The organism is Bradyrhizobium centrolobii (genome assembly GCF_001641635.1).
Taxonomy (GTDB): domain Bacteria; phylum Pseudomonadota; class Alphaproteobacteria; order Rhizobiales; family Xanthobacteraceae; genus Bradyrhizobium; species Bradyrhizobium centrolobii.
In genome coordinates, this window is the sequence record NZ_LUUB01000022.1 from 104,606 (window position 1) to 215,937 (window position 111,332).

A 111,332-nucleotide genomic window follows, 5' to 3' on the forward strand; every position below is an offset into this window, starting at 1 on the left:
CGCCATTCTTCGCCGACATGGCGCGGCATCAGGTACACAGCGGGGCGCCCGGCGATCCGGACATAGTGAGAGGTGCGCGCCGGGTTGAGCGCGCCCACATTCACCGACGTCGTCAAGCCATCCGCCGTCTCGATCACGGCAACGGTTGCCGGCGGATCGAGACCGAAAGCGGCGAAGCTCGCGGCGGTGAGCTCGCTTGCGGGAATTTCACGCGCGGGCTCGCTGACGGTGACGAGCCGCAGCGCCGTCTCGATATGCGATCTGAGCTCGGTCGGCACGGCGCCATCCAGCCCTTCGATCGTCCACGCGCCGGCGCTGCGAACCAGGACGACGCTATCACCGTCAGAACGGATCTCTACCCTGCGCACGTCGGCCGGCGCGATGGTCACGAGCCCTTTCGGCGCAAAGGCAACCTTGCTGCGCAGCTCCGGCCATTGGCCGCTAACGAGCAGGACGCCCAGCAGTGCCAGCAGACACACAGCGAGGAGCGGCATTAGCCATCGAGCCGTCCCGCGCGCGGCCGCCTGCTCCGTCACCGCCGCCTCCACCACATCGCAACACCGAACAGCGCCGTGCTCAGCGGCAGCAGCACCTCCAGCACGATGAAGGTGTCGCGCATCTGGCTGCTGGTCAACACGATCTCCGGCAGCTTGAATGTCTGCGGTGCGACGCTCGGGGTGGCGTCGTCCTCGGCGAGCCATCGCAGCATGGCGAGTGACAACTCGCCATTGGAGACATAGGGAAAATACTCGTTGCTCGCGACCTTGCTGGTGCCGGCTACGACGAGGCGGAAACGCTTACCCGGTGTCGCTCCTGGCCAGCTTCCTTCGAGCGCGACCGCGAGCGGCTGCGCGCTCCGCCGCGTGCCTGGCGCTTCGTCACCAGCGGCCGCAGTCATGGGCGACCGCAGATAACTGTCCTGGCTGCTCGCGGCCAGCACGATGAGGCTGACCCCGGACGGCGGCTGTGCCACCGTGATCGGCCGCGCCTGCGGAAACACGGTCAGCGCCAAGCGTTTCGTGATCGGATGCGGTGGATAATAGGGCACCGCGACCTTGTCGGCATCGGTGCGGAAATGATTGAGGGGATCGATCACGATCGCGGCTTCGCTCGACAATCCCACTGGCTTGAGCAGCAGACGCTCGAAATCACCATCGATCTTGGAGAGCGGATCGATCAGAAGCAGAAATCTGCCGCCGCCTCTCACATAATCGCCGAGCAGCGCCGCCTCATCGGCGGCAAATGACGTGCGCGGGCCGATGTCGGCGACGACCGAGCAGTCGGACGGAATGCTGGACGCTGTCGCCGTGACGAGCTCGCGCATCTCGAAGCCGATCTGGTTCAGGGCCAGCAGCAGCCGGTCCAGCGCTTCGGGCGCCGTTTCCAGCACGTCACCGGCGCCGGGTGTCTCGTGGCCCTTCAGCGTCTCGACATGGCTGAAATGGAAGTGCGACGGCAACGGGCGGAATGTCTCGCCATGACCGGTGACGAAGCAGACGGTCTCTGCGCGCTTGCGCAGTACGCGGAGCGCCGCATAGCCGATGCGGGCGGGATCGATGAGGTTTTCGACCAAAACCTTGCGGTCCTCAGCCTGCAACACCGCGGTGTTGTAGGCGCGCACGCCGAGGTCGCGGGCGAGACCCGGCTCCTTGTCGAGATCGATGGCGCGGAACGCGAGCAACGGATGATTGCGCGCGGCGGTCTGAACGAGGTCACGGACCGCGATCGCGTTGGCGTCGCTCGCGTTGTAGAAATAAGTCAGCGCGAGCGGCGTTCGCAATTGTGCGATCACGTCGGTGAGCTGTTGCGGCGGCGTGTTGCGCCCTTCCCGGCTGACGTCGAAATGCACGTCGTGGCGATAGAGCGCGACGTTGGCGCCGACCACCGTCGCGACCGCGGCAACGACGATCGACGCATTCGCGAGCCAGGCCGACCAGCGCGAGCCACCGCCGCGCAACGGCAGGCGGATCGCGAGCACCAATAGCGCGAGCAAGGCCAGGACGCAGGCGGCGAACAGGAGACTGTTCGATACGGTCTCGCCAAGCCCTGCGAAGCCGAGCGCTCCGCAGACAACGGCTCCGGCTGCCAGGACGAGGAGAACGATGTTGGATCTCGCTGGCCCGGACATCGCCCACGCCCCTCATCGCCGCGCCAGGGCGCGGACCGTCAACAGCAGCGTCAGCAGGGTGACGCTGAGGAAGAAGCCCACGTCGGACAAATAGATCGAGCCTACGGCAAACGGGCGGAAATGGACCGACAGCGACAGGTTCACCACCAGCGTGTCTGCGGGGCTTGGCAAGAGCCAGCCGAAATTGTCGATGATCCAGAGCAGGAGGAAAACACTGAGCGAGATCAGCGCTGCGATCACCTGGTTAGCTGTCAGCGCCGAAGCCAAAAGTCCGGTGCCGACCAGCGCCGCACCGAACAATAAGAGTCCGAAATAGCCGCTGTAGATCGGCCCGAAATCAGGATCGCCGAACCAGGCGAGCGCGGCCGCATAGGCGCCCGACAGCACGAGCATGACCACGATCAGGCTCATCGCGGCCAAAAACTTCGCCAGCACGATCGCGACCTCAGACACGGGCGCAGTCAGGAGAACCTCCAGCGTCTTGAGCTTCCGCTCCTCCGCGAACAGGCGCATCGTGATCAGCGGCGCGGTCAGCATGAAAAGCACGAACATCTGGAAGAAGATGTGCACCATGCTGGGCTGGTGGCTGAGGAACAGCGTGAGCGTGAAGCTGTAGCCCATGATCAGCAGGAACACGGTCATGAGCACGTAGGCGATCGGCGAGGAGAACAGCGCCGTCGCTTCTTTTCTCAGTAGCACCGCGAAGCTTCTCATGCGGCCGCCTTGGGTTGCCGGGTGAGATCGAGAAATACCCGTTCGAGATCGGGCCGCAGTTCGGTCAACTCGCGCACCGGGATTTGCGCGGCGACCAGCGCGGAGACCAGGTCCGCCGCGAGCGGCGGTCGCCGCTCCGCCTTGACCAGGAACCGTCCCGCATTGTCCGGATCTGCGGTAACCTCGCGCACGCCGGCGACTGCCTTGGTCGCGCCGCGCACGGCATCTTCCGTCGCCTCCGCCGACAGGCGCAACGTGAGATCCTGCGCGGCATCCTTCAGCGCATCGGATGTCAACAGCACGCCGTCGAGCAGGATCATCACACGCGAGGCGATTTTCTCGATCTCGGGCAGAATGTGCGAGGCGAGCAACACGGTGTGGCGGCCGGCCAGCGACTGGATGAGGTCGCGCACGGCGATCACCTGGTGCGGATCGAGCCCGCTGGTCGGCTCGTCCAGCACGAGAACTTTTGGATCGCCCAAAAGCGCCTGCGCGATCGAGACGCGCTGGCGGAAGCCGCGCGACAGTTTTCCGGTCGTGAGCTTCATGACGCGCGCAAGGTCGAGCCGCTCCGCGACCTCCTCGACCGCCGCCCTCGTCTTCGGCCCGTGCAATCCCTTGATACCGGCCATGAAGTTCAGGAACTCACCGACCCGCATGTGGTCGTAGAGTGGTGCATCTTCCGGCACATAGCTGATGGCGCGGCGCACGCCGAGGGAGTCTTCGACCACGTCGTGGCCGGCGACCTCGATACGCCCGGAGGTCGGCACCAGATAGCCGGTGAGCATGCGGAAGATCGTGCTCTTGCCGGAACCATTCGGCCCGAGCAGGCCGACGATCTCGCCCGGCGCGATCGCGAAGGAGACGTCGGCAACGGCGCGCCGCGGCCCGTACCATTTTGTTACGCGCTCGGCGAAAACGACCGGAGAGACAACCGGAAGCATGGAGCCTTTAGACACCCTTGTGGCGGGTACCGCTTGAGACTACCGCGCAAAATCCCGGGCGCGAAGGCCCGGGATGGTGACGCGTGCGGAATGACCAGAGGTCGCGACCACTCACTCGTAGAATTCGGGCGAGTGCTTGTGCGCCTTGAACGTGTCGGGATCGTGGGCATAGATGATGTCGGCGCCCTCGGTGTCGCGAACCCGCTTCACCCAGGCGTAGGCATCGAGCATGCCGACCGGATCATAGACGCTGCCGATGCTCGGCAGGATGTTCTTGTCCAGGTTCTCCTGGAGATAGACGGCGTCGCTGGTCAGCACCACGGTGCCGGTCTTCGGCAGGCGCACCACCAGGATCTGGCTTCCGGGCGTGTGCGACACGGTCCTGTGGATGAAGACGCTGTTGTCGCCGAACAGGTCGAGATCGCCGTCGAGCTCGATGGTCTTGTATTTGGACGGCATGCCGCCGCCGACGCTGTTGCGCAGCATGGCGAAATCGTCGGAGATGAAGAAAGTGGCATAGCCCGGTGCCGGCCAGAACGCGTTCCTGATCTCGTCGCGCTGGTACACGAAGGTGGAGTCCAGGAACTTGCCGATATTGCCGGCGTGATCGACGTGGAAATGGCCGAGCACGACATATTTGATGTCGGACGGCTTCACGTTGATCTTGGAAAGCTGCGCGTCGATGGCGATGTCGGGATCACGGCCCGGATCGAGCGCCTTCACGAACGGTCCCCAATAGTCGGGGTCCTTGATGATCCGGTCGTTGTTGCCACAGTCGAACAGAACGTCGCCCTTGGGGTGGCGGATCAGGAAGAAGCCGACGGGAATCTGGATCTTGCCGCTACTGCCGTTCTGAATGATCGACTTGTCGAGATTGAGCGCCCCTGAAGAGAAGACGTAGAGCTTCATCTCCTTTGGCGGTTCAGCGGCCACCGCGGCAGCCGACATAAAAAAAAGTCCTGCGGCCAGCGAGCCAAGGACTTTCGACGCAGTCACCCGCATGTCGTCCTCCCTGTTTTCGACGCACTTTTTTTCAGCGGATATAGCATCCTACCATAGTCTAATGCGGCTGTGCAGGCTCAATGCACGCGAGCGGGCAAATAAAATCAACCAGCGCGAAGTGCGGCTCNNNCCCGCCGGTGGCCGAGGGCCGGTCCGCTCAGGCGACCACGTCGGCCACGACCGCCTTCAGGACGTCGCGCATGTCGGCCGGCTTGAGCCGCACCTGCAAGCCGCGTTGACCGCCATTGACGTAGACCTGGTCATGCCCGAGCGCGCCCTGGTCGATCACGGTGCGCACCAGGCGGCGTTGCCCGAACGGGCTGATGCCGCCCACCTTGAAGCCGGTGACGCGTTCCGCTTCAGGCGGCTTCATCATCTGCGCCGACTTGCCGCCGGCGGCAGCGGCGAGCTTCTTCATCGAGACCTCCCGGTCGGACGGGACCACGACGCAGACCGGCTTGCCGTCGACCAGCGCCATCAGCGTCTTCAAAACGCGCGCCGGATCCTCGCCGAGCGCCGACGCCGCCTGCAGCCCGATGCTCTCGGCATCGGGATCGTAGTCATAGACATGAACGGTGAAGGCAACACCGGCAGCAGCAAGCGCGCGTGTTGCGGGGGTGACTTTGGACATGCGTCACATCTAGCACCGTCATTGCAGGGAGCGAAGCGATGAAGCGTGTAGAGTCTCCCCGCGGCGGCACTCTGGACAGGTTTCGCTGCGCTCGCAATGACGCGGTGGGCGCACATACCCGCGACATACTCCGCCGTCGTCCCGGCGAAGGGGACCCATAACCCCAGGGCGGAGTTTGGCGAAGATTCGTGGTCGGTACTGCGACCGTCCGGAATCGATGGATTCCGCGGTATGGGTCCCGGCTTTCGCCGGGACGACACCGAAAGATTGGCAGGCGCTGTGCCGCCAAAAGGACGAGCGAAACTTTACTCGGCCGCGTCGCGCATTTCGGCACGTTCGGCGCGCGCGGCGCAGAACTTGAACTCCGGGATCTTGCCGAACGGATCGAGCGCCGGGTTGGTCAGAAGGTTCGCCGCCGCTTCTGCGTAGCAGAACGGCATGAACACCATGTTCTCCGGCACGTCGCGGTCGGAGCGCACCTTGACCTCGACTGCGCCGCGGCGGGTCTCCAGGCGAATGAAATCACCGGGCGTGAGCTTCTTCTTCCGCATGTCCTTCGGCGACATGAACGCGACCGCCTCAGGCTCGATCTGGTCGAGCACCTGTGCGCGCCGCGTCATCGAACCGGTGTGCCAGTGCTCGAGCACGCGGCCGGTCGACAGCACCATCGGATATTCGTCGTCGGGCAGCTCGTCCGGCGGGATGACCTTGGCCGGCACGATCTTGCCGCGGCCGCTCGCGGTCGGGAAGCCCGTGGTGAAGATGATCTCATTGCCGGGCTTGTTCGGATCATCCGCGGGATAGGTGACCGCGCCTTCGCGAACCAGCCGCTCCCAGCTGATGTTCTTCAGCGACGGCATCAGCTCCGCCATCTCGGTGTAGACCTCGCCGGGGCCGGAATAATTCCACGGCAGGCCCATGCGCTTGCCGATCTCCTGGATGATCCACAGATCCTGCCGCGCGTCACCCGGCGGCCTGATCACCTGGCGCGCGAGTTGCACGCGGCGATCGGTGTTGGTGAAGGACCCCTCCTTCTCCGCGAATGCCGAGGCCGGCAGGATGACGTCGGCGTGGAACGCGGTCTCGGTCACGAAGAGATCCTGCACCACGAGATGATCGAGCATGGCGAGCGCTTCGCGCGCATGCTGAAGATCCGGGTCGGACATCGCGGGGTTTTCGCCCTCGATATACATGCCCTTGATCTCGCCGGCGTGGATCGCGTTCATGATCTCGACCACGGTCAGGCCGCGTACCGGATCGAGCTCCTGGCCCCACAGCTTCTCGAAGCTGCCGCGCATGTCGTCGCGGCCGACGGGCTGGTAGTCGGGCAGGAACATCGGGATCAGGCCGGCGTCGGAAGCGCCCTGCACGTTGTTCTGGCCGCGCAGCGGATGCAGGCCGGTGCCGGGTCGGCCGACCTGACCGGTGATCAGCGCGAGCGCAATCAGGCAGCGCGCATTGTCGGTGCCGTGAACATGCTGGCTGATGCCCATGCCCCAGAAAATGATCGAGGATTTTGCGCGTGCGTAGGTTCGAGCGACCTCACGCAAAGTTTGCGCCGGGATGCCGCAGATCGGCTCCATCTTCTCCGGCGTGAATTCCTTGATCTTCTCCTTCAGGTCCTCGAAGCCCTCGGTGTAACCGGCAATGTACTGGTCGTCGGTCAGACCTTCGGTGATGATCGTGTTGATCATCGCATTCAGCAAGGCGACGTCGGAGCCGGGCTTGAACTGCAAATGCATGGTCGCATGACGCGAGAGCGACTGCCTGCGCGGGTCCATGACGAAGAGCTTTGCGCCCTGCTTCGTCGCGTTCTTGATGAAGGTCGCGGCAACCGGGTGGTTCACCGCCGGGTTGGCGCCGATCACCCAGATCACTTCCGCGTCCATCGCAGCGGAGAACGGCGCCGACACCGCGCCCGAGCTCAGGCCTTCGAACAGCGCCGCGACCGACGAGGCGTGGCACAGCCGGGTGCAGTGATCGACATTGTTCGACCCGAAGCCGGTGCGCACCAGCTTCTGGAACAGATAGGCCTCTTCGTTGGAGCCTTTGGCCGAGCCGAAGCCGGCCAGCGCCTTCACGCCCTTCTCGTCGCGAATCCTGACCAGGCCCTTGGCTGCGATGTCGAGCGCTTCCTCCCACGACGCCTCACGAAAATGCGTGAACGGATTGGCCGGATCGACCTGGTCGTTGGCGTCCTTCTTCGCATTCGGCAGCCGCACCAGCGGCTTGGTCAGGCGATGCGGATGATGGATGTAGTCGAAGCCGAAGCGGCCCTTCACGCAAAGACGATTGTGGTTCGCAGGGCCGTCGCGGCCCTCCGCATAGATCACCTTGTCGTCCTTGACCTGATAGGTGACCTGGCAGCCGACGCCACAAAACGGGCAGAGCGAATCTACCTTCTTGTCGGCATAGGTGACGCGGGTCTGCTTGTCGTCGAGCATCACGGCCGGCATCAAGGCGCCGGTCGGGCAGGCCTGCACGCATTCGCCGCAGGCAACGCAGGTCGACTCGCCCATGGGATCGTCGAAGTCGAACACGATTTTCGAATCGTGATTACGATAAGCCATGCCGATGACGTCGTTGACCTGGACTTCGCGGCAGGCGCGCACGCACAGGCCGCACTGGATGCAGGCGTCGAGATTGACGCGCATCGCCGGATGGCTGGCGTCGGTCGCCCACCGCTCGGCGGCCGGGAAGCGGCTTTCGGTGACGCCGGTGGTCTCGGCCCAGTGCCAGAACTTCGAGTCCGGATCGTGCGAGGTCTCGCGCGCCGGCTGATCGGCGACGAGCAGCTCCATCACCATCTTCTGCGCGGCAACCGCACGCGCGCTCTCGGTTTTCACCTTCATGCCGACCGACGGCGTGCGTTTGCAGGAGGCGGCGAGCACGCGCTCGCCCTCGATCTCGACCATGCAGGCGCGGCAATTGCCGTCAGGCCGATAGTCCGGTTCCGGCGAATAGCAGAGATGCGGAATATCGCGGCCCTGGCGCTTGGCCACCTGCCAGATGGTCTCGCCCGAATTGGCTTCAACCTGCTTGCCGTCGAGCTCGAACGTAATTTTCGTCATTCGGCCGCTTCCTTGAACTCGTCAGGGAAATATTTGATCACGGATGTCACCGGGTTCGATGCTGCCTGTCCGAGCCCGCAGATCGAGGCGTCGCGCATCGCCTGGCTCAATTCCTCCAGCAGCGCACGGTTCCAGACCGGCCGCTGCATCAGCAGCGCCGCCTTTTGAGTTCCAACGCGGCACGGCGTGCACTGGCCGCAGCTCTCGTCCTCGAAGAACTTCATCAGGTTCAACGCGGCCGTTCTCACGCTGTCCTTCTGCGACAGGATCACGATCGCAGCTGAGCCGATGAAGCAGCCGTATTTTTCCAGCGTGCCGAAATCGAGCGGGATGTCGTCCATCGACGCCGGCAGGATGCCGCCGGATGCGCCGCCCGGCAGATAGGCATAGAACGTGTGACCGTCGGCCATGCCGCCGCAATATTCGTCGATCAGTTCGCGCACGGTGATGCCAGCGGGCGCGAGCTTCATGCCGGGGTTCTTCACACGGCCGGACACCGAGTAGCTGCGCAGGCCATGACGCTCATGGCGGCCGTGGCCCTTCCACCAGTCGGCGCCCTTCTCGACGATGTCGCGCACCCACCACAGCGTCTCGACATTGTTGATCAGCGTCGGCAGGCCGAACAGGCCGACCTGGAACGGATAAGGCGGCTTGTGCCGCGGCAGGCCGCGCTTGCCCTCGATGCTTTCGAGCAGCGAGGATTCCTCGCCGCAGATATAGGCGCCGGCGCCGCGCCGCATGTGCAGGGTCGAACCGCCCGCCGGCAGCTTTGCGATCTCGCGCTCCAGGATCTCACGTGCGGCCGGATATTCGTCGCGCAGATAGATGTAGACGTCGGCGGCCTGCACCACATGCGCGCCGATCAGCATGCCCTCGATGAAGCGGTGCGGATCGGTCTCGAGATAATAGCGGTCCTTGAACGTGCCGGGCTCGCCCTCGTCGCCGTTGATCGCCATCAGCCGCGGCCCGGGCTCCCCTAACACCGCGCGCCATTTGCGGCCCGTCGGAAAGCCGGCGCCGCCGAGCCCGCGCAGCGAGGCATCATCGAGCGACTTCAGGAGATCGTTGGTCGACAGTTCGCCCGAGAGGACGCGGTTGAGCAGCTTGTAGCCGCCACCTGCAACATAGGCATCGTAGTCGATATATGTCGGCAGACGGGCGTGGGTGTCGCCGGCTTTCGCCGCCGCCAGCACGTTGCCGACCGTGGCGTGGTCGACGAAATTGTGCCCCACTTCCGCGGCCGGCGCCGTATCGCAGCGGCCGACGCACGGCGCGCGTACCACGCGGATGCCGGGGCCGCTCGTGCGCTGAAGGTCCTCGAGCAGCTTCTCGCCGCCGAGCATCGCGCAGGTGAGCGAATCGCAGACGCGGATGGTGAGCGGGGCGATGTCCGGCTCGCCTTCCTTCACCACGTCGAAATGCGCGTAGAAGGTCGCGGTCTCGAACACTTCGGCGAAAGCGAGCTTCATCTCTTCGGCAAGCGCCGCGAGATGCGCAGCCGAGATCTGGTGATACTTGTCCTGGATCAGGTGCAGATATTCGATCAGCAGGTCGCGCCGCCGCTGCTTATCGCCGAGCAATTGCTCAATCTCGTGCGCGGCGGTGGGATCGACCTGCCGCCCCTTGGGCGTGGCCTTGGCACGCCGGCGCCCCTCGCCCGGGTGTTCGAATTCGAGAACCTTCTGAACGTCGTGGCTGCTCATGGAAACGCCGCGTTCTCCTCAAAACCGCGATAACTTCAGGCACGATCGCTATCGCGAACCGCCGTCTTTCCAAAGTTGATCGTTCGGGAACCGCATCTTCCGCTTCCCGCGGATCAAGCCTCAATTCCGGCCACTCTAGTCTCTGGTATACCAGAGGGGCAAGTAGATTTAGAATGTCTCTATAATGATTTAGGGGGCGGGCAGCACTGCCGCCACGCCCCCGTTCAGATGTTGATGGCGGAACCCGGCTCACGTCTTGTTCATGCACTCTTCGATGTAGAACCAGCGGTCGTCGCCGGTGAGGCCCTTCGACTTCACCTCGGCGCGGCAGGCCTTCAGCTTCGGCTTGTTGGCCGCCCACTTGGCCTTCATGTCCTTCAGCTTTTGCATGGTGAGCTTGATCTTGCCCGGCGGCTTGGCGTCGGTCGTCGCGGCCGGTGCCGGCGTCGCGGGCGCTGCTGCTGTTTGGGCAGATGCGGTGTGAAGGCCCGCGGCCAGCAGCATGGCGGCGAGGCAGATACGGGTGCGAAGCATAGGAATCCCCCTAGGTCCCATTCTTGATCATTTGTCAGGCGAACGCCGCGGGAAGCTGGCCTTCAGCCTCCCGCGGCAGTGTGGGTTTGCGATCAGAGGATCTTGACCGCGCTCTCCAGTGTCTTCCAAACGCCCCAGGCGAGCGGGATGCCGACGAAGGCCCAGAATAGCGCAGCCTTGGCGTCGAGGCCGCCCTTGCCGATGCCGAACGAGCCATGCTGGATGCCAGATTCGCTCTTGGCGCTCGCGGCCTGTAGTTTGGCGAGCTCCTCGTTGCTCATGTTCCACTTCGGATCGACCGGCTTGATCAGGTAGTTGCAGATCAGGCCTGCGATCAGCATCGCGCACAGGATGTACATCGTGGTGTTGTAGAGCTGATCGCGCGGCACACCCGCCGCGAGCTGGAACTCGCGGATGTAGTTCACCACGACAGGACCGATGATGCCCGCGGTCGACCAGGCCGTCAGCAGCCGGCCGTGGATGGCGCCGACGAACTGGGTCCCGAACATGTCGGCGAGATAGGCCGGCACGGTCGCGAAGCCGCCGCCATACATCGACAGGATGATGCCGAAGCCGAGCACGAACAGCAGCTTCGAACCCATCGCCGCAAACGTAGGCGCCAACGCGTAGAGCACGATGCCGAGCAGGAAGAACGTGTAGTAGGTGTTCTTGCGGCCCATATAGTCGGACATCGACGCCCAGAAGAACCGGCCGCCGATGTTGAACAGCGACAGCAGCCCCGCAAAGCCGGCCGCGATACCCGCTATGACCGCCTTTTGTTCAACCGAGAGCTGGCCGAAAGTCAGCTCGGGATGACCGATCAATTTGCCGGCGAAGATTTCCTGGAGCATGGGCGAGGCCATGCCGATCACGCCGATGCCGGCCGACACGTTCAAGCAGAGCACCCACCAGATCAGCCAGAACTGCGGCGTCTTGTGCGCATTGTTGAGATGCACGTGATGCTCGGTGATCATCGACTTCTTTTCGCTCGGCGGCGTCCAGCCTTCCGGCTGCCAGCCGGTCGGCGTGACGCGATAGGCAAACGCGCCGATCATCATGAACACGAAATAGATCACGCCCATGGCGACGAAGGTTTCCCAGACACCGACCGACGTCGGCGTCTTGAAGTAGTTGATCAGCAGATTGGCCAATGGCGCGCCGATCATGGCGCCACCGCCAAAGCCCATGATCGCCATGCCGGTCGCCATGCCGCGGCGATCCGGAAACCATTTGATCAGTGTCGACACCGGGGAGATGTAGCCGAGGCCGAGCCCGACGCCGCCGATAACGCCGCAGCCCAGCCACATGATCCAGAGCTGATGGACGTAGACGCCGATGGCACCGATCAGGAGGCCGCCGCCCCAGCAGAGCGCGGCGACGACGCCCGCCTTGCGCGGACCGACACGCTCGAGCCAACCGCCCCAGATCGCGGCAGAGACGCCGAGCAACACGAAGAACAAAGTGAACATCCAGCCGAGGCTCGCGACCTTCCAGTCGCAAGTCATGGTGAACAACTCCTGCCACAGCGAAATATCCGGGCACGCTTTGCTCTGCGTGATCCCGATCGCGCGCGACAGCGGCAGCCAGAACACCGAGAAGCCATAGGCCATGCCGATGCAGAGATGGATGCAAAGTGCTGCCGGCGGCACCAGCCAGCGATTGAAGCCGGCCTTTGCGACGGTGTGCTCGCGATCGAGTATTCCCGCGCCAGCGCCCGACAGTCTTCCAGCGCTTTCAACTGTAGCCATACAAATCCTCCCCTGCAGGACGCCCTTCTGAGCTAACCTGCTGCTACGACCCTTATCCTCAGCCAGTTGCGGCGCAACTGTCCCTGCTGCTCCGCACAAAGTTTCGACACGCGCCAGGATCACGACGCGTGTTCGAGAAGTCTAACCCCTTGGGTGGGGATCTATGCCCCACGCCACACGGTGTGGCTTCATATCGGCCAGCGTGCTCCGCGTATCGCAGGCACGACTCAACCTCCGCGTCCCCACGGAGATTGTCAATTGGCACAGATGCGATGGTCGGTGTCGATAGACAAATGGTCGGCATCAATGAGGTGGCGGCCTCAAGATCGCGGCGCACCATTGATGTTTTCTATCGATGCATTGGTCTTCTCTATCAAGAACACGATGCGCGCATCGTTGCGCTCGGTGATCTCAACCTTGTCTCCGGTCTCCCGGATCAGGTTCGGAATGTCGATCACCGACAGGGGATCCGTGCAGTGCACTTCAAGCTGATCACCCACCTGCAATGGCTTCAGCGCCTTGCGCGTTTTCAAGGCGGGCAGCGGGCATTTCAACCCGGTGAGATCGAGTGTGGTCCTGGTCATGAGCGCAACATGGCGGGGCAGGTCGATGGCGTCAACGCGGGGGCCTTTAGATCAGGTCGGCATAGGAAAGGAAGCCCACACTCTGTCCCGGCTCGACAAGCGTGATGCCCTCGCCGAGTTCGAGGAGACCGTCGGTCTCGACCAATGAAGACAACAGGCCGGCGCCTTCGCGCGGGAACTTGATGGCCTCCAACGCACCGTCCTGTCCGCGCTGCAAGGAAACGCGAACATACTCACGCCGGCCGGCCTTCTTCTTGTAGGTGAAGGCCGCGCGCAGCGGGATCGGCGTCAGCGGCTCCGGCGTGCTGCCCGCAAGCGCCAGCACCGTCGGTCGCACCACATGGACGAAGGTGACGAAGCTCGCGACGGGATTGCCGGGCAATCCGATCAGCGGCGTGCCGCCGATGATACCCATTGCCACCGGCCGACCCGGCTTGATCGCCATCCGCCACAGCACGAGCGAACCGACGCTCTCGACTGCCGCCTTGACGTGATCTTCCTCGCCGGTCGAGACGCCGCCGGTGGTGAGGATCAGATCGTGCGCGCCCGCGACCTGCTTCAAGGCGTCGGCAAGCGAGGCGCGCTCGTCGCGGAGGATGCCGAGATCGCTGACCTCGCAGCCGAGCCGGCGCAACATCGCCATCAGCATGAAGCGGTTGGAGTCGAAGAGCTGCGACGCGGCGCGCGGCTCGCCGGGCGAAGCAAGTTCGTCACCGGTCGAGAACACCGCGACGCGGATGCGCCTGACCACGTCGAGCCGGGTCAGGCCGAACGCCGCGGCGAGTGCGACATGCTGCGGCCGCAGGCGCTGGCCGGCGCGCAGCGCGACATGCCCTTCGGGAATGTCCTCGCCCGCGGGGCGGACATTTGCGCCGGACTTCAGTCCCGGCGGGAGCACCACCCCGCCCGCCTCATCGACGCGCACGTCTTCCTGCATGAAGACGGTCTCGGCGCCGGGCGGCATCGGTGCGCCCGTGAAGATGCGCGCGGTGTGGCCGGGCTTGATCGGCGCCTGCGCAAGGCCACCAGCCTGGATGCGGCCGTCGAGCGGGAATGACTGCTCGTGCGCTTGCGGAAGGTCGGCGTTGCGCACGGCATAACCGTCGACGGCAGAGTTGGTGAAAGGCGGCAGCGGCAACGGCGCGGCGATATCGCGCGCCAGCACGCGCCCGTCTGCATCCACCAGCGCCACCGTCTCGAGATCGGCAACCGCGTTAACGCGGGTCGTGATCAGGCCAACGGCCTCGTCGACCGACATCATCGGTCCACCGAAGGCAAAGCAATCGTCAGACAGTTGCGCCATGGTGCCTCGTCAGCGCAGCGAAGCGCTTCTAGCGACCGCCTCCTCGACCGGCATCGCCGCACGCAGCAGCAATGCCGCCACGGCCGGGATATCATCGAGATGGACGGTCGGCAGCCGGGTTTCAATGGCGATGTCGGTCGCGATCCCGACAATCCCGGGATCGTCGGGAAACAGCAGCGGCTTGTCGTTCGCGGCGCGATGCACCTCGATCTTGCGATGCGGCTCGCGCTTGAAACCTTCGACCACGACGAGATCGACCGGCGACAGCTTGCCGAGCAGCTCCGGCAGCCGCGGCTCGTCGGCCCCGCGCAGCTCATGCATCAGCGCCCAGCGGTTCGCCGAGGAGATCAGCACCTCGGCCGCGCCCGCCTCGCGGTGCCGCCAGGAATCCTTGCCGGGCACGTCGACGTCGAACTGGTGATGCGCATGCTTGATCACGGAGACGCGCAAACCTTGCGCGTTGAAATGCGGGATGAGCCGCGTCAAGAGCGTGGTCTTGCCCGCACCGCTCCATCCCGCAAGGCCGATGACTTTCATTCCAGCTTGTCTCCGCCAACGGCAGGTTAGCCGATGGAACCTCCAGCCTCGCCCGTCATTTCGAGCGAAGCAATCCAGAGTGTGTCCGCGGATGCATTTCTGGATTGCTTCGCTGCGCTCGCAATGACGAGCGGAGGCATTTTACCTATTCCCGGCCATGCTTATATCGGCTTGACCCGAATGTCATGCTAACCTCACGGCCATGATGAAGATGGAGAAAGCCCCGGTCCCCCTGATCGTCCCGAACCCGGACGATCCGCGCCTGACCCAGAGCGTGACCGGGACCGACCAGACCGGCGCCAAGGTCGAGATCAAGGTGCCGATGGAACGCCCGCTGACGCTCTACCTGAACGCCCAGGAGATCGTCACGATGATGACGATCGGCGATTACCCGGAATACCTGGCGCTGGGCTATCTGCTCAACCAGAACATGCTGAAATATAGTGACGTGGTCACCGAGGTCGAATACGACGACGACCTCCAGGTCGTCGTCGTGCGCACCTCACATCACACCAATTTCGAGGCCAAGCTGAAGAAGCGCACGCAGACCTCGGGCTGCGCGCAGGGCACCGCCTTCGGCGATCTGCTCGAAGCGGTCGAAAGCGTCGCGCTGCCGAAGGCAGAGCTACGCACCTCCTGGCTCTACCAGATGACGCAGACGATCAACACCATGCCCTCGCTCTATCTCGAGGCCGGCGCGATCCATGGCTGCGTGCTGTGCAAGGAGGGCACGCCGCTCTGCTACACCGAGGATGTCGGCCGCCACAACGCCGTCGACAAGATCGCGGGCTGGATGTACCGCCACGGCGTCGATGCATCCGACAAGATCCTCTACACCACGGGACGGCTCACCTCGGAGATGGTGATCAAGACCGTGCGCATGGGAATTCCCATCCTGGTGTCGCGCTCCGGCTTCACCGCCTGGGGTGTCGATCTCGCCCGGCAGGTCGGCCTGACGTTGGTCGGTCGCACGCGCGGCAAACGCTTCATCGCGCTGTCGGGCGAAGAGCGCATCGTCTACGACCAGAACCTCGCTTACGTCGAGGAGGAGTCGGCCAAGCACAAGCGCAAGGGTGAAGGCGGTGACGACTAGGATTCCGCCCACACAGGGCGTGCTGCTTGCCGGCGGCCTGGCACGGCGCATGGGCGGCGGCGACAAGCCGATGCGCACGATCGGCGGCCGCACCATTCTGGAGCGCGTGATCGCGCGCCTGTCGCCCCAGTGCAGCGGATTGATCCTCAACGCCAATGGCGATCCGGCGCGGTTTGCCGCATTCGGCTTGCAGGTCGTCGCCGACGACGTGCCCGGCTTTCCCGGCCCGCTCGCCGGCATCCTCGCCGCGCTCGACTGGACCGCAGCGAACCGGCCGGGAATCGAATGGGTGCTCAGCGCTGCCGGCGACTGCCCTTTCCTGCCGCGTGATCTCGTCGCGCGGCTGCATGAAGAGTGTATCGGGGCAAACGCGCGGCTTGCGGTCGCGGCGTCAGGCGAGCAATCGCACCCAGTGATCGGGCTGTGGCGCGTGGACTTGCGCGAGGAGCTCCGTCATGCGCTGGTGGTCGAGGACCTCCGCAAGATCGACCGCTGGACCGCGCGCTATCCGCTCGCCACGGTGACGTGGCCGACCGAACCGCTCGATCCGTTCTTCAACGCCAACACCGTCGAAGACATTGCCGAAGCCGAGCGGCTGGCCGCGCTGGACGCGGCCTCCTAGCCGAAGCCGAGGAGCGAAAGAGCGCGCGCCAGTCATCCCAGGATCAAGCCGCCAGCGGCACGGTCCAGGCGTCGTAGCCGTAGACCCAGCTCGTATCGGTCCGCTCCCTCAGCCAGATATTGGCGCGCGAGGTCTCCTGCACCCGCGTCGTCCGCTCCTTGCGCGTCGCTTCGAAACAGCGAAACGCATCAGCGACGCCATCGCGGTCGACGCCGTCGAGGCAGCGCGACAGCACGGCGGCGTCCTCGATCGCCATGGCTGCACCTTGCGCCATATAGGGCGTCATCGGATGGCAGGCATCGCCGAGCAGCGTCACCCTGCCGTCCGACCAGCGCTCCAGCGCGTCGCGATCCATGATCGCCCATTTGTGCACGTCGGGACAGGCGTCGAGCACCTGCCCGACCTGCGGATGAAAGCCCTCGAACGATGCGCGCAGGTCGCGCACATCACCTTTCGCCGACCAGGACTCGATGCGGAAATCCGGCTCGGGCTGGCTTGTGACCAGATAGACTTCGCTGCGATCGGGCTTGACGTAGTAGATGACGATGTGGCGGTCCTCGCCCCACCACTTCGTGCAGTCATCGATTTTCTCGTCACCGAGCAGCGCGGCCGGATAGGTGGTGCGATAGGCGATGCGGCCGGTGAACCTGACCGGCGCGGTGTCGAACAGGATGTCGCGCACCACCGAGTGCACACCGTCCGCGCCGACCACGGCATCGGCAATCGTGCTGGTGCCGCCAGCGAAGGTCAGGCGAACGCCGTCACCGGTTTCATCGAGTCCGACCAGCTTGTGGTTGAGCCTCACGCGATCATCCGGCACAACGCTCGCCAATGCCGCGTGCAGATCTCCGCGATGCGCAAGCAAATAAGGCGCGCCGAACTTCTGCTCCGCGCTCTCGCCAAAGATCATGTCGAACTTGACGTCGCCGGTCCGCCAATCGCGGTTGTTCCAGGAGCGCGGATAGAAGGACTGGCTGCGCATCCGCCGCTCGAGGCCGAGCTCACGCAGCACTCTCATGGCATTGCAGCCGATCTGGATGCCGGCACCGATGCGCGCAAATTGCGAGGCCTGCTCGTAGACCATGACATCAATGCCGACGCGCCGGAGCGCTGCGGCGGTCGCGAGCCCGCCCATGCCGGCACCGACGATCGCAACCGAAAGCGGCCTTGCCATCGCGTCCCCCACCCTGTCTGCCGCGCAGCTTGAACCGCCGCGTCGTCATCTGTCTACGCGGGCCTGAATCCGGCACGCTCAAGTGCCGTGCGGGCTTCGTCCGATCCGAGTGCGTCGATAAAGGCCTGCACCGCCGGGCGCTGCTTACGCACCGTGACCAGCGCGAAATCATAATGCTCTTCCGCGAGCGGAATGAAACCGAGGCCGGAAGCATGGGCGACCGGCGCAATGGTCATGCCCCAGTCGGCGCGGTGCTGGGCAACCGCGGCGGCAACGGCATTGTGCGAACGCGGCTGGTTCCAATAGCCTTCCGGGCGCGCGCCGCCGAGCAGCCGGTCGATCAGGATGCGCGTACCGGCGCCCTGGTTACGGTTGACCATGATGCAGGCGGGATCGGCGAGTGCAGCGGCGACGGCCTCCTTCGCGCCGAGCCCCTCGAAGCGGCCATCGCCGTTCCGGAACACGATGCCCTGCATACGGCGCCAGCCCGGCACGAGTTCGAGTCCTTGAACGAGGTAGGGCGTGTTGTAGGTCCCGCTCTTGTCGTCGAACAGATGGATCGGCGCGAGATCGCATTCGCCGCGTCGCGCTGCCGCAAGTCCACCGAGGCTGCCGACCGCGATCGATCGCACTGCGAGCCCAGCGCGCGCCAGCGGCGCGGTGACGAGATCGAGACCGGTGCAATGGCTGCCAATGATGACGAGATCGGGCACGCGGACATGCGGCGTGAACAGCGTCACCTCGGCCTCGGTCCCGGCCGGCATCTGATCGGCAAGCGCATCGATGCGCAGGAAGCCGTCGGCCTGCGCGAAAGACGTGATGGCACCGGAGCCTTTGCCCGAGGGATAGGCGATCAAGCCGCCCTTGCCGTCGACCAGCGAGACCATCACGAACTCGGTGCGGCCGAGTTCGGAGGCAATGCGCACCGGCACGGTCGCACTGACCTTGGCGTCGGAGCGCGGCGGCAGGCCCGCCATTCGCCGCAGCACCGGTACGATCATGTCGTGGAAGGTGAACATCGCCGATGTCGGGAAGCCCGGAAGGATCACCACCGGCTTGCCGTCGCACACCGCAAGGCACAGCGGTTTGCCCGGCTTCAGCGCCACGCCATGTGCGATGATGCCGGGCTTGCCGAGCCGGCCGATGATGCGATGGGACAGGTCGCCCGCGCCTTTCGACGTGCCACCTGACAGCACCAGCATGTCGGCATCGGTCAGCGCGCGACGCATCGCGGATTCGAGTTTTGCCTCGTCATCGGCAACGGCACCGAGGAAGCTCGCCTCGCCGCCGTTCTCGTCGATCGCGGCGGCGACGATCGCGCCATTGGTGTCGTAGATCGCGGCGGGCGCGAGCGGCTGCCCGGGCTGCACAAGCTCGTCGCCGGTGGAGATGACTGCGACGCGCGGCTTTCGCGCGACGATCACCTCGGCAATGCCGCAGGCCGCCAGCATGCCGATTTCGCGCGAGCCGATGATGGTGCCGGCGCGCAAGAGCGCCTCGCCGCGCGCGATGTCGGAGCCTGCATAGGACACGAATTGTCCGGGCGAGGCGGCACGACGGACATCGATCGCGCCTGATCCGGCCGGCTGCGTATGCTCGACCATGACGACGGCGTCGGCGCCGCGCGGCAGCGGGCCGCCGGTGGCGATCGGCNCGCCGCAACCTGCAACGTCGGCGCCGCGCCGCAGTGAATGGTCTCGTCGTTCAGCGCGAGGCGCACGGCTGCGCCCTCGCTCGCCGCGACAAGGTCCGCCGAGCGGACGGCAAAGCCGTCGACATTGGAACGGTCGAACGGCGGCACGTCGATCGGCGCCACGACGTCTTCGGCCAAGGCCGCGCCGAGGGCAGCGGCAAGCTTGCGCGTCTCGTGCGGAATCGCACGCGGGAACAGCGCGGCTTCAAAGCGCGCCAGCGCATCCTCGCGCGACAGGATCTTGAGGAACTGTTCCTGTTCGAGCGCGCTGCGATCTTGCGGCTGCGAAATGCCGGTCATGTCGGAACCCATATCATTCCCGCATCAGATAGGCATCGACCTGCGTGCCCGCCGCAAATCCCTCGCTGCTGCCGGGAATGAGCAGCCATGCGTCCGCGTTGGCGATGGCGCGCAAAGGCCATTCACCGACCGCGAGCGGCAGCCACCTGCCCTGCTCTTCCGCCAGCAGCGCAATCTCGGCGACGCCGACGCCAGATGCGATCTTGCGGGCGAGCGGCAAGGTTACCGGCCGGCGTGGCCGCCGCGCCGACAGACGATCAATGATGGGAAACACGAGCGCGAGCCACGCGGCCAGTGCGTGATCGGGCGAACCGGGCAAGGCGATGACGGGAACTTTTCCGAGCCGCCCGACCGCGGCCGTGCGTCCCGGCCGGAGCGCGAGGCCATGGGCGATCACGTCACCGCGCTGAGCCAGCGCCGTAACGGCAGCATCCCGACGACCGACGCCGCTGCCTCCGATCGTCACGATGAGATCGCTGGTCGAGGCATCGAGCGCATCCGCGATCGATGCGTCATCGCGCGCGCGGGCCTCGTGGCTGCTCACATGCAGTCCCGCTGCGCGCGCCATCTCGGCAATCATGTGCATCGTCGCCGTCGCGCCGGGCATATTGACGATACGCAGCCGCGGCCGCCGCACGCTCAACCTGTCCACCCCTGCGATGCGTGCAAGCAAAAGATCGGCCGCACCGATTCGAGATCCCTCTGTGTCGCCAAGCGTGTGTTCGGCGATGTCGCTTCCTGCCCGCCTGACGCCCTGCCCCGGCAACCCTTCCGCCAACACCTGAGCAAGCGGCCCCGACACGTCGACCGCGTCAGCATCGAGCACACAGTCGCATCCCTGCGGCATCGCATCGCCAGCCTCCACCCACAGCGGTGTCTTTGCCAGAAGCAGCGGCGAATAGGAGGACGCGCCGACGAGATCGTTCGCAGACAGCGCCCAGCCGTCAGCGGCTGCAATGTCGCGGGGTGGATAGGCTGTGAGCAACGGGGTCCCGGCCGCGATGCAGCCAGCCGCCTCGGAAAGCGGCAACTCCACCGGCGCGAGCGGCTCGAGCCCATCCAGCAGCGCGGCGAGCGCTGTGTCGAGGGGCGTGAGCGATGGCGGCAGGCGCTGGGTCATGCGCCATGATGGACCATGCATCGACCGGTTTGGCAACCGCTCCCGACGGGGATGTCAGCCGCCGCTCTTGTCGGCGTTGGGAAAGAACAATTGCTGCCCGTCGATCTTGTAGCCGGCGATCGCCGCCTGGCCCTCCGGCGAAATCAGCCAGTCGATGAAGGTCTGCCCCAGCTCCTTTTTCACGCCCGGATGCTTCTCAGGGTTCACCAGCATCACGCCGTACTGGTTGAACAGACGCTTGTCGCCTTCGACGACGATGTCGAGGTCGCCGCGGTTCTTGAAGGAGATCCAGGTGCCGCGGTCGGACAGCACGTAGGCATTCATCGCACTCGCGGTGTTGAGCGCCGCGCCCATGCCCTGGCCGATCTCGCGATACCAGGGGCCCTTGGCGCTGGCGATGTCGATGCCGGCGACGATCCACAGTGCGAGCTCCGCGGCATGGGTGCCGGAGCGGTCGCCGCGCGAGACGAACGGGGCGCCTTTGGCCTCGATTGCCTTCAGCGCGGTGACGATGTCCTTGCCCTTCACGCCGGCAGGATCGCTCTTCGGTCCGATCAGCACGAAATCATTGTACATCACGTCGAACCGCTTCACGCCAAATCCGTCGGCGACGAACCGCTCCTCCTGCGGCTTGGCGTGTACGAACACGACGTCGGCGTCGCCCCTCCGTGCGGTGTCGAGCGCCTGTCCGGTGCCCTGCGCGATCACCTTCACGTCGATGCCGGTCTTGGCCTTGAAGATCGGCAGGAGGTAGCTGAACAGGCCGGAATCCTGCGTCGACGTCGTCGAGGCCACGACGATCGAGCGATCCTGGGCGGATGACGCCGCAATGCTAGCTGCGAGGCTGCCGAGAAGCGCGAGTGCCACGGACAGGCGGCGAAAAGCCATGAGTGTGCTCCGATTTCAAACCACGAGATCGCCGCGCAGGAAGGCGCGGGCCTCCTGCGTCGACGGACGATCGAGGAAGTCGTTCGTCGCGGCCCGTTCGCACAGCGTCCCACGCGCGAGGAAGATGACCTCGCCCGCAAGCCGCCGCACCTGGCCGAGATCGTGCGACGCCATCACGATCTTGATGCCCGATTGCGCCGCGCTCATGACGATCTCTTCCACCGCGCGCGTCGCGGCGGGGTCGAGATTGGCGGTGGGCTCGTCCAGCAGCAGGATCTCGGGATCGCGCGCCAGCGCACGTGCCAGCGCCAGCCGCTGCTGCTCCCCGCCGGAGAGCAGCCGCGCCGGACGATGTGCGAGATCGGCAAGCCCGACGCGTTGCAGCAAAGCCGCCGCGCGCGACGGCCGCTGCGACCGCGGCATACCGGCTTGCGCAAGCGCGTAGGTCACGTTGGCCGACGCCGCCCGCCGCAACATCACGGGCCGCTGAAACACGAAGGCGCGACGCGTCGGTGCCGGATCGGTCCGGCCGCCCCAGGTGATGCGCCCCCCGGTCGGTGCGCTCAGTCCCATGCAGAGCCGAAGCAGGCTGGTCTTGCCGGACCCATTCGGACCGACGATCAGGGTCGGAACGCCCGGTGCGATCGTCAGGCTGATGTCGTTGAGAAGTATGGTCGCGCCGGCCTGCAGCGCGACGCCATCGAGAACCAGGGGAAGATCGGTCACCGGCGCACGCATGTTCATCCCGTCAATCGTTGCGACCAGACGCGGGTGCCCCACGCGGCTGCGTTGATGGCGAGCACCAGCACGATCAGGATCGCGCCCAGTCCCATCGCCAGCGGAAGGTTACCCTTGGAGGTCTCGAGCGCCACCGTGGTCGTCATGGTGCGGGTAAAGCCGTCGATATTGCCGCCGACGATCATGACCGCGCCGACCTCCGCCGCCGCGCGGCCGAAACCGGCGAGCAGCGCGGTGAGCAGGCTGAAGCGCGCATCCCACAGCAGCGTCGTCATGCGGCCGATCGGTCCGACATTCATGGCATTCAGCTCGTCGCGATATTCGGCCCAGAGATCCTCGATCGTCTGCCGCGTCAGCGCGGCGATGATCGGCAGGATCAGCACCGTCTGCGCCACCACCATCGCCGCCGGCGTGAACAGTATGCCGAAGGCGCCGAGCGGCCCCGAACGCGACAGCAGGAGGTAGAGCGCGAGCCCGACCACGACCGGCGGCAGCCCCATCATCGCGTTGAGCAGCACCACCAGGGCCGGCCGTCCCGGAAAGCGCGTAAGCGCCAGCAACGCGCCAATGGGCATGCCGATCGCGGCCGCCAGCGCGACGGCCGCAAGGCTCACACCAAGTGAGAGCCGTACGATCGCGAACAGGGCCGGATCGCCGGCCAGGATGAGTTGCAAAGCACTGAGATGATCGGGCATGGTTCCACCGGACCCATATTGATCTGCAGAAATTCCAGCTTGCGTCAAATGCCAAAAAAGAATCAAGAATTTGCGTAGGAATGCAGAATGGACTTCCTGACGACCAGCGAAGCCGCCGATTACCTCCGGCTTGGGGAGCGCAAGCTCTACGAGCTCGTCACCACCGGCGCGATCCCCTGCAGCAAGGTAACGGGGAAATGGCTGTTCCCCCGGCATGAGCTCGACCTCTGGGTGCTGTCGGGGCTGGCGCGCCCGGCCGGGATGCTGGCGGCCGAGCCGCCGCTGATCGTGGGCGGCAGCCAGGACGATCTGCTGGAATGGGCCTCGCGGGAATCCGGCTCGGGGCTCGCCTCCCTGAACGAAGGCACCGCGCGCGGGCTCGAGCGCCTGCAGCGGGACGAGGTCATCGCCGCGGCGGTGCATTTCCATAGCCTCGATGCCTCCGACAATCTGGCCGGCGATGCCAATGTCGCGGCGCTGCGGGCCGCAACGGACCTGCATGACGCGGTGCTGGTGGGGCTGGTGCGCCGCGAGCAGGGCATCGTGCTGCCGGCTGGTAATCCCAAGCGGCTCCAGAGCCTGTCCGACGTCCTTGCACTCGGCGCCAGGATGGCGGTGCGGCAACAGGGCGCAGGCGCGCAAATGCTGCTCGACGTGCTCCTGAAGCGCGCCGGCGCCTCCCTCAAGGATCTGCGCCGGCTGGAGACGCCATGCCTCACCGGCCCGGACCTAGCCGCCGCGATCCGCGCCGGCCATGCCGATTGCGGTGTGGCGACACGCTCCGCAGCCCGTGGCGCCGGCCTCGATTTCGTGCCGCTGGTCTGGGAAAATTTCGATCTCGCGATGCGGCAGCGCAGCTATTTCCGCCCCGCCATGCAGGCGTTGGTCCGGTTCCTCGGCGAACAGCGGCTGCGCCAGCGCGCCGAGGAGCTGACCGGCTACGATCCCTCGCCTGCGGGACAAATCCGCTTCGCGGCCTGACGTTGACGCCCGCCCTCGAATAGTTGCAAAAGAAACCAATTCAGCCGGGCCATACCCGGCGCAATGGCAACAGCGGCCAACGAGCCGATGAGGGAGGACAAGCGTGAATCCAACCAGATTTGGACTGCCGGTCGCGGTCGCCTTCGCGGCGGCGCTGGTGCCGGGCGCGGCGTCGGCGCAGATTTCCGACGACGTGGTCAAGATCGGCGTGCTCACCGACATGAACGGCCCGGCTTCGGCGCCAACCGGCCAGGGCTCGGTGACGGCGGCGCAGATGGCGATCGACGATTTCGGCGGCAAGGTGCTGGGCAAGCCGATCAGCGTCGTCGTCGGCGACCACCAGCTCAAGGCCGACATCGGCGGCGCGATCGCGCGGCGCTGGTACGACGTCGACCAGGTCGACCTGATCGTCGACGTCCCGGTCTCGGCGGTCGGGCTCGCGGTGCAGAACATCGCCAACGAGAAGAAGCGGCTGTTCATCACGCACTCCACCGGCACGGCCGACTTCCACGGAAAATTCTGCTCGCCTTACGCGATCCAGTGGGTGTTCGACACCCGCGCGCTCGCCGTCGGCACGGCGGATGCGGTGGTCAAGCGCGGCGGCGACAGCTGGTTCTTCATCACCGACGACTACGCCTTCGGCCATTCGCTGGAGCGCGACGCCTCTACGGTCGTCACCGCCAATGGCGGCAAGGTGCTGGGCTCGGTGCGGCCGCCGCTGGCGACGCCAGACCTCTCCTCCTTCGTGCTCCAGGCGCAGGCCTCCAAGGCCAAGATCATCGGTATCGCGGCCGGCCCGCCCAACAACATGAACGAGATCAAGACCGGCACCGAGTTCGGCGTGTTCAAGGGCGGCCAGCAGATGGCGGCACTGCTCGCGCTGATCACCGACATCCACGGCATTGGCCTGCAGGCAGCGCAAGGCCTGTTGCTGACCACGTCCTTCTATTGGGACATGGACGACAAGACCCGCGAATGGTCGAAGCGCTACTTCGCCAAGATGAAGCAGATGCCGACGATGTGGCAGGCCGGCGTCTATTCCTCCGTGATGCACTATCTCAACGCGATCAAGGAGACCGGCACCGACGATCCCCTGAAGGTCGCAGCCAAGATGCGCGAGAAGCCGATCGAGGACTTCTTCGCGCGCAACGGCAAGCTGCGCGAGGACAATCTGATGGTGCACGACCTCTGGCTGGTGCAGGTCAAGTCGCCGGAGGAGAGCAAATATCCGTGGGACTATTACAAGATCCTCACGACCATTTCGGGCGACAAGGCGTTCGGGCCGCCGGATCCGGCGTGTGCGATGGTGAAGAAGTGACGCGCTAGGCAGTCATTCCGGGGCGGTCCGCAGGACCGAACCCGGAATCTCGAGATTCCGGGTTCGCGTCTTCGACGCGCCCCGGAATGACGGTCGCTTAAAGCGACCGTCACTTCACCACGCCAATCTCGCGGAAATACTTCATCACACCCGGATGAATCAGCTCCGGCTTCGGGGCCGCGGCGACCGTGTTCACAGCCGTGGTCTCGCAGGCCTGCGCCAGCTTCTTGCAGAACGTCACTTCCGCGCCATGCAGCGTCTTCGCCAGCCGATAGGCGACATCGTCGGGCAGGTCCTCGCGCGTCAGCACAAAACTCCAGGAGCCGAGCGAGGCGATCGGCTCGGTCTGCTTCGGGTAGCTGCCGGCCGGCACGGTCAGCGGCTTCAGGAAGGAATGCTTGGCGCGGATGCGCGCGATCTCCTCACTGCTCGGCGCGATGAAGCGCGCCCCGGATGCGCTGGAAGCGACCGCCGCGAATCCGGGCCAGCCGATGCCGGCGCCCCAGAGCGCCGCGACCCGGCCGTCATCGACCATCGCGGGCCCATCACCGGCGCGATCGAGATAGATCGCCTTGAAATCTTCGTCCTGTTTCAGGCCGATCCCGTCGAGCACGTAGCGCGCCAGGATCGGCAGGCCCGAGCCCCTGGCGCCGAATGCGACCGGCTGGCCGACGAGATCGTGAATGGTCTTGTAGGGACTGTCCGCCCGCACCACGAACATGCCGGGGTTGGAATAGATCGCCGTGAGGATTTTCAGCCGCGCCGGCGCCCGGCCGATGCCGGCAAAGGCCTCGTAGGCCGGCTCGCCCGCGACCAAGGCGAGATCGAGCTCGCCCTTCTCCAGGAGCGGAATGTTCTCGTTGCTGCCCTTGGTGTTGCGCGGGGCGATGGTGAGCTGTGTATCGGCCGCGTTCATCACCTCCGCAAACGCGTTGCCATAGAGCGGGAAGCCGCCGCCCGGCGTCGCAGTGCCGAGGCTGATCGTCGTGGTCGGAATGGCCTTGTCTCCGGTTTGGGCCGCGGCGGGGCCGATGAGCAGCACCGCGCCGACGAAGATGGAAAATGCGAATCTCATGGTCGCTCCGGCTCCGCCCGCGTCAACATGAACTTGAGATGATGTAGGCAGCGGCCGGATTTTATGAAAGCATGCAAGCAACGACAATAAAGCAATGGGAGGCATCATGCTGCGAATTCTGCGTAACGGTTTTTTCGGTCTCGTATTCCTTTCAAGCCTTTTCAGCGCCGCACCTCCCGCCACCGCCGCCGACTACCCCAACCGCCCCGTGCACTGGCTGATCGGATTTGCCGCCGGCGGCCCGGTCGACATCGTGGCGCGGATCATGGCGCAATGGCTGTCGGACCATCTCGGCCAGCAGTTCATCGTCGAGAACCGCACCGGCTCCGGCGGCAACATCGCGGCCGCCGCCGCGATCAACTCGCCCGCGGACGGCTACACGCTGCTGTTCGTCGCGCCCAACAACGCGATCTCGACCTCGCTCTACAAGAAGCTGCCCTACGACTTCCTGCGCGACACCGTGCCGGTTGCGAGCATCATGCAGCTCACCAACATGCTGGTCGTCTCCAACGCGATGCCGGCGAAGACCGTCCAGGAGTTCATCGACTACTGCAAGGCCAATCCCGGCAAGATCTCGTTCGCTTCCTCCGGCAACGGCACCTCGGTGCACATGTCGGCGGAGCTGTTCAAGGTGATGACCAAGTGCGACATGGTGCACGTGCCCTATCGCGGCTCGGCGATCGCCTTCCCCGACATCATCTCCAACAAGGTGCAGCTCATCTTCGACAACCTGCCCTCCGCGCTGGAACAGGCACGCGGCGGCAATGTCCGCGCGCTTGGCGTGACCTCGCCGCAGCGCTGGCCGGGCGTGACCGACGTGCCTGCGATCGCGGAGACCGTGCCGGGATTCGAATCGGTCGGCTTCTACGGCATATCCGCGCCGAAGGGCACGCCGCCGGACGTCATCGAGATCCTCAACAAGGCCGTCGGCGAGGCCTTGAAGGACCCGAAGCTGGTGGCGCGCCTTGCCGAGACCGGCGGCATCCCGAAGCCGATGACCCCGGCCGAGTTCGGCAAGCTGGTCACGGATGAGACCGAGAAATGGCGCAAGGTGGTCGAATTCGCCGGCGTTTCGGTCGACTAGGGCCGGCATTGCCCGGCCGTCTGTGAGACGGCCGCGCTTGTCGCGGTCGTCTAGCCCCCATCAAAAATATCGAAAACAACCCCATGCAAAGTAAAAATGGCGGCTTGCCGGAACGATGCAAGCGGCCGCGAGACATTTGACACGTCGGGCAAAACAGCGGCACAATTACAAGATCGCCAGCAATCCGCAAACGACCGGACGAGGCTCACTTTCCGAGCAGCGGCGATGCTTTGGACGACCAGGGGCCCGGCATTGCACCCTCGGCTCGGGCCCTGTAAACGGACGGCGCACCGTTGCCGGCCGCGCCTCCCGCGGCCGCCTCGCGGCGGGGCCTGTAGCTCAATGGTTAGAGCCGGCCGCTCATAACGGTCTGGTTGCAGGTTCGAGTCCTGCCGGGCCCACCAATTATTGCCCTGGGTGTAGTGTGCATTAAAACTGGCCTGGACATGGACATCCAAGACATTCTCGACACCAAAATCAGAGGGTTACCCTCAGGCGCTCATGACACTGGCCTGCGTGCAGTAAAATCGCACATCGATGCGGCGGTACGTCACTTCTTGAGAGGCCAGGCTGAGCCAGACGAAACACTTTTTACCGATGTCATATTTCGATGCAACCAAGCCTTCGAAGGAAGTATCAAGGAAGCTTATCGGGTCATTGCCGGTCAAAACCCAGACCACGTGAGACCCTTCGACATCGAAAAATTTCTGAGCGAAGGGAATCTGCTACGGAAAAAGGTTTTAGATCAATTCACGCGCTACCGACAGGAGTGGAGAAATCCTTCGGCGCACGACTACACGCTGGATTTCGATGAAGACGAGGCACTCCTCGCTATTGTCTCCGTCACGACATTCGCAATCGTGCTCTGCGATCAAATCGACAGCAAAATCGCTTTCGATGCAGCCGCCGCCGCGACTCCGGCAGAACAAATTTCGCTCCATCAAAAAAATAAACCCCTCCTAGAACTCGTTACTCAACGAGTTCTAGCCTTCGCGGAATCCCATATCGATCCGATCGGGAAAACAGTTTCTCCAGCGCACGATTATTATCGTCTTGAAGGTGCTCTCGCCGGATATTTATCCGCAGACTTGGCGCAGGTGTCAGGGCTGACCGTAGAACAAAATAAGCGCTTCGCTAGCAGCGAAGCCGATATCGTTATCAGTCGCGACACCGAAAAGGTTGTGATCGAACTCAAGCGTATGACCGCCAAGTTAAGTAAAAAGGCCGTGGTGCTCCGCGCCATTACGCAGGTGGCACTGTATCTTCACGAGAAGGATGTCGTTGGTGCAGTCGTTCTTGTTCATAACACTGCCGTCAACGAGTATGAAGTGTCAGCGGCGACGGGGGCGCTTGCCGAGCTCGTTCGCGTTGTTACGCCTCGGCTGGAAGGACCTGCCTCAACACCTTAGGCCGGGTAGTAAAAACCTCCGCGGATACAAGTCGATTCGCGAACTGCCTGGATTGCGGCAATTGCGGTGACAGTGCACTCAATGACTTCGGCCGGACTCGGCGGAATCCGTCGTTGCGGCGCCATAGGTAACGCCGTCCGATCAAAAGAAACCAGCCCTGCCAGGTAGAACTAGGGCGTCTCTGTTGCTTTGATTTTTCCCGGGATAGGCAACAACGTGAAAGAAGGCGGCTTGACCGCATACACCCGCAAGGACCGCTCAATCTTAAGGGGATCGACGTCGCGGTAGCGCACATGGATATTGATTTCCGCCGCCGCGACGACCCCGGCGCGCATCTTTTCTGCGACGTCCCTCAGCTCATGAACTTTGAAAGCTAGGTAAATTGAGCCTGAATCACGTTTCCCAGCGCGCTTGGTGAGATAGAACGTGTCGTGCCTCCCTCCAAAAGCGGCTGGATAGAGTTCTGAGTGCAAGATTTTGTTTCTCGCATCATGGGCCCAGTCGAAAAACTCAAGAACATTCTCCGTCGCCTTAACCACCAACGGATCAGCTTCTTGCTCGCGATAGAATTTCCTCGTGACACTTGGACGCTGCTGCTCGTTGAGCGAATAAAAATAGTGATGCAGAAGATCTCTCGATATTTGACCATGCGCGGGGTGGTGCAGGAACAGATTGTCGACGCCCCGTTCAAACTGAACAAACGTCAGGGAGATGACGCCGACCGCATGCAGAGCCTTACCATCGCCGGCGTTGAACTTGGGCAACGGCCAGATGTCAGCCTCGGGCTTATCCATGTTGGTTGGCCATGTCGGTTGGCATGTAAGCGATTCTAGAGCACAATCAGAATTACGGCGACAGTGTTGGACTGCACCCCTGGAATGAGACACGATAATTTCTGTGACAGTGCGGTTGCCATGATGCGTTATCGTGCCTTGTTTTGCGCGAACACGGTTTCGAACTCAAGGGGCGATTGGTATCCGAGCGCCGAGTGCAGCCGCTCCTTGTTGTAGACGTCTGCGATGAAGCCATTGATGCGGCGGCGGGCCTCCTTGATGTCAGCGAAGGCGGAAGCGTTGATCTCCTCCGTCTTTAGCGTCTTCATGAAGCTTTCCGCCTTGGCGTTGTCGAAGGGATTTCCGGGCCTACTCATGGTGATGTTGTGTTCGGCGAGCCTCTGGCGATAGGCGATGGAAGCGTACTGCACGCCGCGATCGGAGTGATGGATCAGGCTGCCTGGCTTCGGCTTGCGGGCGTCGAGGGCTATGTTCAGCGCGGCAATGGCGAGCGAGGCGTCGAGCGTATCCTCAAAAGCCCAGCCCACGGCCTTGCGCGAGAACGCGTCGAGGATGACGGCGAGATAGGCGAAGGCCTTGGCGAGATGCACATAGGTGATGTCGGCGACCCAGATTTGATCGGGCGCTGATGGCACCAGGCCGCGCACCAAATTCGGTACAATGAGAAAGCCCGAGGGGCGCTCTGTGGGCGGCTTCAGGAATGGCGCCTTGCGCTGGGCCAGGAGATTGTCTTCGCTCATAAACCGCTGAACTTTCTTGGCATTCACCACCATGCCCTGCCGCCTGAGGGTGGCTGTCACGCGCCGATAGCCATAGAAGCGGTGCTTGAGGCAAATGCACTGGATAAGGTCACGCAGCTCGCACTCAGCCGTCTCCTCATTGCGTCCGGCAAGGTGCCGGTAATACGTCGCGCGCGGCAGGCCCGCGAGCCCGCACAGGCGCTGCACATCGGCCTGCGAACCGGTTGCCTCCAGTATCATGGCTTTGATGACTTCGATGATGCGGACGCGGTTTTGCGGTGCGCGGCGTGCCGCCCTGCGCCTTCAGGCCCTCGCCCATGGCCTTTGCGACGCTGGCATTGCCCTGCGTTGGGAAACCGAGCGGCGGCCCGAACCGTTGAGATACAAGCCGATTGCCGACGGGATGACGATAAAGCTCATCGAAAGCTGCGATTTTGTCGAGCGCGATCCTGGGCTCGATGATCCCATCCATATTGGACACATCGCGCTCGCAACGGCCCTCGCCTGGCTGGAATTCCGCCGGCTGCCCGAATTCTGTCAAGGACGGCCAAGACTTTCGCATTGGTACAGAGCCTTCCTGCAACGTCCTTCGATGCAAAAGACGGACTACGCGGGGGAGACCCACGACTAGTTTCGATCGGGACCGCTGGCGAGCGCGGTCACTGGCCGGCGGCCGGCAAGCGCGCGCATGTCCTCAAGACGTTCTATCGGCATGTTGCCGCCGCCGAGAACCGCAACATATTGCCCGGGACGGGTTTGCGCAGCCCTGGCGGCGGCGGCAAGTCCAACAGCGCCGCCAGGTTCGACGATCATTTTCATCTCCTCTGCGGCAATGACTACGGCGCCGGCGATCTCGGCCTCGCTGACCAGCTCGACGTCGTCGACGAAATGACGGATCAGCGGAAAAGTCAGCTTGCCCAATTGCTGAACCTTGATGGCATCAGCGATGCTGCCGCTCGGGCCGGGCAGCGGAATGATGCGTCCCTCGCGAAAGGAAAGAAAGGCGTCGTTCTCGCTCTCTGGCTCCACACCGACGACCCGGATTTCAGGCCGCGTCTGCTTCAACGCCGCGGCGATACCCGAGACGAGACCGCCGCCGCCAATAGGCACATAGACGGTCGTCGGCATCGAAAGCGGCAAATCCTCGATCAGTTCGAGACCGATCGTGCCTTGTCCTGCAATGACGGTCAGATCGTCATAGGGTGGGACGATCACGACGCCCCGCTCGGCCGCGAGTTGTTCAGCGAGCTTCCGTCGCGCTTCGGAGCTCGGCGCCGCATTGACCACCTGCGCACCCCAGCGCTCAGTGGCCGCAACTTTCGTCGCGGGCACGTCGGGCGACATGACGATTGTCGCGGGTAGCCCCTGATCGCGTGCAGCCTTTGCAACCGCCTGAGCATGGTTGCCGGTGGAATAGGCGATGACGCCGCGTCGCTTCTCCTCCTGCGACAATCTGGAGATACGGCAGGTCGCGCCACGGATCTTGAACGATCCCGTCGGCAGGAGATTTTCCGCCTTCGCGAGCAGGCGACCTGCCCTCCGTCGGCCGTCGTGCAACTCCAGGCAGGGAGTCCGCGGCAGTCCACCGATGGTCAGCACCCTTCGCGCGTCACGGATTTGTTCCAGTGCGAGCAATGGAGCGGCATCACTCATATTTGCCTCCCTCAAACAAGAACACTGAGGCCTACGTCAGATCGACCAACACGCGGGCGGCGCGCTCAGCACGGTCGGCCTCGACGGGCGAACTGCACCGGTCTTTTTAGAGCGGCGACCATCGCATCCGCAATCGTCTCGGGCGTCGAGGTGGCAAACTCCATCCGGATTCCCGCACCATGGCGGTCGAGGCGATGCGCGACGTGGAAATTCTGCTCAGCAGCTCTCATTGCGCGCGCCGCATGCTGAAAGCGACTGTCCCGCCACGCGGCACGGGGCGGGACAGCTTTCTTGCTCTGAAGGGGGCCCGGCGTTGAGACGACCCGGCGGCTTCAGTTTTACTTCAGGACCTCGACACCTTCTTCCCGGACCGCCTGGAGGCTGCGCGGATCGAGGTCGAGCGCATCGAGGATCGTCGGCGCGATCTGGGTGGTGAAGGCGGTGTCCTCGACGACCTTCGCGTGCTTGATCCGAGGCGAGGAGACCAACAGCAGCACATTTCGATCGTCCTTGGAGAAGCCACCATGCTCGGCAAGCTTGCTACCGCCGGTGCAGATGACGCCATGATCGGTGATGGCGATAAAGTCCGGCACCCGGCTGTTGCGGAACGGATCTTCGTAGAGCTTGGTCAGTTCGTCGCGGTCGAGGAGCTTCTGGATATGCAGATCAGCTGCATGGGCCAGAATGTAGGCCTTGGCATCTGAATAGTAGGGATTGCCGGTCGCCGGATTGGTCGCCTGTTGCATTTCCGGCGACAACCAGACCAGCGCCTCGTCGTCGCAGATCTCGAAGCCGTTGGCACCGAAACCGGGCGCCTTGCCATACAGCGCGTCGGAGATCGCCACGCGGTCCTTGATGTTGATCGGCGACTGGCCATGCTTGGCACTGACGATGATCAGCGTCGAATCGTAGAGGTTCTGCGTCTTGAGCTCGTTGATGAACTTGCCGAGCGCGTCGTCCACGAACTGGAATTGCAGCGTGAGCGCATTGCCGGGCGTCGCCTGCGTGTCGGCATACCCGCCGATCAGCGACTTGTCGGTATCCGCGTTGCCCGCTTTGGCGAGTTTCTGGCCAACGCTGACCGCTTGGAAGTTCATGCCGAAGATCGCGGGGACGGATTGATGTTGAGTTCGCGTGCCGTCATAGCCGTCGATCCAGTTCAACACCGCCTGCACTTTCAGCGAGTCGTAAGAGCGGACGCCGGTATAGCTTTTGGTGTAGTCGTCGCCAGCCTTAGCGCCGGCATCGAGCGTGTCCTGCGAATTGATCTCCGGCGCAAAGAGTTCGTCGAGGCCCTTGCCCGACGGGCCCGCCAGGTCCTCGTAGGCAGGATGCTTGTCGGACCAGGCCGTGCGCATTCCGGCCGCCTTGATGACCTCGAAGATCGTGTTGGTACGCACATATTCGTGGGGATAGACCGGGACGCATTGGCCGTTGACCAGCTTGCGCTGCATGTGGTCCGGATCGAGCTGCGTGTAAACCTGACCTAGCGTGCCGCCGCCCGTGTAATCCGCTGCCAGCCCGCTGGAGTAATCGAAGCTCTTGTCGAGCGCTTCGAAGTTGGTGAGCTCGGTTCCAGCCGCACCTACGCAACCCGGGTCCTCAAGACCCTGGCTGGTGTAGAAGGCCTTGGCGGGATATTCGGTGCGGTCATAGCTGTCGTCATAGAACAGGCCGCCGACCTTCGGCGTGGCGCCGGAAACCTGTGCGAGCATGCCGGGATAGCTGTCCGACGGAGCGGTGGTATAAGCATTGGGATAGACGACGCCGTTGTTGGTGAGATGGGCGAAGTTGCCGCCAGGGCGGCTTTCGACCCAACGCTTCAAATCGATGGCGTGCATGCCGTCGACGCTGATCAGCAGCACGTGCTTGTAGCCATGTCGGCGCGAATGCCCACCGTCGTCATCCGCTTGCGCAACCATGACGCCGCAAGCGAGCGTCGCCGCTGCGATCGCGGCAGTTGACAAGAAATAGTCACGAAAACCACGCATGCGTTCGCCCCTGTCTTTATTTGATAAGATGAAGATTGCCTTCGCTGAGACTGCGGCAATCTGTCGCCGTCAGTTGACGCCGCGATGACAGTTTCTTGCGATTGCCATTCTTCCCCGGATCTTTGTTGGCTTCGCAATGTTCGCTCCGCAGCGATGGCGGCCCTTATCGCGAAGTCGCAACTTGACCCTAAGCAGCGCGGCGCACCCTGCGTCGCCCGGAGGACGTACTTGCTTTCGGTCGAAGCTGAGCATCGACATCAGAGACAGGAGCAGCTTCACTCCACACGCTACCGCGACCTTCAACGCGCAGGTCAGGCAAGGCCAGGAGCCGACGCCGGCGTGCTGGTGCTGGTCGCTGGACACGCGCATTTTCCGGGCGGTCGCAACGATCGAAACTGCAGCGAGACCACGACTTACTTTGCCAGGGCTGCGTCGACCATTGGCAAGAAGGCCGCCAAACCCGCGCTCGCGAGCGTACTTCGGACGCGAAGAAGCTCGCCTCTTTGGACCTCGTTGGCGGCACCGCGCAACGCAGCGGCGAGCGCGCGACCGCGAGCCGCAAATGCGTGCGCCCACGGCAGGGGCTCGGCGCGCGTATATTCTTCGAGCGCACTGACATATTCGAGCGCGCTTTTAGCGTCACCTGACGACAAAAGGCCCTCGATGGCATCGCGATAGAACCACAGGTAATTGTGCCCGACGGTACCGCGGGCGAGCATTGTCTTGCCTTCCGCCAGCAGATCCCGGCGTTCCGTGGAGCCCTCGACCGCCCGGCTCAGGGCGCTGGTGACCTTGGGACCACAAAACTGCGTTCCGGCCTCCTTGCAGATCGCCAGTGCTTCGCGCAGCATCGTCTCAGCTTCGGCTCTCCGGCCAGTATCGAGATACAAGCGCGCCTGCATCTCCAGGCCCTGGGCTTCGAAGCGCCTTGCGCCGAGCTGATGGGCGAGCCGCATTGACCGATCCAGATAGCCCTGCATCATCTCGTAGTCGCCGAGCTCGTAGCAGGCGAAAACCCTCGCCGTCTCGCCGAGCAATTCGGCGCGGGGTTGGCCGACGAGCGCAGCCAGCCGGGCAGCGGCCTCGCCGTCCTCGCGCGCCTGCCGGGGTTCGCCAAGGTAGATGCGGCTGAATCCGACCATCGAGCGGTTTGCCACTTCGATACGGCCAAAGCCGTGCTGTTGGCAAAGCGCGACGCATCGGCTGAAGTAGTCAAAAGCCGTGCGCATCATGCCCTGCGCGTAAGCCGCATCCGCCAGGCCGCCGAGCGCGCGTGCCTCGGCTTCCGGCGAGCCCGATCGGGCTGCATATTCGAGACCTCGCTCATGCTCCCTTCGGCAGCCCTCGATGTTACCCATTGGAAAGAAAATATTTCCCCGCAAATGGTGCAGTCGCGCAAGCTCGTTCACCATGTCATGGCGCTCGGCGACGTCCTGCGCGTCGTCGAGCAATTCAAGCGCCTCGTTAAGGCCCTCGTTGACGCGCAAGCCCTCGGCCAGCCCGAGCCGCGCCCGGCATCGCGCGGTTTCGTCAGATGATGCGGACACTGCCAGCCGGTAGGAAGCGATCGAGGAAGAGACATCGCCAAGGTCGCGCTGCAATTCGCCGCGCAGGCAGATCAGCGCGTGGCGATCGGAATCCGCGCGCGCGATCTGGAGTCCGCGATCGGCCAAGCGCATCGCCGCATCGATATGGTAGTCGGCGCGTTGAGCCGTCGCCGCCTCGAGATAAGCGCTTGGCGCTCGACCGTCCTCGGCGCGATCCAGGTGCTGCGCATGTAAAACCAGATCCTGCCCTGCAAACCATTCTCCGGCACGAAGATGCAGATCTTTCCGGCTGGACCGAAGCAGTGACGAATAGGCCCCTTCCTGGATTAGTGCATGCGCGAAGAGGAAATCGTCGCCTTCCGGCAGGACGAGAGCGTTGCTGATGAGACCAGTGCAGACGTAGGACGGATCGCCGATGAGGTGCCGCAGCAGAGCGAGAGAGAAACGTTGGCCGATGACCGCCGCGGCTTGAAACGCGTAGCGGTCGGAAGCATTGAGGCGGTCCATGCGTGCCAGCACGAGGCTTTGAATCGACGGAGGGACGGCATCTGCCGTACCTTCCTCCGCGTTGCGCAACAACTGCTCCAGGAACAGCGGGTTGCCGCCGGCACGCTCGATGCAGGCAGCCGCGACGCGCTGGGTCGCGTCCATGAAGCTGCCCGCGAGATTGAGCGCCTCCTCCCGACGCAGCGGACCGAGATCAATCGTTGCGAATGGAGTGCCGCGACAGCCAGCACGCCACGCTGCATCGACAGGGTCGCCTTCGATACGCGATGTCATCATCAAGAGACCCGGCCCGTCCGCCACCGCTGACGCAAATGCCGAGAGATGCCCGAGGAGCTGCGGATCAGCCCAATGAAGGTCCTCTACGACGATAAAGGTCGGCTTCTCAGCACAGGCATGCGCCGCGACAGCGGCGGCCACCGCTCGCCTGCCGCGGTTCCGTGCGGTGTTATCCATTGCGTCATAAAGCGTACGCCATTCACCGGTTTGCGGGAGATCGAGAAGATCGTACAGAAATGCAAGACGCTCAGCAGGCACGACGTTCGCCGCGACCAGATCATCGACCTTCTGCAGCCTGGCCTCGCTTCCGGATGCGGGTGAAAGACCAAGAAGGCTGACGAGCAACGCGCGAACCGCATCCTGTCCTTTGCCTACCCCAAAATCCAGGACCAGGCCGCGGTGAGCGGTGAAGCCATTTGCCTCTGCGATACGGCGCATCTCCTCGACAAGGCGCGTCTTTCCAATCCCGGCCTCACCGCGCACATAGACAATCTGCCCACTGCGTCGCGCAACCGTTGCTGCTAGTATGCCCTTGAACTGCTCGAGTTCCGCCACCCGTCCGACAAAGGCGCTGCGGTGAGCGGGCGCTGCGTCGGTCGACAGACCGACCAGCCGCCAGATGTGCACCGGTGCATCGAAACCCTTCACGTCCGTTTTCCCCAGCGCCTCGCACAACGCGCGATCGGAGAGAGCCCGATAGACACCTTCGGACAGCAGCGTCTCGCCCGCTCCGGCGAGCGCGACCAGCCGCGCTGCCAGGTTCACGCTGTCGCCAAGAACCGTGTAGTCATGCGCTTCGACGCGGCTCAGCGTGCCGGCCACCACTTCCCCGCTGGCAATACCGATATGGGCCTGTAATGGGCGGAGAGATGCGTCACTGATCCGGGCGAGGGCTGCATGAACGTCGAGGGCAGCTCGTGCCGCGCGCAGGGAGTCGTCGTCATGCGCCCGCGGCGCGCCGAACAGCGCCATCACCGCATCGCCGATATGTTTGTCGACCGTGCCTCCGTAGCCGATGACGATGCCATCCACCTGAGCAGTAAACCGAGCTACCAGTTCACGGATTTCCTCAGGATCGAGCGATCGAGACAGGCTTGTGAACCCGCATAGATCGGCAAACAGGACCGTGACCTGACGGCGCTCGCCGGCCGTACGGTCGGCTGTCGGCGAGACGTTCGACGGCGATGCAATTTGTAGTTCGCCTATTGCAGCGAGCAGCCGCTTGCGGTGACCCAGCGAGGCCACGCCAAGTTCTTTGAGATCCGCTTCAGTGAGCCCGCTGATAACGTCGAAATCGATATCGTTTTCGGCAAACGCCTTGGCGTACTGGGCCAATCCCAAATTTCGCAGCCACTGCTCGACCGCCATGTCAAACAGGATCCTCGCGCCGCGTGGAAAGCGGCACGGTACTCCCTATCCAGGTGAAATCAAAGGCAGCCGGTGGCCAAACGTCCCCGCGGACCGCACCAGTTTCGCGCCAGGAAGGACTTCACCGAAACACAACAAACGCGATCGAATTCAACCGAAAACGCAGGGAAATCAATGAAGCTGCTCTATTTCCCGTCGCTCATAACGGTCTGGTTGCAGGTTCGAGTCCTGCCGGGACCACCAATTAATCAGAGGCTGGCTTATCAGGTTTCGCCGCGGATTGGGTCACTGCACCAGAAACGCCTCACTTGGTTGCCCGTCGCCATACTTCCGCAAACTACCGCTCCACGTTCGATCTGGCTATGGCATCCCCACTCGATCGAATATTCGGCGGCTCTATTGCAGGAAGAGACCAAACAGCGCGGTGCGCCTCTATCATCGGACGGCTCACTAACGGGCGAGGATGTCTCGGAGCGGAAACACGATCTGGCGATCTCATCTTGGCAGCGAAGCACGGCCCCTCGTACTATTTGGGAGAAGGATTCGTGGCCTCTGACAGTTCGCCCCTCATCAAAGCGGCGCAGCCTCGCCCACCATCACTCAAGCGAAAGGACGCCGATCACCGCCCCACCCAGCACCAAGAGTGCCGGATTGATTTTGGTTTGCAGAAGGATCAACAGGACGCCTGCTGCGATCGCAGCGGTTTCAAGCCCGAAGACAGCGGATTTGGCCAGGGTAAAGCAACCGGCCAGAAGAAGGCCGATGGAGACCGGTGCAAGTCCTTGCTGGATGGACGTCCGCCACGGCCACGTCTCGAGCTTCGTCCAGAAGCGACCGACGGCAAACGTCAACACAGCCGTCGGCCCGAAAAACGCTATCAGCACCAGGATCGCGCCCAGCGGACCGCCGACCCAGTCCCCGATGGGAACGATCATCATCATGTTGGGGCCGGGAGCCAGCTGGCCGACGCTGTACAGGTGCACCAGTTGCGGGGAGGTTAGCCACTGATGGACGTCGACGGTCAGCGTTTTCATCTCCGGATACGCCGCCATGCCGCCGCCGACGGTCAATAGTGAGAGATAGGCGAACACCCGAATAAGGGCTGGAAGATCGCTCATGGCTGCTCCTCCATGTTGGTGTCGATTGGCCGATGCCAGAGAACTGCCAGAAGGCCTACGCCAACCAGCGCCAGCAGAACGGAAAGGTGCATGAGGTCGACGGCAAGCACGGTCAGAGCCAGGAACAGGTAGTCGCCCCGTTGCTCGAGCGATCTTTTACTCAATTGCACGACGGTGGAGAGCACCAATCCGACTGCGGCAGCGGCTACCCCCTTCAGCGCGCCCGTGGCCCATGCGTGGTCGCCATGCGACCTGTAGACAATGCCGACAATGAACATCAGCACGCTACCCGGCAGGCAAATCCCGAGAATCCCGACGACGGCGCCAAGGGCGCCGCTCAGCTTTTGCCCGACCAGGATGGCCATGTTCGTCGCGTTCAAACCGGGAAGGCTCTGGCTGATCGACAGCAGTTCGACGAATTCCTTGTCACTGAGCCAGTGCCGCCTTGCCACAAGTCGATCGCGCAGATAGGGCACCACACCGCCGAAACTGATAGCGCCGATGATCAAGAACTCGAGAAATATTTCGCCGATCGCAACTCTGGCCGCTGCCGCTTCGGCACCTGCCTCGAATTGCACCTCTGTTCCTGCCTCACTCATGGCCCTGCCGCTCCCTTGAGGCGATAGACCACAACAGTCCTGTCACGCCGCGCGCCAACCATCTCCAGACTTCGCGTTGCAACGGGAAGCGCCTCACGCTCTTGACCTGCGATTGGCGTGTCGGGGTGAAGCTCGCTCCGATGATCCTCGTTCCTCGCAGCCGGCAATTCACCGACGGTAAGTCTTGCGAAGTACTCTTTCAGCAGGCGCTCGAAGGTAGAGTGAGCTCCGCTCCGGTTGGATCCTCGCTGCTGAGGTCGTCGACCGATCGGAGCGCAGCCGAACGTTGCCCCCGCGCAAGTTGCTTGCGTTCTCGTGTCGATCTCACTCATGGCTCTGCGCTCCAGCTCCCTTGAGGCGATAGACCATGGCGGTCTTCGTCACGCCCAGGGCCAGCCATCCAGCAACCTCGCGCTGCAACGTGATGTAGAACTGCTCCGCGAGCTCTTTCTGCTTCGCTGCGATGTCCTCCTTGCGGTCGAACTTGACCGGAAACGCAAACTCGCCGACCAGCGGCAAGTGCTCGCCACGGGTGCGCCACAAGGCGATGTCGCATTTGGCCAGCACGCCCTTGCCGAAGTCCAGATTGCCCAGCGGCAGAAGGACCTCCTCGACAATGCCTTCATTCACGAGCTTGACCCGATCGTCGCCGGATCTATGCAGCTTTGCCAGCGCCGGAAAGACGCGGTCCAGCGTTGCCATCGACGTCTTGTCCCGATCATGCGCCTGGCTCAGCCCGAACTGACAATTGTGCGAATACAGAATCCGGTAGCCACCGACCTCATCCTTCAGCGGCAGCGCCTCGGCCTTGAACTTGATCCGGTATTTGCCGTCGATCTTGGGACGAACGTCCAGCGATGCGGCCTTCTGTTCGTCGGGGTGACGGAACTTGAACACGATCTCGGGATCGCCCACAGGAAAGCCGTCAACGTAGGAAACCCGGCGTCGCAGAATGAACGCGTTGGTGTAGAGGGCAAAGTCGGGTGTATCCAGAAAGATGATTTCCCGGATTTCCGGTCTGAGGTCGGCGTTCTTGTCCTCGATGAAGTCGACGCCGACTCGCTTGGCAGTCCGCCGAACGATCTTGCCGAAGTCGCGGAAGCTCTGCACCGACGTGAAGCGATCCGGCTTCAGGATGAGCTTGGCCTCCAGATACTGCACGCGGTCCAATGGTGTACCGTCGCCATAGGCAGGCGCCGCTCCGGGCGCCTCGGGAGCTGTGCGGTTGAGCTGGCTCGACTTGCTCTTGCCCGTCTTCTCGCTCTTCTCCATCACGCCCTCCTCCTGGCTACTGATCCTTCGTCACCTTGGCCGCCGTTCCGAACAGCATGGCGTGCAATTGGCCTGGCGCGAGCTCACGGCTGACGTTCCGAAATGCGAAGAACGGTATCAGGGCGACGAACAGGATCACCGCGACACAAAGGACCCCGGCAAATCCCCCGCCGCCGATCGCAGGGATGCTCGCCTCGACGGTTTCTCTCTTCGCCAGTCCGATGACGACGCGCTCCGCGACGTGAAAGCAGATGAACATGACCGTCAGGAGCAGGGATTCGAACAAGATCGGATAGATCAGTGGTCGACGTCGCATCCAACGACCAAGGTTCAGGTCCTCCGTCAGCAGCATCACCTTTGCCAAGACGAGAGCATTCACCAGCGCGAAACCGTGTGCCGCGAAGTCGATTCCTCTTTGATCGAGAATGATTCTCTCGTTCAGGACGAACAGCCCGAACAGGACCCAGAGATAGACGAACATCACCGCAAAGCGCCTCGCTTCATCGAGAGCGCGCTCTCTCAGATTGAACGTGCGATCACCGATACGACTGTTGCTGTCCATTGCAGTCCGATATTCGAAATTAGCGATTCGCATGGCCCGCCCGAGCCTCGCTGCGAAATGCAATTCAGGCCACCTCAGCGAACTCCGACACGATCATTTCCTCTGCAATCAGAAAGGCGCTCCAATTCCTCGGCCAGGAGGGGCACACCGAGATTGCAGGCCTGCACCCCCTGAACAACGCAGAGCTTCAGCACCTCCATGATCTCTTCCACCGTCGCGCCTGCCTTGAGGGCGCCCTTGATGTGCCTCCGCGTGCCCGGCGCGTACATGTGCGTGTAAGACGCATCGAAGGCGATGCTCAGAAGCTCGATCTCCTTGGGAGAGAACACACCGCCGCCGTAGATCCCGGCGCCGGTCGCCATGAATTCATCGGTCCAGATAGGGTCGAGCTCGCAAAATGGGTCCCACGCGGCATTCCACTGTCCGACCTTTTTCATCTTGTCGCAGGCCGGTGTCGCGGTCGCTTGTTTCTTCGGAGGGTTCACGCCCGCTGCCTTGGCCTCTTCGAGCAGAATGGGAGCGCCTAGGCTGCAGGAATGAATCGACATCACGGACGCCATCTTGAACACCGTGAGGATTTCATCCCGCGTTGCGCCCGCTTCGAGCGCAGCGCGGATGTGCCGACGCGTGCCCTCCGGGTTGAGGTTCGTGCAGGCGGCATTGAGCGCCACGCCGACCAGTTCGATGAGCTTGCGAGGCAGGACCTCCCGAGCCCACGGGTCGGTTGTCATCCTCACGCACGCTCGGGTCCAGCTCGGGTCCCATTCGAGCAGCTTATCCACCGCCGCATCCCACGGACCGGTCTGATGCAGCGGACCGCTTGCCGTCGTCGTCTCCACAGATCGCGGATTGTCCTTCACTTCGACACCTCGAAAACGAGAACCGAGAAGTCCCTAAGTGCTGACGGGTCCCGCATCGATGGAACGCGGGACCCGGCGCCGGCTTCTACTCCGCCGCCACCTGCGTCGGCGGCACCATGCAGTAAGCCATCGGATGGGAGTCGCCACCGGTCTTTGCGACACCCTTCTTGCCCTCGGTCTCCCACACGAGGAACCCAGTCTGGCCGTCCCTACGGTTCGGCGGCAGACCAAGATTGTGCAGTGTCTCCTCGATACTGTCGTACCAAACACCGACCTTCATGATCTGGCGGGCTTCCTCCGCCGTCGCGACCTTGCGTCCGAACTCCTTGCATATGCGCACGGCGCCTTCGATCTGCTGTACCGTCGTGCGGCGCTTCTTGTCAGGCCCCCACAGATTGTCCTCGTTACCGACACGCACGTGCTGGCCGAGGACGATCGCCATCGCAGACAGCGAGATCAGTCCCCTCATGCTCGACCAGAATGTCGCGACCGAACCTTGCGGTACGCGACGGACCATCTCCATCCAGTCGAACGGATTACGGCCGAGGGTTCCGCCGCCATACCCGGCTATCGCGAGGTTCAGCGGGCCCATGTAAACACCTGCACGGATCACGCGCTCGATGAGCTCGAGCTGATGGACGTGGCCCGGAACGAAGTACGGCTGAATGCGGTTCTTGCGCAGCCGCTTCAGATGCTCGAGGTAGAATGCCGGCCCGGCGTCGACCCACATGCCGGCCCAGGCAGCTTGAACCTTCGGGTTATTCTCGAGATGGGTGCCTATGATGTCGTCCGGCAGCATCATCGACATGATATCCCACTGGCTGGTACCTACCGCGACGGTCACGCATTCGGGCTTCGGGTCGAGCTCCGTCAGCATGTGCCTCGTATCGTAGTCGAGCCATTTCGCCTTCGCGTCGGCCGACTTGGGTGCAAACGAGATCGAGCCGCCGACCTGCAGGATCATCTTCGGCACAGCCTTCTTCAGCCGCCCGATAAAGTAGTTGAACTGGTCAAAGTCCACCGAGCCGTGACCAGTGGCGGGATCGCGCACATGCACGTGGAGCATCGTGGCCCCGGCGTTGTAGCAATCCACCGCCGCCTGAACCTGTTCATCCCACGTCACCGGGATGTCCGCGTCACCGGGTATCCACTCGGGCCCGTACGGGGCTGCGGTGATGATCAGTGGCGCCATATTCTCTGGAAGAATCGAGTCGTCGGTATAGTACATGTCCGTCTCCTCTACCTTGTGGTCGTTCCAGTTCACTTCACTCCGAGCTGCGATCGTCGCGGGCCACCTCTTGCAGGAAGGCCCTTCAGTCCGGTTCTGGCGGTGGAAACGCCGTGCGGTCCGCCTGCCAAATGCCAAAGGAGTTTCCCTCGGGGTCAGCGAGGACCGCATACCAACCGGTTCTGGGAACTGCCGATTTCGGCCGCACGATGCGCGCGCCCATGCGTTGCGCCTCTGCAAGAGCCTGGTCCACCGCGGCGACAGTCACGTAAGGCAGCCAGGAAGTCGGGCCGTCCGCCGGGCGATACGTCAAACCTCCGCCGAATCCGTTGCCGTTCGGTTCGGTCTGAATTCGCCAATAGTCGACGCCAGGCGCCTTTTCGATCTGCCAGCCGAACAGTGAAGCGTAGAACTGCGCGAGTTCTGCAGGGGCCTCGCCGTAGATCTCAAAATGGGTCACTACGCCGCTCATTCACCCAATCCTTGAATTTGTTACGGCGTTGCACCTCAAGCAGTCGCCGCTGCGGAACGGCGGCGTGATGAGCAGCATGGCGAAGCATGTCAGGAGGACGTGATGCCGGCACAACGGCGCGAGCCGTGCCGCGAGGGTGCTCGACCCTGCGCTTGGGATACCCATGCCAGACCTCTACTCGTTACAAAGCGCACGACTGGATAATCAGGGTACGGCGTCATCAAATTCGACGCCTCGATTGCCATATTGATCGAGATCAACACTTTCCGCTTGTTATTTTGCGACACGACGTACGATTTCGAGTCCCTGAAATTGCGGTTCTCCATAGGCATCCAGGCCGAGGTGTAGCAACATGGAAGGGCAGCAACGTATCGGAGTCCTGGTCGAACTCCCCGAGATCTTGCGAGAGATGGGCCAAGATCCGGCGACGGTGATCGCAGGTGCGGGCATCAACCCTGACCTATTGCGCAATCCCGAAAATTCACTCTCGTTCATCGAGCTCGACAGGCTTGTCCAGGCTTGCGTCGCCGCGACAGGCTGCGAGCATTTCGGGCTTCTCGTCGGACAGCGGTCAACGACCGCCAGTCTTGGATTGGTGGGCCGACTCATGCGGACTGCGCCGACGCTTAGGGATGCGATCCTGGATCTATGCACCAATCAGCGACGCTATGTGCGCGGCGCCGTTACTTATCTGGTGATCCAGAAGGATACCGCATTCTGGGGATACGCCATCCATCATCCAGGCATGAAGGCAATCGATCAGATCGGCGACGGCGCGATGGCGGCAGGATTCAGCTTCATGAAAGAACTCGTAGGCGCGGCGCCCGACGAGATCTTGATCTCTCGTCGAGCCCCCGGCAATACTGCTCCGTACCGCCTCCTTTTTGGCTCCACGCCGCGGTTCGACGCACAACAATATGCAATGGCTTTTCCCGTAAGTCTGCTCGACCGTCCAGTTCGCAGTGCCGATCGCGAGCTGCGCCGGATACTGGAAAAATCGGTTGCCGCTTACTGGGCCGTCGAACAACCAAGCATGACACACACGGTCGCGCGCATGCTCCGCGCTCGCGTGATTTTTCCTGACATTTCCTTGGAGGCGGTCGCAAGTGAGCTGGCTATGCTGCCCCGGACGCTGAATCGTCGATTGCAAGCGGAGGGCAAGAGTTTCCGTGAATTGGTCAACGAAGCACGCTTCGAAGTTGCTCGCCAATTGCTCGCAGGCACGAGGATGGACGTGACCGACATCGCTCTCGCGCTCGGCTACGCCAATCCTAGCGGTTTCACACATGCGTTTCAGCGCTGGTCGGGCGTAGCGCCGAGCGAATGGCGCGCCAGCTGATCGGCTCTGACCGAGCCCGTTACGTGGCCGGTACCTCAAGCCGCATCTCAGGTGACGACCCCTCCCCACCAACAGCACCGCACCAGTTTCGCTCCGGAAACGACCGCACCGAAACGTAACAAACGCGATTGAATGCGAACAGTATCGCAGAAAATCAACAAACCCGACCATTATCCCCCCGCTCATAACGGTCTGGTTGCAGGTTCGAGTCCTGCCGGGACCAGCAGTGATTTCAAGCGGTTGCGAAGCCCTTTCGCGCTTCGCCATTTCATCAACCAACGAGACGACCAATCCTGCCTTCTTGCTCGGTGCCGAATGCGTTCCAATGGCGTTCGCGGCAGCGCGCAGGTGGTTGGGATGATGATGGCCGTAGGTCTCCCGCGGCGTCTTCTCACTCATGCCGAGAAAGCCAGCCACCTCCCGCATTGGCGCCACGCTCCATCAGCCACGACGCCGCGCTATGTCGTAGCGTGTGTGGCGTCACGTTGCCGACAGACACGTCAAGATTTGCGAGTCGGACCGCCGAAGCGCAACCCGCTTTGACGGAAGCGACGGCATTCCGCTTGGACATAGCCGCTAACAAATACGCGACGGCGCCAGGTCGCGGAACTTAGCACCAGCGGCACCGCCCCCAGCGTGCGCAGCAGCCGCCGCACCCGCCGCAGCCTCCACAGCCACGCCAAACTCGGCAGCCACGGCAACCGCCGCAACCTCGGCAGCCCCGAACGACAACGGCTGCTTCCTGCACGTTGCTGCCAACATCTTCCTTGTCGAAGAGATGGAACGTGGCGAGACTGACGTCGGCCATTTCCTCTTCGCCAAGAACGAAGCGCTGATTGGGCGAGATGTCGTCAGTTTGCGGGATGGCGGCAGTGGGTATCGTGGTTGCGGATGCGCTCCCCGCCAGAGAAAGACCCAGTCCGGCTAGTGCCGTCACGGCGGTGGCCTTGGTTGTAGACCCCTGCTTCTTGGTTTGATTTACCCGTGGCATGGTCGCATCCTCTGCACGTTGTTAAAGGGGCAACTTGACGTCGCAATTGTGAGTATACGTTCAAGAATGCGACGTAGCGCACTCGGTTCCTCGTCGCGCGAGACTTTTTTTGATCGCGCCCGAGTAGCGCCAAAGTGAAAGCGTGCCCGCTGAAATCCTTGAAGTTGGGCCATCGCCGCGCGGATAGTCGGCCGTCCGATTCAGTTTGATGAAATTGTCAACGCCGCGCGCGCCGATGGTGTCTTTGGCCGCGCAGTCGCGCTCTCGGCTACCGTACGGCTTTGGCATGCGTGGGTTCTTGATGGGTTCACTAGAACCGGGTCCATTGGGCGGGTACGTGGGCGGGCCGCGTTTACTTTGATTTATTACGTTAATTTGCACACGTTGTTGCGTATTCACGCATGACTTTGCATTCTTCACATTGTTTCACCTGTCTTGTTTGTGGTGCCGCTTTGTCTAGTGATGTTCAAGAGCGAGAGACGCTCCGCCTCGTCAGTGCATTCATGGAAATTCAGAGCCGCGGCACGCGCCGCGCGCTTGTGCTGCTCGTTGAAGAGTTAGCGCAGAGAGAGGCAAAGCCGCGGAGGCCATCGAAGAAACCGATGTAATCAAGCGTCTGGCCGGTCAATTGCAACCGCCCTACCGCAAACTGAAAAATCCGATTACGTGGTGGTACGCAGCCGTATGAGCTATCGTGCTCCTTCTGATCGGGAATTGCTCTGGTCTATTATGTCCACGCCTTTCTGCCCGAAGACGATGGATTTCACCCCGCCCTTGTCGATCGTCCGGATCGATTGCCGTACGGTCGCGTAGGCCCATTCGACATCGTCGAGCTCAACGACCGGCCGGCCTGGGCTTCACGAAATTGCCCGTTTCTGCGTCTGCTCTGCCGCTCGCCCCACAACGCCCTCGTACTCCGGCCTGCGATCTATGACCGACAACTGCCACGCAATCTGTTCAATCCGTACTTCCGCTCCCGACGCTCGCAGAGTGCGCAGATAACAGATAGCAGGCCTGGTTGCTCGTCACCGCAATATTGGAGACCAAGGCACAAGCGGAAGCGCTCCCCGCCACGTCTCGAAGCTATGCTTGCTGGACAAGCGCGAATGCAACGCCTAAACCGCGGCCTCCCGGCTCCCCACAGGGACAACAGAGTGACGGAATGCGGCGACAACACGTATGTGTCGGGGACAATGCCGTGATGTCTTGATCGACAGCGATCAACGCTTTCGTGAAATATGAAGCAGTTCACAGTCGTAAATCGACGTCCGGGTTAACCGGGCGAAGAATTCCGGCCGTTGATTGGGGGCGATGAGATCGGAAGCGCGTCTGATGACTGACGGGAATCGAAGATATGAACCAGGAGATCGGAGCGACGGGCTATATCCTGATCATCAACAATGATCCGTTGATGCGGCAGGCGGTGAGCAGCTACTTTTCCGACCACAATTTCCCCACCAGTTGCTTGCCCTGGAGCGAGTGGAACTGCACCCGCACGCTTCCCAGCTTGATCATCATGGACCAGCCGCATGACGGGCTGGATCGGCTGCGATCAATCCGGTCGAGATCGGATATTCCAATCATCATCACCGGCAATCGCGCCGACGAGGTCGATTCTGTCGTCAGCCTCGAACTTGGCGCCGACGATTACATCGTAAAGCCTAGTCCCAGGGAATTGCTCGCACGCGCCCGCGCAATACTGCGACGCCGGCAAATGTCGGGTTCAGCGCAAACTCGTGTGCGGGACGGCGGCGGCTACAGGTTCAATGGCTGGCGGCTCGAGCGTTATGGCCGCCGTCTCGTAGACTCCAACGAAACACCCGTCTCGCTAACCAAAGGCGAGTATGCCTTGTTGCTGGCGTTCCTGGAAGCACCTGAGCGCCCCCTTTCACGCGAGCATCTCCTGAATGCGACGCGGTTTCATGAAGATATCTTCGATCGGAGCGTCGATGTTCAGGTCTTGCGGCTGCGGCGCAAGTTGGAGATTGATCCCAATGCACCGCGCATGATCCAGACCGAGCGCGGCATCGGCTATGTTTTTGCCCTGCCGGTCGAGCGCTTCTGAACAATTCGTCGAGACGGCCATGTGAGGCCTGATCCTTGGCGGCCGCCGGCCGCAAGACGCGTGATCCACTGGGAAAAATGGCGCTGCCGAAGTCTCCTTTCGCAGGCGGACCCGATGTGATTTTGCCCGGCGCGCGTCGTTGGGGCTTGTGACCGAGCCTGTGCACATTTTGCAGACAGTGCGCTCGTTGCCGCGGGCCGCAGCGCTACGGATGTAACGCAATGTGCAAGCCCTGAAATTCTTGCGTGGCGCGTCTCGCTCACCGTGCGGGCTGCTCGCTCAGCTTCGTCGCCGGCGGAAGCTTGTCCCGGCCGACATCGCATTCATCGGGAGCCCTACGCATGTCAAATCCGATTCTCAAGCAAGCGGTCGTCATCGGTGCGGGAATAGGAGGTCTCGCCGCGGCAGAGTAGGCCTTTTCATGTTTTCGAAATCACAGGTGGAGGAATTGGTGAACGTCACGAACAAATCGACGACTTCCGACGCAGCCGCGGAACTGGGCGCAAAGATGCAGGGACGAATCGTGTCACGGGGCGAGGATGAGTATGCCCGCACGCGGCGGGTATGGAACGGCGCGGTCGAGAACCAGCCAGCGTTATTTGCAGTCTGTGAAACGTCCGCGGACGTGCAGGCGGCGGTGCGAAGTGCACGTCGGCACGGAGTCCCTCTGTCGGTGCGCGGCGGAGGTCATGACTGGGCGGGCCGCGCCTTGTGCCCAGGCGGACTCGTCATCGACCTCGGCATGATGAGGCAAGTCATCGTGGATCCGCACGCACGAACAGCAACCGTCTCCGGCGGAGCAAGGATCAAGGACGTGGCTGCCGCCGCCGGTTTCTACGGTCTGGTTGCGGCACTGGGCAACTGCGGTGAGGTCGGCGTCACCGGCCTCACCCTGGGCGGCGGTTACGGTCCTCTGAACGGCCGGTACGGCCTGGCGGCGGATAATTTGCTGGGCGCCGAGGTGGTGCTCGCGGACGGGCGGCGCGTAACGACCGGACCGGATGAGGAGCCCGAGCTGTTCTGGGTGCTACGCGGCGGCGGCGGCAACTTCGGCGTCGTCACTTCCATGCGGATCCAGTTGCATGAAGCGCGCCGCATGCTCGCGGGATCGATCGTGTATCCCTGGACCGAAGCCGAGTCGGTGCTGCGCCGCTATGCGGCGTTCGCGGAAACCATGCCTGACGAACTCGGTGTATCGGCGATCATGACATCCGGTCCGGATGGCCAGCCGGCGCTCATGTTGTCGCCGCTGTGGAATGGCGATCAACATCGAGGGGAACGCATCATCGGTGAGCTCCAGGCCCTTGGAACGCCGCAATTCGCACAGCTTGGGCCAATGACCTACACTGACATGCTCGCTCCGTTTGACGCCTGGGTGGCGGAGGCGGCTGGCTGCCACTGGGAGATCCGGACGCGCTCGCTGCCCGCGCTCATGCCCGGCGCGATCGATACGATCATCAGCGCGGTCGCCCGCAAGACGTCGCCCCGCACTGCGGTCGCCTTTCACCACTTCCACGGCGCGGCCACGCGCATTCCGGCGAACGCGGTCGCGTTCGGCTTGCGCCAGGAACATTTCATGGTGGAGATCATCGCCGGTTGGGAGCCCGACGGGAGCGACGGCGCGGCGCACAGGCAATGGGCGCAGAACCTTTGCAAGAGCCTCGCCCCGCTCGCCCTGCCGGGGGGCTACGCTAACCTGTTGGGGCCGGATGACCGCGAACAGGCGGCGGCGGCTTATGGCAACAACGCCGCCCGGCTCCGCGCGCTCAAGCGTCGCTTCGATCCCGATCGGGTCTTCGCGTCTGCGATCCCGCTGCCAGAGAGATAAATCCGTTCGATCGGAAATCCATGTTGCGGCCGCCGTCACCGCAATATTGGAGACCAAGGCAGAAGCGATCCCTGCCGCGTCTCGAAGCTATGCTTGCTGAACGAGCGAATGCAACGCCTTGACCGCGGCCTCCCGGCTCTCCACGGGGACAAACAGACTGACCGTATGCGGCGACAGCACGTACGTGTCGGGGACAATCCCGTGTTGTCCGAGAACCTGCAACGCCCTGAACGGCAATGCCGACGAAACGCCGCCGAAGCAGGTGAGACTTACCGAGCTTGAAGACTCGCGCTGCGTGCGCAGATCCTTAGCGTGCTCCAGCGTGCGCAACAGGGCGTCGAGCCACTCCGCATCACAGGCCACAGTCATGCTGGTTTTTCCTGCGGCGAAGTGTGATGCAAGGAGCTGTGGCCAGGACAGGCTGTTTTGCTTGAGATGCTGCGCGAATTTCTCAAAGCCGTGATTGAGATCGTTGCAATCGATTTCCACATGCTCAATGCGAGCCATCGAGTTGACGGCCAGAACCTTTCCGTTTTCCATGCCTGCAACCTCTTTCATCACTTGCGTGCTGTGTTCAACGCCACCCCACTGCCTGAGAACCAGCGGCACATCCTGACTTTGCGCCAGCTCTACGCTGCGAAAGTGCAGGATCTTCGCACCCCAGAAGCACATTTCGGACAGCGATGTGAAGTCCACTCGCCGCAGGGGCTTTGCATCCGGCACGATGCGCGGATCGGCCGAACAAATGCCGTCGACCTCCTTGATGATTTCACAGCGCTCGGCTTTCAGCGCCGCGGCCATCGCAACGGCGGTGGTGTCGCTGCCGCCCCGGCCAAGCGTGGTGATTTCCCTGGTCGCCGGGTTCACGCCCTGAAATCCTGCCAGCACCACGACGCGCCCGCGATCAAGTTCCTCACGCACCCGAATGGGCCGTACATCCAGAATGCGTGCCGAGGAATGGGAGTCGTCGGTCATCACGCCGGCCTGGCTGCCGGTGAAGCTGATCGCGGGCACGCCGAGATCGGAAAGCGCCATGCTCATCAGGGACATGCTGATGCGCTCACCGGTCGTCAGCAGCATGTCGAGTTCACGGCGATTGGGCGTCGGGCTGACCTGGTAAGCCATCTGGATCAACTGGTCGGTCGTCGTGCCCATGGCGGAGACGATCGCGACGACGCGATGACCACGACCATGCAGATCGGCGAGACTGCGCGCAACCGCGCGAATTTTCGCCGCTGTTTCAAGGCAGACACCGCCGTATTTTTGCACGATGATGGGATGGTTGCGCATCTAACCTCGGTGATAAGCCTCGCTCGCCTCGCCGATCGAACCGACACCGCCTATCCATGTGCCGACGATTTCAAAGTCCGGATGGAAGGCGACAAGGTCCGCGCGGTATCCGGGCGCGATCCGCCCAAGCTCGGACTCAAGGCCCAGAAATGCCGCGGGCGTCCGAGAGGCCATGATGAGGGCATCGACAAGGGAAATTCCGACCAGCGCAACAGCATTGCGCACCGCCTCGATCATGGTGAGGTGAGCGCCCCCGAGTGTACCATCGGAGCCAGTCAGGCGATTTTCGTGCAACGTGATCTGCCGTCCTTGCAGCATGAATTGCCGGTCGTTCGTGCCCACCAATGGCATGGCATCGGTGACCAGCATCAATCGATCACGTCCCTTGCAGCGGAAGGCAACACGCAAACAGGCGCGGTCAACGTGGATGCCGTCGCAGATGATCCCTGCAAACAGCCGGTCATCCCCAAGCGCGGCGCCCACCAGGCCCGGCTCCCGGGCGTTCAACTGCGACATGGCATTGAACAGATGGGTCACGCCCGAGACACCGCGATTGACCGCCTGCCCGATTTCGGCTGCCGTGGCGTCGCTGTGGCCTGCCGCGATACGCAATCCGGCGCCGATCAATTCATCGATCATTGACGCGGGCACGCATTCCGGGGCCAAGGTCACAATGGAGCGGCCGCAGTTCCCAAAACTCTTGATGGCGGCGAGATCGCGCCGATCGGGCACGCGTATCTCGGCTTCCGGATGAATGCCCTTGCGAGACCTGTTGAGGGCCGGCCCCTCCAGATGAAAGCCGAGCACGCCGGGAAGCATCAGACAAGCTGGGGCGACTGCAGCCAACCGCTCGATGACCTCGCTGCGATCGGTGATGAGGGTAGGCAGGCAGCCCGTGGTTCCCTGCTTGCGGTGCGCCTCAACGATGCGTCGAACGCCAGCCTCCGTTGGCCGGTCGTTGAGAAGAACGCCCCCGCCTCCATTCACCTGGACGTCGATGAATCCGGGCGCAAGGATCGCATCCCGGGGGAGCCGGATCGACGCGCGCGGCTTTGACTCTCCGAACGTGATGCTTTCAATGCGGCCTTTCGAAATCCTGATGGACCCCGGTCCGCGCATGGCGATACCGTCAAAGATTTGCGGCGCAGCAATCGTGACAACGTCAGAAGAGGAGCGCTCGCCCATCAGCATCCATCCGAGAGTGGCAGTCACAGACCCGTGAGACGAGTGCCATAATCTCAAGTGTTCCCCATCTAGGCATTGGGGACCCGGACCGAAGCCCTCGCGTTAACATTCGATGGGAACAAAAGGTACCACATATCTCGGAATTGACGGGGGCGGAACTCACTGCCGCGCCCGGATTGAAGACGAGAGCGGCAGGTTGCTCGGCGGAGCAATCTCGGGACCTGCCACGACGCGGATTGGCGTCGAAAAGGCCTGGCGTTCCATCATGGAGGCGACCGAAGCGGCTGCCGCACAGGCAGGCCTGACGCGCGAGGATTTTGCGGGGATGCACGCCGGAATTGGCCTCGCCGGGCTTGGCCGCCGGGGCGCGGAAGCGGCGCTCAAGAACATCGCTCATCCCTTTGCGTCCGCGATCTTCATCAGCGACGGCATGGCTGCCTGTCTCGGCGCCCATAGCGGCGCGGACGGGGCCATCGTGGTCGCCGGCACAGGCTCGGTGGGTGTCGGCCTGATCGACGGCCGCGAAATCCGTCTCGCCGGTTACGGCTTTCCCGTGTCGGACGAAGGCAGCGGCGCCGACATTGGCCTACAGGTTGTTCGACTGGCGCTGCGGGCCGCGGATCGCCGCGGCGAGCTGACCCCATTGCTTTCAGAGGTGCTGGGCGCATTCGATCATGATCCTTATCAGGCGGTGGCCTGGTCCGAAGAAGCCCGGGCCACGGACTACGCTGCGTTCGCGCCAATCGTGATGCGGCATGCCAATCAGGGCGATCCGGTCGGCCGTCGCATTGTCGAGCGCGCGGCCGATGCCATTGGCGATCTGCTCGATGTGTTCCTGGCGAGAGGAATTGACCGGCTCGCGCTGGTGGGAGGGCTCGCGGACGCCATTACGCCCTGGCTGACGCCTGATCTGCGCGCCCGCCTGAGGCGTCCTGACGCCGACGCAGCGGCCGGTGCATTACTGGTGGCGCGAGGGCGGTTGGACCTGCCAAAGCTTGACCCGCCCGAGAGGGAAACCGACCATGAACAGGCTTCAAAGTTCCGCGATTAAGGGCGCATGGATCAACTATATGGCAACCGAAGAAGTCGATCCCCGCTTTGCCGATCTTGATGCATGGTCGCTGACGTCAGCGATGGAAGCCATGTGGGAGGGCCAGCTTGCGGCAGTTGCCGCGATCGGCCATGCCCTTCCCGCGATCACTGCGGCGACCGAAGCGGCCAAGGTGGCGCTGGGCGATCACGGACGCATTGTGTATGTCGGTGCCGGCACCTCGGGCCGCGTGGCGGTCCAGGACGGCGCCGAGCTGACGCCGACCTTCGCCTGGCCCAACGAGCGCGTCCGCTTCATTGTCGCCGGCGGAGACAGCGCGTTCGTCACCAGCATCGAGGGCGCAGAGGACGATGTCGACGATGCGGTCGCGCAGATCAATGCCGTGCGGCTCACACCGCACGACGTGGTGATCGCCGTTGCCGCCAGCGGGACAACGCCATTCACGGTCGCGGCGCTGCAGCATGCAGGCTCTTTCGGTGCAGTGACGATCGGTGTCGCCAACAATCCCGGCACCGCACTGCTGGCATCGGCAAAGTTTCCGATCTTGATCGAGACCGGCCGCGAGCAGATCGCCGGCTCCACGCGGATGAAGGCCGGCACCGCGCAGAAGGTCGTGCTGAACCTGATCTCCTCAGGGATCATGCTGCGCCTTGGCCGGGTGTATCGCGGCATGATGGTGAACATGCAGCCGACCAATGCCAAGCTGAAGCGGCGCGCCGAGGCCATGGTGACGCAAATCGCACACTGTGATCCGTCGCATGCGGCACGCTCGCTCGAGCAGGCCGAGGGAGACATCAAGACGGCTGTCCTTCTGGCGTTGGGTGTCGACGGGGTTGATGCCAAGACCATCCTGAAAGACTGCGACGGCAACCTACGGCGCGTGTTTGCCGAGCTCGCCGTGAATCGTGACCGGCATCCAAAGGGAGCGGCGGCCCGCAATCGAGGTGGAGCGGTTGAGCCGTGACGACCTCAGCGATGGCGAGCGAAATCGAGGAAAGCGCGAATGTTGTCGCCAACATTGTTCGCAGCCGCCCCGCCACGCGTGACATCACGCAGCGAATTGGGATTGGCTCCGCCCCCCTGTGCGTCGTGTGCGGCCGGGGAAGCTCCGGGCATGCCGGGGTTTTCTTAAGATACCTCGTCGAGACGCGGCTTCGCCTTCCCGTTTCAGCCAGCGCTCCTTCGGTGATAACGGCATTTCGCACGCCCCTGATGCTGCGTCATGCGCTGTTCATCGTGATCTCGCAATCCGGGCGCAGCCCGGATCTCGTCGCGGCGACCCGGTCAGCCCGCGCCGCCGGCGCCCGCACCATTGCCATCGTCAATGCGACGTCATCGCCGGTGGCTGACGAAGCGGAGTTCGTCGTTCCGATCGAAGCCGGCCAGGAGCACTCCGTCGCGGCGACGAAGACGGTGATCGGCTCGATGGCGGCTGGTGCCGGACTTGTTGCCGAGCTTGCGGACGATCATGCGCTGCGGTCGGCGCTCGACAGGCTGCCCGAGCGCCTGCACCGCGCGCTGGCGCTCGACTGGTCCGAGATCGCCGATGATCTCGCCAAAGCGTCAGCCGTATTTGTGGCGGCTCGGGGCCTGGGCCTCGGCTCGGCGCGGGAAATCGCGCTCAAACTTTCGGAAATCCTGCGCCTGCCTTCCATTGGCCTGAGTGCCGCCGAGCTGCAGCATGGGCCGCGGGCCGCGTTATCATCGCGCACGCCGGTTGTCATGATGCGCCTCATGGATGAAACGGCGACCACGGTGGACGCGCTGGCAGAAGAATTGCGCGAGCAAGAGATCGCGCTGCATCTATGCGGCGGGCCGCACGGCTCGCTGCCCTGGTTGGCCGAAGATGACCCCGCCACCGACCCGATCACCATGCTCGTTCCAGCCTACCGGATGATCGAGCAGGCGGCGCGCGCCTGCGGATTTGACCCGGATCGTCCCCCTCGCCTGAGCAAGGTGACCGAGACGTTTTGATTGCTGACACATCGCTGGCCGACGACCGAAAGCTGGAGCACCGCCACACCAGTTTCGCACCCGGAGAGCAGGACTACGGCGCCAATGGAAAGGCGATCAAAGGCCTCCTGATCAAGAGCGATGACGACGCAGCCGCAACAAGCGGCAAAGTAGCCGAAAACACGTCGGGCAAAATAGCGGCACGGGTGGATTATCGCGCTCACTTCGGCAATGCGAGAACGAGCGCTTCCCGATTGCCCCTCGGACAGTCGCCCGGGCTAGGAGAAGTGCCTGCGCTTGTCCGCGTGCTCGCCTATCACAAGGCGAACAAGTCCCCGATCCTGAAGCTGCTGCTTCGCTGCCGGCGCCCCGCATGAACGTCACGCGCGGGCGCCGGAGTTCCCGCGCGACAGCGTTCCATCACAATATCCCTGAGTTCCTGACGGAACGGATGCGCTTCCGGCTCTTTGAGTCGACGGGCACACTCTTCAGGAGGAGTTGAACGCCATGAAATCATTCATCCTGACGATCACCACACTGCTGATGCTCGCGGCGGGAACCATGACGGCGGCCAAGGCCGTCGAATTCGGCGTCGGCCCGGGGGGCGTCTACGTTGGTCCTGACCGGTATCGTTACTACGATCGCGACTACGGATCAGACTGCCGGACCATCATCAGCCATCACATCAATCGCTACGGCGAGGACGTCACTGTCCGCAGGCGGGTCTGCGACTGACGGCTCTACTCAACAAGACTACGTTTCGAGCCTGCGCGGAGCCAGCTCCGCGCAGCGCTGCTTCAGCCGTTATACGCGAACAGCTCGATCGGTTCGCTGAAGCCGCGCACCTCGTGCTCGCCGGCGTGCTCCAGCTCGAAATCGCCTTTCACGAGGTCGGCGAACGCGCGGGACAGCAGCACCGTCTTTCCCAATTGCTTGGTGAGGGCTTCGAGACGCGAGGCCATGTTGACCGCGGGACCGATCACGGTGAAGTCGAGCCGGGTACGGGAGCCGATATTGCCGTACATGACATCGCCGACGTGAACGCCGATGCCGTAATTCAGGGGCGCCCGGCCGGTGCCGTTGTTCCTTTCGTTCAGGGCGGACATGGCCTGACGGGCCTCGGTCACGGCATGCAGCAGATTTGAGCAAGCCGTAGGCTGGCTGAGCGGAAAGATGGCGAGCAGGCCGTCCCCGATGAATTTCAGGATTTCGCCGCCATGCCGCGCGATCGGCTCCGACATCGCGTCGAAATAGTCGTTGAGGAGATCGATGACGTCGTCGCGCGGCCAGCTGTCCGAGATCCGCGTGAAATCGCGCAGGTCACAGATCATGATCGCGGCACGGACCGTCGTCCCGCTGCCGCGCCTGGTGGCGCCGGCCAGGATGAGCTCCCCGGCATGGGACCCGACATAGGTCTCCAGCAGCGTTCGCGCCAGGCGGTTCTTGACGCGGATCTCGCTGACGAGCGCCAGGACCGGCAGTAGGCTTTTCAGGCCGGCGATATGCGCCTCGTCGAAACCACCGGGACGGTCGGTCGCGAAGGTCACGATGTGCCGCTTGCCGAGCGTGTGGTAGAGCGGCCACGCCACGTAGTCGGTCAGGCCCTTCGCCCGCATCTCGTCATAGAGGGCGTGCTTGCGGCCGAGCGAGGGATCCCGCTCGAGATTCTCACGGACCTCGGCGGCACCGTCATGGATCTCGTTGGCGGAGCTGCCGATGTATTCCGATCGCTCCCTGACATCGTAATCGACCCTCGCGATCTCAGCTTCGCGCATCCCGTCGGCCCAGATCATCCGGGCGCCAAGCCATTGCGGATGGTGAATCAGGATGTGAAGCGTTCCCCGCTTGACGGGAATCCCTGAGCGCTGGAGCCGGATACACATCTCGGCGAAGATGTTGTCGATGAAGCGCTGATCGCGCGTCTCGTTGGTCAGCCAGTGCACGACATCGCTGCCGGACTGCGTGGTGACGGAATCGATATCTGGCGGCACGTTCATATCCTGCCTCTGGGCGGTGGTCTGCATCCGACCGGATATATCGTGCTCCAGCCCGATGGCGTCAACTTGGTCCGGCGCATATTCTGCGCATCGGGCTTGCCGGCGGGGAGACCGTGTCCGGCACCCGAGATGCGTGGGCATCGCCTATTCCGAAGCTCGTCGTGTCCGATCATTGATGAACCCGGCTCAGCATCGCGTGCGCTTTTGACCATCTTATCGGACCGCCCGATCTCGTCCAGATGAACGGCTCGAATTGCAGCGTGCTCATCGTGCGACTGAAATCGTTTCACTTCACCGGACGCAGGAAAGCAGTGCAGGATTGGCGAGACTGGAATGGCGAAATGCGTCGACGTCGCGTCGATCCCATCGTCACATTCGCGTCCTTCGATCTACCGGAACGAGGCGGTCACTTCGCCGCCTTCGAGCAGTCAGCACTCTTCGCAACGGACATAAGGCGAGGCTCCAGGGCGGTCCGAGGCAAGGCTACGACACAAACGAAGGAGAACAACTGATGCGTTTGCCCGTCATTTCACCCGACAAGCTGACCCCGGAGCAAAAGGCTCTGGCGGCGGACATGAAGGAAGAGATCGCCCAGAAATATCAGGGCTTCGTCAACATCCGCGAGGATGGCGCCCTGATGGGTCCATGGAATCCCTGGTTGCACGAACCGAAATTCGGCAAGCCGATCTGGGACCTGGCGAAGGCTATGGCGGTGAACCCGTGTGTGCCGGCCGCGGTTCGCGAAATCGCGATCCTGGTCACGGGCACGCATTTCAAGGCGCCCTACGAGCTCTATGCCCATGTACGCATGGCGGAGCGCAGAGGGTTATCCGACGAAAAGCTCACTACGATCGTGTCCGGCCAGCGTCCCGCGGACCTGACGAGGCAGGAGGCAGTCGCCTACGACTTCGCATCGGCGCTGATCTCCGGAGGGACACTGCCCGAGCTGACCTACAAGGCCGCCGTCGGGCAGTTTGGCGCCCAAGGCGCCGCAGAACTGTCCTACTTCATCGGCTTCTACTGCATGGTGTCGGTGACGCTGAACACGTTCGACGTGCCGGTGCCGGAAAGTTAAGCCTCGCACCTGCTCAGCCGGCATGTGTCCAGTCGCAGCGGGAACAATGTCAGCCCTCGCCAGCATTTGCCAGAGGATCCGCTCAATCCGCGATCACGGCCGCGATTTCGAGCTCGACCAGAAAGTGCGGGTTCGCGAGCGCGGTGACACCGATCAGCGTGCTCGGCGAGGGACGTTCACGGGTCCAGGGTACCGGGAAGTTTTCGTCACGAACGCAGCGCTCCACGAAGGCCGGAACGTCGATCGCGTACACACGGCGGAACACGACGTCATCCCATGTCGCCCCGACCGCCTTCAACTGCACGGTCAGGGCGTCCAGGACGGCGATGTATTGGGCCCTGATGTCTCCGACATGGACGGGCCTGGAATTCTCGTCAGCCGGCACCTGGCCCGCAATGTAGATCAGCTTCGACGGCGCGGTGATGCTGAGGATGCGGGTGAAGTACCAGCTTTTGGAGACGCCCGGAGGGTTGATGTATTCCTTTGGCATTCTGGATCTCTTTCTACCGACCTGTGCGAGGAACGCGTGCCTACGCGTTCTTCACGACGTCGATGACGACCTTGACGTTCGCGCCGCCCCTGACCGCCTCATGCGCCTCCATCGCCGTGTCGAGCGTGAAGCGGCGCGGGTCCACCACGGGACGAATTTTGCCGGCGTCGACGAGCTGCGCGACCTCGCGCAGGATTGCCCCATGATGTGCGCGCCGTTCGCCGCTCAGCATCGGGTAAAGGACGTAGATGGCACTGATCACCGCGCAGCGCAGCGACGAGGTCAGCAGATTATGCGATTCAAATGCCGCGCAGCTCACGATGTGGCCGTAGTGGCGCACGGCGCCGAGCGAGGCCTCGAGCGTGTTGCCGCCGACGGTATCGTAGATGATTTCGAAGCCCTTTCCGTCGGTGTATTTCTGGACGTATTGCTCGACGGTCATCCTGGTATAGTCGATCGGCGTGGCACCAAGTCCGCGCACGAGATCCTGCTTCTGGGGCTGGGACGTTGCGTAGACGTCGGCGCCGAACGCCTTTGCGAGCTGGACGACGACGTGACCGACGCCGCCCGAGCCGCCCTGAACGAGGACTTTCTGCCCCGGCTGCACGCTCGCGCGGTCGACCAGACCCTCCCATGCTGTGAGCACGACCAGCGGCAGCGCCGCGGCCTCGCGCATGGTGAGCTTGGCAGGCTTCTTCGCTATCAGCGCGGCGTCGACGGTCATGAACTCCGCGAGCGATCCCGGCATTCCACGCACGCCGCCGGCGAGGCCATAGACTTCGTCGCCGACCGCAAATCCTTTCACGCCCGCCCCGACCTCGGTGACCACGCCGGCCACGTCGGTGCCGAGCACGGCCGGCAACGCCGGCATCGCGAACGGCGCCTGCCCCGTGCGGATCAGGTGATCGACCGGATTCACGCCGCTTGCGTGCACACGAATCTGAAGTTCTCCGTCTCCGGGACGTCGCGTTTCGATGTCTGCGTCGCGAAAACGGCCATTCTGGTAGGTGTCGAGGACAAGGGCACGCATGCGGAGTCTCCTTTGATCGTCGGCAAGTGATCGGCCTCCATCTGGACGTAACCGCGCGATCCGATAAGATCGTCCAACATGCACTCGATGCTGAACGATATTCATCAATGATCGAGAACAGCGAGCTATCGGAGCTGGCTGCCTTCGCTGCCGTTGCGACCCATCGCAGCTTCCGGAAGGCGGCGGTCGAGCGCGGCACGTCCGCCTCTGCCGTCAGTCATGCGATACGCAGCCTGGAGGGCCGCGTCGGCGTGCGCCTCATTCATCGGACCACGCGCAACGTATCCCTGACCGACGCCGGACAGATGCTCTACGCACGATTGGGCCCTGCCCTGACCGACATCCGTGTCGCGGTCGACGAGCTGAATGCGTGGCGCAATACGCCGTTCGGCACTGTCCGTCTCAACGTACCCAACACGATCGCGCCGTTCGTGCTGGGGGACGCAATCGAGACGCTGCTGAAGGCAAATCCCGGCCTGCGGCTGGAGATCGCTGCAACGGACCGGCGCGTCGACATCGTCGAAGAGGGTTTTGACGCAGGCATTCGTCTTGGCGAGCGGCTGTCGCAGGACATGATTGCGGTGCGCATTCGCTCCCGTCTGCGCTTCACCGTCGTTGGCGCACCGGCGTATTTCGAGAAGAGAACCGCTCCGGTGACGCCGCAGGACCTGCACGCTCACGTCTGTATCCGCTACGCGTTTCCGAGCGGCACCGTCCTGAACTGGATCTTCGAGAAGGATGGCGAGACGATCGAGGTGCAGGTCGACGGCCCGCTGACCGTCGACAGCCAGGAGCTGATGGTGGATGCCGCAATGCGCGGCCTCGGTCTGGCCTATGTCTGGGAGCAGCGCGCCGCAACCGGCTTGCGGGACGGCAGGCTTGTGCGTTGCCTTAAGGACTGGTGTCCGCTCGACGAGGATCTTTTCCTGTATTTCCCCAGTCGCGAGCATCAGACCGCGGGCTTGCGTGCGGTGATCGACGCGCTGAAGGTGTAATGCGCGCTGTTCCTGCGCGACCGCGTCAACTGATCCAGCGCTATCCCGTGGTGCGCGACAGCGCCGAGGTTGGCGGGGGACGATCGCGGCTAGCTGACGATCTGAATCGATCCGAGCACCGCCAGCCCCGAAACGAGGGCGAGCTTCGACACCTCGGCCAGCTCGACCCTCAACGTGCTGCCGTCGGTGATGGCAAAGTCCTCTCCATCGAGACGGATGCTGCAACCGCCGCAAGCTGCGTAGACGAGATGCGTGCCGGCAGCCAGCTGCCGATCGCCTGACTCCATGAGCGCCAAGAGCTCGATCTCCGCCGCCCCGCGCCGGGCCATCAGGTTCACGACCTCGACCGGACCTGCCTCGAGTTCGGTCACGATTTCGAGTTCGCCGGTGAAGCGCACGGTCGTGAACGGGTCGCGCTCGTCGAATTCCCGCCCCGGCGCCTTGAGCACCAGTCCGCGCCCGCGAACCACCATCTGCAAGCGGTCGATGCCCGGCATATACGAGAAGGGACCAGGCGTCACGATCGGCGTCGAGGCGAAGCGCCAGAGCAGGCTGTTCCAATCCTTCGTCGGCGCACCGGCGCGATGAGCATCCGCGATATCGGTGAAGATGCCGCCGCCGTTCTTCCACGGCGAGCGCGTATAGTCTTCGGGTTTCAGCAGCGTGGTTTTCATATTCCAGAGACCGTCCGAGAAAGGCACGTGGACCGATATCGCCCCGCGCACATCATGCGCGTGATCGGTTCGCTTTGCCAACCGATATGACGGACGACTGCGCAAAACGATGCGGCGTGATCGATGAAGGCACGCGTCGACATTCTCGCGACACGACTGCCCGGGCTTGCGGTCCCTGGAGCGCCTCAAATCGCGCCGTCGTCCCAGCGAAAGCCAGGACCCATTACCCTAAGCGGTTGTTGTCGAGGCGATTGGCCGGCCACAGAGTCTTCCAACAACATCGGTCGGTGGTTATGGGTGGGCGGCACCGGAGAATCATAGCCCTCACTCCCCCTTCCCGCCCTTCAGCTTCGGCAGCGTCTCGACGATCTTCTGCTTGCCGTCGACGATCTCGGCCAAAAAGCTCGCGCGGTCGATGTCGCCGTTCTGGTCCCAGCTTGCTTCCATCAGCATGCCCGGGGCCTTGTCGGGCGTCAGGGTCAGGCCTTTCATCGCTGCGCCAAAAGCCTTGCTGTCGAACTTGCCGATTGTCTCGGTGACGTATTTGACGAGATAGACGGCGGTGTAGCCCTTGATGCCGTTGTGGTCGGGCCAGTACTTGTAGCGTGCGCTGAACTTCTTCGCGAACTCCTGGATCGCCGGCACGGGCGCATCAGCGCTGAGTCCGACATGGCCGCGTACGCCGTTGGCGGCGGGGCCGGCGAGCTCGACCACCTTCTGGCTCAGCAGTGTGGTCTCGCCGAACAGCGGCGTTGACAGGCCCTGCCGCTTCGCCTCGATCAGGAAGCGGGCGCTCTCCTCCTCGTTGGTATAGACGAAGACCGCTTCGGCCTTGGCGTTCTTCAGCTTGATGACGTCAGAGCCGAAATCGACCTGGCCCTGCTCGGTGGAGATATCGGCCGCGATCTCGATGTTGCGCGCCTTCATTTCCTTCACGAAGTTGTCGCGGCCACCCTTGCCGAAATCATTGTTGACCCAGACCACCGCGACCGACTTCACCTTGAGCTTGTCGTGCAGATAGTTGGCGATCTTCGGCATGGAGAATTGCTGGCCGAAGGCGGTGCGGAACACCCAGGGATTGCCCTGCGTGGTGATGTCGGCGGCCTCTGCGCCGACGATCTGCGGGATCTCCGCCGCTTGCGTCAGCGCCATGTTGACCTTGACCGAGCCCGAATAAATCGGCCCGAGCACGACATAGGGGTCCTTGTCCAGAACCTTCTGCACCTGGGCGCGCGAGACGCCGGGGTTGCTCTGGGTGTCGAGATGCTCGGTCTGGATCTTGCGGCCGAGAATGCCGCCGGAGTTGTTGATCTCATCGACCGCGAGCGCGACGCCGTCGCGCCAGTTCGTGCCGGACACTGCGCCGGGGCCGGAGAGCTCGACGACGTCGGGGATGTAGACCGTGGTCTGCCCGCAGGCAACGCCCGCCCACGTTGCCGCCGCGATCGCGATGCCGACCGGCTTTGCAAACTGCCTCATGAACTCCTCCCCATTTGTTGTCTTGTTATGTCGATTGATCTGTTGCGCCCTCGAAGCCGAGCAATCTCGCGGGCGTTCGCCACAGCAGGCGCTCCTGATCGTCGGCGTCCGGAAACAGCGCCGTCAGCACCGCGAGTAGCGGTCCATAGTCGAGCCGTTCGGATGCGCGCAGGAACGGGTAGTCCGATCCCCAGACACAGCGATCAAGCGTGAAGGCCTCGACGAGGGCCGCGATGAACGGCCAGGCGTCCTCGTAAGGATGCGGCTGCTGCGAGAACTTGTAATAGCCGGACAATTTTACATGCGCGTCGCGCTCGCGGCCGATCGCCAGCAGCGCCTGGAAGGCTTTTCCTTTCAGCCCTTGCGCGACCGATGGGCGCCCGCAATGATCAATCACCAGGCGCACATCCGATTTTTCAATCAGCGGCAGCAGGTCGAGCAGTTGGTCCTGCTCGACCTGGATCTGCAGGAACAGGCCGAGGCTGATCAGCTTCTCCAGGAGCGGTGCCGAATTGCGATAATAATCGGCGCCGTGGAACGGCACGTTGAAGGCGACGCCGATCACGCCGGCGGCCTTCAGCCGTGCAAGCTCGTCGATATCGACATCACTCTCAACGACCGCGACACCCCTGAGGCGGCCGCCGCCCTGCTTCAGCGTATCGAGCAGGATGCGGCTGTCGCTTCCGTAGCCGGTGTTGGTCGCCACAACCAGCGCATGGCGGACGTCGAAGGCATCGAACACGCGGATGAGCTGCGCCGCCGGCGCGATCTCCTGCCCGCTCGGCCGGTACGGCGTGTCGTCCGAGTAAGGAAAGCGGACGGGATCGATGGCATGGATGTGGCAGTCGATCTTGGGGCACGCCGGCAAGGTCATGGCGCAGAACTCCCCTCGCGCGTGTCAGAACGTCGCCTCGATGGCCTTGATCAGCTCGGGAGTGACGTCAGGCATGACGCCGAACCAGGCCTTGAAGGCGAGCCGCGCCTGGTTCAGCAGCAGACCGAGCCCGTTCACGGTCACGCAGCCGCGCGCGCGGGCGTCAGCCAGGAACGGCGTCTCCAGCGGCGTGTAGATGAGATCGGCAACCAGCGTTGCGGAATTCAGCCGCGACAGGTCGATCTCGAGCGCGCTCTTGCCGGCCATGCCGCGGTCGGTGCAGTTGACGAGCAGCGCGACATCGGTCAGCGCGGCGCTGCGGTCGTCCCAGGCGACGGCGCTGACGGCGGGACCGAACTCCTGCGCGATCGCCTGCGCCTTCTCCGCCGTACGGTTGGCGATGCGGATCTCGCGTGCGCCGTTCTCGAGCAGTGCCACGACCACCGCCCGGCTCGCGCCGCCCGCGCCGAGCAGCAGGATCGGCCCCGCATCGCCGCGCCAGTCGGCCCGCGCGTCGCGCAAGCTTTGCACAAAGCCGTTGCCGTCATTGTTGAAGCCGGAGAGCGTGCCGTCGTCCTCGACGACGATGGTGTTGACGGCGCCGATCCGCCGCGCCGTCTCGTTGACGCAGTCGAGCAACGGCATCGCCGTCTGCTTGTGCGGCATGGTGACGTTGCAGCCACGGAATCCGAGCGCTATCAGCCCGTCCAGCGCATCCTCGAGCCGTTCCGGCTTGACCGCGAGTGGCACATAGGTGCCGCGGATGCCATGCGCCTTCAGCCAGAAATTATGAATCACGGGTGAGCGGGAATGCGCGACGGGCATGCCGATGACACCAGCAAGTCCAAATCCGTCAGCCTGCGGCATGCTGCGCTTCCATCCTCGAACCTACCGTGCACCAAGTTCGGGCGCATGGCGGCTGCTCCTCCACCGGCGGCACCTTTCGGTGCCCGACCATCTTATTTGGTCACTTGTCCAATTCTATTAGGCGGATTGGCTATCGCGCGCAATCTGAAAAATCAGGATGGTGGACGCGAAGTGGTTATCGTGAAAACGGCTCATCACCGCGCCGGGAGGCATGTCCGGCGGGGCAAATGGGAACCGCGGTGCAGGGCTCTTGCCCAACGTAGAGGTATCCCACCGTCACCACCTGCAATGCTCGCGCATTACTTCGGTCGGCCGATCGGAGCTGGACTCTGTCAGTGCCGGCTCGAAATCGGTCGCCTCCAATGCTCTCCTGCTAACGTCTCGATAGGCGCACTGCATTGGATTTGTCCCGCCACTTGCCCGCTAATCACAACTCAAGCGCACAGGCTGTGCGCTGCACCACGATCTCACGCACTCGTGAGCAGCCCGGTCGGTAACGCGGGCCACGGACGGAAGGAATTAACAACGCGCATTCGCTTGCCAAGCGATGCAGTCTCGAGAGGAGAATTCCGATGTCTACCAAGAACGTAGTCACTTCATTCGCGCTCGCCGGCGCCGTATCCACTGCGCTTGCGACACTGGCCATGGCAGCTCCGCTGACCAAGGCCGAGGCCGACGCGGCCATCGCTGCCAAGAAGGAAAAATGCTTCGGCGTTGCGCTGAAGGGCCAGAACGATTGCGCGGCGGGACCGGGCACGACCTGCCAGGGCACATCGACCACCGACTTCCAGGGCAATGCATGGAAGTTCGTGCAGGGCGGCACCTGCACCAGCATCGAGTTGCCGAACGGCAAGAAGGGTTCGCTCAAGCCGGTCTGACGCGGCAGGTCGACACATCACGACAACAGAGAGCGGAGGAGCAACATGAGTTTGGCGATCAGGGCAGGCGAATCTCTGGCCGTGCCACTCCGCTTTCCCGTTCCTGTCGGCGGCGTTGCCGGGACGAGCTTCAAGCATGAGCACCTTCCGGCAATCCTCGACGCGGGCCGGCAGCGCGGCTTCTTCGAGGTCCATGCTGAGAACTATATGGGCGCTGGCGGTCCGCCGCATCGCGCGCTGGAGGCGATACGTCGCGATCATCCGATCTCGGTGCACGGCGTGTGTATGTCGATCGGCGGACCACAGCCGCTCGACAAGGCGCACCTGGCGCGCTTCCGCGGCCTGGTCGCGCGCTACCAGCCGGCGCTGGTCTCCGAGCATCTCGCCTGGTCGACACATGGGACCAGCTTCTTCAACGATCTCCTGCCGCTGCCCTACACTGAGGCGACGCTTCGCTGCGTCTGCGATCACATCGATCAGGTGCAGGAGGCGGTTCGGCGCCCGCTCCTGCTCGAAAACCCATCGACCTATGTCGCCTTCCGCTGCTCGACCATGAGCGAGACCGACTTCATACGTGGTGTCGCGGAGCGCACCGGCTGCGGGCTCCTGCTCGACATCAACAACGTCTTCGTGTCGGCGACCAATCATGGCTTCTCGGCCCTGGAGTACCTGGCGGACTTTCCGCTGTCGCGCGTCGGGGAAATCCATCTTGCCGGTCATGCCGAAGAGACGGATGACGAAGGCAAGTTATTGCTGATCGACAGCCATGACGGCCCGGTTGCGGACGCTGTGTGGAAGCTGTTCGAGATCGTCGTCAAGCGCTACGGCCCGGTGCCGACGCTCATCGAGTGGGACAGCAAGATTCCCGATTGGCCGGTCCTGCAAGCCGAGGCCGCCGCCGCGCAGACGATCCTCGATCGCCACCAATCGACCGCGCCAGCGGAGGATCGTCATGCCGCTTGAGCAGCACCTCAGCTTTGCAGCGGATTTCGCACCGGCGCTGCTGGATCCGACGCTGACTCTGCCACCGGACGTCACCGGCCCCAACGGCAAGCCGGCAGGAAAGCGCTACAACGTCTACCGCAACAACGTCACGGTGAGCCTGATCGATGCGCTTGCCGCGATCTATCCGGCTGTGCTGCGCATCACGGGCACCGACTTCTTCCGCGCCATGGCGCGCATTCATATTCGCAGTACCCCGCCGACCTCACCGTTACTGTTCGAGTATGGTCGCGATCTTCCGGTCTTCATCGAAGCGTATGAACATGCGCGATCACTTCCCTGGCTCGCCGATGTCGCCCGTATCGAGCGGGCCTGGCTTGATGCCTATCACGCCGCCGACGCCACGCCGCTATCGCCGGCCCGGCTTTCCGCGGTCACGCCGGACCGGTTGGCTGATCTCGTTTTCACACCGCACCCGGCAACCCGGATCGTGCGTTCGCAATTCTCGGCGGTGACGATTTTTGCCGCCAACCGCGGCACTGCGCCAGTGGAGCGTATCGATGCCTCGACGCCGGAAGATGCGCTGATCACGCGAGCCGGGTCCGACGTCGTCGTACGACATCTTCCGCCTGGTGGCGCGGTTTTCGCAGCCTGCCTGATGTCGGGCCGGCCGCTTGGCGAAGCTGCCGCGTCGGCGCTGGACGCATGCTCCGGCTTTGACATCGCCGCAAACATCGCCGGTATGATCGAGGCAGGCGCGTTCACCTCGGTGACTTCTGGAGACGCATGATGATCACACAACAACGCATGGCAGCGGGCGGCGGCCTCCCATCACTCGGGCTCCTGGCCGACAAGGCCAATCACCTGGTGCAGACGCTCGCCTCACCTTCCCTCGTTCAGCTCGTGCTGCGCGTGGCCCTGGCGGTGCCGTTCTGGCGCTCCGGCATCCTCAAATGGCACGGCTTTTTCCAGCTCAACGACACCGCCGTGACGCTGTTCAGCGACGAATTCATGCTGCATCTGCCGGGCGGCCCCTATCATTTTCCGGCGCCGACGGCGATGGCCTTCCTGTCGGGGTCTGGAGAAATCATCTTTCCGATCCTGCTGGTCCTTGGGCTCGGCACGCGGTTTGCCGCGCTTGGACTCCTGTTCATGACGGTGATCGTCGAGCTCACGGTGCCCGATGGCTGGCCGGTTCACATCACCTGGGCTGCGATGGCACTGGGCATCATCGCTTATGGACCGGGACGGCTCTCGCTCGACCATCTCATCAGCCGTGCGCTCAGGCTGACGCAAGAGTCTCGCTGACACCGAAGAGGCGGCGCGACGCTCGCCCCTCACATCCCGCTCAAGCCACTATCCACCGCGAGCGTCTGCGCGGTGACGTAGACGCTTTCGTCGGAGAGGAAGAACAGCACGGCGTAGGCGATCTCCCAGGCTGTGGCCTGGCGGCCGAAGGGGATGTGGCCCTTGCCGCGCGAGGGGCGGCCGGCGCCGGCCTCGCGGCCGTTGGGGGTGTCGACGAGGCCGGGATAGACCAGGTTGGCGCGGATGCCGCGGCGCGATCCGAGGTGGGCGATGTTGCGCATGAGGCCGCCGAGCGCGGCCTTGGAGGAATCGTACACCGCCATCTGCGAGCCGGCCTTCAGCGCCGCGATCGAGGAGATGAACACGATCGCGCCACCGCTCTCGAACTTCGGCATGGCGGCGCGGCAGCACAGCATCGGGCCACGCACGTTGACGTCGTAGATCCCGTTCCACTCCTCGGGGCTGACGGCGTCGAGCCCGACCTTGCCGAAGGTGCCGATGTTCAGCACCATGCCGTCAAGACCGCCCATCGCGCAATGCGCCTCCTCGATCATGCGCATGACGTCCGCCTCGACCGTGACGTCAGCGGCAATGGCGGAAGCTTCGCCGCCCTCGTCGGTGATGCGCTTCACGGTCTGTTCGGCCGAGGTGCGGTTGAGATCGGCTACCGCCACCTTCGCGCCTTCGCGCGCGCAGAGAATGCTCATGGCGCGGCCGTTGCCGATCGGATCGGTGGCGGCATCGAAGACGCGCTGGCCACCGCCGACGATCAGGATGCGGCGGCCCTTCAGGCGTCCCCTGCCCGGCGCTTCGCCGAGTGATTCCGCGCTCGGCGGACGAACGTAACGATCCGGCTTGGTCTCGGAGCTTTCCGCCATCTCAGCCCCCCGGCTTCTTGCCGCCGTCATAGACCTTCATCCCGGCTGCGGGATCGAGATCGGTTTCGGTCGCCTCAGTGAGGCGCGCCATCATCATGTAGAAACCGAGCGCGACAATGGATTCCACGATCTCCTGCTCGCTGAAGTGACGCCGCATGGCGGCGAAAGTCGCGTCCGCAACGCGCACGTTCTCGACCACTTCGCGGCCAAAGTTGAGCAGCGCGCGCTCGGCCTCGCTCAACGCAGCGGAGTCGTAGTCGGCGCGCTCGACCGCATCGATCTGTCCCTGCGCGCAGCCGACACCGAGCGCGATCGGCACGTGCTGGCGCCATTCATAGGCGCCGCCTTCGAGCTGCGCGGCCTGGAGGATCAAGAGCTCGCGGTTGACGGCGCTGAGCTTCTGCTTGTGCAGGATGGAATTGCCGAGCCGCATCGCCGGGATCATGTTGGCCTCGGCATGCGCCATCATGCGAAAGATGTTGAGCTTGACCGGCATGCGGTCGAACGAGGCGCGGATGTCGCCGCTCGTCGTCTCGGGATCAATCAGGGGCAGCCTTGCCACGGTTCTCTCCCTTGGTTTTTCGTTTCTTGTTGTCCGTCTCGTTGCCCACCGCAATCAGCGACAGGAAGAAGGCGAGATAGCGGTCGATCGCCTCGATCACCTTCGGCCGCGGCGAGGGCTCGGCGCCCATCACGTAATGTTCGAGGCGGATATAGATGAGGCCGGCCGCGAACAGTCGCGCCGTCTCGCGCGGATCGGTGGTCGAGATCATGCCGGCGAGCGCGAAGCCGCGGAAGTAGTCCGTCATCAGGCGTTGCTCGCGCGCATAGAACCGGTCGGCGAATTTTGCGCGGATGCCGGGCACCCGGTTGCGCTCGGCGGTGATCACCTTCTGGAAGCGATGCTCGCGCGGATCGGACCATTGCTCGACGAGGTCGAGCGCGAACTGGCGGCAGAACGCGGCGGGCTGACGGGCGAGCTGCTTGTAGCGCGCCTCCTCCAACCGGCTCGCCGAACTGGCCGGACCATGCTCGGCAACGATCGCCTCGAGGATCGCGGCCTTGCCGGAGAAGTGGTTGTAGAGACTGCTCTCGCGGATGCCGACGCGGCGCGCGAGCTCGCGCATCGAGGCGCCGCCATAGCCGCTCTGCGCGAACAGATCGAGCGCCTCGTTGAGGATGCGCTCGCGGGTCGTGGGCGCGGCCGCTTCCGCCGCGCTGGAGGTGTGGACAGCCATGCGGCTTGACTAACGAACGATCGTTCGATAGTCAACCGGACGAACGAGCGTTCGTTTGCCAATTTGGCGACGGCGATCGTGGCCTGCAAGATCGCTGCGGGCGCTGTTCTCGCGTTTCAACTCCGCCCCCAAAGAGGCGGAGAGCAAATTTGGGGAGACGACGTCATGGCGCGCTTCGCCCGCCTTCGCCTGCGCGCGGCCTGCATCCTGCTGTCGATGCTCGCAGCAAGCACCGCCCAGGCCCAGAGCTCAGGTCCCGCAAAATACGATCCCGGCGCCGACGACAAGACCATCAAGATCGGCACGACCGCGCCGCTGAGCGGCCCCGTGTCGGCTTTCGCGCAGATCGCGAAATCGGCGGAGGCGTATTTCCGGAAAGTGAACGACGACGGCGGCGTCAACGGGCGGCGCATCCAGATGATCATCGCCGATGATGCCTACAGCCCGCCGAAGACGGTCGAGCAGACGCGGCGGCTGGTCGAGAGCGAGGAAGTGCTGCTGATCTTCGGCGGCGTCGGCACGCCGACCAACAGCGCCGTGCACAAATATCTCAACGACCGCAAGGTGCCGCAGCTCTTCTTAGGGTCGGGTGCAGCGAAGTGGGACGATCCGAAGAATTTTCCGTGGACGGTCGGCTGGCAACCGACCTATCGCGACGAGGCGATCGCCTATGCCAAGTACATCAAGGCGAGCCACGCCAATGCGAAGATCGGTGTGCTCTACCAGAACGACGATCTCGGCAAGGACTATCTGAAGGCGCTGGAGGAAGGGCTCGGCGGCGGCGAGGCGATCGTGGCGCGTGCGGCCTACGAGACCACGGCGCCGACCGTCGACACCCAGATCCTGCAACTGAAGACCGCCGGCGCCGATGTGGTGCTGGTGGCGGCGACGCCGAAATTCGCGGCCCAAGCGATCCGCAAGATCGGCGAGATCGGCTGGAAGCCGACGACCATCATCTCCAACGTCTCGGCCTCGATCAGCGGCGTGCTGGAGCCGGCCGGCAAGGACAATTCCACCGGCGTCATCTCCAGCCAGTATCTGAAGGACGCGACCGATCCGGCGCTGAAGGACGATGCCGGCTACAAGGAGTGGGTCGCCTTCATGGACAAGTACCAGCCTGACACCAATAAGAACGACTGGCTCAATGTCTATGGCTACACCATTGCGCAGACGCTGGTGACGGTGCTGACAGCGGCCGGCAACGACCTCACCCGCGCCAATGTGATGAAGCAGGCGACTAACCTGAAGGACGTGCACCTGCCGATGCTGATCAACGGCACCGCGGTGAACAATTCGCCCGAGCGCTACACGCCGATGACGAGCCTCCAGCTCATCCGCTTCGACGGCACGCGCTGGGTGCCGTTCGGCGAACTCCTGAAGAACTGACCGATGCGGCAGGTGCGGATCGGCAGCATGCGGGTCGATCTCGTCAGCGAGATCCCCGCGCTCGCCTTCGACAAGACCTGGCTGTTCGCCAACGTCACCGACGAGGTGATCGCGGAGAACCGGAGCTGGCTCGATCACCGCTATATCGAGCCGGACACCGGCCGCTTCATCCTGAGCCACCACTCCTACCTCGTGCGGACGCCACGCTGGACCGCCATCGTCGACACTTGCTGCGGCAATCACAAGAAGCGGCCGCGCGTGCCGGCGTGGAACGATCTCAACCAGCCTTATCTCGAAAACATGCAGGCGCTGGGTGTCAAGCCCGAGCAGGTCGACTTCGTGATGTGCACGCATCTGCATGTCGATCACGTCGGCTGGAACACGCGCCTCATCGACGGCCGCTGGGTGCCGACCTTCCCCAACGCGCGCTATCTGATGGGCCGCGAAGAGTATCGGCACTGGGAGGCCGCGCACAACGCCGCGCCTAAGGGCCCGGTGAACCACGGCTCGTTCGAGGATTCGGTGCTGCCGGTGGTTGCGGCCGGCCTCGCCGAGCTGGTCGAGACCGATCATCGCCTGTTCGACGATCGCGATGCCACCTTGCGCTTCGCGCCGGCCCCGGGCCACACCGCCGGCAACATGCAGATCCATCTCAACGGCGGCCACGATCACGCGGTGATGTCGGGCGACGTCATTCACCATCCGATCCAGTGCGCCGCGCCGCGGCTGTCGAACGCGGCCGATGTCGATCCGGCCGCAGCCATCGCGACGCGGCTCGCGCTGCTGGAAGAACTCGCGGATACGCCGAGCTATCTGCTCGCCGGCCATTTTCCCGCGCCGACCGCGGGGCGCGTGATCAGGCACGGCGACGCGTATCGATTTCGTTTCGAGGATTAGGGGAAGCCATCATGATGTTGCGCACGGTCACGCTCTCATTGCTCGCATTACTGTCGGCGGCACTGCCGGCACGGGCCGAGGATCCTTCGGCCTACCCCACGCACAAGATCAGGATGCTGCTGCCCTTCGCGGCCGGCGGTGGTGGCGACGTGATCGGCCGGCTGCTCGCGGACAAGATGGGCAAGTCGCTCGGCGAGAGCATCTATATCGAGAACCACACCGGTGCGGCCGGCACGCTCGGCACACAGATGGTCGCGACCTCTCCGCCCGACGGCTACACCATCACCATCGGCGGCATGACCACGCATGTGCTGGCGCCGGCGATCTATCCAAAACTACCCTATGATCCGATCAAGGACTTTACGACGATCGGGCGCATCGGCACCTCCTCGATCATGCTGGTCGCGACCAAGGATTTCGCCGCAAATGACGTCAAGGGCCTGATCGCACTCGCGAAGAAAGGCGAGCCGATCCAGTACGGCAGCTGGGGCGTCGGTTCGACCGGACAGTTCTGCGCCGAGATCCTGACGCAGCAGACCGGCATCAAGATGGGGCACGTGCCGTTCAACGGCACCGCCAAGCTCGCCGGCGACCTGCTCGGCGGCCACATCTCGCTCGCGATGCTGGACATGGCCACCGCAACGCCGCTGGTGAAGGACGGCTCGATCAAGGCGCTGGCGGCCTGCGGCGAACGCTCGCCGAGCCTGCCGGACGTTGCAAGCTACAAGGAGCAAGGCGTGGCGTTCGACCGCAGCCTCGCCTGGGCAATGTACGCACCCGCCGGCCTTGCCGAGCCGATCGCAAGCAAGCTCTCGGCAGCGCTGAAGGAGGCGCTTGGCGATACCGAGGTCAGGGAGAAGCTGTTCACGCTCGGCATCACGCCGCAATTCGTCGCCGGTGCGGAGCAGCGCGACATCAACGCGCGCGACATCGCGGCGTGGAAACAGGTTGCCAAGGACGCCGGGATCGAGGTCAAGTGAGCGTCGCAGGCGAGCAGAGGGGAGCGCGGGCATGAGCCGCATCTTCGGCGCGGTGCGCCAGAACGGATATGTGGTGCGGGACATCCACGCCGCGATGAAGCACTGGATCGACGTCATGGGCGTCGGTCCCTGGTACTACATGGACCGCGTCAAGACCGACTGGTTCCGCCATCGCGGCCAAAACTCCGACGTCGAGATGAGCATCGCGCTCGCCAATTCCGGCGACCTCCAGATCGAGCTGATCCAGCAGCGCAACGACGCCCCGTCGATGTACAGGGAGTTCCTCGACTCCGGCCGCGAAGGCCTTCAGCATATGTCGTACTGGAGCCACGACTACCAAGCGCTCTACGACAAGGCGATCGCGCTCGGCTACAGGATAGGCCATGAGGGGCAGATCGGCGGCGACAAGGGGCGCTTTGCGTATTTCGACACGCAGGCCCATCCGGGCACCGTGATCGAGATCTCCGACATCAGCGGCACCAAGGGACCGTTCTTCGAGCACGTCCGGCAGGCCGCGATGAACTGGGACGGCAGGCGGCCGATCCGCGAGGTCGGCGGGGCGAAATCATAGGATCGTTTGCCGGATTGCGCACCCCATCGATGCGCCCTAGCATCCGCTCGTTCTCATCGACGAGCCGACTTGCGTCAGGAGCATTGGAATGGCTTCATTTGTCCTGGTTCACGGTGCCTGGGGTGGCGCACACGGATTTCGACATGTGCGACGGCTGCTCCGCGCCAAGCAGAACGACGTGTCGACACCGTGCCTGACTGGTGTCGGCGAGCGCATTCACCTCTCCAGCCCGCAGGTCGGCCTCGGCACGCACATCCGCGATGTCGTCAACCACGTGCTGTACGAGGATCTGGACCGGATCGTTCTGGTCGGCTTCTCCTACGGCGGCTTTGTCGTCACCGGCGCGCTGGAGCACATCGCCGAGCGCGTTGCACATCTCGTCTATCTGGACGCGTTTGTCCCGAGCAATGGAGAGTCGGTCTGGTCGCATCTCGGTCGCGCGGCCCGCAGCAAAATCGAGCTTGGTCAGGATTGGCTGGTGACGGGTCCAGCGCGCGACTACGACGATCCTGCGGAAGGAGAGTGGATGGCCGCACGACGGACCACGCATCCGCAGGGCTGCTTCACGGAGCCTGTCTTCCTGTCACGGCCGCTGGAATCATTTCCATTCACCAGGACCTACATCAAGGCGACGCAGGCGCCCGAAAACGACATCGGCAACGACGCGTTCTCCGCCCGGCATGCAAAGGACTCGCCGGCCTGGCGCTACCACGAGATCGCCACCAATCACATGGTCGCAAACAACCGGCCCGAGGAGCTGGCGCGGATCCTCGGGGATCTCGCGTAAGCGCATCCGCAGCTAGACGCCCAGCGCCTTCCGATTGAAGGTCCGCAGGAAGCGCAGCGACAGCGTCCGCACGTTGGCGACGTTGAGGAGCCACGCCGTGGCGGCATAAGCGAAGCCACCCGCGGCGCTCACGATGATGAGCGACACGAGGCCGGTGCCGGCGACTTGCGTTCGTGCAAGCATGATAGCGGCGGCCATCGCCGCCGCAGATGCGGCGACGCCGGCGAGCCGGTTGAGATCGAACGGTGCCGGAAAGGCGCGGTGCATCAGCACGACCGCGACGAGGAAGCCGATCGCCTCGGTCGCGAATGTCGCGAGCGCGGCGCCATAGAGGCCGTAGCCCGCGACCAGCGCGAACATCAGCAGCACGCTCACGACCAGCGTGAGGAAGGATTGCGCCGCCAGCATGAAGGGCCGCTCGGCCAGCTGGAAGCTGATCTGCACATAGAACTGGTTGGCGATGCCGAAGAAGCGGGCAAGCACCAGCATCGGCAGCAGCGCCGATACGCCGGCGCGGAAATCGACGCCAACGAGCGTGCCTGCGACCTGGTCTGCCGCCAGCGCGAGCCAGACGGCAACGGGTGCGACGACGACGAGCAGCAGCTCGAGGCTCTCGGTCAGCCGCTCGCGGGTTGCCGCATCGCTCTTCTCCGACAGAGAGCGGAACACCAGCGGCACGGTTGCCGCGGCGACGCTGGAGGCGATCATGACCATGAACTGGCGCGGCAGGTCGGCGGCGACGCCAAAGATGCCGGCGGCGTCCTTGCCGAGCAGGTAGGCGACGATGAGCCGGTCACAGGTGGAATAGAGCGCGACCGAGAGGCCGGCGAGCGTCAGCGGCAGGCCGTAACGGGCCAGTTGCACAAACTGGGAGCGCTGAAAGCGCGCGATCTTGGTGCGGTCACCGGCGAGATTGAGGATGATGCCGGTCAGCGAGCCCAGGCCGAACGCCGCGAGCAGGCCCATGCCGCCCCAGCCGAGCCAGATGCCGAGGAGGCCAAAGCCGACGCTCGAGACGCTGCGCACGATCGCGATGGCGGCGAACCGGTAGGGGCGCAATTTGGCGCGCTCGAATTCCTGGCCGACGTCGACCGCATTCGCCATGATCGCGACGAACATGCTGGCCAGCAGCAGCTCGACGCTGACGTCGCTGCGGAACAGGAGGACGAGCGGCGCCGTGGCGCAGAGCGCGGCAACCGTCAGCGCAAAGCCGACCATCGCCGTGCCGCGAAAATCCACTTCCGCCGACATCGCCTGATAGCGGGACACCGACAATTTGATCCAGGCAAAGAAGATCGCGCCCAGGATGCTGGCGATGCTGATACCGACGACATAGACGCCGTACTCGGCCGGGCTCAGGAGCCGCGTATACGCGGTGATCGCGAAGAAGCCGACCGCGGCGGGCAGCACGTAGGCCGCGAGGTAAATCGAGAAATGGCGGTTCAGCATGCGAGCACGGGACCGTTGGCGGCCTTGCGGATTAACGGGTCGTTAAACGGTTGGACCTTGGTGTGGCAATCGGACTGCATCGCAGCATCCGCAAAGATACCCTCATAATGATGCAATTCGGTCCGCGAAGGAGCCGGGCCGGCCTATTTCGCGCGTTAGCGTTAAATTTGCCCTCCGAGGAAAGAGACGACCGCTGGTTTCCCAGCGACCGCCATGTGCTTCGACCGGCCCAAGGTCGAGGTCTGGCCGATCGGCATCGACACGGACGCGTGGAGGCCGTCATCGGCCGAGCAAAAGACCACCGACGTGTTGCTCTATGACAAGGTGCAATGGCAGCGCGAACGCCACGCGGTCGAGCTGGTCGAGCAGATCCGCACACATCTTGCCGCGAGCGGGCATCCCGTCGAGGAACGAGATCGCTGAAAGCCTCATGCAGCGGCGGCCGAAAAGTTAACCCAACCGCAGGAAACGCCGGCGTCGCCTGTGATCGGTTGGTACGATGTCATGTTGGTTCCGAAAGGGAACATCGCCACGTGATCAAACTCGGCAGACGCGAATTTCTTCTTGGCAGCGCCGCAACACTCGCGGCGGGCGCATCCGCGCTCGCCGCTCCGGCATCCAAGCTTGCCAACCGTCGCCCGGGCTATGGTGCTGCGGCCACGCTGTGGGATTTGCAGGCCGATCCCCGGCTCGGCGAAGCGATCAGCACCTATTGCACGCAGGTGGTGCCGGTGCTCGAGCTGAAATGGCCGATGCTGCGGCCGGACGCGCATACCTTCGCCTTCGAACGCGCCGATGCGATCCTGGATTTTGCCAGGCAGAACGATCTGACGATGCGCGGACATGCGCTCGCTTGGTATCATGACATTCCGGACTGGACCAAGCAGATCAAGGACGCAAAGGGCGTCGAACGCGCCTTCGTCGATCACATCGCGACCGTCGTCTCCTACTACAAGGACAAGCTGACGTCGTGGGATGTCGTCAACGAGCCAATCCCGGACAATCCGAAGAAGCCCACCGACAGGCGGGAGTCGTTCTGGTCGCAGCATCTCGGCGACCGCTGGATTCCGCTGGCCTTCCGCACGGCGGCCGCAGCCGATCCCTATGTGAAGCTCGCGATCAACGAATACGACATCGAGTCGGCCAAGGACTCTTTCCTCGCCAAGCGCGCCGCCTTCCGCAACCTCATCATGGATCTGCTCGACCAGGGCGTGCCGCTTCACGCCGTGGGGCTGCAGTCGCATCTGCATGCGGAGCTCGAGATCGACACGCACGGGCTTGCCGAATTCGTCACCGAGCTCAGGTCCTGGGGCCTGGAAGTGCTCGTCACCGAGCTCGACGTCGACGACCAGAAGCTGACGGCCAATCCGGCCGAGCGCGACGCCATCGTCGCCAAGCGTGTCGATGATCTCCTGACCGCAATCTCGACCAGCGGCCCGGTGCGCTCGATCCTGACCTGGGGGATTTCTGATCGCTACAGCTGGATCAACGGCACCTTCGCCCGCTTGGACAAGCAGCCGAACCGGCCCTTGCCGCTCGACGGCGAGTTCAAGCCAAAACCATTCATGGACGTCATCAGCAAGTTCACGAAGGACGTCTGAGCCGGATCGCACTGCTTTCACCTCTCCCCAGCGGGGGGAGAGGCCGGATTGCGCCTGACGATGCGAAGCATCGTCCAGTGCAATCCGGGTGAGGGGCCGCAGCATTCAGTGAAACTGTAACCCCTCACCCGGATCGCATCTTGGATAAGATATCACCTCTCCCTACGGGAGAGGTGAGAGTCACGCTCCTAATGCGCCTTCGGTGTCTCGAATTCGGCTGTGTCTTGCATGTCATCGGGAGACAGGCTCGGGCCACGCCGGTCGCGCGAGTGCAGCCGGAACACGTCGCGGATGTCGTCAATCGAAGTCGACGAATAGGACTGGATGCAGAGCGCGACCTGTTCGGGCGAGGCGGCGCGCATCATCGCTTCAATGGCCTGGCGATCGAGGCGGGTGTCGTCCCAGTGCGACACGGCGATGCTGTCTTCGGTGACCTGATGCTTCGCCAGGTATTCCGGCGAGTTCGCGACGAAGTTGCCATAAAGCAGGTATTCGGAGAACTTCTTCCTCCGGCACAGCGCCAGAACCCAATTCGTTCCCGTCGCCGACTTGATGGCGGCGGTCATGGCGCGAACGGTATCCCTGTCCCAGACCAGCGCGTTTCCGACATAGTCATCCGCCGGGAAGGACCGCTCCTTCACGCCGAGAAGCTGATCGATGGTGCGGAGCCAGAGGCCATGCAGCGGATGGTTGGCGCCGATCGCCTTACAAGTGACGAAGAGCGGCGTCTTCTCAGCGCCGGCATACCGGTCGATGTCGAACTCGCGGAAGAACAGATTGTCGGAATCCAAAATGCAGACGCGCTGCTCGGGCGCGTTGAGAACGCCGGCGATCTTCAGGATCTGCTGGATGTGCCAGCCATGCACCGGCGAAGAGAGCAGCGACAGCCAGACCCGACGGTTGCTGAGCTGGAGAACCGGCGGCAGCGCCCAGAGCCATTTCGGCAAATAGCGCGAGGCCGGAACGATGACACGCTTGTCGGAGCCGAACCGTTCGAACAGCGGAACGTCTTCATCGTTAACGAGAACATAATGCCGCGTGTATCCCGTCACCCAGGTGTCGATGCTCTCGCTGAGCAGCGAAAAGCGATCGATATCCTTGGCATAGCTGGCGGTCAGCAGTGCAACGGAATGCATAAGGCGCGCTCAAATGGCCATCGAGGCCCACCCATACTCGCCCGGCGAGAGGCTGGGAACTGACATTCCAAATCAAGGTAAAGCGAAACAAAGGCTATTCCGACGGCAGCCCCTGCGCGAGGCTGCGAAAGCGCAGCGGCGCCAGCGAGGATGCCCGCTCCCACCAGTCGGCGACACGGTCGTCGAGTGCGGTCGTGCCGCGGCCCTGGCCGGGAAAGATCCGAATCTGCTGGACTGCCTCGGCCTCGAAGCCCCTGCCCTTGCGCGTGATCCTGATGGCGGCGCCTTCGCGGTCCCGCTGCGTGAGCGGCACAAGAAGACGGCCGCGCGGACGGAGCGACTGAAGCCAGAGCGGTTGCGGATGCGAGAAGCCGGCATGCACGATGATCACGTCGGCCGGACTGCCGATGTCCGCACAGCCATCGCCGTGGACGACATCGACATTGCGATACCGCGCGAGGTATAAGGCGGCGCGCCGCGCCAGACGCTCGTCGCACTCGATCGCACGCACCTCGCCTTTCGGGCCCACCATCTTCGACAGCACCGCCGAGAAATAGCCGAGCCCGCACCCGACCTGCACCACGCGCTGCTTCGGCCTGACATCGAGCACATCGATGAAATGCGCCCACAGGCTCGGCAATCCAGTGTCGAGCCTGCGGCGCGCATCGATCGCGACCAGCACGTTGCCATAGAGATGAACGGGGTCGGCGTCCGGCGTCAGGCGATAGCTCCGCGCCGCCTCGCTCTTGATGCGCCACGGGCCGCCCTGCAGAAAGTCCTCGCGCGGCACAGTCGCTAGCGCGTCGAGCAGGCGCGGCGATGAAATCCGCTCGCGCTTCGCAATCAGCTCGACGTAACGCGCGCGCGCGGCCGCCAGATCGCTCATCGCACCGGATCGACCCGGTGACGGTCAGTGGGTACGTCCGCGCCGAGCTCGTTCATGAGCTGCATCGCCAGCTTGAGGTCCGGCGTGAGGAAACCTTCGCTGAACCTGCCGACGATCGGCGCGAGCAGAAGGCTTGCATGCTCGCGCCGGCCGGCATCCTGCGACAGGCGCGCGAGGCTGACGGCGGTTCGAAGCTCCCAGGACAATGCGCCCTGCTTGCGCGCGGTCTCCAGCGACAGGCCGAACAGATCCTCTGCCTCCTGCACCGACGCCGGGTTGCCGTCCGACAGGGTGATCTCGCCCTGCAGGCGATAGACCTCGGCGAGATAGGAGTGATCGCCCGTCCGTCTTGCGGTCGCGAGCGCGCCGTCGAGAGCGCGCAAGGCCGCCTCACGCAGGCCGACCTTGGCGTAGGCCTCCGCGAGCAAGCACCTGAACCAGCAGCCCGCGAGCCAGGAATCCATCGCCTCATACTCGTCGAGGCCGAAGCGCATCTGGCTCAGACCTTCGTCGGTTTCGCCGAGCTGGGTCAGCGCCCAGCCGCGCAGGATCGCCGCCTGCTGCTTCCAGTGCAGAAAATTGTGCTCGGTCGCGATGATCATGGCGCGGTTGGCGTGGTCGCGAGTGCCCTCGACGTCGCGCAAGTGCTGGCAGAGATAGGCGCCGAACACGAGCGCGAAGGCGAGTGTGAAGGGATGGCGGATCTTCTCCGCATTCGCGATCGCCTGCTCGCTGTGCTGGCGCGCCGCATCGGGACGGCCGAGGAACCACAGGAGGTAGCCGAGATAGGACAGCGAGACGACACCTGGATCGGTGCCGTGCCGCTCCATCAGGTCGGAGTGCAGGTCGGGGCTGTAGAGGTTGATGCAGCGGTGCAGATGATGCTGCGAGGCGGCAAAGCGGCCGCGATAGAGCATGGTCATCGCGATGGCGCGATGCGCCTCGATGAGATAGCCGGTCTGCTGCGCCGGCTGCGCCCGCTCGTTCAGCCGTTCGCGCTTGGCGAACTTCAGCAGCTCGACGCTGAGATCATGCGCGCGGGTGAGGTCGGCGCGGATGAAATGGCACACCCAGAGCCCGCGGGTGGCGGCGAAGGCCTTCTCCTCGTCGTCGAGCTGCTGGCCAAGCTCGAGCGCGCGGGTGTAATTCTCCTCGACCTCCTGCACGGCATAGCCCTTGGCCGCGATCAGCGCGTTGCCGAGCGCGATGCGCAGCTCGAGCTCGATCTCGTCGGCGCCCTGCATGCGTGGATTGGCCTGGACCACGCCGAGACCGCGGCGCAGATGGCCGATCGCCTCCAGATTGGCGCCGCTCTTGGCCGCCTGCTTGCCGGCCTTGAGCCAGAAGCTCGCCGCGCCCTCGCTCTGGCCGGACTCGGTCAGATGATGGGCGAGGAGCTCCGGCTCGCGGTCGGTCTTCTCCGGATACATCTCGGCGAGCACCTGTGCGATCCGGGAATGCAGCTTGCGCCGTTCGCTGTGCAGCAGGCTCGCATGCGCGGCATTCTGGATCATCACGTGCTTGAAGGAATAGAGCGCATCCGGCGGATGGCCGCGGCGCACGATCAGCCCCGCCCCTTCCAGATGATTGAGCGCCGCCTCGATCTGCTCCGCCGGGGTGTTGGCAACCGCGTGAAGCGTCTCGTAGGAGAACTCACGGCCGATGGTGGCTCCGATCTGCGCGATCCGCTTGAACGGCCCCATCCGGTCGAGGCGCGCCATCAGCGAGTCCGTCAGCGTCGCCGGGATCGCGAGCTGGCGCCACGGGCCCGACAGCACGTAGCGGCCGTGCCGTTCCGTCAGCACGTTGGATTCGAGAACGGTCTTGGTCAGCTCCTCGAGGAACAGCGGCACGCCGTCGGTCTTGACGATGATCTCCTCGACGACTTCCTTGGGAAGCTCGCGGCCGGCGACGCGCTCGACCATGGTCGCGCGCAACTGGCGGCTCAGGCGGTTCAGCACCAGGGTGGTGATGTGCGAATGCGCGTTCCAGCTCGGCTGGAATTCGGAGCGCGCCGTGATGATGACGAGGATCGGGCGGTTCTGCGCGCGGTCGACGAGAAGATCGACGACCTCGCGGGAGGTCGGATCGATCCAGTGCAGGTCCTCGAGGGCAATCACCAGCGGCATGTCGCGCGCGAGCCCCAGGAGATGATTGACCAGCGCCGCGACGGTTGCGTCCTTCTGCTGCTGTGGCGACAGATCGAGCGACGGATAGCGGTCCCCCGTCGGAATCGAAAGCAGTGCGGCGAGCAGCGGCGTCACCTGCTCGACATCGCCATGGGCGGCGGCGATCGCCGTCTCCAGGTTCGCCACCGTCGCGGCGGACGCGTCCTCACGGTCGAGGCCGAGGGAGAATTTGAGCTGCTCGATGAAGGGATAGAACGCCGTCGACGTATGATAGGGCGAGCACTGGAACGAGACGTGTCCGTGCCGGTCGCCCGCAATGCGCTCGAAGATTTCCTGCACGATGCGCGACTTGCCGATGCCGGGCTCGCCGAACTTGACGACGACCTGGCCGTCGCCCTCCTTGGCCTGCTGCCAGCGGCCGGTCAGAAGCGCGATCTCCTCCTCGCGATTGACGAGCGGGGTCAGCCGCGTGCCCATGGCGGCGGCAAAACGGGTTTCCACCCGCGACGCGCGCACCACGTGCCAGGCCTGGGCTTTCTCCGAGATACCCTTCAGCGCATGGACGCCGAGATTGCGGTAGTCGAATTTTCCCTTGATCAGCGACTGCGTCGACGAGGAGATCACGACTCCGTTCGGCGGCGCCAAACCTTGCAGCCGCGCGGCGAGATTGACGGTTTCTCCGACCGCGGAGTCGCGCTCTTCGGTGCCCTGGCCAACGAGATCGCCGACCACGACGAGGCCGGTCGCGATTCCGATGCGGACGGCGGGCGCGTGGCTGAGTGCGCCACGCGGCTCGATCGCGCGCGCGGTCGACAGCACCCGTACGATCTCGAGCCCGGCGCGCACCGCGCGCTCGGCATCATCCTCATGCGCAGTCGGATAGCCGAAATAGACCAGGATACCGTCGCCGACAAAGCGGGCCGCAAAACCTTCATAGTGCTTCACTACGCGGACGCAGGTTTCGCGAAAGCTCGCGATCATGTCGCGCACGTCTTCCGGATCGAACTGGACCGAGAGCGAGGTTGAATCCACCATGTCACAGAACATGGTGGTGAGCTGACGCCGTTCGGCACCGGCTTCCGTTCGGGCCTGGGGACGCGACGCCGCGGCCGGCTTCTCCGCCGTTTCGGCCTGGAATAGCGCCGCCTTGGCCCGCTGGAGCCGCTTACGGTCGCCGAGCGGCAGTCCAAGCTCGACCAGATCGGCCTCGGTCAGGTCAGCCATGACGTCGAGATCGAGGCGGTGCTGCACGAAAAGATCGTTGTAGTGGCCGAGACCAACGCCTTCGAGCCAGCGCTTCAAGGCGCCTTCCGTTCTCGTGCCCGGCTCTGTCTCCAGCATGGTGATTCTGCCCGACCATCACTCCGTCGAAGCGCTTAAGGTCCCTCAACCACAGATTTTGGGGCCTAAACTTCACCTCAGACTGGACGCGTTCCCTAAGTTCTTGGAAGAATAGCCCAATCAGACCAAAAAGGAATGGCGTTGTCGGACATTACATCCGTAACGGGACCGATAGGCACGGGCGAAACGACGGCCTTTGCCTGTGTCGGCGACTTTCTGGAATTCTATGCACGGAAGACGCCGGCAGCGCCCGCCCTTCTCGCACCCGGCCGGCCGCCCCTCAACCACGGCGAACTCGGGGTCTGGACCCGGCATCTGGTCCGCACGCTGCGCGGTCTTGGCGTTGCGCCTGCCGACCGCATCGCGGTTGCGCTGCCGCGCGGCGCCGACGGCGCACTGGCAATGATCGCGGTCGCGGCGGCCTGCGCCTGCATTCCCGTCAATCCCGATCTGACAGCGGACGAGTTGCAACGCTATTTCAGCGAATTGAAGCTCACGGCGCTCGTCACGCGATCCGACATGAACTCGCCGAGCCGCGATGTGGCAAAGGCGCTCGGCATCGCGGTGATCGATTTCGTGCCGGGGCCGCAGGACAATCTCGGCGGCGGCGAATTCACTGGCCCGAGCATCGGTCCGGTCAGCACCAACGGCGTCTCGCGCGCCGACGACGACGCGTTCATCCTGCTGACCTCAGGCACGGCGGCGCGGCCGAAAATGGTGCCGCTGACGCATCGCAACGTGTGCCTGTCCGCCTATAACGCCGGCCGCGTGCTGTCGCTCACCGCCCACGACCGCTTGCTCAACGTCCTGCCGCTGTTTCATGCGCATGGGTTGATCTCGGGCCTCCTGACCGCCTTGGCCGCAGGATCGAGCGTGATCTGCACCAGCGGCTTCGACGCAGCGTCCTTCTTCGGCTGGATGCGGACGCTGCAGCCGACCTGGTACACGGCGGTACCGACCATCCATCGCGCACTGCTGACGGCCGCCGAGCAGGATCCGGACCGCGCCCGGTCGTCATCGCTGCGCGTGATCCGCTCGGCCTCGGCCTCGCTCGCGCCCGCGATCCTCGAAGGGCTGGAGGCGACCTTCGGCGTTCCCGTGCTCGAGACCTACGGTATGACCGAGGCGGCCTCGCAGATCGCGGCCAATCCGTTCGAGCTGCGCAAGGTCGGCTCGGTCGGCCGCGCCGCGGGCCCTGAGATCGCGATCATGGACGAGGCTGGCCGCGCATGCGCGAGCGGCGTGCATGGCGAGATCATGCTGCGGGGTGAGAACATCACCCGCGGCTATTACAATGACGAAGCGGCCACCCGGTCCGCATTCCGCAATGGCTGGTTTCGGACCGGCGATCTCGGCTATCTCGATGCCGACGGCTATCTCTTCATCGTCGGCCGCATCAAGGACGTCATCAACCGCGGCGGACAGAAGGTCTCGCCGCTCGAGGTGGAAGAGGTCCTCTTGAGCCATCCGGCCGTGCTGGAGGCCGGCGTCTTCGCAGTTCCGCACCCAAAGCTCGGCGAGAACGTCGCGGCCGTCGTGGTGCTGCGACCTGAGTCCAATACAACATCCGACCAGCTTCGCCAGTTCACGCGAAAGCGGCTCGCCGCCTACAAGGTGCCGAGCCTGATCCGCAGCGTGGCGGCGCTGCCGAAGGGCGCGAGCGGCAAGGTCAAGCGCAACGCGCTGGCCGGGCTGATTGCGACGGCCGCCGACGGCGGCGAGACGCAGCTACCGCGCAACGCGCTGGAGACCCAGCTTGCGGAGATCTGGGCCGGTCTCCTCGAGCTTCCGCAAGTTGGCATCGACCAGGACGTCTTTGCGCTCGGAGCGGACTCGCTCGCGGTGACGCAGATGCGCTCTCGCCTGCGCGAGCGCTTCGACGTCGATTTCTCGTTCGAGGACATCTTCGATTGCGCCACGGTGGCGGCGCTTGCGGCCCGGCTCCAGACCGCCGCGAGCCGCCGCGAGGTGACGCTGCCGACATGGCAACACGCCGCTGATGACCATGCGCCGCTGTCGTTCCAGCAGCAGCGGATGTACCTGCTGTCGCGGTTCGATCCGACGCGCTACAATTATAATGTCGTCGAGGTGGCGCTGCTCACGGGCCAGATCGACGTCGCAGCGCTTGAAGCGAGTATCGCAGCGATCTGCGAGCGCCACGACGTGCTGCGCTCGGTCTTCGTCGAACAGCGCGGCGAACCGGTGCAGCGGGCGGTCCGATCGGCGCCGCACTTCGAACGGATAAAGCTCAGGCTTTGCCCGAAAGACAAACGGATCGCAACGGTCCGGCGCGAGGCGCTCAAGCTCGCGCAATATCCATTCGATCTCGCGCGCGAGCCGCCGCTCAAGGTTACGCTGCTCTCATTCGACAGGACCAGCCACGCGCTGGTGGTCAACATCCATCACCTCGTCACCGACGGCTGGTCGCAGCGGCTGTTCTGGGAGGAGCTTGCCGCGCATTATTCCGCCGCACGCAAGAAGAACGTGGCTGCGCTGCCCGCACCAACCTTTAGGTATCGCGACTTTGCGCTCTGGCAGCAAAGCTGGGGACAGACGCCGGCGGCGAAGGAGCAGCTCGACTATTGGCGGACCCAGCTCGATGGCGTCACCACGCTGCCGCTGCGGACCGACCGGCCGCGGCCGCAGGTCTGGAGCGGTCACGGCGCCCGCCATTATCTCGAATTCTCAAAGAGCCTCTCGGCCGATCTGAGATCGCTCAGCCAGGACCAGGGCGTCACGCCCTTCATGACCCTGCTCGCGGTCTTGCAGTGCCTGTTGTTCCGCCGCACCGGACATGAGGACGTGGCGACCGGCTCGCTGATCGCGAACCGCAACCAGATCGAGAGCGAGCGCTTGATCGGTCTGTTCGCCAACACGCTCATTCTGCGCAACGATTTTGGCGGCGACCCGACTTTCGGCGAACTCCTGCGGCGCGTTCGCCAGGTCACGTTGGATGCCTACCGCAACCAGGACCTTCCGATCGAGGAGGTGCTGCGGGCGTTGCAGATCGCGCGAAGGACTGATGGCAATCCACTGTTCCGGATCATGTTCATCCTCCAGAACGCCTCGATCGAGGCTGCGCGCTTCCCCGGCCTGTCGACCCGCCGGCTGGAGGTCGACCCAAAGGTTGCGCGCTTCGACATCACGCTCGAACTGGTCGAGGCCGACGGCCGCTTCACGGGCTTCTTCGAATACGCGACCGATTTGTTCGACGCGGTGACGATCGAAGAGATGGCCGCGCAGTTGAAAACCCTGCTCAAGGCCGCCATCGCCAATCCGGAGCAGCGCGTCTCGCGCCTGCCGTTCCTGACGGCGGCAGAGCGCCGGAAATTGCTGGCCATCGGCAACGGCGTGCCAGCCAATTTCGTGGGCCGAGGCAACCTGTGCGAACGCTTCGACCGGCAAGCCAAGCGAACGCCAAACGCCGTGGCCGTGTCCGACGGACGCGTATCCCTGAGTTTTCGCGAACTGGCCCGCCGGAGCCAGGCGATCGCGCGCCGGCTGGCGCGTGAGGGCGTCGGCGCCGAGACGGTCGTCGCGCTGCTTGCGCGCCGCGGTCCGGACCTGCTCGCCGCCATGATCGCCGTGCAGCGGGTGGGCGCGGCGTTCCTGAACCTCGAGCCCGGCCAGCCGCCGGCTCGCCTCGCAACCATCCTCGGATCGAGCTGCGCCCGCGTGCTGCTGACGGCGCGGGCGCAGTCTGCGATGGTCGAAGCGCTGCTCGAGCCGCTGGTCGAGCGAATCCGGGTGGCTGAGCTCGAAGACGCAATCACGCTCGGATCGACCAAGCCGGCCCGCGCAGCGCGACGCGCTGCCGCAAGCCTTGCCTATCTCATCTACACGTCCGGCTCCTCAGGTACCCCGAAGGGCGTCATGATCGAGCAGCGGGGATTGTCGAACCATCTGGCGTCGCTCATTTCCGAGCTCGGCCTCTCGGCGCGGGACGTCATCGCACAGACCGCGCCGCAGAGTTTTGTGATCTCGGTCTGGCAATTCCTGGCCGGCCCGATGGTCGGCGCGCGCGTCCATGTCTGCGATAGCGAGATCGTGCAGGATCCGATCCTGCTCGCGCGGGAGATCGAGCGCGAGCGGATTACGGTACTCGAGATCGTTCCCTCGCTCTTGCGCATCATCCTCGAACGGATGGACGAAGCCCCCATTCTTGGCGCCTTCTCGAAACTGCGGCTGCTGATTTCGACCGGCGAACCGCTGCCCATCGATCTCTGCCGTGCCTGGTTCGCCCACTGTCCCAAGGTGCCACTGGTCAACGCCTATGGCGCGTCGGAATGCTCCGACGACGTCTCGCTGCATCGTCTGACCAGGGCGCCGGCGGCGGCGACGACCAACGTCCCGGTCGGCGCACCGCTGCCCAACACCCAACTCTACGTGCTCGATGCGAACCTCGAGCCGCAACCGGTCGGCGTCGTCGGCGAGCTGTGCATCGGCGGCGCCGGCGTCAGCCGCGGTTACATCAACGATCCTGCGCAGAGCAGGCAACGCTTCCTGCCCGATCCGTTCGCGCGCCAGGCCGGCGCGCGGCTGTACAGAACCGGCGATCTCGCCCGGCGCCGAGCCGACGGGACGATCGAATGCCTCGGCCGCGCCGACCACCAGGTCAAGCTTCGCGGCTATCGCATCGAGCTCAAGGAGGTCGAGAACACGCTCGCCGAACATCCGGCTGTGCGCGCCGGCATCGTCGAGCCCCGCCGTGACGGAAGCGGCGATGTCAGGCTGATCGCCCATATCGTCGCCGGTGCGGGCTATCAGATCAGCGCCAATGAGCTGCGCAACTTCCTGAAAGGCCGGCTGCCGCGCCATGCCGTCCCCTCGGCGTTCCTGTTCCTGGAGCAGGTGCCGCTCAACGCCCATGGCAAGATCGACCGGTCCGCCTTGCTCGGGCCGGCGCAAGAGGAGCCCTCCCCGACGGATACCGCCGTGCCGGCGCGCCGCTTCACTGAAAAGGTCCTGTCCGACATCTGGATCGACCTGCTGAAGGTCGAGAGCCTTGGGGTCACCGACAATTTCTTCGATCTCGGCGGCCATTCGCTGCTGGCGGGCCAAGCCATGGCGCGCGTGGCCCGCGCGATCGGCGTGTCGCTGCCGATCAAGACGATCTTCGAGGCGCCGACGGTCGAAGAGCTCGCCCGGCGCGTCGATGAGGCCGTGGCGACGAAGCCGCGCAAGCCCGCCGCAAGCGTCCCCCGATTCGCCGAAAGCAGCCTTCCCACGCTGTCGATCGCACAGGACCAGATGATGCGGATCGAGCAGAACCTGCCCGACCTGCCGCTGTTCAACCTGCCCTTCGCATTCCGTCTCCAGGGTTCGCTTGATGTGGCCGCCCTGTCGCATGCGCTGGACGACATGGTCAGCCGGCACGAATCACTGCGGACAACGTTCGGCTGGAACGGCGATGAGCCCGTCAGCCGCATCGCCGCCGCCGGCACGCTCGGTTCTGTGCTCGCGGTCGAAGCCATCGGCAATGGGCGGCGAGCGAACGACAGGCGCCTCAAGACGCTCCAGCTCAGGAAAATCAAGCTGCTGGCCGAGCAGGAGGCTGTTACCCCGATCGACACGACGCGAGCGCCGCTGCTGCGGGCGCGGCTGTTGAGACTGGAGGCCGATGATCACGTGCTGCTGCTGACGCTGCATCATGCGATTGCCGACGGCTGGTCGATCGGTGTGCTGTTCGAGGAATTGTCGACCCGCTATGCCGCGCGGTCCGGACGGCCATCCGGTTCGCTGCCGAAATTGCCGCTCGCGTTCTCCGACTTCGCGCGCTGGCAGCGCTGGTGGTGCGGCACTGATGCGGCGCGCCGGGCGGCCGCCGATTGGGTGGAGCATCTGCGCGACGCAGCTCCCGTCTTCGATGACGAGGCAAGCCCAGGCGTGTCGACAAGTCACCATCCGGTCAGCCTGGAGCGCGAGCTGATCGCCCGGCTCACCGCGTTTGCCGGCCAGCAGAACGGCACGCTGTTCATGGTTCTCCTCACGGGATTGAAGGCGCTGCTGCAGGCGCGGACCGGGCGCACCGACATCTCGATCGCCACCGCCATGGCGAACCGCACCCAGCCGGACACCGACGGGATCGTCGGCCCGTTCGAGAACACGGTGATCATTCGCACCCGAATCGCGCCGGAGCTGTCGTTCGCACAGGCTTTCGCGCTGATACGCCAGAGCGTGCTTGATGCGCATGCGCGGCAGGAGCTGCCGTTCAACATCCTGGCCGACCATCTGCAGCAGAAGGGAATCAATCCGGCCGAGCTGATCCAGGTCTATTTCACGCTGCAGAATCCGCTGCGTCGGCCGCTCGATCTGCCCGATATCGCGGTGCGATCGATCGGAAACATCGCGCGCGAGGGCCAGCCGGTGCTGCCGATCGACCAGACCTTTCTGTCACTGATGCTGAAGGAGCGGCCGACCGGCATCACCGGGTCATGCAACTACAAGGGCGAGCTGCTCGACGGTCGGATGGTCGGCGAATGGATGGAGGATCTCGTCGCGCTGCTGACGGTGGCCGTGGCGCAACCCAACACGCCGCTCAGCCGATTGCTCAGTCGCAGGGCGGCCTGACAAATATCCCGCCTCCTCCGGAGCGAAAAAACCGTTCACCCGCCAAAGCTGTGAATGCTCAAGTTGCATCTTGATTATTTGGCGCTACCGCGCAACATTATTCCCGCGTTTTTGATTTAGACTATTATTTTCAAACCGGGGGAGTGCGTTATGGGTTTCATCAAATTTACCAAGGGCACCTCGCTGAGCGACAAGGACCGCAAGTCGCTGCAAAGGCTGCTGAAGGACGAGAGGAAGAAGCTTCAGGCCGCGCTGAAGGACGTCGACGCCAGCCTTTCGATGCTGGGAGCGGCCAAGAAGAAGGCCAAGAAGAAGAAATAAGGCTCGTCGGCTGGGACGCGGCACGAATCTTCGGACCTTACTTTTCGGCCATGGGCCGCTCGCCTGTCGAGTTGAGGGGCTCGCACAAGCTTGCGCCTGTAAACCGGCCTGCAAATCGACAAGAATTTGCCCGGGTGGACCGCTAAGAGCGGTCCGCTCAGTTGATTCTTTCTCAGTTGATTCTTGCGTCGCGGCCTGGGGATTGGCCTCCGCCCGACGCGAAGGGCCCAATTGATGGCGAACGACGGAATTGAACTGTTTGTCGGACTGATCGAGAGCATCGATACGCCGGGCGCGGTCGATGCCTGCCGGCGCTTGCTCTCGGTCGACGAACGAGCGCGTGCCGAGCGCTTCATGTTCGAGCGGCATCGGCGGCAATACATTTTTGCGCACGCCATGTTGCGCCTGGCGCTGTCGCACGTCGCGCCCAATGTCGCCCCCTCCGATTGGTCCTTCTCCACCGGCCGCTACGGGCGGCCCTTTGTCGCAGCACCTGCCACCTCGACCGCCCTGCATTTCAGCCTGTCCCATGCCGACGGCTGCGTCGCCTGTGTCGTATCTCGACACGAGGCCGTCGGCGTCGACGTCGAGACCGTGTCGCGGCGCGTCGCGCCGCTGTCCACGGCGCTGCGCTTCTTCGCGCCGGAAGAGGTCGAGACGTTGCGCGGATTGCCGGAGCCCGATGCCATCCAGCGCTTCTTCGACTATTGGACCTTGAAGGAGGCCTATCTGAAGGCCAGGGGTTTCGGGCTCAACCTGCCGCTCGACGGTTTCGCGATGCAGGTGTCGCAAAAGGCCATCGAGATCAGCTTCAAGCCCGATATCGCCGACGATCCCCATGGCTGGTGCTTCTCGCTGAGCTCGCCATCGCCCTCGCATCGCCTGGCGATCGCCGACGGCTCCCGTGCGGCCGGTGGTCTTCCGATCAGCCGTCACGCCTGGCCGCTCCAGGAAGCGGCCGAGTGACCGGCCGGCGGCTTCGCGTCTTTCCGGCGATTTCGCGCAATCGCGATCCCAAAAGTTATGTCGGTGAATTGATGCGGGTGGCGCAGTTCGCCGACCGCAACGGCTTCGAGGGCATCCTGCTGTTCGAAGGCAATGACGTGTTCGTCGAGCCCTGGGCGATGGCCCAGCACGTCATCGCAGAGACGACCCGAAGCTCGCCCCTGATCGCCGTCAATCCTATCTACATGCATCCGTTCACGGCGGCCAAATTCGTCTCGTCGTTCGCGCAGCTCCATGGCCGCAAAATCTATCTCAACATGATCACGGGGACTGCAGTCAGCGATTTGCAGGGGCTGGGCGACGACCAGTCACACGGCGATCGCTACGTCAGGCTCGGCGAATTCGTCGCGCTGATGCGCCAGCTCCTGGCAAGCCCGCGCCCGGTCAATTTCGACGGCCGGTTCTATCGCGCGAGCCATTTGCAGCTCCGTCCGCGCCTGCCGACGGACCTGATGCCGGAATTTTTGATCGCAGGCCAGTCCGAGGCGGCGCTGCGCGTGGCGAAGGAGACCGGCTGCATCAAGATGCAGATGCTGCCGCCCGATCTCGACCGCGGCCTCAACGCGCCCGGAATGAATTTCGGCATCTTCGCGCGCGAGAGCCGCGAGGCGGCGCGCCAGGCGGCGAAGACACGTTTCCGCGACAATCCCGACGATCGCGAGCTGCTCTCGCTCACCATGGAGAACACCGACTCCGTTTGGAAGCGGCACCTCTATGACGGCCGGAGCGGCGAGCTCCAGGAGAACGGCTACTGGCTGTTGCCGTTCCTGACCTTCCAGGCCGACTGTCCCTATCTCGTCGGCAGCTACGCCGAGATCGGCGCGAAGCTCAAGGAATTCGCGAGCAAAGGCCTGACCACGATCATGCTCGACATGGTCGCCGACGAAACCGAGATGCAGCACGTCTGCAAGGCGCTCGCGGTAAGCGGAATGTTTTAGGCGCGAGAGACGAACGCACCTCTAGTTGGACTCGTTGAAGCTCCCCTCACCCGGGATTTGCTCCGCAAATTCCGGCCTCTCCCCGCACGCGGGGAGAGGCGAAGGCCGCTCTGTCTGCAAGGCGCTCGCCGCAAGCGAGGGTGTTCTGCGAATCACATGCCGAGCGGGCTGAGCCGGGCCAGCGGCGCGCTGCCCTCCGGTCGCCGTAGCAGTTCCATGACATGGCGCTTCAGGCGCACGAACTCGGGCTCGGTCACGAGGTCGTGGCTTCGCGGCCGTCCGAACGGCAGAGCGATATCCTCGATCAAGCTCCCCGGTCTCGCGCTCATGACGACGATACGGTCGGCGAGAAACAGCGCCTCGTCGATGTCGTGGGTGACGAAGACCGTGGTTGTCGGGATCTTGCTCCAGATGTCGAGCAGGACCTCCTGCATCATGCTGCGCGTCTGCGCATCGAGCGCACTGAAGGGCTCGTCCATCAGCAGCACTCGCGGCTGGTTGATCAGGACCCGCGCGATCTCGACGCGCTGCTGCATTCCGCCCGACAATTGTGCGGGATAGAACGCCTCGAATCCGGATAACCCGACCAGCTTCAGGATGGCGTCAGCGGCGCGGTTGCGCTCCGCTTTGGCGAGGCCGCGCATCTTCGGGCCGAAGGCCACATTGTCCCGCACCCGCTTCCAGGGAAACAGCGTGTGCTGCTGGAACACCATGCCGCGGTCCGGGCTCGGACCCCGGATCGGCTGTCCGTCAACGGTCAGCTCGCCGGCTGTAATCGGCAGATGCCCGGCCAGCGCGCCAAGCAGCGTGGACTTGCCGCAGCCGGAGGGACCGAGGATGCAGATGAACTCGCCCGGCAGGATGGTGAAATCGAGCCCCCTCACCGCCTCGAACGCATCGGCGCCCGCGCCGAGCGAAATCGAGACACCCGCGATCTCGATGCGACCGACGCTGTTCGTGCCGATATCCGAGATCCGGATGTTCATCGCGCGACCTGCGGGCTGCGCCAAGGCATCAGGAGCCGCCCGGCCGTCGTCAACGGCCAGCTACTGCCCATGCCGAGCAAGCCGATGATCAGCATGCCGACGATGATGTCGGCATAGTTCTGGAGTGTATAAGCCTCCCAGGTGTAGTAGCCGATGCCGAACTGGCCGGAGATCATCTCCGCGGTAACCAGGCAGAACCACGAGGTACCCATGCCGATGGCAAGCCCGGTGACGATGCTCGGCGCGGCATCCGGCAACACCACCTCCCTGAGGATCGCGATGCCGCCCGCACCAAGGCTGCGTGCGGACGCGACCAGCCGGCGATCGACATTCGCAACACCATGAACCGTATTCAGCACGATTGGAAACAATGCACCAATGAAGGTGATGTAGATCATCGACAGCTCGGATGACGGAAAGATCAGGATCGAGAGCGGTATCCACGCGACCGCCGGAATCGGCCTCAGCAATTCGAGAGGTGGCAACAGCAGGTCGCTCGCGGCGCGCGACCGGCCGATTGCGAAACCGAGAATCACGCCGATCACGACCGCGGCCACGTAACCCGCGAATACCCGCCAGAGGCTGCTGCTGACATGCGCCGCCAGCTTCGGCGATCGAAATAGCGCAACGGCGGACTGAACGACCTCGACCGGCGGAGGCACGTTGCGAAAGGTGACGATCCCAAGATTGGCGTGCGTCGTCGAAGCGATCTGCCACAGCCCGACGCAGGCCAGGATCGAAAGGCCGCGGATCGCCCATCGAATGCCCGCGGGCCTTGGGACCCGAAGAGGTGTCGCCATCGCCTCACCGACTCGCGACGAGAGAGGCCCGCGCGGCGCCGAAGTCCAGGACTTCGCCGCCATGCTGCTTCGACCAGCGTTCGGCCGCGTCCTTGAGCAGGAACGCGCTCAACTCGCCCGCGGACGACCGGACGAACCAGGCCTGGCTCGCGAAAAGCTTGATGCCGCTCTCGCGATCCTGCGCATAGACGACGCGGATGGTCTTCCCTTCCTTCTCAAGTCCGGCGAGCGCGTTCAGCGCATTCTCGGGCGAGGCGTAGTGGCGCACATGTGCCTCGTCCTTGACCCAGATCTGCGCGACGCGGGTGAAATCAGAGATCTCGGCGCCGGTCGCCGCGTCCTTGGCCTTCAGCGGAAGCTGCGCATAGGTTTTCAGCTCGGCGTCATAGTCGCGGCCCGCCTGCGCGGTCGCAATGCGGATGAACTTGTCGGTGACGAACTGGTTGATATCGAGATCGCTGTCCGCCCGCTTGAGCAGCTTCAGCGTCTTGATCGAGGTTGCGACCGCCTGGCGATACTCCGGCTTCCAGGTGACGTCGCGGGTCTGAAGTCCGAGCGGGCCGTGAAAGAGGTAGTCGACCTCGGCTTCGATGCCGGTCACCTTTGCGATCAGCTCGCTGTATTTCTCCGGCTCCTCGGCGATCAGGCGATCCGCCTCGAGCGCCGCGCGCAGGTAAGCGACGACGATCTCCGGATATCTCTCGGCATAATCGGCATCGACCAGCGCGCCGTGGAATGTCGGCGCGTTCGCCTGCGCTCCGTCGAAAATCTTGCGCGCGAAACCACGCCACGGAAAGAGTTCGGCGAACGGCACGAAGTCGGCATGCGCCTCGATCTTGCCAGCCTGCAAGGCCGGCCCGGCAACCTCCGGCGCTTGCGTGATGATATTGACGTCGGTCTCGGGATTCCAACCCTTGGCTTCGATGGCGCGGAGCAGCATGCCGTGCGAGGTCGAGGCAAAGGGAACGGAAATCGTCTTCCCCTTGAGGTCGTCGAGCGACTGGGCCGGCGAATCCGACGGCACTACGATTCCGTTACCGCTGCCCTTGGTACTTCCGGACAGCACGCTGATGAAGAGGCTGCGGCGTCCTGCCTTCTGGAACGCCACGCCATTGAGTGAACCCGGGAAGTCCGCCATCGCGCCGAAATCGAGCCTGCCCGCGACCATCTCGTTGGTGAGCGGTGCGCCACTCGTGAAATTCTTCCATTGGATGTCGTAGGTCACGTCCTTGTATCTGTCGTCATGGGGCAGGAATTTCTCCAGCAACTTGAGCTCGCGGATCAACGACCCGCCCGTCGCGCAATTGATGGTCGTATCCTGCGTCCCGACTGCGACCCGGATCGTCTCCGCCTGCGACGGTCCAAACATGGCGAAGGTCACCGCCGCAACCGCCACCCCCAGTCTGAAAGAGCTGAATTCGATCATCGAATGTCCTCGGCTATCGCGGGCCGGACTCGCGCCGGCAACAACGCTGGCCGGCACTATCGAAGGCGTGACGCAGCGGTTGAAGCAATTACTTGCATCGCTCCCGCGCGACACTCATTTCGCATCTTCGTCGCAATTGGCGCGCGAGCCCGGCAAATGATTTTCTCGAGTCAAAGCGATCGGCAGATAAATCGTATCGATGTCGAACGCCGCGCATATGAAGCTTTGCTAAGTGATTTGGAACGATCGCAAAGAGATGGACATCGCCCCTATGCCGCTCTTACCTATTCGCGAAACCGCGAGGAGCAGGCGAATTGCGATGACCATACTCAAGGATGCTGCCGCGACCTCGTTCGCAGACCAGCGTCACGTAGGCGTTCAGTTCGACTGGCCTGATCGCGAAGAGGCACGGCCGGCCCATAGCCCGCGCACAAAGACCGGACATTCCGCGCTGTTCATGAGCGAAACGATCGACGGGGTGAATGCCGGGGCGCATTTCCTCGATCGCCTGTCGGCGCCGGAGCAGGCACGCGTGCATGCGGCCGGCCGTACGATCACGGTGCCGCAAGGCGAGATGGTCTTCAGCCAGGGCGAAGGCCACGACGGCATTTTCATCATCCGGCGCGGACAGGTGCGCGTCTACTATACCGCGCCGTCGGGGCGTGAGATCACGCTCGCCTATTGGACGCCGGGGCATTTCATTGGAGGTCCCGAAATCTCGGGCGGTGGCATTCACATGTGGTCGGGTATCGCCATCGAGGCCTGTGACATCACGGCGCTGTCCGGCCCGGCACTCGAGAAGCTGCTGACCGGCATGCCAAAGTTCGCCCTGGCGCTGATCGACGGCCTCATCGCCAAGGGCAAATGCTATTCCTCGATGGCGCAGATGCTCGGCACGCGGTCGGTGATCGAACGGCTGGCGCAGTTCCTGCTCACCCTGTCGGAGCTTCACGGCGTCGCCGACGGCGACACCATCATCATCAACCACAAGATCACCCACGACCAGATCGCGGCCATGGTCGGCTCGACCCGTCAATGGGTGACCATGATGTTGAAGCGCTTCCAGAACCGCCGCATCATCGCCATCGACGGCAGCAGCATCCGGATCAAGCGGATCGACCTGTTGGAGAAGATCCTGTTCAAGGACTAGGGCACCAAGTCCTGGCAGGGATCACCGCGCTTCCTCGAAGCCCGCCAGCACCGAGGTCAGGTTGGCGCCGAGGATGTCGGAGAGATAGCCGCCCTCCTGCACGAACACGGTCGGCAGGCCCATCCGCGCAATCGCCTGGCCGATGCGGCGGAAGCCCGGCGTGGTGACGGCGAGGCCGCGGAGCGGATCGTGCTCGGAGGCGTCGAGGCCGAGCGCGATGACGAGTGCGCCGGGCGCGAAGGACTCGATCGCCTTGCGCGCGACATCCATCGCCTGGATGTATCCGTCGTCGCCGGTGCCGATGGCTAAGGGGATGTTGAGATTGGTGCCGTGGCCCGCCCCTTCGCCGCGCTCATGCGCGTAGCCCCACACGAAGGGATAATAGGCCGTCGGGTCGGCATGGATCGACACCGTGTAGACATCGGGTCGCGCGTAAAAGATGCCTTGCGTGCCGTTGCCGTGATGGACGTCGACATCGAGAATCACAACGCGCTCATGCTTGAGCCGCAGATGCGCCGCCGCGATCGCGCTGTTGTTGAGGAAGCAGAAGCCGCCCGCCATGTCGCGGTAGGCGTGATGGCCGGGCGGACGGCAGAGCGCATAGGTCGCATCCTCGCCGTCCATAACCATCTGCGCCGCCGTGACGGCGACGTCCGTCGCCGCGCAGGCCGCGGCCCAGGTGCCGGGGCCGATCGGCGCTGCGGTGTCGGCGGTGTGCCAGCCGAGCTTGCCGACGATGTGGGTCGGATAGGTCGCCGCATGCCGGACGGGATGGATGTTGCCGATCATCTCCGGTCCGGAGTCGCCGAGCGCCGTCCAGGCGTCCCAGGCTTCGCTGAGAAAGGACAGATATTCCGGGCTGTGAATGCGGGCACGCGGCCCCTGCCCGAACTTGGTCGGCTCGACCAGTTGATGATTGCCGTCTTTCAATCCCTTGAGCAGGCGGTCGGCACGCTCGGGCTGCTCGGTGGTGCGCTTGACGACACCGCGAACCAGGAAGAATTGCGGATCATGGCTGCGATGCAGCTCGGTGTAGACGGCTTTCACTCAAACACTCCGTGGTCGCATGCTGTCTGATGGTGCCGCAGATGTCTTGGTCCCTGCGGCGTCAAGATGCAAGCAAGAAGAATGCCGCCCATGCCGCGCCGCCCTGCGCCCGGAGCAGACCGCCTTGTTACACGGAGCTCAGCAGCGTCCACGCTGCAGGCAATGTTCGCGGCCCTGCTGGTCGGTTCGGAAGGACTCGATGAAGCCGCCCTGGCGCTGCGTGACGAAGACGGTCTTGCCGTCAATGCCGCCGAAGGCGAGATTGGTCGGCTCCTTGCCTTTCAGCACGATCTCCCGCTCGACCGCGCCATTGGGCTTCATCAGCGCGATCGTGCCCTTGAGAATGCGCGCGACATAGAGGCGGCCGGCAACATCGGTGCGCAAGCCGTCGATGGTGTCGGGCTGGAATGCTTTCACGAGCTTCGCATCGGTGAGCTCGCTCCCGCGAATGGTGTAGGACCAGACCTGGCCGCTGCTGGATTCGCCGACGTAGAGCGTCTTGCCGTCCGGGCTGAGATCGATGCCGTTGGTGGTACCCATCGCGCGTGGCGCCGCCATGATCTGCCCCTGCACCGAGCCATCCGCTCCCTTCGCAATTCGCCAGATGTGGCCTTCCCTTCCCTTCCAGTTCGGATCGCTCGCATAGACCGTGCCGTCGCGGGCAATCGTGATGTCGTTGGGCTGGCTCATCTCGTCGGAGTGAAACCAGACGATGGGCTCGCTCCGGCCCCTCGCAATCGCGAAGATGTTGTGCTTCTTGTAATCGGCGATGAACATCGTGCCGTTGCGATCGAAGCGGATGGCGTTGCCGACGCTGCCCTCCGGCAGCGCTGTGAATTGCTCCGAAGCCGCGTCGCCCGCGGGCAGCCTGCCGATGGTGCCGGGCTTATTGAAATTGACGACGAAGAGATTGCCGTCGAGATCGGCGGCGGGCCCCTCGATGCCGAAGGTGTATTCGCCACCGGGCGTCACCTGCACGCTTTCGAACAGCTTCGTTTGAGCCGAGACCGGTGTCGTCGCGATGACGAGAAAAATGCTACTGCACAGGCACCAGAAATTCCTGCCGGATGTAATAGCCATCGTCGTCGGTGCACTCGCCATTCAGATAGGGATCGGCCGGCCGGAAGAACCGGCTGAAGCCGGGTTTGTCTACAGCGCTGCTTTGTGTCACCACGACGACTTTCGCGGCCGGTATTTCGCCGCATTCCTTGTTCGCCTTGTTGAAAAACTTGCGCTGCGGCAGGCCGGGCTTGATGCGCATTCGTGTTCCCGGAACCATCCTCGCAACGAGCGAGTCCGCATAGTCGAGCAGGCGCGCGTAGCCGGGCTCGGTCTTCGGCAACTTCTCGCCACCCGGCGGCATCAGGTTCTCCGCACCGAGGCCGCGTAGGCGCGTGCGCAACTTGCCGGAGTCGGGATCGCCCGGATAGATCCAGCCGTCCTGCGACAGCATGAAGCGCAGCACCGTCGTATCCTTCTCCGCGTCCGATTGACCCGGCTTCAGGCCGAAATCGGAGTGACAGCCGAGGCAGTGCTTTTCGACGAGGCCCTTTCGCAGCGTCGTGAGGCGATCGCGGTTCTGGGCGTCCTTGGCGACCAATGCCGCGAGTTGATCGATCTGCGCCTGGCTGCGAATGTCGCAAGGCAGTGGTTGCGGCGCTTCGCCTGAGGCGCGGTCGATGCGGATCACGGTCTGGTTCTTGTCCTCGACCAGCCAGATCGCGCCATCCTCGGCGACCGTCATGCCGACCGGCGCGCCTTGCGGCCGCGCACCGTTGACCCGATGCCAGCCGGCGATCAGTTCCTCGAACGGCGCGGCTGCGACCTCGCCGGCGTCGGTCTGGAAGCTGCGGGTCGGCTCAGCCGCGCAACTGACGTGGTAGCGCACCGGCGCCGGGCTCGGCTTTGGAAAGCCGCGATCGTCGACGTCGTAGACGAGGATGCGGCTGCCGGTCGGGCGATAGCCGTGCAGGCCGACCAGCAGCTTGCCCTCCAGCTCCGGAAATTTGGCGCCGTGATAATAGAGCATCGCCAGCGGCGCGCCGTGCGGCGGCATCAGCGAAAATGGTGCCTTGTACAACGCATTGCTGGTGCAGAGCGCCTTGTAGGGCCCGGACTGCAGCACGCTTTTGAATTCTAGGCTCGGCGTCGACAGATCGTAGCAATAGGGCCAGCCATAGTGCTTGCCCTGTTCGATCGCGTTGATCTCCTCGTTCGGTTTGAAGGTGTCGGGCAGATCGCGGCCGTTCTCGCCTTGCAGGAAGGCGTAGCCGGCATCAGGGAAATTCGGATGCAGCGCCAGCGCCATGGAGTTGCGTAAGCCCCGTGCATAGACCTCGTGCGGCGGATTCGGATCGTTCGGGTTCAATGCCGGAAAAATGCCGCCCGCAGGCGGCGTGAACAGCCAGATCGCGGCCATGGAAGAGGCACCTTCGGCCGCCGCGCACGGCTTCCTGATCGGCGCCGGCGTGATGCAGTCGTCGCTGTGCGAGCCGATATTGACGAACAGCCGCCCGTTGCGATCGAACACGAATTGCTTGAGCGGATGCGCGCTCTCATCCAGCTTGGTGCCGTCAGGCAGCGTGATCCGGCGACCGGGCAGGCGATGGACGATGGTCTCGACCGTGCTGCGCGGCTTGTCCGCGAGCGGATCGAAGCGGAAGATCGTTTCGGCGGTCGAAGCATAGAGCTTCCTGTCCGGGCCGAGCACGAGGCCGAAGGGATATTCGATGGCAGTCAGGAGTTCCTTGAACCGCTTGCCTTCAGGAGCGTGCGGATCGAGCAGCAGGAGCCGCCCATCGCTGTGGCCCCAGCCACCCATGTCGGCGACCACGAACAGGTCGCGGCCGGGCACCTGGATGATCGAGCGTGGAAACTTCAGATGGTCGTCTTCGCTGGCGACGAGGCCGGCGCAAAATCCAGCCTTCATGTCGATCTGGATTCGGGGAAAGGCGAGATCGCCGCTGCCGCAGGCTTCCGTGCCGATCGCATAGCCGCTCTTGCGGACCGGTTCCGTTGACGCGACCGGGGCGAGGCCGAGCAGGGCTGCGGCGCCGGCCGCCAGCAGCAATCGCAGGCGCCGGCGATCAAACCAGATTGTGAAGCAGTTCACGGAAGCACCCCCAACTTTCGTCGTAGGTTGTTCCATGCCGTCCGCCGTCCAGTTGATCATCACCCGCCTGTGATCAAACCCACCAAGGCCGACACACCGACCAATATCCGTAGATTCCCTTACCGGGCTTGGCCCGAATATTTCTCGGCTGTTTCTGGTGGTATCGCTTTGCCATCCAAATCGCTCTCTACAGGAGGCGTATATGGTTCAGGTGTATTTTCACTACTCCAATACTGAAGGCACGCTGATCGATCGCTGCGGCACCGCGGTCGCCAACCTGACTGAGGCGCGCGACCGCGCCGCCCAGATCATGCGGTCGATGATCCTGACGCCCAGCGCTGAAGACTGGCGCGACTGGGTGATCCATGTCAGCGATGACGACGGCGAGGAGATTTTTGACCTCCCCTTCACATCCATGCTGGGCAAGCCGCATTGAGGCAGGTGCCATGTTGTTCGCTTCACTGAGCCTGCTCTGTCAGCCCCTGAGCTTCGTTGCCACCAAATGGCAGCAGCTGGTACGGATTGCAGCCAACCCCTACCGCCCCGAGCTTCACTACATGCGCGGGCCCGGGCCGAAATGGCACGCCAAGCATCAGGCCCGCCGTCGCGACGGCGCGCTCTGAACGCTGCCGTTTCTCAGCTGATCTCTGTCTCCTCGTCATCATGGCCGGGCTTGTCCCGGCCATCCACGTTCTTCGACGCGGGCGCCAAGGGGTGGATGCCCAGGACCCGGCTTCGCCAAAGGCTTCGCCGGGCTATTCAGTCTTGGGCCGGCGAAGCTTCAGCAAAGACGGCAAGCCCGGCCATGACGAGAAGAAGACAGAGTTAGCGTCCGGTAAACTTCGCCTTGCGTTTCTCGACGAAGGCGTTGCGACCTTCGATCGCATCTGCGCTCTTGCGGATGGAGGCCTGGAGCTCGATCTCGCGGCGGAACTGCGCCTCGTAGGTCGCATGCTCGCTCTCCTCAACCAGCGCCCGCGTGGCGACCAAAGCGCGCGTCGGGCCCTCGGCGAGGCGACACGCCAGGGTCAGAGCCTCCTCCATCAGCTTGGCATCGTCGACGACCTGCCGCACCAGGCCGATCTCATGCGCGCGTTCGGCCGATAGCGGCTCGTTGAGCAGCATCAGCTCGAGCGCGCGCTGCCGGCCGATCAGCCGCGGCAACAGCCAGGTCGAACCGAGATCGGGGACGAGCGCGATGCGGCTGAACACCTGTATGAAGCTCGCCGACCGCGCCGCGATGATCATGTCGCCGGCCATCGCCAGGCTGAAGCCGCCGCCCGCCGCGACGCCGTTGACGGCCACGACAACAGGCACGCGGCACTCGCGCAGCGCCTTGAACGCCGGCCAGTAGAAGCGCATGACGCCGGCCGCGATGTCCTCGCCGAGCGCCGCGGAGGCCTTCAGGTTCTGGCCCGAGCAGAAGCCGCGGCCCGCGCCGGTCAGCACCAGGGCGCGAATATCCTCGTCCCGCGTCATCTCGGCGACAGCGGCAGCGAGCGCGCCGAGCAGGTCCGGCGTCATCGCGTTCAGGCTTGCCGGCTCGTCGAGCGTCAAAATCCCGACCGCGCCATCCCGCGCCTGTTTCACACCAGCCATGTCGCTCCTCCCTGTGGATGTTCACGTTGCCGGCAATGTGCCATTGTCCGCGCGCTCCGCCAATCGCGAAGCTGAGACGTCAACGCAACGAAGCTAAGACCACCGAAGACAAGACGACATCATGCCTCACCAGTTCAGCCTCGCCCAAATCATCCGCAAACCCGCTGTCAAGGCCAAGGGCGGCATCGTCGCCGCGCAATCGCGCCAAGCAGCCGAGGTGGGCGCAGAAGTGCTGGCGGCGGGCGGCGACTGCGTTGACGCGATCGTCGCGACCACCTTCGCGCTGAACGTGCTGGAGCCCTGGATGAGCGGCATGGGCGGCGGCGGCGCCATGGTGCTCTACCGCGCCAAGGAAAATCGCTACGAGGTGATCGACTACGGCATGCGCGCGCCGCAGAGCCTGCGCGTCGCCGACTATCCGCTCACCGGGCAGGGCGCGGCCTCCGACCTGTTTCCCTGGCCGCGGGTGAAGGACGACCGCAACATTCACGGCCCCGGCTCGATCGCGGTGCCCGGCGTCGTCGCCGGCATGGAGGAAGCGCATCGCCGCTACGCCAAAATGCCGTGGAAGGACCTGCTGGCCCCGGCGGCGAAGATTGCCGGCGAAGGCCTGCTGGTCGACTGGTGGACAACGCTGATGATCGCGAGCACCGCCGCCGACCTCAGGCGTTATCCTGCGAGCGCGGAATGCTTCCTAAAGGACGGCCTGCCGCCGAACGCTCCGTGGGGGATCAAGGCCGAGACGCGGCTGCCGCAGGACAGACTGAAGGCGACGCTATTGCATCTCGCCGCCGCCGGCCCGCGCGATTTCTACCAGGGCGACCTCGCCAACAGCATTGCGTCCGACATCAAGGTCGACGGCGGCTCGCTGTCGGTGGAAGATCTCGCCGCGTTCCGCGCGCATCTGCGCGAGCCGCTCGCGATCCCCTATCGCGACGGCAAGGTCTTTGCGACGCCGGAGCTGACGGCCGGGCCGACGATGGCGCACGCGCTGCGCCTGTTGCAGCAGAATCTGAAGCCGGGGAGCATACCGGATGCCGCCGCCTACGCCGAATATGCGCTCGCCTTGCAATCGGCCTATCGCGCGCGGCTTGACGACATGGGCGATGCCGACGGCAAGCGCTCGCTCGGCGCGGAGTATCTGGCGCCGTCCTGCACCACGCATTTCTCCGTGGTCGATCGCGACGGCAACATGGCGGCGGTGACGCAGACGCTGCTCTCCACCTTCGGCTCGAAATATGTGACGCCGCACACCGGTATCCCCATGAACAACGGCATCATGTGGTTCGATCCGACGCCGGGCACGACCAACTCGCTGGCTCCCGGCAAGCGCTGCCTCACCAACTACACGCCCGTTATCGCCGAGACCAGGGACGGCAAGCGTCTCGCCGTCGGCGCCTCCGGCGGCCGCCGCATCCTGCCGGCAGTGATGCAACTCGTCTCCTTCGCAATGGACTTTGGCATGGACCTCGACGCCGCGATCCACCAGCCACGCATCGACGCCAGCGAGGGCGCGGTCGTGATCGGCGACGCCCGCCTGCCGGCGGACGCAGGCAAGGCGCTCGGGGCACGCTTCGACTATGAGGAGACGCAGGTGCAGGCCTTGCCGATGAAGTTCGCCTGCCCGAGCGTGGTGATGCGCGATGGCGACACCAATTCCGGCGCGGTGGAGATTTTCCAGCCCTGGGCCGATGCCGTCGCCGAATCCTGAGCGCCACGACTCCTCCATATTTGCGCGCGACATCGCGATCGATGTCCGTTCATCGAACGGACAGATGCGTGCCTAACAGGAGAGATTTCCGATGAAGAAACTTGCGCTCGCCGCGACATTGATCATCACGGCCGGCTTCACCATGCCGAGCGCGGCATTCGCCAGGGGCGGCCATGGTCATGGTCACGGACACCACGGCGGATACCATGCACATCGCCATGCCGTGCCGCACGGATGGTATCATGGGCGCAAGGTTGGCTGGCGCGGCAGGGGGTGCCCGCCCGGGCTTTGGAAACAGGGCCGCTGCTGACGCCCCCATCTGCAACTGATGCGAGGCGCCGCCCGTGACTGGGCGACGCCTTTTTAAATTCCCAACCGGTCTCGCACGCGGCCTGTGATCACCGCGCTCGTGACCGCCACCGGCCAGAACGCATGCATCGGGATCGGCTTGATGCCGGTGATGGGCATGTCGATCTCGGCCTTGGCGCCGCCGACAAGGCGGCGCGCGAGCTGCGCGCCCATCGCGGTCGAGAGCGCGACGCCGCGGCCGTTGCAGCCGAGCGAGATCAGGATGTTTTCCGCCGGCTCATGAACGTGCGGATAATGATCCTTGGTGATCGCGAGCCGGCTGTTCCAGCCATGGGTCCAGGCGACGCCCTTGAGCTGCGGCCACAGCCGCTCGGCGTAGCGGATGAGATAGGCGACGTCGGAGGGCGACTTGATCCAGCGCATCGGGCCGCGGCCGCCCATCAAGAGACGATTACGCTGATCGATGCGGTAGTAGACCGTGATGTGTCCGCTCTCGTAGAGGACGGGGCGCGTCGGCATGATCGAACGGGCTACCTCGTCCGAGAGCGGCGCGGTGGCCGCGATCGACGAAAACACCGGCACGATGGTGCGGCGGAGCGCCGGCCAGAGATCATCGGTAAAACCGTTGGTGGCGAGCAGGACTTTGTCGGCATGCACCACCGCACGCGGGGTTTCGATGCGCCAGCGCGTGCCCTCGCGGCGCAGTGACAGCGCTGGCGTCTCACCATGGACCTTCGCGCCGGCGGAGATCGCGGCGCGCGCAAGTCCGCGGGCGTAGCTGAGAGGATGCAGATCGCCGCCGCGCGCATCCAGCATGGCGGCGATGTAGCGGTCCGTGCCGGTCATCTCACGCAACTGCTCGCGGTTGAGCAGCGTCACCGGCATGCCGCGACGGATGCATTGCTGCGCGGTCTTCTCGATTGCGGCGGCGCTGGCCTCATTGTACGCCGCGCGCAGCGTGCCGTTCTGCCGTGCCTCGCAGGGAATCTGATAGCGGCGGATCAGGTCATGCGTGAAATTTGTCGTGCCGTAGGAGAATTCGATCATGCGGCGGCCGAGATCTGGGCCGAAATCGGCTTCGATCTGGTCGGGATCGTGCTTCAGGCCCGGATTGGTCTGGCCGCCATTGTTGCCGGAAGCGCCCCAGCCTGGCTCCTGCGCCTCCAGCACCAGCGCCTCGACGCCCTGCTCCGCCAGATGCAGCGCGGTGGAGAGACCGGTGAAGCCGCCGCCGATGACGGCAACCGAGACGTTCTTGCCCGCGTCGAGCGGCGGCGTCGTGATCGGCGCCACCGCCGTGTCGGCATAGAGTGAGGGCGGCAAAGGCAGGCGCGCGGACGCGTTCATGGCGATGACCGATCAGAGCGGATGCAGCACGCGGCGCAGGAAGTCTTGCGTGCGCGGATGCTGTGGTTGATTGAGCAGCGCCTTGGCAGGCCCCTGCTCGACGATGACGCCGCCGTCGATGAACAGCACGCGGTCGGCGACGTCGCGGGCAAAGCCCATCTCGTGGGTCACCACGACCATGGTCATGCCATCGTCGGCGAGCTTGCGCATCACGCCGAGGACGTCGCCGACCAATTCTGGATCGAGCGCGGAGGTCGGCTCGTCGAACAGGATCGCCTTGGGTTGCATGGCGAGCGCGCGTGCGATCGCGACGCGCTGCTGCTGGCCGCCGGACAGCTGCGGCGGATGAGCGTCGGCCTTTTCCGCAAGCCCCACTTGCGCGAGCAGCGCGCGGCCGCGCTCGAGCGCCGCGGCGCGCCCCTCCTTCTTCACATAGAGCGGCCCCTCGACGACGTTCTCGAGCGCCGTTCGATGCGGAAACAGGTTGAAGCGCTGGAACACCATCGAAACCTGGGTGCGGATCGCCACGATCGACGGCGCATCGCGGTCGACCTTCAGGCCTTCGACGCTGATCTCGCCGCGGTCGTAGCTTTCGAGCCCGTTGATACAGCGCAGAATGGTGGACTTGCCGGAGCCAGAGGGGCCGATGATGCAGACCACTTCGCCCTTCTGCACGGATGCCGTGATGCCCTTGAGCACCTCGACCTTGCCAAAACTCTTGTGGACGTCGCTCAGCTCGATCATCGCTTGCCGGCCCGCTTCTCGAAGTGACGGACGAGCAGGATCAGCGGGATGCTCATGGTGAGGTACATGAGCGCCACCAGCGTGAACACGCTGGTGTTCTTGAAGGTCGAGGATGCGATCAGCTTGCCCTGGAGCGCGAGCTCGGCGACCGTTATGGTCGAGGCCTGCGAGGAATCCTTGAGCATCATGATCATGACATTGCCGTAGGGCGGCAGCACGATGCGCACCGCCTGCGGCAGCACGACGCGGCGCATGGTGAGCCACCAGCCCATGCCGATGGACTGCGCCGCCTCGATCTGCCCCTTGTCGATCGCCTCGATGCCGGCGCGGAAGTTTTCCGCCTGATAGGCCGAGTACGCGATGCCGAGCCCGAGGATCGCGGCCTGCAGCGCGGTCAGCGTCACGCCGAGATCCGGCATCACGAAGTAGAGGTAGAACAGGAGCACGATGATCGGGATGCCGCGGATCACGTTGATGAGGCTGGCGCTCAGCCCCGACAGGACGCCGATGCCGGAGACCCGCATCATCGCCCAGACGAGGCCGAGCACCGTCGACAGCAGCAGCGAGCCGATGGTGACGACGATCGTGAGCGCGACGCCGTTCAAAAGGATCGGGAAGAATTCGACGGCGTCGTGCCAGAAGCCTTTCATCGGCCAGCCTTCATCGATCGGACCCTATCGGTCAGCCACTATCGATCAGCCCTGCGCCTTCAGACCCCATTTATCGAGGATCTTGTCGATGGTGCCGTTGGCCTTCAGCTTCGCAAGCGAGGCGTTGATCTTGCCGAGCAGCGCGGTCTCGCCCTTGCGCACGCCGATGCCGACCGAGCCGACCGTGACGGGCTTGTAGCCATCGACGAGGCGCACCTCGGGGAAGCCGCCTTGCTTCAGATTGTAGGCGAGGATCGGATAGTCGGCGTAGCCGGCCTTGAGACGGCCGGTGTTCACGTCGCGCAGGATGTCGGGGATGGTGTCGTAAGCCTTGACGTCGGCGAACAGGCCGGACTTCTTCAGCGCGTCGACGAAGGCGGTGCCGACCTGGGCGCCGACCGTCTCGCCCTTGAGATCTTCCTGCGAGGCATAGGCCTTGGTGTCGCCCTTCGGCACCACGAGGCCTTCGCCATAGGTGTAGATCGGGTCGGAGAAGTCGACGACCTCCTTGCGCGGCGGCGTGATGAACATGGCGGCCGCGATGATGTCGATCTTGCCTGAGGTCAGCGACGGGATCAGCGCCGAGAACTGCATCGGCTCGATCTGCACATTGAGGCCGGCGTCCTTGCCGATCTCGGTGATGAGATCGACCATGATGCCCTGGATGGTGTTGGTCTTGGTGTCGAGGAAGGTGAAGGGAATGCCGGTTGGCGTCGAGCCGACTTTCAGCACCTGTTGCGCCGAGGCCGGCATGGCGGCTGAAATCGCGAGCACCGCGAGCGCGGCCTGAACGAAACGCTTCATCGCATCCCCCTTTGGGTTCGGCCGATGACGGGGCTCGCGCATGTCGTGATCGCAGACGTTGCGGGCGAGACCGTTTCGGCTTATTTTCACCAATATGAAAATTTGGTCACACTTTTGCGGACGATGCAAGCGGTTTTCATGCACATGAAAAGAGCGGTTTGACGTGAGCGGTGGCAAAAGAATGCGCAAGCCGGCCGCCGCAAAGCCGGCGAAGAAGGTGAAAGCCAGACTGGCCGAGCCTGCGATGGACGTCGCGGTCGGCCGCCGCATCCGCGATCTCCGTCGTGTCAGGCAGTTCTCGCTGGAAACGGTCGCGGCCCGCACCGACCTTTCGATCGGATTCCTCAGCCAGATCGAACGCGGGTTGTCCTCGCCGTCGCTGCGCGTCCTGGCGACGCTCGCCGACGTGCTCGGCGTCGGCATCGCTGCGCTGTTCGGTGCGAGCCCGAGCAGCGATGGCGCGTCAGATCAGGTGGTGACGCGCGAGCTTCAGCGCCCCGAGCTAAAACTCTGGCGCACCGGCGTTTCAAAGCAATTGCTGAGCCCGGCGAGCGCCGAGAACCGGCTCAACCTGTTCCTGGTGCACCTGGAGCCCGGCGGCTCCACGGGCGACGAGCTCTACACCCACGACGGCGAGGAAGCCGGCCTCGTGCTCGAAGGCGAGATGATGCTGACGGTGGATAGCGAGACGTGGTCGCTCAAGCGAGGGGACAGCTTTCGTTTCGCAAGCCGCAGGCCGCACCGGTTTTCCAACCCGGCGCAGGATGCGAAGGCGGTCGTGCTGTGGGTGAATTGCGTGACGGCGGCTGGGTAGCTCTCTCTACTCCTCTCCCCGTTCTTACGGGGCCGCGACGAGCTTCGCTCGCTCTGAGAGGTCGGGGTGAGGGGCTCTCTCCGCGAACACAGCGCGAGTGAGACTTGCGGAAGCTCCCCCTCACCCGGAATTTGCTGCGCAAATTCCGGCCTCTCCCCGCAAGCGGGGAGAGGCGAAGAAGGCAGCGACGCCTCCACATCGTCATTGCGAGCCAACGGGTCCGCGCGAAGCGCGGCCCGATGACAGGCTCCGCGAAGCAATCCAGATTCTCGCCGCGGAAACACTCCGGATTGCTTCGTCGCAAGAGCTCATCGCAATGACGCGGGGAGAGATATTCACCCAAACCGGTGATTGTACCGATCCACCGTGAGCTCGCTCGTATCGATCTCCGGCTTCTTGCCCGACAGCATGTCCGCGAGCACGCGGCCGGAGCCGCAGGACATGGTCCAGCCCAGCGTGCCGTGGCCGGTGTTGAGGTGAAGATTGGCATAGCGCGTCGGGCCGATCACGGGCGGGCCGTCCGGTGTCATCGGGCGCAGGCCACTCCAGAACGTTGCTTTCGACAGATCGCCGCCGCGCGGGAACAGATCGGTCAGCGAATGATCGAGCGTGGCGCGGCGCGCGGGATAGAGCTTGCTCGAATAGCCGGAGATCTCAGCGGTGCCGCCGACGCGAATGCGATCCCCGAGGCGCGTGATCGCGACCTTGTAGCTCTCGTCCATCACGGTCGATTCCGGCGCGCCTGAGGCGTCCTTGATCGGCACCGTGATCGAATAGCCCTTCACCGGGTAGACCGGCAGCGAGATGCCCAGCGGCGCAACCAGCCGCGACGACCAGCTTCCGAGCGCGAGGACATAGGCATCGGCCTGCAACAGGCCGGCACTGGTTGCCACACCGGTGACGCGCGTGGCGTCCGTCACGATGCCGTCGATTCCGGTGTTGAACATGAAGCGCACGCCGAGCGCTTCGGCGTGCTTGGCCAGCGCCTGCGTGAACATGTGGCAATCGCCGGTCTCGTCCTGCGGCAAGCGAAGTCCGCCGGCGAATTTCTCCTTCACGCCGGCAAGCGCCGGCTCGACCGCGATGCAGCCTTCGCGGCCGAGCACCTCGTAAGGCACGCCATATTGCTTGAGCACGGCGATGTCCTCGCCCGTGCCGTCGAGTTGCGACTGGTAGCGGAACAGCTGCAAGGTGCCCTGCGAGCGCTCGTCGTACTGAATGCCGATGTCGCGGCGCAAATCGCGCAGGCAATCGCGGCTGTACTCCGCGATCGGGATCATCCGGCTCTTGTTGACCGCGTAGCGCTCCGACGTGCAGTTGCGCAGCATCTTGAGCAGCCAGATCCACATCACGGGATCGAGCTTCGGCCGGATCACCAGCGGGCCGTGCTTCATCAGCAGCCATTTGATCGCCTTCACCGGCACGCCGGGGCCGGCCCAGGGCGAGGAATAGCCGGGCGAGACCTCGCCGGCATTGGCGAACGAGGTCTCCAGCGCCGGCTGCGGCTGACGGTCGACGACCGTCACCTCATGACCGGCACGCGCAAGGTAGTAGGCAGAGGTGACACCGATGACACCGCTGCCGAGGATCAAAACTTTCACGCTTCGTCAAACTCCCGCGGCATCACGCTCGCCGCTGCCAAGAAAAAACTCCGCAACGGCGAGAGCAATTATCAGGCCACCCGCTTAATGGCGTCGCCAAGGATCGAGACCATCTGGTCGATGTGGCTCTTCTCGACGATGAGCGGCGGCGACATCGCGAAGGAATCGCCGCTGGTGCGCAGATAGAGGCCGCTGTTGAAGCAGTCGACCATCACGTCGTAACCGCGCGCGCCGATCGCGCCCTCGCGCGGCGACAGCTCGACCGCGCCCATCAGGCCGCAATTGCGGATGTCGATGACGTTCGGCAGGCCCTTCAGCGAATGCAGGGCATCGCGCCAGTATTCGGCGATCGACGCACCGCGCGTGAGCAGGCCCTCGTCCTTGTAGATGTCGAGGGTCGCAAGGCCGGCGGCGCAGGCGACGGGATGCGCGGAGTAAGTATAGCCGTGGAACAGCTCGATCTGGTTCTCCGGGCCGGTCATCAGGCCATCGTGCACCTTGCGGCTCGCGAACACCGCGCCACAGGGCACGGTGCCGTTGGTGATGCCCTTGGCTGTCGTCATCAGGTCCGGCGTGACGCCGAAGAAGTTGGCGGCGAACGGCGTGCCGAGACGGCCGAAGCCGGTGATGACCTCGTCGAAGATCAGCAGGATGCCGTGCTTGTCGCAGATATCGCGCAGGCGCTTCAGATAGCCCTGCGGCGGCGGCAGCACCGCGGTCGAGCCCGGCACC

100 protein-coding genes, 1 tRNA gene and 1 pseudogene are annotated in these 111,332 nt (G+C 64.0%); 40 read left to right on the top strand and 62 right to left on the bottom strand.

Going from position 1 to position 111,332, the window contains the following annotated elements:
* The 13 genes from AYJ54_RS03300 to mobB all read right to left on the bottom strand — a co-directional run.
* A partial coding sequence (locus tag AYJ54_RS03300) for a DUF4340 domain-containing protein (RefSeq protein WP_161491803.1) occupies positions 1-551 on the bottom strand: 551 nt, incomplete at its 3' end.
* On the bottom strand, positions 533-2,128 hold the full coding sequence (locus AYJ54_RS03305) for a Gldg family protein (protein WP_063696438.1): 1,596 nt from the start codon (positions 2,126-2,128) through the stop codon (positions 533-535). The genes AYJ54_RS03305 and AYJ54_RS03300, both read right to left, overlap by 19 nt.
* 12 nt (positions 2,129-2,140) lie before the next feature.
* Positions 2,141-2,842 (bottom strand): ABC transporter permease, encoded by a 702-nt coding sequence (locus AYJ54_RS03310; RefSeq protein WP_063696439.1) that lies wholly within the window; start codon positions 2,840-2,842, stop codon positions 2,141-2,143.
* The gene (locus AYJ54_RS03315) at positions 2,839-3,786 is read right to left on the bottom strand and encodes an ABC transporter ATP-binding protein (protein ID WP_063696440.1); all 948 of its coding nucleotides are present in this window, start codon (positions 3,784-3,786) and stop codon (positions 2,839-2,841) included. The genes AYJ54_RS03310 and AYJ54_RS03315 overlap by 4 nt, the downstream gene beginning before the upstream one ends.
* A 111-nt stretch (positions 3,787-3,897) precedes the next feature.
* Complete coding sequence (locus AYJ54_RS03320; RefSeq protein WP_063696441.1) at positions 3,898-4,734, bottom strand: N-acyl homoserine lactonase family protein; 837 nt, start codon at positions 4,732-4,734, stop codon at positions 3,898-3,900.
* 211 nt (positions 4,735-4,945) lie between these two features.
* Positions 4,946-5,419: a Cys-tRNA(Pro) deacylase gene (ybaK, locus tag AYJ54_RS03325; protein ID WP_063696442.1), complete on the bottom strand. Its 474-nt coding sequence runs from the start codon at positions 5,417-5,419 to the stop codon at positions 4,946-4,948.
* Positions 5,420-5,724: 305 nt separating this feature from the next.
* Positions 5,725-8,490, bottom strand: coding sequence for a formate dehydrogenase subunit alpha (gene fdhF / locus AYJ54_RS03330; RefSeq protein ID WP_063696443.1), 2,766 nt, complete (start codon positions 8,488-8,490; stop codon positions 5,725-5,727).
* Positions 8,487-10,193: an NADH-ubiquinone oxidoreductase-F iron-sulfur binding region domain-containing protein gene (locus AYJ54_RS03335; protein ID WP_063696444.1), complete on the bottom strand. Its 1,707-nt coding sequence runs from the start codon at positions 10,191-10,193 to the stop codon at positions 8,487-8,489. The genes fdhF and AYJ54_RS03335 overlap by 4 nt, the downstream gene beginning before the upstream one ends.
* Before the next feature lie 249 nt (positions 10,194-10,442).
* Positions 10,443-10,727 (bottom strand): hypothetical protein, encoded by a 285-nt coding sequence (locus tag AYJ54_RS03340; RefSeq protein ID WP_063696445.1) that lies wholly within the window; start codon positions 10,725-10,727, stop codon positions 10,443-10,445.
* 92 nt (positions 10,728-10,819) lie between these two features.
* Positions 10,820-12,475, bottom strand: coding sequence for an OFA family MFS transporter (locus tag AYJ54_RS03345; RefSeq protein ID WP_063696446.1), 1,656 nt, complete (start codon positions 12,473-12,475; stop codon positions 10,820-10,822).
* A 320-nt stretch (positions 12,476-12,795) separates the two neighbouring features.
* Positions 12,796-13,059: a sulfurtransferase TusA family protein gene (locus tag AYJ54_RS03350; protein ID WP_063696447.1), complete on the bottom strand. Its 264-nt coding sequence runs from the start codon at positions 13,057-13,059 to the stop codon at positions 12,796-12,798.
* Between the two features lie 46 nt (positions 13,060-13,105).
* A complete protein-coding gene (locus AYJ54_RS03355; RefSeq protein ID WP_063696448.1) occupies positions 13,106-14,362 on the bottom strand; it encodes a molybdopterin molybdotransferase MoeA in 1,257 nt (418 codons plus the stop codon).
* Between the two features lie 9 nt (positions 14,363-14,371).
* On the bottom strand, positions 14,372-14,899 hold the full coding sequence (mobB, locus tag AYJ54_RS03360) for a molybdopterin-guanine dinucleotide biosynthesis protein B (RefSeq protein WP_063696449.1): 528 nt from the start codon (positions 14,897-14,899) through the stop codon (positions 14,372-14,374).
* 202 nt (positions 14,900-15,101) lie between these two features.
* Between mobB and fdhD the strand changes: the two genes are divergently transcribed.
* Positions 15,102-15,992 (top strand): formate dehydrogenase accessory sulfurtransferase FdhD, encoded by an 891-nt coding sequence (gene fdhD, locus AYJ54_RS03365; protein WP_063696450.1) that lies wholly within the window; start codon positions 15,102-15,104, stop codon positions 15,990-15,992.
* Complete coding sequence (mobA, locus tag AYJ54_RS03370; protein ID WP_082905458.1) at positions 15,973-16,614, top strand: molybdenum cofactor guanylyltransferase MobA; 642 nt, start codon at positions 15,973-15,975, stop codon at positions 16,612-16,614. Before fdhD ends, mobA begins: the two co-directional genes overlap by 20 nt.
* Before the next feature lie 43 nt (positions 16,615-16,657).
* Here the strand turns inward: mobA and AYJ54_RS03375 are convergent, their stop codons facing one another.
* The 7 genes and pseudogenes from AYJ54_RS03375 to AYJ54_RS03400 form a co-directional block, all read right to left on the bottom strand.
* Entirely contained in the window at positions 16,658-17,788 is a 1,131-nt protein-coding gene (locus AYJ54_RS03375; RefSeq protein WP_063696452.1) for an FAD-dependent monooxygenase, read from the bottom strand.
* A 53-nt stretch (positions 17,789-17,841) separates the two neighbouring features.
* On the bottom strand, positions 17,842-19,441 hold a 1,600-nt coding region (locus AYJ54_RS03380), incomplete at its 5' end, for a molybdopterin biosynthesis protein (protein WP_245328861.1).
* Between the two features lies 1 nt (position 19,442).
* Positions 19,443-19,781 (bottom strand): annotated as a pseudogene (locus AYJ54_RS53400) (molybdopterin biosynthesis protein); the annotation flags it as partial.
* Positions 19,782-19,794: 13 nt separating this feature from the next.
* Positions 19,795-20,901: a molybdopterin-binding protein gene (locus AYJ54_RS03385; RefSeq protein ID WP_063696454.1), complete on the bottom strand. Its 1,107-nt coding sequence runs from the start codon at positions 20,899-20,901 to the stop codon at positions 19,795-19,797.
* Positions 20,902-20,955: 54 nt separating this feature from the next.
* A complete protein-coding gene (locus tag AYJ54_RS03390; protein ID WP_063696456.1) occupies positions 20,956-21,789 on the bottom strand; it encodes an ABC transporter substrate-binding protein in 834 nt (277 codons plus the stop codon).
* Between the two features lie 15 nt (positions 21,790-21,804).
* Positions 21,805-22,527, bottom strand: coding sequence for an ABC transporter ATP-binding protein (locus AYJ54_RS03395; protein ID WP_136623419.1), 723 nt, complete (start codon positions 22,525-22,527; stop codon positions 21,805-21,807).
* A gap of 2 nt (positions 22,528-22,529) precedes the next feature.
* Positions 22,530-23,222 carry an ABC transporter permease gene (locus tag AYJ54_RS03400; RefSeq protein WP_063696459.1) on the bottom strand — a complete coding sequence of 231 codons (693 nt, stop codon included), beginning with the start codon at positions 23,220-23,222 and terminating at the stop codon, positions 22,530-22,532.
* 87 nt (positions 23,223-23,309) lie between these two features.
* Here AYJ54_RS03400 and AYJ54_RS03405 point away from each other — a divergent pair, with 87 nt between their 5' ends.
* Together AYJ54_RS03405 and AYJ54_RS03410 are read left to right on the top strand one after the other, a co-directional pair.
* Complete coding sequence (locus AYJ54_RS03405) at positions 23,310-24,203, top strand: substrate-binding domain-containing protein (RefSeq protein WP_063696461.1); 894 nt, start codon at positions 23,310-23,312, stop codon at positions 24,201-24,203.
* A 103-nt stretch (positions 24,204-24,306) separates the two neighbouring features.
* On the top strand, positions 24,307-25,521 hold the full coding sequence (locus AYJ54_RS03410) for an ABC transporter substrate-binding protein (protein WP_063696462.1): 1,215 nt from the start codon (positions 24,307-24,309) through the stop codon (positions 25,519-25,521).
* Positions 25,522-25,630: 109 nt separating this feature from the next.
* On the opposite strand, the gene AYJ54_RS03415 is transcribed toward AYJ54_RS03410, so the two are convergent.
* Positions 25,631-26,596, bottom strand: coding sequence for a TAXI family TRAP transporter solute-binding subunit (locus AYJ54_RS03415; protein ID WP_063696464.1), 966 nt, complete (start codon positions 26,594-26,596; stop codon positions 25,631-25,633).
* A gap of 106 nt (positions 26,597-26,702) precedes the next feature.
* On the opposite strand from AYJ54_RS03415, the gene AYJ54_RS03420 reads away from it, so the two are divergent.
* From AYJ54_RS03420 to AYJ54_RS03430, 3 genes are all read left to right on the top strand, one after another.
* The gene (locus AYJ54_RS03420) at positions 26,703-27,680 is read left to right on the top strand and encodes a Bug family tripartite tricarboxylate transporter substrate binding protein (protein ID WP_063696655.1); all 978 of its coding nucleotides are present in this window, start codon (positions 26,703-26,705) and stop codon (positions 27,678-27,680) included.
* A 328-nt stretch (positions 27,681-28,008) separates the two neighbouring features.
* Positions 28,009-28,084 (top strand) — tRNA-Ile (locus tag AYJ54_RS03425).
* Between the two features lie 42 nt (positions 28,085-28,126).
* Positions 28,127-29,089, top strand: a complete 963-nt coding sequence (locus AYJ54_RS03430; protein WP_063696466.1) for a hypothetical protein — start codon at positions 28,127-28,129, stop codon at positions 29,087-29,089.
* A 170-nt stretch (positions 29,090-29,259) separates the two neighbouring features.
* Here the strand turns inward: AYJ54_RS03430 and AYJ54_RS03435 are convergent, their stop codons facing one another.
* Positions 29,260-29,883 carry a hypothetical protein gene (locus AYJ54_RS03435; protein ID WP_063696467.1) on the bottom strand — a complete coding sequence of 208 codons (624 nt, stop codon included), beginning with the start codon at positions 29,881-29,883 and terminating at the stop codon, positions 29,260-29,262.
* A 128-nt stretch (positions 29,884-30,011) separates the two neighbouring features.
* Positions 30,012-30,863, bottom strand: a complete 852-nt coding sequence (locus tag AYJ54_RS03440) for an IS3 family transposase (RefSeq protein ID WP_063696469.1) — start codon at positions 30,861-30,863, stop codon at positions 30,012-30,014.
* Positions 30,864-30,870: 7 nt separating this feature from the next.
* On the opposite strand from AYJ54_RS03440, the gene AYJ54_RS03445 reads away from it, so the two are divergent.
* A complete protein-coding gene (locus tag AYJ54_RS03445) occupies positions 30,871-31,254 on the top strand; it encodes a glutathione S-transferase family protein (protein WP_136623411.1) in 384 nt (127 codons plus the stop codon).
* Here the strand turns inward: AYJ54_RS03445 and AYJ54_RS03450 are convergent.
* From AYJ54_RS03450 to AYJ54_RS03495, 10 genes are all read right to left on the bottom strand, one after another.
* A complete protein-coding gene (locus AYJ54_RS03450; protein WP_082905459.1) occupies positions 31,251-32,276 on the bottom strand; it encodes a threonine ammonia-lyase in 1,026 nt (341 codons plus the stop codon). The two genes, AYJ54_RS03445 and AYJ54_RS03450, sit on opposite strands and share 4 nt — an antisense overlap.
* Before the next feature lie 338 nt (positions 32,277-32,614).
* Entirely contained in the window at positions 32,615-34,267 is a 1,653-nt protein-coding gene (locus AYJ54_RS03455) for an alkaline phosphatase family protein (protein ID WP_063696474.1), read from the bottom strand.
* Positions 34,268-34,680: 413 nt separating this feature from the next.
* Complete coding sequence (locus AYJ54_RS03460) at positions 34,681-37,965, bottom strand: adenylate/guanylate cyclase domain-containing protein (protein WP_063696476.1); 3,285 nt, start codon at positions 37,963-37,965, stop codon at positions 34,681-34,683.
* Between the two features lie 596 nt (positions 37,966-38,561).
* Entirely contained in the window at positions 38,562-39,083 is a 522-nt protein-coding gene (locus AYJ54_RS03465; protein WP_063696478.1) for a chromate transporter, read from the bottom strand.
* Positions 39,080-39,682, bottom strand: a complete 603-nt coding sequence (locus tag AYJ54_RS03470) for a chromate transporter (protein WP_063696480.1) — start codon at positions 39,680-39,682, stop codon at positions 39,080-39,082. Before AYJ54_RS03470 ends, AYJ54_RS03465 begins: the two co-directional genes overlap by 4 nt.
* A gap of 324 nt (positions 39,683-40,006) precedes the next feature.
* On the bottom strand, positions 40,007-40,954 hold the full coding sequence (locus AYJ54_RS03475) for a hypothetical protein (RefSeq protein WP_245328868.1): 948 nt from the start codon (positions 40,952-40,954) through the stop codon (positions 40,007-40,009).
* Positions 40,955-40,970: 16 nt separating this feature from the next.
* On the bottom strand, positions 40,971-41,516 hold the full coding sequence (locus tag AYJ54_RS03480; protein ID WP_063696481.1) for a hypothetical protein: 546 nt from the start codon (positions 41,514-41,516) through the stop codon (positions 40,971-40,973).
* Between the two features lie 74 nt (positions 41,517-41,590).
* Positions 41,591-42,376: a carboxymuconolactone decarboxylase family protein gene (locus tag AYJ54_RS03485; protein ID WP_082905460.1), complete on the bottom strand. Its 786-nt coding sequence runs from the start codon at positions 42,374-42,376 to the stop codon at positions 41,591-41,593.
* 85 nt (positions 42,377-42,461) lie between these two features.
* Entirely contained in the window at positions 42,462-43,604 is a 1,143-nt protein-coding gene (locus AYJ54_RS03490; protein WP_245328862.1) for a beta-keto acid cleavage family enzyme, read from the bottom strand.
* A gap of 85 nt (positions 43,605-43,689) precedes the next feature.
* Complete coding sequence (locus AYJ54_RS03495) at positions 43,690-44,076, bottom strand: VOC family protein (RefSeq protein ID WP_063696483.1); 387 nt, start codon at positions 44,074-44,076, stop codon at positions 43,690-43,692.
* 352 nt (positions 44,077-44,428) lie between these two features.
* Here AYJ54_RS03495 and AYJ54_RS03500 point away from each other — a divergent pair, with 352 nt between their 5' ends.
* The 3 genes from AYJ54_RS03500 to AYJ54_RS03515 all read left to right on the top strand — a co-directional run bounded on the left by AYJ54_RS03500 (position 44,429) and on the right by AYJ54_RS03515 (position 50,299).
* Entirely contained in the window at positions 44,429-45,415 is a 987-nt protein-coding gene (locus AYJ54_RS03500) for an AraC family transcriptional regulator (protein ID WP_063696484.1), read from the top strand.
* A 2,345-nt stretch (positions 45,416-47,760) separates the two neighbouring features.
* Entirely contained in the window at positions 47,761-48,471 is a 711-nt protein-coding gene (locus AYJ54_RS03510) for a winged helix-turn-helix domain-containing protein (RefSeq protein WP_063696488.1), read from the top strand.
* Positions 48,472-48,892: 421 nt separating this feature from the next.
* Positions 48,893-50,299, top strand: a complete 1,407-nt coding sequence (locus AYJ54_RS03515; protein ID WP_063696491.1) for an FAD-binding oxidoreductase — start codon at positions 48,893-48,895, stop codon at positions 50,297-50,299.
* Between the two features lie 87 nt (positions 50,300-50,386).
* Here AYJ54_RS03515 and AYJ54_RS03520 read toward each other — a convergent pair whose 3' ends face one another.
* Positions 50,387-51,589: an aspartate kinase gene (locus tag AYJ54_RS03520; RefSeq protein WP_063696493.1), complete on the bottom strand. Its 1,203-nt coding sequence runs from the start codon at positions 51,587-51,589 to the stop codon at positions 50,387-50,389.
* The gene (nagA, locus tag AYJ54_RS03525; protein ID WP_063696662.1) at positions 51,590-52,774 is read right to left on the bottom strand and encodes an N-acetylglucosamine-6-phosphate deacetylase; all 1,185 of its coding nucleotides are present in this window, start codon (positions 52,772-52,774) and stop codon (positions 51,590-51,592) included.
* Between the two features lie 112 nt (positions 52,775-52,886).
* On the opposite strand from nagA, the gene AYJ54_RS03530 reads away from it, so the two are divergent.
* The 5 genes from AYJ54_RS03530 (at position 52,887) to AYJ54_RS03550 (ending at position 56,513) form a co-directional block, all read left to right on the top strand.
* Positions 52,887-53,825, top strand: a complete 939-nt coding sequence (locus AYJ54_RS03530) for a glucosamine kinase nucleotide-binding domain-containing protein (protein WP_063696495.1) — start codon at positions 52,887-52,889, stop codon at positions 53,823-53,825.
* A gap of 19 nt (positions 53,826-53,844) precedes the next feature.
* Positions 53,845-54,789 carry an N-acetylmuramic acid 6-phosphate etherase gene (locus AYJ54_RS03535; RefSeq protein ID WP_063696496.1) on the top strand — a complete coding sequence of 315 codons (945 nt, stop codon included), beginning with the start codon at positions 53,845-53,847 and terminating at the stop codon, positions 54,787-54,789.
* A gap of 11 nt (positions 54,790-54,800) precedes the next feature.
* Positions 54,801-55,799 carry an SIS domain-containing protein gene (locus AYJ54_RS03540; protein ID WP_063696498.1) on the top strand — a complete coding sequence of 333 codons (999 nt, stop codon included), beginning with the start codon at positions 54,801-54,803 and terminating at the stop codon, positions 55,797-55,799.
* A complete protein-coding gene (locus tag AYJ54_RS03545; protein ID WP_063696499.1) occupies positions 55,796-56,155 on the top strand; it encodes a hypothetical protein in 360 nt (119 codons plus the stop codon). Before AYJ54_RS03540 ends, AYJ54_RS03545 begins: the two co-directional genes overlap by 4 nt.
* A 130-nt stretch (positions 56,156-56,285) precedes the next feature.
* Positions 56,286-56,513 carry a hypothetical protein gene (locus AYJ54_RS03550; RefSeq protein WP_063696501.1) on the top strand — a complete coding sequence of 76 codons (228 nt, stop codon included), beginning with the start codon at positions 56,286-56,288 and terminating at the stop codon, positions 56,511-56,513.
* Between the two features lie 62 nt (positions 56,514-56,575).
* Here the strand turns inward: AYJ54_RS03550 and AYJ54_RS03555 are convergent, their stop codons facing one another.
* Positions 56,576-57,775 carry an adenylate/guanylate cyclase domain-containing protein gene (locus tag AYJ54_RS03555; protein WP_063696664.1) on the bottom strand — a complete coding sequence of 400 codons (1,200 nt, stop codon included), beginning with the start codon at positions 57,773-57,775 and terminating at the stop codon, positions 56,576-56,578.
* A gap of 511 nt (positions 57,776-58,286) precedes the next feature.
* On the opposite strand from AYJ54_RS03555, the gene AYJ54_RS03560 reads away from it, so the two are divergent.
* The gene (locus AYJ54_RS03560; protein WP_063696503.1) at positions 58,287-58,850 is read left to right on the top strand and encodes a carboxymuconolactone decarboxylase family protein; all 564 of its coding nucleotides are present in this window, start codon (positions 58,287-58,289) and stop codon (positions 58,848-58,850) included.
* Between the two features lie 82 nt (positions 58,851-58,932).
* Here AYJ54_RS03560 and AYJ54_RS03565 read toward each other — a convergent pair whose 3' ends face one another.
* Together AYJ54_RS03565 and AYJ54_RS03570 are read right to left on the bottom strand one after the other, a co-directional pair.
* The gene (locus AYJ54_RS03565) at positions 58,933-59,340 is read right to left on the bottom strand and encodes a RidA family protein (protein ID WP_063696505.1); all 408 of its coding nucleotides are present in this window, start codon (positions 59,338-59,340) and stop codon (positions 58,933-58,935) included.
* Positions 59,341-59,380: 40 nt separating this feature from the next.
* Entirely contained in the window at positions 59,381-60,370 is a 990-nt protein-coding gene (locus AYJ54_RS03570) for a zinc-dependent alcohol dehydrogenase family protein (RefSeq protein WP_063696506.1), read from the bottom strand.
* Between the two features lie 110 nt (positions 60,371-60,480).
* Between AYJ54_RS03570 and AYJ54_RS03575 the strand changes: the two genes are divergently transcribed.
* Positions 60,481-61,365, top strand: coding sequence for a LysR family transcriptional regulator (locus AYJ54_RS03575; RefSeq protein WP_201724125.1), 885 nt, complete (start codon positions 60,481-60,483; stop codon positions 61,363-61,365).
* A gap of 89 nt (positions 61,366-61,454) precedes the next feature.
* Here the strand turns inward: AYJ54_RS03575 and AYJ54_RS03580 are convergent, their stop codons facing one another.
* The 4 genes from AYJ54_RS03580 to AYJ54_RS03595 all read right to left on the bottom strand — a co-directional run bounded on the left by AYJ54_RS03580 (position 61,455) and on the right by AYJ54_RS03595 (position 65,259).
* Positions 61,455-62,039, bottom strand: coding sequence for a HutD/Ves family protein (locus tag AYJ54_RS03580; protein WP_063696666.1), 585 nt, complete (start codon positions 62,037-62,039; stop codon positions 61,455-61,457).
* Between the two features lie 324 nt (positions 62,040-62,363).
* Complete coding sequence (locus AYJ54_RS03585; RefSeq protein WP_063696510.1) at positions 62,364-63,518, bottom strand: ABC transporter substrate-binding protein; 1,155 nt, start codon at positions 63,516-63,518, stop codon at positions 62,364-62,366.
* A gap of 25 nt (positions 63,519-63,543) precedes the next feature.
* The gene (locus AYJ54_RS03590; protein ID WP_063696512.1) at positions 63,544-64,392 is read right to left on the bottom strand and encodes an amidohydrolase family protein; all 849 of its coding nucleotides are present in this window, start codon (positions 64,390-64,392) and stop codon (positions 63,544-63,546) included.
* Positions 64,393-64,416: 24 nt separating this feature from the next.
* The gene (locus AYJ54_RS03595; protein ID WP_063696514.1) at positions 64,417-65,259 is read right to left on the bottom strand and encodes a shikimate dehydrogenase; all 843 of its coding nucleotides are present in this window, start codon (positions 65,257-65,259) and stop codon (positions 64,417-64,419) included.
* Positions 65,260-65,831: 572 nt separating this feature from the next.
* On the opposite strand from AYJ54_RS03595, the gene AYJ54_RS03600 reads away from it, so the two are divergent.
* From AYJ54_RS03600 to AYJ54_RS03615, 4 genes are read left to right on the top strand one after another with little or no spacing between them, the layout of a single operon-like run.
* Positions 65,832-66,137 (top strand): BufA1 family periplasmic bufferin-type metallophore, encoded by a 306-nt coding sequence (locus AYJ54_RS03600; protein WP_063696516.1) that lies wholly within the window; start codon positions 65,832-65,834, stop codon positions 66,135-66,137.
* 45 nt (positions 66,138-66,182) lie between these two features.
* Complete coding sequence (gene bufB / locus AYJ54_RS03605; RefSeq protein ID WP_063696518.1) at positions 66,183-67,100, top strand: MNIO family bufferin maturase; 918 nt, start codon at positions 66,183-66,185, stop codon at positions 67,098-67,100.
* On the top strand, positions 67,090-67,869 hold the full coding sequence (locus AYJ54_RS03610; protein ID WP_063696520.1) for an HvfC/BufC N-terminal domain-containing protein: 780 nt from the start codon (positions 67,090-67,092) through the stop codon (positions 67,867-67,869). The genes bufB and AYJ54_RS03610 overlap by 11 nt, the downstream gene beginning before the upstream one ends.
* A complete protein-coding gene (locus AYJ54_RS03615) occupies positions 67,869-68,387 on the top strand; it encodes a DoxX family protein (RefSeq protein ID WP_063696668.1) in 519 nt (172 codons plus the stop codon). The genes AYJ54_RS03610 and AYJ54_RS03615 overlap by 1 nt, the downstream gene beginning before the upstream one ends.
* Positions 68,388-68,416: 29 nt before the next feature.
* Here AYJ54_RS03615 and AYJ54_RS03620 read toward each other — a convergent pair whose 3' ends face one another.
* The 3 genes from AYJ54_RS03620 to AYJ54_RS03630 are packed head-to-tail and all read right to left on the bottom strand — an operon-like array spanning position 68,417 to position 70,503.
* Entirely contained in the window at positions 68,417-69,265 is an 849-nt protein-coding gene (locus AYJ54_RS03620; protein WP_063696522.1) for an SDR family NAD(P)-dependent oxidoreductase, read from the bottom strand.
* A gap of 1 nt (position 69,266) precedes the next feature.
* The gene (locus tag AYJ54_RS03625) at positions 69,267-69,827 is read right to left on the bottom strand and encodes a carboxymuconolactone decarboxylase family protein (RefSeq protein ID WP_063696524.1); all 561 of its coding nucleotides are present in this window, start codon (positions 69,825-69,827) and stop codon (positions 69,267-69,269) included.
* Complete coding sequence (locus AYJ54_RS03630; protein WP_063696526.1) at positions 69,805-70,503, bottom strand: TetR/AcrR family transcriptional regulator; 699 nt, start codon at positions 70,501-70,503, stop codon at positions 69,805-69,807. The genes AYJ54_RS03625 and AYJ54_RS03630 overlap by 23 nt, the downstream gene beginning before the upstream one ends.
* Positions 70,504-70,668: 165 nt before the next feature.
* Between AYJ54_RS03630 and AYJ54_RS03635 the strand changes: the two genes are divergently transcribed.
* The 5 genes from AYJ54_RS03635 (at position 70,669) to AYJ54_RS03655 (ending at position 75,124) form a co-directional block, all read left to right on the top strand.
* A complete protein-coding gene (locus tag AYJ54_RS03635) occupies positions 70,669-71,889 on the top strand; it encodes an ABC transporter substrate-binding protein (RefSeq protein WP_063696528.1) in 1,221 nt (406 codons plus the stop codon).
* A gap of 3 nt (positions 71,890-71,892) precedes the next feature.
* On the top strand, positions 71,893-72,786 hold the full coding sequence (locus tag AYJ54_RS03640; protein ID WP_063696530.1) for an MBL fold metallo-hydrolase: 894 nt from the start codon (positions 71,893-71,895) through the stop codon (positions 72,784-72,786).
* 11 nt (positions 72,787-72,797) lie between these two features.
* Positions 72,798-73,766: a Bug family tripartite tricarboxylate transporter substrate binding protein gene (locus AYJ54_RS03645; protein ID WP_063696532.1), complete on the top strand. Its 969-nt coding sequence runs from the start codon at positions 72,798-72,800 to the stop codon at positions 73,764-73,766.
* 31 nt (positions 73,767-73,797) lie between these two features.
* Positions 73,798-74,337, top strand: coding sequence for a VOC family protein (locus AYJ54_RS03650; RefSeq protein WP_063696534.1), 540 nt, complete (start codon positions 73,798-73,800; stop codon positions 74,335-74,337).
* 88 nt (positions 74,338-74,425) lie between these two features.
* Positions 74,426-75,124, top strand: coding sequence for an alpha/beta hydrolase (locus AYJ54_RS03655; RefSeq protein ID WP_063696536.1), 699 nt, complete (start codon positions 74,426-74,428; stop codon positions 75,122-75,124).
* A gap of 12 nt (positions 75,125-75,136) precedes the next feature.
* On the opposite strand, the gene AYJ54_RS03660 is transcribed toward AYJ54_RS03655, so the two are convergent.
* Positions 75,137-76,573, bottom strand: a complete 1,437-nt coding sequence (locus AYJ54_RS03660) for an oligosaccharide flippase family protein (RefSeq protein ID WP_063696543.1) — start codon at positions 76,571-76,573, stop codon at positions 75,137-75,139.
* 213 nt (positions 76,574-76,786) lie between these two features.
* On the opposite strand from AYJ54_RS03660, the gene AYJ54_RS03665 reads away from it, so the two are divergent.
* Positions 76,787-76,996: a hypothetical protein gene (locus AYJ54_RS03665; RefSeq protein ID WP_063696544.1), complete on the top strand. Its 210-nt coding sequence runs from the start codon at positions 76,787-76,789 to the stop codon at positions 76,994-76,996.
* A gap of 110 nt (positions 76,997-77,106) precedes the next feature.
* Positions 77,107-78,174 (top strand): endo-1,4-beta-xylanase, encoded by a 1,068-nt coding sequence (locus tag AYJ54_RS03670; RefSeq protein ID WP_082905462.1) that lies wholly within the window; start codon positions 77,107-77,109, stop codon positions 78,172-78,174.
* A gap of 188 nt (positions 78,175-78,362) precedes the next feature.
* On the opposite strand, the gene AYJ54_RS03675 is transcribed toward AYJ54_RS03670, so the two are convergent.
* From AYJ54_RS03675 to AYJ54_RS03685, 3 genes are all read right to left on the bottom strand, one after another.
* Positions 78,363-79,310 carry a DUF6492 family protein gene (locus AYJ54_RS03675; protein WP_063696546.1) on the bottom strand — a complete coding sequence of 316 codons (948 nt, stop codon included), beginning with the start codon at positions 79,308-79,310 and terminating at the stop codon, positions 78,363-78,365.
* Positions 79,311-79,404: 94 nt separating this feature from the next.
* Complete coding sequence (locus AYJ54_RS03680; protein WP_063696548.1) at positions 79,405-80,196, bottom strand: protein-L-isoaspartate O-methyltransferase family protein; 792 nt, start codon at positions 80,194-80,196, stop codon at positions 79,405-79,407.
* Positions 80,193-83,666 (bottom strand): ATP-binding protein, encoded by a 3,474-nt coding sequence (locus AYJ54_RS03685; protein WP_063696550.1) that lies wholly within the window; start codon positions 83,664-83,666, stop codon positions 80,193-80,195. The genes AYJ54_RS03680 and AYJ54_RS03685 overlap by 4 nt, the downstream gene beginning before the upstream one ends.
* A gap of 135 nt (positions 83,667-83,801) precedes the next feature.
* On the opposite strand from AYJ54_RS03685, the gene AYJ54_RS03690 reads away from it, so the two are divergent.
* The 4 genes from AYJ54_RS03690 (at position 83,802) to AYJ54_RS03700 (ending at position 92,500) form a co-directional block, all read left to right on the top strand.
* Positions 83,802-90,236, top strand: coding sequence for a non-ribosomal peptide synthetase (locus AYJ54_RS03690; RefSeq protein ID WP_063696552.1), 6,435 nt, complete (start codon positions 83,802-83,804; stop codon positions 90,234-90,236).
* 150 nt (positions 90,237-90,386) lie between these two features.
* Entirely contained in the window at positions 90,387-90,557 is a 171-nt protein-coding gene (locus AYJ54_RS51110) for a hypothetical protein (RefSeq protein WP_201724120.1), read from the top strand.
* A gap of 234 nt (positions 90,558-90,791) precedes the next feature.
* Positions 90,792-91,523 (top strand): 4'-phosphopantetheinyl transferase family protein, encoded by a 732-nt coding sequence (locus AYJ54_RS03695; RefSeq protein WP_063696554.1) that lies wholly within the window; start codon positions 90,792-90,794, stop codon positions 91,521-91,523.
* Positions 91,520-92,500, top strand: a complete 981-nt coding sequence (locus tag AYJ54_RS03700; RefSeq protein WP_063696556.1) for an LLM class flavin-dependent oxidoreductase — start codon at positions 91,520-91,522, stop codon at positions 92,498-92,500. The genes AYJ54_RS03695 and AYJ54_RS03700 overlap by 4 nt, the downstream gene beginning before the upstream one ends.
* A 152-nt stretch (positions 92,501-92,652) precedes the next feature.
* On the opposite strand, the gene AYJ54_RS03705 is transcribed toward AYJ54_RS03700, so the two are convergent.
* The 3 genes from AYJ54_RS03705 to AYJ54_RS03715 are packed head-to-tail and all read right to left on the bottom strand — an operon-like array spanning position 92,653 to position 95,655.
* Positions 92,653-93,486, bottom strand: a complete 834-nt coding sequence (locus tag AYJ54_RS03705) for an ABC transporter ATP-binding protein (RefSeq protein WP_063696672.1) — start codon at positions 93,484-93,486, stop codon at positions 92,653-92,655.
* Positions 93,483-94,286 (bottom strand): ABC transporter permease, encoded by an 804-nt coding sequence (locus AYJ54_RS03710; RefSeq protein WP_063696674.1) that lies wholly within the window; start codon positions 94,284-94,286, stop codon positions 93,483-93,485. The genes AYJ54_RS03705 and AYJ54_RS03710 overlap by 4 nt, the downstream gene beginning before the upstream one ends.
* A gap of 4 nt (positions 94,287-94,290) precedes the next feature.
* A complete protein-coding gene (locus tag AYJ54_RS03715; protein ID WP_245328863.1) occupies positions 94,291-95,655 on the bottom strand; it encodes an ABC transporter substrate-binding protein in 1,365 nt (454 codons plus the stop codon).
* Between AYJ54_RS03715 and AYJ54_RS51115 the strand changes: the two genes are divergently transcribed.
* Together AYJ54_RS51115 and AYJ54_RS03720 are read left to right on the top strand one after the other, a co-directional pair.
* The gene (locus AYJ54_RS51115; RefSeq protein WP_201724126.1) at positions 95,654-95,872 is read left to right on the top strand and encodes a hypothetical protein; all 219 of its coding nucleotides are present in this window, start codon (positions 95,654-95,656) and stop codon (positions 95,870-95,872) included. The two genes, AYJ54_RS03715 and AYJ54_RS51115, sit on opposite strands and share 2 nt — an antisense overlap.
* Positions 95,873-96,031: 159 nt before the next feature.
* Complete coding sequence (locus AYJ54_RS03720) at positions 96,032-96,862, top strand: Crp/Fnr family transcriptional regulator (RefSeq protein ID WP_063696557.1); 831 nt, start codon at positions 96,032-96,034, stop codon at positions 96,860-96,862.
* Between the two features lie 21 nt (positions 96,863-96,883).
* Here AYJ54_RS03720 and AYJ54_RS03725 read toward each other — a convergent pair whose 3' ends face one another.
* The 3 genes from AYJ54_RS03725 to AYJ54_RS03735 all read right to left on the bottom strand — a co-directional run bounded on the left by AYJ54_RS03725 (position 96,884) and on the right by AYJ54_RS03735 (position 101,006).
* Positions 96,884-97,909 (bottom strand): histone deacetylase family protein, encoded by a 1,026-nt coding sequence (locus AYJ54_RS03725; protein WP_063696559.1) that lies wholly within the window; start codon positions 97,907-97,909, stop codon positions 96,884-96,886.
* 138 nt (positions 97,910-98,047) lie between these two features.
* Positions 98,048-98,989 carry an SMP-30/gluconolactonase/LRE family protein gene (locus AYJ54_RS03730; protein ID WP_063696561.1) on the bottom strand — a complete coding sequence of 314 codons (942 nt, stop codon included), beginning with the start codon at positions 98,987-98,989 and terminating at the stop codon, positions 98,048-98,050.
* Positions 98,946-101,006, bottom strand: coding sequence for a PQQ-dependent sugar dehydrogenase (locus AYJ54_RS03735; protein WP_430641390.1), 2,061 nt, complete (start codon positions 101,004-101,006; stop codon positions 98,946-98,948). The genes AYJ54_RS03730 and AYJ54_RS03735 overlap by 44 nt, the downstream gene beginning before the upstream one ends.
* A 217-nt stretch (positions 101,007-101,223) precedes the next feature.
* Here AYJ54_RS03735 and AYJ54_RS03740 point away from each other — a divergent pair, with 217 nt between their 5' ends.
* Positions 101,224-101,457 carry a DUF6894 family protein gene (locus AYJ54_RS03740; protein WP_063696562.1) on the top strand — a complete coding sequence of 78 codons (234 nt, stop codon included), beginning with the start codon at positions 101,224-101,226 and terminating at the stop codon, positions 101,455-101,457.
* A 10-nt stretch (positions 101,458-101,467) separates the two neighbouring features.
* A complete protein-coding gene (locus tag AYJ54_RS51120; RefSeq protein WP_201724122.1) occupies positions 101,468-101,644 on the top strand; it encodes a hypothetical protein in 177 nt (58 codons plus the stop codon).
* Between the two features lie 202 nt (positions 101,645-101,846).
* Here AYJ54_RS51120 and AYJ54_RS03745 read toward each other — a convergent pair whose 3' ends face one another.
* Positions 101,847-102,620, bottom strand: coding sequence for an enoyl-CoA hydratase-related protein (locus AYJ54_RS03745; RefSeq protein ID WP_063696564.1), 774 nt, complete (start codon positions 102,618-102,620; stop codon positions 101,847-101,849).
* A 121-nt stretch (positions 102,621-102,741) separates the two neighbouring features.
* Here AYJ54_RS03745 and AYJ54_RS03750 point away from each other — a divergent pair, with 121 nt between their 5' ends.
* Positions 102,742-104,331 carry a gamma-glutamyltransferase gene (locus AYJ54_RS03750; RefSeq protein WP_063696566.1) on the top strand — a complete coding sequence of 530 codons (1,590 nt, stop codon included), beginning with the start codon at positions 102,742-102,744 and terminating at the stop codon, positions 104,329-104,331.
* Between the two features lie 91 nt (positions 104,332-104,422).
* Positions 104,423-104,641, top strand: a complete 219-nt coding sequence (locus AYJ54_RS48860; RefSeq protein WP_201724123.1) for a hypothetical protein — start codon at positions 104,423-104,425, stop codon at positions 104,639-104,641.
* Between the two features lie 53 nt (positions 104,642-104,694).
* Here AYJ54_RS48860 and AYJ54_RS03755 read toward each other — a convergent pair whose 3' ends face one another.
* The 4 genes from AYJ54_RS03755 to AYJ54_RS03770 are packed head-to-tail and all read right to left on the bottom strand — an operon-like array spanning position 104,695 to position 108,185.
* Positions 104,695-105,987 (bottom strand): NAD(P)/FAD-dependent oxidoreductase, encoded by a 1,293-nt coding sequence (locus tag AYJ54_RS03755; RefSeq protein ID WP_063696567.1) that lies wholly within the window; start codon positions 105,985-105,987, stop codon positions 104,695-104,697.
* Positions 105,988-105,999: 12 nt separating this feature from the next.
* On the bottom strand, positions 106,000-106,731 hold the full coding sequence (locus tag AYJ54_RS03760; RefSeq protein ID WP_063696569.1) for an amino acid ABC transporter ATP-binding protein: 732 nt from the start codon (positions 106,729-106,731) through the stop codon (positions 106,000-106,002).
* Complete coding sequence (locus AYJ54_RS03765) at positions 106,728-107,381, bottom strand: amino acid ABC transporter permease (RefSeq protein ID WP_063696571.1); 654 nt, start codon at positions 107,379-107,381, stop codon at positions 106,728-106,730. The genes AYJ54_RS03760 and AYJ54_RS03765 overlap by 4 nt, the downstream gene beginning before the upstream one ends.
* Before the next feature lie 45 nt (positions 107,382-107,426).
* Positions 107,427-108,185: an ABC transporter substrate-binding protein gene (locus tag AYJ54_RS03770; RefSeq protein ID WP_063696572.1), complete on the bottom strand. Its 759-nt coding sequence runs from the start codon at positions 108,183-108,185 to the stop codon at positions 107,427-107,429.
* Positions 108,186-108,366: 181 nt separating this feature from the next.
* Here AYJ54_RS03770 and AYJ54_RS03775 point away from each other — a divergent pair, with 181 nt between their 5' ends.
* Positions 108,367-108,999, top strand: a complete 633-nt coding sequence (locus tag AYJ54_RS03775) for a helix-turn-helix domain-containing protein (protein WP_063696574.1) — start codon at positions 108,367-108,369, stop codon at positions 108,997-108,999.
* Positions 109,000-109,334: 335 nt separating this feature from the next.
* Here the strand turns inward: AYJ54_RS03775 and AYJ54_RS03780 are convergent, their stop codons facing one another.
* Positions 109,335-110,600 carry a D-amino acid dehydrogenase gene (locus AYJ54_RS03780; protein ID WP_063696576.1) on the bottom strand — a complete coding sequence of 422 codons (1,266 nt, stop codon included), beginning with the start codon at positions 110,598-110,600 and terminating at the stop codon, positions 109,335-109,337.
* 71 nt (positions 110,601-110,671) lie between these two features.
* The coding region (locus AYJ54_RS51880; RefSeq protein WP_245328864.1) for an aminotransferase class III-fold pyridoxal phosphate-dependent enzyme at positions 110,672-111,332 on the bottom strand (661 nt) is incomplete at its 5' end.

Excerpts from the sequence above, each read along its gene's own strand:
- AYJ54_RS03305 (WP_063696438.1), bottom strand. The coding sequence starts at position 2,128 with ATGTCCGGGCCAGCGAGATCCAACATCGTTCTCCTCGTCCTGGCAGCC.
- AYJ54_RS03310 (WP_063696439.1), bottom strand. The coding sequence starts at position 2,842 with ATGAGAAGCTTCGCGGTGCTACTGAGAAAAGAAGCGACGGCGCTGTTC.
- AYJ54_RS03315 (WP_063696440.1), bottom strand. The coding sequence starts at position 3,786 with ATGCTTCCGGTTGTCTCTCCGGTCGTTTTCGCCGAGCGCGTAACAAAA.
- AYJ54_RS03320 (WP_063696441.1), bottom strand. The coding sequence starts at position 4,734 with ATGTCGGCTGCCGCGGTGGCCGCTGAACCGCCAAAGGAGATGAAGCTC.
- ybaK (WP_063696442.1), bottom strand. The coding sequence starts at position 5,419 with ATGTCCAAAGTCACCCCCGCAACACGCGCGCTTGCTGCTGCCGGTGTT.
- fdhF (WP_063696443.1), bottom strand. The coding sequence starts at position 8,490 with ATGACGAAAATTACGTTCGAGCTCGACGGCAAGCAGGTTGAAGCCAAT.
- AYJ54_RS03335 (WP_063696444.1), bottom strand. The coding sequence starts at position 10,193 with ATGAGCAGCCACGACGTTCAGAAGGTTCTCGAATTCGAACACCCGGGC.
- AYJ54_RS03340 (WP_063696445.1), bottom strand. The coding sequence starts at position 10,727 with ATGCTTCGCACCCGTATCTGCCTCGCCGCCATGCTGCTGGCCGCGGGC.
- AYJ54_RS03345 (WP_063696446.1), bottom strand. The coding sequence starts at position 12,475 with ATGGCTACAGTTGAAAGCGCTGGAAGACTGTCGGGCGCTGGCGCGGGA.
- AYJ54_RS03350 (WP_063696447.1), bottom strand. The coding sequence starts at position 13,059 with ATGACCAGGACCACACTCGATCTCACCGGGTTGAAATGCCCGCTGCCC.
- AYJ54_RS03355 (WP_063696448.1), bottom strand. The coding sequence starts at position 14,362 with ATGGCGCAACTGTCTGACGATTGCTTTGCCTTCGGTGGACCGATGATG.
- mobB (WP_063696449.1), bottom strand. The coding sequence starts at position 14,899 with ATGAAAGTCATCGGCCTTGCGGGATGGAGCGGTGCGGGCAAGACCACG.
- fdhD (WP_063696450.1), top strand. The coding sequence starts at position 15,102 with ATGATGAAGATGGAGAAAGCCCCGGTCCCCCTGATCGTCCCGAACCCG.
- AYJ54_RS03375 (WP_063696452.1), bottom strand. The coding sequence starts at position 17,788 with ATGGCAAGGCCGCTTTCGGTTGCGATCGTCGGTGCCGGCATGGGCGGG.
- AYJ54_RS03385 (WP_063696454.1), bottom strand. The coding sequence starts at position 20,901 with ATGACCCAGCGCCTGCCGCCATCGCTCACGCCCCTCGACACAGCGCTC.
- AYJ54_RS03390 (WP_063696456.1), bottom strand. The coding sequence starts at position 21,789 with ATGGCTTTTCGCCGCCTGTCCGTGGCACTCGCGCTTCTCGGCAGCCTC.
- AYJ54_RS03395 (WP_136623419.1), bottom strand. The coding sequence starts at position 22,527 with ATGCGTGCGCCGGTGACCGATCTTCCCCTGGTTCTCGATGGCGTCGCG.
- AYJ54_RS03400 (WP_063696459.1), bottom strand. The coding sequence starts at position 23,222 with ATGCCCGATCATCTCAGTGCTTTGCAACTCATCCTGGCCGGCGATCCG.
- AYJ54_RS03405 (WP_063696461.1), top strand. The coding sequence starts at position 23,310 with ATGGACTTCCTGACGACCAGCGAAGCCGCCGATTACCTCCGGCTTGGG.
- AYJ54_RS03415 (WP_063696464.1), bottom strand. The coding sequence starts at position 26,596 with ATGAGATTCGCATTTTCCATCTTCGTCGGCGCGGTGCTGCTCATCGGC.
- AYJ54_RS03420 (WP_063696655.1), top strand. The coding sequence starts at position 26,703 with ATGCTGCGAATTCTGCGTAACGGTTTTTTCGGTCTCGTATTCCTTTCA.
- AYJ54_RS03430 (WP_063696466.1), top strand. The coding sequence starts at position 28,127 with ATGGACATCCAAGACATTCTCGACACCAAAATCAGAGGGTTACCCTCA.
- AYJ54_RS03435 (WP_063696467.1), bottom strand. The coding sequence starts at position 29,883 with ATGGATAAGCCCGAGGCTGACATCTGGCCGTTGCCCAAGTTCAACGCC.
- AYJ54_RS03440 (WP_063696469.1), bottom strand. The coding sequence starts at position 30,863 with ATGATACTGGAGGCAACCGGTTCGCAGGCCGATGTGCAGCGCCTGTGC.
- AYJ54_RS03445 (WP_136623411.1), top strand. The coding sequence starts at position 30,871 with ATGACTTCGATGATGCGGACGCGGTTTTGCGGTGCGCGGCGTGCCGCC.
- AYJ54_RS03450 (WP_082905459.1), bottom strand. The coding sequence starts at position 32,276 with ATGAGTGATGCCGCTCCATTGCTCGCACTGGAACAAATCCGTGACGCG.
- AYJ54_RS03455 (WP_063696474.1), bottom strand. The coding sequence starts at position 34,267 with ATGCGTGGTTTTCGTGACTATTTCTTGTCAACTGCCGCGATCGCAGCG.
- AYJ54_RS03460 (WP_063696476.1), bottom strand. The coding sequence starts at position 37,965 with ATGGCGGTCGAGCAGTGGCTGCGAAATTTGGGATTGGCCCAGTACGCC.
- AYJ54_RS03465 (WP_063696478.1), bottom strand. The coding sequence starts at position 39,083 with ATGAGCGATCTTCCAGCCCTTATTCGGGTGTTCGCCTATCTCTCACTA.
- AYJ54_RS03470 (WP_063696480.1), bottom strand. The coding sequence starts at position 39,682 with ATGAGTGAGGCAGGAACAGAGGTGCAATTCGAGGCAGGTGCCGAAGCG.
- AYJ54_RS03475 (WP_245328868.1), bottom strand. The coding sequence starts at position 40,954 with ATGGAGAAGAGCGAGAAGACGGGCAAGAGCAAGTCGAGCCAGCTCAAC.
- AYJ54_RS03480 (WP_063696481.1), bottom strand. The coding sequence starts at position 41,516 with ATGGACAGCAACAGTCGTATCGGTGATCGCACGTTCAATCTGAGAGAG.
- AYJ54_RS03490 (WP_245328862.1), bottom strand. The coding sequence starts at position 43,604 with ATGTACTATACCGACGACTCGATTCTTCCAGAGAATATGGCGCCACTG.
- AYJ54_RS03495 (WP_063696483.1), bottom strand. The coding sequence starts at position 44,076 with ATGAGCGGCGTAGTGACCCATTTTGAGATCTACGGCGAGGCCCCTGCA.
- AYJ54_RS03500 (WP_063696484.1), top strand. The coding sequence starts at position 44,429 with ATGGAAGGGCAGCAACGTATCGGAGTCCTGGTCGAACTCCCCGAGATC.
- AYJ54_RS03510 (WP_063696488.1), top strand. The coding sequence starts at position 47,761 with ATGAACCAGGAGATCGGAGCGACGGGCTATATCCTGATCATCAACAAT.
- AYJ54_RS03515 (WP_063696491.1), top strand. The coding sequence starts at position 48,893 with ATGTTTTCGAAATCACAGGTGGAGGAATTGGTGAACGTCACGAACAAA.
- AYJ54_RS03520 (WP_063696493.1), bottom strand. The coding sequence starts at position 51,589 with ATGCGCAACCATCCCATCATCGTGCAAAAATACGGCGGTGTCTGCCTT.
- nagA (WP_063696662.1), bottom strand. The coding sequence starts at position 52,774 with ATGGGCGAGCGCTCCTCTTCTGACGTTGTCACGATTGCTGCGCCGCAA.
- AYJ54_RS03530 (WP_063696495.1), top strand. The coding sequence starts at position 52,887 with ATGGGAACAAAAGGTACCACATATCTCGGAATTGACGGGGGCGGAACT.
- AYJ54_RS03535 (WP_063696496.1), top strand. The coding sequence starts at position 53,845 with ATGGCAACCGAAGAAGTCGATCCCCGCTTTGCCGATCTTGATGCATGG.
- AYJ54_RS03540 (WP_063696498.1), top strand. The coding sequence starts at position 54,801 with ATGGCGAGCGAAATCGAGGAAAGCGCGAATGTTGTCGCCAACATTGTT.
- AYJ54_RS03550 (WP_063696501.1), top strand. The coding sequence starts at position 56,286 with ATGAAATCATTCATCCTGACGATCACCACACTGCTGATGCTCGCGGCG.
- AYJ54_RS03555 (WP_063696664.1), bottom strand. The coding sequence starts at position 57,775 with ATGAACGTGCCGCCAGATATCGATTCCGTCACCACGCAGTCCGGCAGC.
- AYJ54_RS03560 (WP_063696503.1), top strand. The coding sequence starts at position 58,287 with ATGCGTTTGCCCGTCATTTCACCCGACAAGCTGACCCCGGAGCAAAAG.
- AYJ54_RS03565 (WP_063696505.1), bottom strand. The coding sequence starts at position 59,340 with ATGCCAAAGGAATACATCAACCCTCCGGGCGTCTCCAAAAGCTGGTAC.
- AYJ54_RS03570 (WP_063696506.1), bottom strand. The coding sequence starts at position 60,370 with ATGCGTGCCCTTGTCCTCGACACCTACCAGAATGGCCGTTTTCGCGAC.
- AYJ54_RS03580 (WP_063696666.1), bottom strand. The coding sequence starts at position 62,039 with ATGAAAACCACGCTGCTGAAACCCGAAGACTATACGCGCTCGCCGTGG.
- AYJ54_RS03585 (WP_063696510.1), bottom strand. The coding sequence starts at position 63,518 with ATGAGGCAGTTTGCAAAGCCGGTCGGCATCGCGATCGCGGCGGCAACG.
- AYJ54_RS03590 (WP_063696512.1), bottom strand. The coding sequence starts at position 64,392 with ATGACCTTGCCGGCGTGCCCCAAGATCGACTGCCACATCCATGCCATC.
- AYJ54_RS03595 (WP_063696514.1), bottom strand. The coding sequence starts at position 65,259 with ATGCCGCAGGCTGACGGATTTGGACTTGCTGGTGTCATCGGCATGCCC.
- AYJ54_RS03600 (WP_063696516.1), top strand. The coding sequence starts at position 65,832 with ATGTCTACCAAGAACGTAGTCACTTCATTCGCGCTCGCCGGCGCCGTA.
- bufB (WP_063696518.1), top strand. The coding sequence starts at position 66,183 with ATGAGTTTGGCGATCAGGGCAGGCGAATCTCTGGCCGTGCCACTCCGC.
- AYJ54_RS03610 (WP_063696520.1), top strand. The coding sequence starts at position 67,090 with ATGCCGCTTGAGCAGCACCTCAGCTTTGCAGCGGATTTCGCACCGGCG.
- AYJ54_RS03615 (WP_063696668.1), top strand. The coding sequence starts at position 67,869 with ATGATCACACAACAACGCATGGCAGCGGGCGGCGGCCTCCCATCACTC.
- AYJ54_RS03620 (WP_063696522.1), bottom strand. The coding sequence starts at position 69,265 with ATGGCGGAAAGCTCCGAGACCAAGCCGGATCGTTACGTTCGTCCGCCG.
- AYJ54_RS03630 (WP_063696526.1), bottom strand. The coding sequence starts at position 70,503 with ATGGCTGTCCACACCTCCAGCGCGGCGGAAGCGGCCGCGCCCACGACC.
- AYJ54_RS03635 (WP_063696528.1), top strand. The coding sequence starts at position 70,669 with ATGGCGCGCTTCGCCCGCCTTCGCCTGCGCGCGGCCTGCATCCTGCTG.
- AYJ54_RS03640 (WP_063696530.1), top strand. The coding sequence starts at position 71,893 with ATGCGGCAGGTGCGGATCGGCAGCATGCGGGTCGATCTCGTCAGCGAG.
- AYJ54_RS03645 (WP_063696532.1), top strand. The coding sequence starts at position 72,798 with ATGATGTTGCGCACGGTCACGCTCTCATTGCTCGCATTACTGTCGGCG.
- AYJ54_RS03650 (WP_063696534.1), top strand. The coding sequence starts at position 73,798 with ATGAGCCGCATCTTCGGCGCGGTGCGCCAGAACGGATATGTGGTGCGG.
- AYJ54_RS03655 (WP_063696536.1), top strand. The coding sequence starts at position 74,426 with ATGGCTTCATTTGTCCTGGTTCACGGTGCCTGGGGTGGCGCACACGGA.
- AYJ54_RS03660 (WP_063696543.1), bottom strand. The coding sequence starts at position 76,573 with ATGCTGAACCGCCATTTCTCGATTTACCTCGCGGCCTACGTGCTGCCC.
- AYJ54_RS03665 (WP_063696544.1), top strand. The coding sequence starts at position 76,787 with ATGTGCTTCGACCGGCCCAAGGTCGAGGTCTGGCCGATCGGCATCGAC.
- AYJ54_RS03675 (WP_063696546.1), bottom strand. The coding sequence starts at position 79,310 with ATGCATTCCGTTGCACTGCTGACCGCCAGCTATGCCAAGGATATCGAT.
- AYJ54_RS03680 (WP_063696548.1), bottom strand. The coding sequence starts at position 80,196 with ATGAGCGATCTGGCGGCCGCGCGCGCGCGTTACGTCGAGCTGATTGCG.
- AYJ54_RS03685 (WP_063696550.1), bottom strand. The coding sequence starts at position 83,666 with ATGCTGGAGACAGAGCCGGGCACGAGAACGGAAGGCGCCTTGAAGCGC.
- AYJ54_RS03690 (WP_063696552.1), top strand. The coding sequence starts at position 83,802 with ATGGCGTTGTCGGACATTACATCCGTAACGGGACCGATAGGCACGGGC.
- AYJ54_RS51110 (WP_201724120.1), top strand. The coding sequence starts at position 90,387 with ATGGGTTTCATCAAATTTACCAAGGGCACCTCGCTGAGCGACAAGGAC.
- AYJ54_RS03695 (WP_063696554.1), top strand. The coding sequence starts at position 90,792 with ATGGCGAACGACGGAATTGAACTGTTTGTCGGACTGATCGAGAGCATC.
- AYJ54_RS03705 (WP_063696672.1), bottom strand. The coding sequence starts at position 93,486 with ATGAACATCCGGATCTCGGATATCGGCACGAACAGCGTCGGTCGCATC.
- AYJ54_RS03710 (WP_063696674.1), bottom strand. The coding sequence starts at position 94,286 with ATGGCGACACCTCTTCGGGTCCCAAGGCCCGCGGGCATTCGATGGGCG.
- AYJ54_RS51115 (WP_201724126.1), top strand. The coding sequence starts at position 95,654 with ATGGCGAAGGTCACCGCCGCAACCGCCACCCCCAGTCTGAAAGAGCTG.
- AYJ54_RS03715 (WP_245328863.1), bottom strand. The coding sequence starts at position 95,655 with ATGTTTGGACCGTCGCAGGCGGAGACGATCCGGGTCGCAGTCGGGACG.
- AYJ54_RS03720 (WP_063696557.1), top strand. The coding sequence starts at position 96,032 with ATGACCATACTCAAGGATGCTGCCGCGACCTCGTTCGCAGACCAGCGT.
- AYJ54_RS03730 (WP_063696561.1), bottom strand. The coding sequence starts at position 98,989 with ATGGCTATTACATCCGGCAGGAATTTCTGGTGCCTGTGCAGTAGCATT.
- AYJ54_RS03740 (WP_063696562.1), top strand. The coding sequence starts at position 101,224 with ATGGTTCAGGTGTATTTTCACTACTCCAATACTGAAGGCACGCTGATC.
- AYJ54_RS51120 (WP_201724122.1), top strand. The coding sequence starts at position 101,468 with ATGTTGTTCGCTTCACTGAGCCTGCTCTGTCAGCCCCTGAGCTTCGTT.
- AYJ54_RS03745 (WP_063696564.1), bottom strand. The coding sequence starts at position 102,620 with ATGGCTGGTGTGAAACAGGCGCGGGATGGCGCGGTCGGGATTTTGACG.
- AYJ54_RS03750 (WP_063696566.1), top strand. The coding sequence starts at position 102,742 with ATGCCTCACCAGTTCAGCCTCGCCCAAATCATCCGCAAACCCGCTGTC.
- AYJ54_RS48860 (WP_201724123.1), top strand. The coding sequence starts at position 104,423 with ATGAAGAAACTTGCGCTCGCCGCGACATTGATCATCACGGCCGGCTTC.
- AYJ54_RS03755 (WP_063696567.1), bottom strand. The coding sequence starts at position 105,987 with ATGAACGCGTCCGCGCGCCTGCCTTTGCCGCCCTCACTCTATGCCGAC.
- AYJ54_RS03760 (WP_063696569.1), bottom strand. The coding sequence starts at position 106,731 with ATGATCGAGCTGAGCGACGTCCACAAGAGTTTTGGCAAGGTCGAGGTG.
- AYJ54_RS03765 (WP_063696571.1), bottom strand. The coding sequence starts at position 107,381 with ATGAAAGGCTTCTGGCACGACGCCGTCGAATTCTTCCCGATCCTTTTG.
- AYJ54_RS03770 (WP_063696572.1), bottom strand. The coding sequence starts at position 108,185 with ATGAAGCGTTTCGTTCAGGCCGCGCTCGCGGTGCTCGCGATTTCAGCC.
- AYJ54_RS03775 (WP_063696574.1), top strand. The coding sequence starts at position 108,367 with ATGCGCAAGCCGGCCGCCGCAAAGCCGGCGAAGAAGGTGAAAGCCAGA.